The sequence below is a fragment of the Streptomyces sp. NPDC092296 genome, assembly GCF_044755465.1.
Lineage (GTDB): Bacteria > Actinomycetota > Actinomycetes > Streptomycetales > Streptomycetaceae > Peterkaempfera.
Window position 1 is genome coordinate 226,919 of the sequence record NZ_JBIVRB010000005.1, and the last position, 94,246, is coordinate 321,164.

At 73.9% G+C, this 94,246-nt stretch carries 88 protein-coding genes, 1 other RNA gene and 2 pseudogenes (1 of these 91 only partly in view); 44 read left to right on the forward strand and 47 right to left on the reverse strand.

Annotation, left to right across the window (positions count from 1 at the left end):
- From ACIQGZ_RS15940 to ACIQGZ_RS15960, 5 genes and pseudogenes are all read left to right on the forward strand, one after another.
- Nucleotides 1-227 carry the 3' end of a CaiB/BaiF CoA transferase family protein gene (locus ACIQGZ_RS15940; RefSeq protein WP_402602251.1) on the forward strand. Its footprint begins 862 nt before the window's first position, so only the last 227 of its 1,089 coding nucleotides appear in the window; its start codon lies off the left edge, out of view; its stop codon occupies nucleotides 225-227.
- A gap of 195 nt (nucleotides 228-422) precedes the next feature.
- Nucleotides 423-578: a DUF6879 family protein gene (locus ACIQGZ_RS15945; protein ID WP_402602252.1), complete on the forward strand. Its 156-nt coding sequence runs from the start codon at nucleotides 423-425 to the stop codon at nucleotides 576-578.
- Entirely contained in the window at nucleotides 575-1,423 is an 849-nt protein-coding gene (locus tag ACIQGZ_RS15950; protein ID WP_402602253.1) for a helix-turn-helix domain-containing protein, read from the forward strand. Before ACIQGZ_RS15945 ends, ACIQGZ_RS15950 begins: the two co-directional genes overlap by 4 nt.
- A gap of 77 nt (nucleotides 1,424-1,500) precedes the next feature.
- Nucleotides 1,501-1,812 (forward strand): annotated as a pseudogene (locus ACIQGZ_RS15955) (GNAT family N-acetyltransferase); the annotation flags it as partial.
- 142 nt (nucleotides 1,813-1,954) lie between these two features.
- The gene (locus ACIQGZ_RS15960) at nucleotides 1,955-2,284 is read left to right on the forward strand and encodes an antibiotic biosynthesis monooxygenase family protein (RefSeq protein WP_402602255.1); all 330 of its coding nucleotides are present in this window, start codon (nucleotides 1,955-1,957) and stop codon (nucleotides 2,282-2,284) included.
- Nucleotides 2,285-2,372: 88 nt separating this feature from the next.
- Here the strand turns inward: ACIQGZ_RS15960 and ACIQGZ_RS15965 are convergent, their stop codons facing one another.
- From ACIQGZ_RS15965 to ACIQGZ_RS16010, 10 genes are all read right to left on the reverse strand, one after another.
- Nucleotides 2,373-2,993 (reverse strand): TetR family transcriptional regulator, encoded by a 621-nt coding sequence (locus ACIQGZ_RS15965; protein ID WP_402602256.1) that lies wholly within the window; start codon nucleotides 2,991-2,993, stop codon nucleotides 2,373-2,375.
- A complete protein-coding gene (locus tag ACIQGZ_RS15970; RefSeq protein WP_402602257.1) occupies nucleotides 2,990-4,549 on the reverse strand; it encodes an MFS transporter in 1,560 nt (519 codons plus the stop codon). The genes ACIQGZ_RS15965 and ACIQGZ_RS15970 overlap by 4 nt, the downstream gene beginning before the upstream one ends.
- 147 nt (nucleotides 4,550-4,696) lie before the next feature.
- Nucleotides 4,697-5,323, reverse strand: coding sequence for a hypothetical protein (locus ACIQGZ_RS15975; RefSeq protein ID WP_402602258.1), 627 nt, complete (start codon nucleotides 5,321-5,323; stop codon nucleotides 4,697-4,699).
- Between the two features lie 19 nt (nucleotides 5,324-5,342).
- Nucleotides 5,343-5,936, reverse strand: coding sequence for a hypothetical protein (locus ACIQGZ_RS15980; RefSeq protein WP_402602259.1), 594 nt, complete (start codon nucleotides 5,934-5,936; stop codon nucleotides 5,343-5,345).
- A gap of 409 nt (nucleotides 5,937-6,345) precedes the next feature.
- Nucleotides 6,346-7,329, reverse strand: a complete 984-nt coding sequence (locus tag ACIQGZ_RS15985) for an ECF transporter S component (RefSeq protein ID WP_402602260.1) — start codon at nucleotides 7,327-7,329, stop codon at nucleotides 6,346-6,348.
- Nucleotides 7,326-8,960 carry an ABC transporter ATP-binding protein gene (locus tag ACIQGZ_RS15990; RefSeq protein ID WP_402602261.1) on the reverse strand — a complete coding sequence of 545 codons (1,635 nt, stop codon included), beginning with the start codon at nucleotides 8,958-8,960 and terminating at the stop codon, nucleotides 7,326-7,328. The genes ACIQGZ_RS15985 and ACIQGZ_RS15990 overlap by 4 nt, the downstream gene beginning before the upstream one ends.
- Nucleotides 8,957-10,132: an energy-coupling factor transporter transmembrane component T gene (locus tag ACIQGZ_RS15995; RefSeq protein WP_402602262.1), complete on the reverse strand. Its 1,176-nt coding sequence runs from the start codon at nucleotides 10,130-10,132 to the stop codon at nucleotides 8,957-8,959. Before ACIQGZ_RS15995 ends, ACIQGZ_RS15990 begins: the two co-directional genes overlap by 4 nt.
- Nucleotides 10,133-10,204: 72 nt before the next feature.
- The gene (locus ACIQGZ_RS16000; protein WP_402602263.1) at nucleotides 10,205-10,879 is read right to left on the reverse strand and encodes an SCO2322 family protein; all 675 of its coding nucleotides are present in this window, start codon (nucleotides 10,877-10,879) and stop codon (nucleotides 10,205-10,207) included.
- Nucleotides 10,876-12,336 carry a prenyltransferase/squalene oxidase repeat-containing protein gene (locus ACIQGZ_RS16005; RefSeq protein WP_402602264.1) on the reverse strand — a complete coding sequence of 487 codons (1,461 nt, stop codon included), beginning with the start codon at nucleotides 12,334-12,336 and terminating at the stop codon, nucleotides 10,876-10,878. The genes ACIQGZ_RS16000 and ACIQGZ_RS16005 overlap by 4 nt, the downstream gene beginning before the upstream one ends.
- 149 nt (nucleotides 12,337-12,485) lie before the next feature.
- Complete coding sequence (locus ACIQGZ_RS16010; protein ID WP_402602265.1) at nucleotides 12,486-13,094, reverse strand: TetR family transcriptional regulator; 609 nt, start codon at nucleotides 13,092-13,094, stop codon at nucleotides 12,486-12,488.
- A 170-nt stretch (nucleotides 13,095-13,264) separates the two neighbouring features.
- On the opposite strand from ACIQGZ_RS16010, the gene ACIQGZ_RS16015 reads away from it, so the two are divergent.
- The 3 genes from ACIQGZ_RS16015 to ACIQGZ_RS16025 all read left to right on the forward strand — a co-directional run bounded on the left by ACIQGZ_RS16015 (nucleotide 13,265) and on the right by ACIQGZ_RS16025 (nucleotide 16,577).
- Nucleotides 13,265-14,623, forward strand: coding sequence for a glycosyltransferase family 4 protein (locus ACIQGZ_RS16015; RefSeq protein ID WP_402602266.1), 1,359 nt, complete (start codon nucleotides 13,265-13,267; stop codon nucleotides 14,621-14,623).
- A gap of 113 nt (nucleotides 14,624-14,736) precedes the next feature.
- Nucleotides 14,737-15,471, forward strand: coding sequence for a methyltransferase domain-containing protein (locus ACIQGZ_RS16020; protein WP_402602268.1), 735 nt, complete (start codon nucleotides 14,737-14,739; stop codon nucleotides 15,469-15,471).
- Nucleotides 15,468-16,577, forward strand: a complete 1,110-nt coding sequence (locus tag ACIQGZ_RS16025) for a prenyltransferase (RefSeq protein ID WP_402602269.1) — start codon at nucleotides 15,468-15,470, stop codon at nucleotides 16,575-16,577. The genes ACIQGZ_RS16020 and ACIQGZ_RS16025 overlap by 4 nt, the downstream gene beginning before the upstream one ends.
- 26 nt (nucleotides 16,578-16,603) lie before the next feature.
- Here the strand turns inward: ACIQGZ_RS16025 and ACIQGZ_RS16030 are convergent, their stop codons facing one another.
- The 5 genes from ACIQGZ_RS16030 to ACIQGZ_RS16050 form a co-directional block, all read right to left on the reverse strand.
- Nucleotides 16,604-16,873, reverse strand: a complete 270-nt coding sequence (locus ACIQGZ_RS16030) for a hypothetical protein (RefSeq protein ID WP_402602271.1) — start codon at nucleotides 16,871-16,873, stop codon at nucleotides 16,604-16,606.
- A 119-nt stretch (nucleotides 16,874-16,992) separates the two neighbouring features.
- Nucleotides 16,993-17,976, reverse strand: a complete 984-nt coding sequence (locus tag ACIQGZ_RS16035; protein ID WP_402602272.1) for a hypothetical protein — start codon at nucleotides 17,974-17,976, stop codon at nucleotides 16,993-16,995.
- 64 nt (nucleotides 17,977-18,040) lie between these two features.
- The gene (locus ACIQGZ_RS16040) at nucleotides 18,041-19,081 is read right to left on the reverse strand and encodes an N-acetylmuramoyl-L-alanine amidase (protein ID WP_402602273.1); all 1,041 of its coding nucleotides are present in this window, start codon (nucleotides 19,079-19,081) and stop codon (nucleotides 18,041-18,043) included.
- 7 nt (nucleotides 19,082-19,088) lie between these two features.
- Nucleotides 19,089-20,537, reverse strand: coding sequence for a hypothetical protein (locus ACIQGZ_RS16045; protein ID WP_402602275.1), 1,449 nt, complete (start codon nucleotides 20,535-20,537; stop codon nucleotides 19,089-19,091).
- Nucleotides 20,538-20,623: 86 nt separating this feature from the next.
- On the reverse strand, nucleotides 20,624-21,292 hold the full coding sequence (locus ACIQGZ_RS16050; protein ID WP_402602277.1) for a class I SAM-dependent methyltransferase: 669 nt from the start codon (nucleotides 21,290-21,292) through the stop codon (nucleotides 20,624-20,626).
- A 358-nt stretch (nucleotides 21,293-21,650) separates the two neighbouring features.
- Between ACIQGZ_RS16050 and ACIQGZ_RS16055 the strand changes: the two genes are divergently transcribed.
- Complete coding sequence (locus ACIQGZ_RS16055; protein ID WP_402602278.1) at nucleotides 21,651-22,730, forward strand: alcohol dehydrogenase catalytic domain-containing protein; 1,080 nt, start codon at nucleotides 21,651-21,653, stop codon at nucleotides 22,728-22,730.
- Between the two features lie 78 nt (nucleotides 22,731-22,808).
- On the opposite strand, the gene ACIQGZ_RS16060 is transcribed toward ACIQGZ_RS16055, so the two are convergent.
- Complete coding sequence (locus ACIQGZ_RS16060) at nucleotides 22,809-23,021, reverse strand: hypothetical protein (protein ID WP_402602280.1); 213 nt, start codon at nucleotides 23,019-23,021, stop codon at nucleotides 22,809-22,811.
- A 261-nt stretch (nucleotides 23,022-23,282) separates the two neighbouring features.
- Nucleotides 23,283-25,307, reverse strand: coding sequence for an alpha/beta hydrolase family protein (locus tag ACIQGZ_RS16065; protein ID WP_402602282.1), 2,025 nt, complete (start codon nucleotides 25,305-25,307; stop codon nucleotides 23,283-23,285).
- A gap of 372 nt (nucleotides 25,308-25,679) precedes the next feature.
- Here ACIQGZ_RS16065 and ACIQGZ_RS16070 point away from each other — a divergent pair, with 372 nt between their 5' ends.
- From ACIQGZ_RS16070 to ACIQGZ_RS16085, 4 genes are read left to right on the forward strand one after another with little or no spacing between them, the layout of a single operon-like run.
- Nucleotides 25,680-26,879: a 4-hydroxybenzoate 3-monooxygenase gene (locus ACIQGZ_RS16070; protein WP_402602283.1), complete on the forward strand. Its 1,200-nt coding sequence runs from the start codon at nucleotides 25,680-25,682 to the stop codon at nucleotides 26,877-26,879.
- 53 nt (nucleotides 26,880-26,932) lie between these two features.
- A complete protein-coding gene (locus ACIQGZ_RS16075) occupies nucleotides 26,933-27,772 on the forward strand; it encodes a Nif3-like dinuclear metal center hexameric protein (RefSeq protein WP_402602285.1) in 840 nt (279 codons plus the stop codon).
- Between the two features lie 30 nt (nucleotides 27,773-27,802).
- Nucleotides 27,803-28,546, forward strand: a complete 744-nt coding sequence (locus ACIQGZ_RS16080) for a zinc ribbon domain-containing protein (RefSeq protein ID WP_402602384.1) — start codon at nucleotides 27,803-27,805, stop codon at nucleotides 28,544-28,546.
- 4 nt (nucleotides 28,547-28,550) lie between these two features.
- Entirely contained in the window at nucleotides 28,551-29,750 is a 1,200-nt protein-coding gene (locus ACIQGZ_RS16085; RefSeq protein WP_402602287.1) for a bifunctional RNase H/acid phosphatase, read from the forward strand.
- Between the two features lie 76 nt (nucleotides 29,751-29,826).
- Here the strand turns inward: ACIQGZ_RS16085 and yaaA are convergent, their stop codons facing one another.
- The 3 genes from yaaA to ACIQGZ_RS16100 all read right to left on the reverse strand — a co-directional run bounded on the left by yaaA (nucleotide 29,827) and on the right by ACIQGZ_RS16100 (nucleotide 32,721).
- Nucleotides 29,827-30,624 (reverse strand): peroxide stress protein YaaA, encoded by a 798-nt coding sequence (gene yaaA / locus ACIQGZ_RS16090; protein ID WP_402602288.1) that lies wholly within the window; start codon nucleotides 30,622-30,624, stop codon nucleotides 29,827-29,829.
- 79 nt (nucleotides 30,625-30,703) lie between these two features.
- The gene (locus ACIQGZ_RS16095; RefSeq protein WP_402602289.1) at nucleotides 30,704-31,624 is read right to left on the reverse strand and encodes a ribokinase; all 921 of its coding nucleotides are present in this window, start codon (nucleotides 31,622-31,624) and stop codon (nucleotides 30,704-30,706) included.
- Nucleotides 31,621-32,721 (reverse strand): LacI family DNA-binding transcriptional regulator, encoded by a 1,101-nt coding sequence (locus tag ACIQGZ_RS16100; protein WP_402602291.1) that lies wholly within the window; start codon nucleotides 32,719-32,721, stop codon nucleotides 31,621-31,623. The genes ACIQGZ_RS16095 and ACIQGZ_RS16100 overlap by 4 nt, the downstream gene beginning before the upstream one ends.
- Before the next feature lie 378 nt (nucleotides 32,722-33,099).
- Between ACIQGZ_RS16100 and ACIQGZ_RS16105 the strand changes: the two genes are divergently transcribed.
- A complete protein-coding gene (locus ACIQGZ_RS16105; protein ID WP_402602292.1) occupies nucleotides 33,100-34,047 on the forward strand; it encodes a nucleoside hydrolase in 948 nt (315 codons plus the stop codon).
- Nucleotides 34,044-35,480, forward strand: coding sequence for an MFS transporter (locus tag ACIQGZ_RS16110; RefSeq protein ID WP_402602293.1), 1,437 nt, complete (start codon nucleotides 34,044-34,046; stop codon nucleotides 35,478-35,480). The genes ACIQGZ_RS16105 and ACIQGZ_RS16110 overlap by 4 nt, the downstream gene beginning before the upstream one ends.
- 47 nt (nucleotides 35,481-35,527) lie before the next feature.
- On the opposite strand, the gene ACIQGZ_RS16115 is transcribed toward ACIQGZ_RS16110, so the two are convergent.
- A complete protein-coding gene (locus tag ACIQGZ_RS16115; RefSeq protein ID WP_402602295.1) occupies nucleotides 35,528-38,197 on the reverse strand; it encodes a SpoIIE family protein phosphatase in 2,670 nt (889 codons plus the stop codon).
- A gap of 147 nt (nucleotides 38,198-38,344) precedes the next feature.
- Here ACIQGZ_RS16115 and ACIQGZ_RS16120 point away from each other — a divergent pair, with 147 nt between their 5' ends.
- On the forward strand, nucleotides 38,345-39,787 hold the full coding sequence (locus ACIQGZ_RS16120) for an MFS transporter (protein ID WP_402602297.1): 1,443 nt from the start codon (nucleotides 38,345-38,347) through the stop codon (nucleotides 39,785-39,787).
- Nucleotides 39,787-40,239, forward strand: a complete 453-nt coding sequence (locus ACIQGZ_RS16125) for a MarR family winged helix-turn-helix transcriptional regulator (protein ID WP_402602385.1) — start codon at nucleotides 39,787-39,789, stop codon at nucleotides 40,237-40,239. Before ACIQGZ_RS16120 ends, ACIQGZ_RS16125 begins: the two co-directional genes overlap by 1 nt.
- Before the next feature lie 100 nt (nucleotides 40,240-40,339).
- Here ACIQGZ_RS16125 and ACIQGZ_RS16130 read toward each other — a convergent pair whose 3' ends face one another.
- A complete protein-coding gene (locus tag ACIQGZ_RS16130; protein ID WP_402602298.1) occupies nucleotides 40,340-40,771 on the reverse strand; it encodes an ATP-binding protein in 432 nt (143 codons plus the stop codon).
- An 86-nt stretch (nucleotides 40,772-40,857) separates the two neighbouring features.
- Complete coding sequence (locus ACIQGZ_RS16135) at nucleotides 40,858-40,992, reverse strand: hypothetical protein (protein ID WP_402602300.1); 135 nt, start codon at nucleotides 40,990-40,992, stop codon at nucleotides 40,858-40,860.
- Between the two features lie 357 nt (nucleotides 40,993-41,349).
- On the opposite strand from ACIQGZ_RS16135, the gene ACIQGZ_RS16140 reads away from it, so the two are divergent.
- Entirely contained in the window at nucleotides 41,350-42,354 is a 1,005-nt protein-coding gene (locus ACIQGZ_RS16140) for a hypothetical protein (protein WP_402602302.1), read from the forward strand.
- 121 nt (nucleotides 42,355-42,475) lie between these two features.
- An RNA gene (gene rnpB / locus ACIQGZ_RS16145) (RNase P RNA component class A) lies at nucleotides 42,476-42,874 on the forward strand.
- 156 nt (nucleotides 42,875-43,030) lie between these two features.
- On the opposite strand, the gene ACIQGZ_RS16150 is transcribed toward rnpB, so the two are convergent.
- Nucleotides 43,031-43,492: a nuclear transport factor 2 family protein gene (locus ACIQGZ_RS16150; RefSeq protein ID WP_402602303.1), complete on the reverse strand. Its 462-nt coding sequence runs from the start codon at nucleotides 43,490-43,492 to the stop codon at nucleotides 43,031-43,033.
- Nucleotides 43,493-43,592: 100 nt separating this feature from the next.
- On the opposite strand from ACIQGZ_RS16150, the pseudogene ACIQGZ_RS16155 reads away from it, so the two are divergent.
- Nucleotides 43,593-44,148, forward strand: a pseudogene (locus tag ACIQGZ_RS16155) (hypothetical protein).
- A 199-nt stretch (nucleotides 44,149-44,347) separates the two neighbouring features.
- Entirely contained in the window at nucleotides 44,348-45,073 is a 726-nt protein-coding gene (locus ACIQGZ_RS16160) for a hypothetical protein (RefSeq protein ID WP_402602305.1), read from the forward strand.
- Between the two features lie 508 nt (nucleotides 45,074-45,581).
- Here ACIQGZ_RS16160 and ACIQGZ_RS16165 read toward each other — a convergent pair.
- Both ACIQGZ_RS16165 and ACIQGZ_RS16170 read right to left on the reverse strand, forming a co-directional pair.
- Complete coding sequence (locus ACIQGZ_RS16165; RefSeq protein ID WP_402602306.1) at nucleotides 45,582-46,010, reverse strand: protein-tyrosine phosphatase family protein; 429 nt, start codon at nucleotides 46,008-46,010, stop codon at nucleotides 45,582-45,584.
- 187 nt (nucleotides 46,011-46,197) lie between these two features.
- Nucleotides 46,198-47,010 (reverse strand): GNAT family N-acetyltransferase, encoded by an 813-nt coding sequence (locus ACIQGZ_RS16170; protein ID WP_402602307.1) that lies wholly within the window; start codon nucleotides 47,008-47,010, stop codon nucleotides 46,198-46,200.
- Between the two features lie 147 nt (nucleotides 47,011-47,157).
- Between ACIQGZ_RS16170 and ACIQGZ_RS16175 the strand changes: the two genes are divergently transcribed.
- Nucleotides 47,158-47,544: a VOC family protein gene (locus ACIQGZ_RS16175; RefSeq protein WP_402602309.1), complete on the forward strand. Its 387-nt coding sequence runs from the start codon at nucleotides 47,158-47,160 to the stop codon at nucleotides 47,542-47,544.
- 17 nt (nucleotides 47,545-47,561) lie between these two features.
- On the opposite strand, the gene ACIQGZ_RS16180 is transcribed toward ACIQGZ_RS16175, so the two are convergent.
- Nucleotides 47,562-48,653, reverse strand: coding sequence for a DUF4037 domain-containing protein (locus ACIQGZ_RS16180; RefSeq protein WP_402602310.1), 1,092 nt, complete (start codon nucleotides 48,651-48,653; stop codon nucleotides 47,562-47,564).
- A gap of 78 nt (nucleotides 48,654-48,731) precedes the next feature.
- Complete coding sequence (locus ACIQGZ_RS16185; RefSeq protein ID WP_402602312.1) at nucleotides 48,732-50,111, reverse strand: glutamate decarboxylase; 1,380 nt, start codon at nucleotides 50,109-50,111, stop codon at nucleotides 48,732-48,734.
- Between the two features lie 759 nt (nucleotides 50,112-50,870).
- Between ACIQGZ_RS16185 and ACIQGZ_RS16190 the strand changes: the two genes are divergently transcribed.
- On the forward strand, nucleotides 50,871-51,674 hold the full coding sequence (locus ACIQGZ_RS16190) for an N-acetylmuramoyl-L-alanine amidase (RefSeq protein ID WP_402602313.1): 804 nt from the start codon (nucleotides 50,871-50,873) through the stop codon (nucleotides 51,672-51,674).
- 532 nt (nucleotides 51,675-52,206) lie between these two features.
- On the opposite strand, the gene ACIQGZ_RS16195 is transcribed toward ACIQGZ_RS16190, so the two are convergent.
- Nucleotides 52,207-52,704 (reverse strand): MarR family winged helix-turn-helix transcriptional regulator, encoded by a 498-nt coding sequence (locus tag ACIQGZ_RS16195; protein WP_402602314.1) that lies wholly within the window; start codon nucleotides 52,702-52,704, stop codon nucleotides 52,207-52,209.
- A gap of 102 nt (nucleotides 52,705-52,806) precedes the next feature.
- Between ACIQGZ_RS16195 and ACIQGZ_RS16200 the strand changes: the two genes are divergently transcribed.
- The 4 genes from ACIQGZ_RS16200 to ACIQGZ_RS16215 all read left to right on the forward strand — a co-directional run bounded on the left by ACIQGZ_RS16200 (nucleotide 52,807) and on the right by ACIQGZ_RS16215 (nucleotide 56,568).
- Entirely contained in the window at nucleotides 52,807-54,135 is a 1,329-nt protein-coding gene (locus tag ACIQGZ_RS16200) for a PP2C family protein-serine/threonine phosphatase (protein WP_402602315.1), read from the forward strand.
- A 159-nt stretch (nucleotides 54,136-54,294) separates the two neighbouring features.
- Complete coding sequence (locus ACIQGZ_RS16205) at nucleotides 54,295-54,882, forward strand: hypothetical protein (RefSeq protein ID WP_402602317.1); 588 nt, start codon at nucleotides 54,295-54,297, stop codon at nucleotides 54,880-54,882.
- Nucleotides 54,883-55,255: 373 nt separating this feature from the next.
- Entirely contained in the window at nucleotides 55,256-55,807 is a 552-nt protein-coding gene (locus ACIQGZ_RS16210) for a sigma-70 family RNA polymerase sigma factor (protein ID WP_402602387.1), read from the forward strand.
- The gene (locus ACIQGZ_RS16215) at nucleotides 55,804-56,568 is read left to right on the forward strand and encodes an anti-sigma factor domain-containing protein (protein WP_402602318.1); all 765 of its coding nucleotides are present in this window, start codon (nucleotides 55,804-55,806) and stop codon (nucleotides 56,566-56,568) included. Before ACIQGZ_RS16210 ends, ACIQGZ_RS16215 begins: the two co-directional genes overlap by 4 nt.
- 36 nt (nucleotides 56,569-56,604) lie before the next feature.
- Here the strand turns inward: ACIQGZ_RS16215 and ACIQGZ_RS16220 are convergent, their stop codons facing one another.
- Nucleotides 56,605-57,909: a class I SAM-dependent methyltransferase gene (locus ACIQGZ_RS16220; RefSeq protein ID WP_402602319.1), complete on the reverse strand. Its 1,305-nt coding sequence runs from the start codon at nucleotides 57,907-57,909 to the stop codon at nucleotides 56,605-56,607.
- A gap of 312 nt (nucleotides 57,910-58,221) precedes the next feature.
- Here ACIQGZ_RS16220 and ACIQGZ_RS16225 point away from each other — a divergent pair, with 312 nt between their 5' ends.
- Nucleotides 58,222-59,148 (forward strand): RNA polymerase sigma factor SigF, encoded by a 927-nt coding sequence (locus ACIQGZ_RS16225; RefSeq protein ID WP_402602320.1) that lies wholly within the window; start codon nucleotides 58,222-58,224, stop codon nucleotides 59,146-59,148.
- Between the two features lie 156 nt (nucleotides 59,149-59,304).
- Here the strand turns inward: ACIQGZ_RS16225 and ACIQGZ_RS16230 are convergent, their stop codons facing one another.
- Together ACIQGZ_RS16230 and ACIQGZ_RS16235 are read right to left on the reverse strand one after the other, a co-directional pair.
- Nucleotides 59,305-59,493, reverse strand: coding sequence for a hypothetical protein (locus ACIQGZ_RS16230; RefSeq protein ID WP_402602321.1), 189 nt, complete (start codon nucleotides 59,491-59,493; stop codon nucleotides 59,305-59,307).
- A 56-nt stretch (nucleotides 59,494-59,549) separates the two neighbouring features.
- Nucleotides 59,550-59,786, reverse strand: a complete 237-nt coding sequence (locus ACIQGZ_RS16235) for a hypothetical protein (RefSeq protein WP_402602323.1) — start codon at nucleotides 59,784-59,786, stop codon at nucleotides 59,550-59,552.
- 283 nt (nucleotides 59,787-60,069) lie between these two features.
- Here ACIQGZ_RS16235 and ACIQGZ_RS16240 point away from each other — a divergent pair, with 283 nt between their 5' ends.
- Nucleotides 60,070-60,774 carry a bifunctional DNA primase/polymerase gene (locus tag ACIQGZ_RS16240; protein ID WP_402602324.1) on the forward strand — a complete coding sequence of 235 codons (705 nt, stop codon included), beginning with the start codon at nucleotides 60,070-60,072 and terminating at the stop codon, nucleotides 60,772-60,774.
- Nucleotides 60,775-60,822: 48 nt separating this feature from the next.
- Here the strand turns inward: ACIQGZ_RS16240 and map are convergent, their stop codons facing one another.
- Nucleotides 60,823-61,671 carry a type I methionyl aminopeptidase gene (gene map / locus ACIQGZ_RS16245; protein WP_402602325.1) on the reverse strand — a complete coding sequence of 283 codons (849 nt, stop codon included), beginning with the start codon at nucleotides 61,669-61,671 and terminating at the stop codon, nucleotides 60,823-60,825.
- Nucleotides 61,672-61,798: 127 nt separating this feature from the next.
- On the opposite strand from map, the gene ACIQGZ_RS16250 reads away from it, so the two are divergent.
- The gene (locus ACIQGZ_RS16250; RefSeq protein ID WP_402602326.1) at nucleotides 61,799-62,026 is read left to right on the forward strand and encodes a hypothetical protein; all 228 of its coding nucleotides are present in this window, start codon (nucleotides 61,799-61,801) and stop codon (nucleotides 62,024-62,026) included.
- A 25-nt stretch (nucleotides 62,027-62,051) separates the two neighbouring features.
- On the opposite strand, the gene ACIQGZ_RS16255 is transcribed toward ACIQGZ_RS16250, so the two are convergent.
- Together ACIQGZ_RS16255 and ACIQGZ_RS16260 are read right to left on the reverse strand one after the other, a co-directional pair.
- The gene (locus ACIQGZ_RS16255) at nucleotides 62,052-63,413 is read right to left on the reverse strand and encodes an MFS transporter (protein ID WP_402602327.1); all 1,362 of its coding nucleotides are present in this window, start codon (nucleotides 63,411-63,413) and stop codon (nucleotides 62,052-62,054) included.
- A 58-nt stretch (nucleotides 63,414-63,471) separates the two neighbouring features.
- Nucleotides 63,472-64,128, reverse strand: a complete 657-nt coding sequence (locus tag ACIQGZ_RS16260) for a hypothetical protein (RefSeq protein WP_402602329.1) — start codon at nucleotides 64,126-64,128, stop codon at nucleotides 63,472-63,474.
- 48 nt (nucleotides 64,129-64,176) lie between these two features.
- Here ACIQGZ_RS16260 and npdG point away from each other — a divergent pair, with 48 nt between their 5' ends.
- The 3 genes from npdG (at nucleotide 64,177) to ACIQGZ_RS16275 (ending at nucleotide 65,927) form a co-directional block, all read left to right on the forward strand.
- Nucleotides 64,177-64,863, forward strand: coding sequence for an NADPH-dependent F420 reductase (npdG, locus tag ACIQGZ_RS16265; RefSeq protein WP_402602330.1), 687 nt, complete (start codon nucleotides 64,177-64,179; stop codon nucleotides 64,861-64,863).
- Nucleotides 64,864-64,938: 75 nt separating this feature from the next.
- Entirely contained in the window at nucleotides 64,939-65,169 is a 231-nt protein-coding gene (locus ACIQGZ_RS16270; RefSeq protein ID WP_402602332.1) for a hypothetical protein, read from the forward strand.
- A gap of 191 nt (nucleotides 65,170-65,360) precedes the next feature.
- Nucleotides 65,361-65,927, forward strand: a complete 567-nt coding sequence (locus ACIQGZ_RS16275) for a class I SAM-dependent methyltransferase (RefSeq protein ID WP_402602333.1) — start codon at nucleotides 65,361-65,363, stop codon at nucleotides 65,925-65,927.
- A gap of 64 nt (nucleotides 65,928-65,991) precedes the next feature.
- Here ACIQGZ_RS16275 and ACIQGZ_RS16280 read toward each other — a convergent pair whose 3' ends face one another.
- Nucleotides 65,992-66,774, reverse strand: coding sequence for a site-2 protease family protein (locus ACIQGZ_RS16280; protein ID WP_402602334.1), 783 nt, complete (start codon nucleotides 66,772-66,774; stop codon nucleotides 65,992-65,994).
- Nucleotides 66,775-67,270: 496 nt separating this feature from the next.
- Here ACIQGZ_RS16280 and ACIQGZ_RS16285 point away from each other — a divergent pair, with 496 nt between their 5' ends.
- Together ACIQGZ_RS16285 and ACIQGZ_RS16290 are read left to right on the forward strand one after the other, a co-directional pair.
- Nucleotides 67,271-69,244 (forward strand): alkaline phosphatase family protein, encoded by a 1,974-nt coding sequence (locus ACIQGZ_RS16285; protein ID WP_402602335.1) that lies wholly within the window; start codon nucleotides 67,271-67,273, stop codon nucleotides 69,242-69,244.
- Between the two features lie 80 nt (nucleotides 69,245-69,324).
- Nucleotides 69,325-72,972, forward strand: a complete 3,648-nt coding sequence (locus ACIQGZ_RS16290) for a LamG-like jellyroll fold domain-containing protein (RefSeq protein ID WP_402602337.1) — start codon at nucleotides 69,325-69,327, stop codon at nucleotides 72,970-72,972.
- A 48-nt stretch (nucleotides 72,973-73,020) separates the two neighbouring features.
- Here the strand turns inward: ACIQGZ_RS16290 and ACIQGZ_RS16295 are convergent, their stop codons facing one another.
- A complete protein-coding gene (locus ACIQGZ_RS16295) occupies nucleotides 73,021-73,908 on the reverse strand; it encodes a helix-turn-helix domain-containing protein (RefSeq protein WP_402602339.1) in 888 nt (295 codons plus the stop codon).
- Nucleotides 73,909-74,379: 471 nt separating this feature from the next.
- Between ACIQGZ_RS16295 and ACIQGZ_RS16300 the strand changes: the two genes are divergently transcribed.
- The 4 genes from ACIQGZ_RS16300 (at nucleotide 74,380) to ACIQGZ_RS16315 (ending at nucleotide 76,817) form a co-directional block, all read left to right on the forward strand.
- The gene (locus ACIQGZ_RS16300) at nucleotides 74,380-74,523 is read left to right on the forward strand and encodes a hypothetical protein (protein WP_402602341.1); all 144 of its coding nucleotides are present in this window, start codon (nucleotides 74,380-74,382) and stop codon (nucleotides 74,521-74,523) included.
- A gap of 96 nt (nucleotides 74,524-74,619) precedes the next feature.
- On the forward strand, nucleotides 74,620-75,594 hold the full coding sequence (locus tag ACIQGZ_RS16305; RefSeq protein ID WP_402602343.1) for an aldo/keto reductase: 975 nt from the start codon (nucleotides 74,620-74,622) through the stop codon (nucleotides 75,592-75,594).
- Nucleotides 75,594-75,920 (forward strand): carboxymuconolactone decarboxylase family protein, encoded by a 327-nt coding sequence (locus ACIQGZ_RS16310; protein WP_402602345.1) that lies wholly within the window; start codon nucleotides 75,594-75,596, stop codon nucleotides 75,918-75,920. The genes ACIQGZ_RS16305 and ACIQGZ_RS16310 overlap by 1 nt, the downstream gene beginning before the upstream one ends.
- Nucleotides 75,921-75,965: 45 nt before the next feature.
- Entirely contained in the window at nucleotides 75,966-76,817 is an 852-nt protein-coding gene (locus ACIQGZ_RS16315) for an aldo/keto reductase (protein WP_402602347.1), read from the forward strand.
- 92 nt (nucleotides 76,818-76,909) lie between these two features.
- Here ACIQGZ_RS16315 and ACIQGZ_RS16320 read toward each other — a convergent pair whose 3' ends face one another.
- Genes ACIQGZ_RS16320 through torT form a run of 5 tightly spaced genes read right to left on the reverse strand, consistent with a single transcriptional unit; the run spans nucleotide 76,910 to nucleotide 82,699 of the window.
- Nucleotides 76,910-77,377, reverse strand: coding sequence for a cupin domain-containing protein (locus ACIQGZ_RS16320; protein ID WP_402602348.1), 468 nt, complete (start codon nucleotides 77,375-77,377; stop codon nucleotides 76,910-76,912).
- 27 nt (nucleotides 77,378-77,404) lie between these two features.
- Nucleotides 77,405-78,850, reverse strand: a complete 1,446-nt coding sequence (locus ACIQGZ_RS16325; protein ID WP_402602349.1) for an aminobutyraldehyde dehydrogenase — start codon at nucleotides 78,848-78,850, stop codon at nucleotides 77,405-77,407.
- A gap of 54 nt (nucleotides 78,851-78,904) precedes the next feature.
- Entirely contained in the window at nucleotides 78,905-79,945 is a 1,041-nt protein-coding gene (locus ACIQGZ_RS16330; RefSeq protein ID WP_402602350.1) for an ABC transporter permease, read from the reverse strand.
- The gene (locus ACIQGZ_RS16335; protein WP_402602351.1) at nucleotides 79,942-81,483 is read right to left on the reverse strand and encodes a sugar ABC transporter ATP-binding protein; all 1,542 of its coding nucleotides are present in this window, start codon (nucleotides 81,481-81,483) and stop codon (nucleotides 79,942-79,944) included. The genes ACIQGZ_RS16330 and ACIQGZ_RS16335 overlap by 4 nt, the downstream gene beginning before the upstream one ends.
- Nucleotides 81,484-81,496: 13 nt before the next feature.
- Complete coding sequence (gene torT / locus ACIQGZ_RS16340; RefSeq protein WP_402602352.1) at nucleotides 81,497-82,699, reverse strand: TMAO reductase system periplasmic protein TorT; 1,203 nt, start codon at nucleotides 82,697-82,699, stop codon at nucleotides 81,497-81,499.
- A gap of 518 nt (nucleotides 82,700-83,217) precedes the next feature.
- On the opposite strand from torT, the gene ACIQGZ_RS16345 reads away from it, so the two are divergent.
- Nucleotides 83,218-83,811, forward strand: a complete 594-nt coding sequence (locus ACIQGZ_RS16345) for a TetR/AcrR family transcriptional regulator (protein ID WP_402602353.1) — start codon at nucleotides 83,218-83,220, stop codon at nucleotides 83,809-83,811.
- A 165-nt stretch (nucleotides 83,812-83,976) separates the two neighbouring features.
- Here the strand turns inward: ACIQGZ_RS16345 and ACIQGZ_RS16350 are convergent, their stop codons facing one another.
- Entirely contained in the window at nucleotides 83,977-84,864 is an 888-nt protein-coding gene (locus tag ACIQGZ_RS16350; RefSeq protein ID WP_402602354.1) for a TIGR03619 family F420-dependent LLM class oxidoreductase, read from the reverse strand.
- A gap of 157 nt (nucleotides 84,865-85,021) precedes the next feature.
- Nucleotides 85,022-85,864 carry a glycosyltransferase family 2 protein gene (locus tag ACIQGZ_RS16355; RefSeq protein WP_402602388.1) on the reverse strand — a complete coding sequence of 281 codons (843 nt, stop codon included), beginning with the start codon at nucleotides 85,862-85,864 and terminating at the stop codon, nucleotides 85,022-85,024.
- A gap of 257 nt (nucleotides 85,865-86,121) precedes the next feature.
- On the opposite strand from ACIQGZ_RS16355, the gene ACIQGZ_RS16360 reads away from it, so the two are divergent.
- From ACIQGZ_RS16360 to ACIQGZ_RS16370, 3 genes are all read left to right on the forward strand, one after another.
- The gene (locus ACIQGZ_RS16360; RefSeq protein ID WP_402602356.1) at nucleotides 86,122-86,985 is read left to right on the forward strand and encodes a helix-turn-helix transcriptional regulator; all 864 of its coding nucleotides are present in this window, start codon (nucleotides 86,122-86,124) and stop codon (nucleotides 86,983-86,985) included.
- Entirely contained in the window at nucleotides 86,982-87,197 is a 216-nt protein-coding gene (locus ACIQGZ_RS16365) for a DUF397 domain-containing protein (RefSeq protein ID WP_402602357.1), read from the forward strand. Before ACIQGZ_RS16360 ends, ACIQGZ_RS16365 begins: the two co-directional genes overlap by 4 nt.
- 379 nt (nucleotides 87,198-87,576) lie before the next feature.
- Nucleotides 87,577-88,173, forward strand: coding sequence for a DUF1707 domain-containing protein (locus ACIQGZ_RS16370; protein WP_402602358.1), 597 nt, complete (start codon nucleotides 87,577-87,579; stop codon nucleotides 88,171-88,173).
- A 99-nt stretch (nucleotides 88,174-88,272) separates the two neighbouring features.
- Here ACIQGZ_RS16370 and ACIQGZ_RS16375 read toward each other — a convergent pair whose 3' ends face one another.
- Nucleotides 88,273-88,602, reverse strand: coding sequence for a hypothetical protein (locus ACIQGZ_RS16375; RefSeq protein WP_402602359.1), 330 nt, complete (start codon nucleotides 88,600-88,602; stop codon nucleotides 88,273-88,275).
- 148 nt (nucleotides 88,603-88,750) lie between these two features.
- On the opposite strand from ACIQGZ_RS16375, the gene ACIQGZ_RS16380 reads away from it, so the two are divergent.
- Nucleotides 88,751-92,143 carry a BTAD domain-containing putative transcriptional regulator gene (locus ACIQGZ_RS16380; RefSeq protein ID WP_402602361.1) on the forward strand — a complete coding sequence of 1,131 codons (3,393 nt, stop codon included), beginning with the start codon at nucleotides 88,751-88,753 and terminating at the stop codon, nucleotides 92,141-92,143.
- Nucleotides 92,144-92,161: 18 nt separating this feature from the next.
- Here ACIQGZ_RS16380 and ACIQGZ_RS16385 read toward each other — a convergent pair whose 3' ends face one another.
- Nucleotides 92,162-92,980: an ABC transporter permease gene (locus tag ACIQGZ_RS16385; protein ID WP_402602363.1), complete on the reverse strand. Its 819-nt coding sequence runs from the start codon at nucleotides 92,978-92,980 to the stop codon at nucleotides 92,162-92,164.
- Nucleotides 92,977-94,044: an ATP-binding cassette domain-containing protein gene (locus ACIQGZ_RS16390; protein WP_402602365.1), complete on the reverse strand. Its 1,068-nt coding sequence runs from the start codon at nucleotides 94,042-94,044 to the stop codon at nucleotides 92,977-92,979. The genes ACIQGZ_RS16385 and ACIQGZ_RS16390 overlap by 4 nt, the downstream gene beginning before the upstream one ends.
- Nucleotides 94,045-94,246: the final 202 nt, after the last annotated feature.

Genomic DNA, 94,246 nt, shown 5'->3' on the forward strand with positions numbered 1-94,246 from the left:
TCGACGGGCTGGACGCCTGTGTCGTACCGGTCCTGACCGTGGCCGAGGCCGCCGAGCACCCCGCGCTGCACGGCCGCCGCGCCTACACCGACGTGGCCGGCCTGCCCCAGCCGTCCCCCGCCCCGCGCTTCGACCGCACCCCCACCGAGATCCGCCGCCCGGCCCCCGTCCCCGGCCGGCACACCGCCGAGATCCTCACCGAGTGGACGGCCCCCGCCCCCCACTGACACCCCCCCCCGCACCCGCCACACACGGGCCCCCGCCCCGCCGCCCGCGCGGCGGGGGCCTCACCGGCGGCGTGATCCGGGCGACTGCCACCGGTCGGCCGAAGTCTGGCCGGATTGCGGCTACAAATTTCCTCCAGCTGATAAGAAACTTCGAGAAATTTCGGCAGAAGGGAACACGGCATGCGCCTCCGGTTCGTGGGTACCAACAGTGGGGCGGAAGCGGGCCAGTTGCTCGGGGCGGAGGTCGTCACCGAGCCCGCCGTCGTCGTGGAGCACGCCCGCTGGCTCGACGCCGCTTTCCATGGCGCCGTACCGTACCGGGATTTCGTCAAGGAGAACCCAGCGCGTTGAGCACGGCACACCAGGGCGTCCACGAGGCGAGGCAAGAACTCGGCGGACGCCTTCGCACCGTCCGGGCCGACGCCGGGATCGACGGGAGGACGCTCGCCGGGCTCCTGGACTGGCCGCCGAGCAAGGTCTCGAAGATCCAGCTCGGCCGCCAGGCGCCGACTGCCGACGACATCCGAGCCTGGACGGCCGCCTGCGGAGCGCCGCAGGCGGCCGATGAACTGCTCGTCCTCCTCCGCGACCTCGACAGCCGGTACGCGGCGTGGCGGCGGCAGCTGAAGCAGGGCCACGCGGTCGTCCAGCGCTCCTGGGCCGAGACGGAGGCCGCCGCCGAGACCATCCGGGCCTTCGAGCCCTGCTGGATTCCCGGACTGTTCCAGACCGCGGACTACGCGGCTGCCCGGTTCCGGGAGCACGCCCAACTGAACGAGAGCACCAGGGACACCGAGGCGGCCGTGGCCGCACGCCTCGCCCGGCAGGACGTTCTCTACTCTCCCGGCCGCAGGCGCTGGCACATCCTGCTGACCGAAGCCGCGCTGCTGTACGGGCTGGCGCCGGCCGACGTGATGCGGGCGCAACTGGACCGGCTCGTCTCCGCCACCACCCTGCCCGCCGTACGGCTGGGCATCGTCCCGCTGCGCAAGCGCATCCCGGTCTCGCCCGTGCACGGATTCTGGATCTTCGACAACCACCAGGTGATCGTGGAGGTCGTCAGTGCCGAACTGCGACTGAGCCTCCCCGAAGAGGTCGCCCAGTACCGCCGCGTCTTCGACCTCCTGGCGCCCAGCGCTCTGTACGACGGTGACGCGCGCCGACTTCTGACGGCGGCGGCGGAGCAGTGGACCTGAGAAATCATCAGAAATCGGCTCGCCTGTGCTTCCCGCCTGCGGCACGGTGATGACTCCGGCACCAACAGCCCCGTGATCGGTACGTCCTCGGCATCGATGTGGACGGCGACCTGGTGGGCATCGTCAAGCTGTGTCTGGCCGACGGCGGCGGCCGACTGGGCTACATCCTGCGCGCGGACCGCTGGGGGCGCGGCCACGCCAGTGGCGCGGCGGTGCAGTTGCTCGATTTCGCCTTCGCCTCGCTCCGCGTGCCGCTCGTCCGGGCCAGGCACCGGGTGGGCAACGAGGCTTCCGGCCGGGTGCTGGTGAAAGCGGGGTTCAGGAGCACCGGTTCCGCCGATGGATTCGTACGGTACGTCGTCAGGTCCCCGGGCGGCCTTGAGCAGTGACCGGGGGGAACCGGCCAGGCCGGTAGAAGGGGGGAAGCGTGGCGCGGATGCCCCTTGGCGGGGGTGGCGGGGCGGGGTTCGTAGGCTGTGCTTTCGGGGTCGGGCCGCTGATCGGGCCGACCAGGCGTTTCGAAGGGGTGCCATGAGCGTTGTGAAGATCAATGTGCTGACCGTTCCGGCTGAGCAGCGGGAGGTGCTGGAGCAGCGGTTCGCGTCGCGGGCCGGGGCGGTGGAGGGGTCGGACGGGTTCGAGTGGTTCGAGCTGCTGCGCCCGGTGGAGGGAACCGACCAGTACCTGGTCTACACCAGGTGGCGTCGCGAGGAGGACTTCCAGGCGTGGATGCAGGGGCCGATGCAGGCCGCCCACCGGGGTGGCGGTGGTGGTGAGGGCGGTCAGCAGCAGCGCCCGGCCGCCTCCGGCTCCACCCTCTGGTCCTTCGAGGTCGTCCAGTCCGCCGGCCCCAAGGCCTGACCACCCCCGTCCTGCGAGGCCCCGCGCACCCTCCCCGAGGGCGCGCGGGGCCTCGCGGCCGTCCGGGTGGCGCCACCCGGACGGGGGGTCAGAAGCGGAGGCCCTGGGCGAGGAGGGTGAGGTTGCGGTCGTAGAGGGCGGCGAGGTCTTCGGTGCCGTCGCGCTGGACCCAGTGGCGTACGACGGCGGTGAAGACGGCGATGATGGCGGCGGAGGCGCAGTGGACCTCCAGGTCGTCGGGGGCGCGGCCGGTGCGTTCGACGATCAGGGCGGAGATGGCGTCCTGGCTGCGCAGTTGGTCGTCCATCGAGCGGGCGCGCAGGACCGGGTCGGTGAGGACGAGACGGGTTCTGAGCAGCAGGTCGTCGCGGTCGGCGGCGAGCAGGCGGCCGAATGAGTCGGTGAGGGCGTGGCGGATGGCGTCCACGATGGGTTCGTCGGCCGGGCGGGCGCGGAGCGCTTCGGCGAGCATCGGGTCGTACTCGTCGGAGAGGACCACGTCCTCCTTGGTGGGGAAGTAGCGGAAGAAGGTGCTGGGGGAGACCTCGGCCGCGTCGGAGATCCGGTCGACGGTGGTCGCCTCGTAGCCCTGCTCGGTGAAGAGGCGGTAGGCCGCGCGCCGGATGTCCTGCCGGGTCCGCAGCTTCTTGCGCTCGCGCAGGCTGAGGGCCGGTATGCGGGGCGCGGTCGGGGTCTCCGGAGCACTCATGCCGGTGATTCTCCGGGTTCGGGCAGTTGTACGGCCATTTCGCGGGCCGGCTCGGTGTCCTTGGTCCGGCCGGGCAGCCGGACGGCCGCGAAGGCGGCGGCGAGCAGCGAGATCAGGCCGCAGACCAGCAGGACCAGGGTCATGCCGTGGATGAACGCGCCGTGCGCGGACGCCAGCAGCCCGGGGGCGTGCAACTGCCCGGCGACGGTGTCGGCCGCCGACACCGAGTCGCGGGCGGCTTCGGCGGCCGGGGCCGGTAGGCCGGTCACCGTGAGCCGGGCGAGGTAGCCGGCGCTGAGCAGGCTGCCGAGCCCGGCGACCCCGAGGACGCCGCCGACCTGCTGCACGGTCTCCAGCAGGCTGGTGCCCGCGCCGGGACTGTCGGCGGGCAGCGAGGACATCACCAGGCTGGTCGAGGGCACCACGGCGAGCCCGAAGCCGAGCCCGCACAGGCCGAGCCAGACGACGGCGGACCCGTATCCGTCGCCGCTGCCGGTCCGGGCGCCGAGCAGCGCCCCGGTGGCGAGGACCGCCAGGCCGACCGGGATGACGACCCGGAAGCCGAGCCTGGGCAGCAGGGCCTCGCTGAGCGCGGCGGCCGTCATCAGGCCGCCGATCAGCGGCAGCACCCGCAGCCCGGTGCCGAAGGCGTCGTTGCCGAGCACCGCCTCCAGGTACTGCGGTACGACGAACAGCACACCCATCACGGCGAAGTTGACGAAGACCGCGATCAGCGTCCCCCAGCGGAACCGGCGGTCGGCGAAGAGGCCCAGGTCGACCAGCGGGTGGGCGTGGCCGCGCTGGCGCCGTACGAAGAGGGCGAGCAGGGCGGCGCCCGCGACCAGTGTGGTCAGCACCGGCGGGCTGCCCCAGCCCTGGCGCGGCACCAGGATGGTCCCGTAGACCAGCGAGGTGATGCCGACGGCGCTCAGCACCGTGCCCAGCGCGTCGAACGGCGTACGCGCCCGGTCGCGCGCCGGGTCGCGCGGCAGCAGCCAGAGGCAGGCGACCAGGGCCAGGGCGGCGACCGGGACGTTGAACAGGAAGATCGAGCCCCACCAGAAGTGGTCCAGCAGCCAGCCGCCGACCACCGGCCCGGCCGGCAGGCCCACGGCGGTGGCCGCCGTCCAGGTGGCTATGGCCTTGGGCAGCTCCTCCGGGGCGAAGATCCGGGGCATGATCGCCATGGAGAGCGGCATGATCATCGCCGCGCCGACCCCGAGGGCCGCCCGGACCGCGATCACCGCGCCGGTGGAGCCGACCAGCGCGCCGGCGACCGAGGCCACGCCGAACAGGGCCGTACCGCTGCTCAGCAGCCGCTTGTGGCCGTAGCGGTCGCCCAGCAGGCCGATGGGGAGCATCGTCACGGAGAGGGCGAGCAGATAGCCGCCGCCGATCCACTGCAACTGCGCGCTGTCGGCGCCGAGTTCCCTGGCCAGGGTCGGTAAGGCGACGTTGATGATCGTGCCGTCCAGGCCGGTGATCAGCACGCTGAGCGTCAGCGCGACCAGGGCCCACCAGCGGCGGGGGGAGCGGGCGAGGGCGGGCGTCGTCACGGCGTGGCCTCCCGGCGGGTCGGGCTGACAGAGACAGTAACCGTCAAAAGATGGCCGACTGTCAATAGATGCTCGACCCTCACCCGGGTACGGCGAGGCCCTGTGCACTCCGCTGGGTGCACAGGGCCTCGCCGGGTTGACGCCAGGTCAGGTCTTGAGCAGGTGGGTGACCAGGCCGCGGTACTGCTGGAGGGTCACCCGCAGCTCCTCGGTCCGGGTGTCGCCGTCGCCCTGCCAGCCATCGCCCTGCCAGCCGTCGCGCAGCGCGCGGCGGCGCTCCGCCAGGCCGTCGGTGATCAGGGTGGCCACCTGGTCGAGCAGCTGGTCGGCCTCCTCCACGGCGTGCTTGGGGCCGTCCACGAAGCCGGCCAGGATGTCCTGCCAGCGGGACTGGAACCGGTCGGCGCTGCTGTCGGGCAGCAGGTGCTGCTCACCGTCGGCGGGCACGGGGCGGGCCCCGGCGGCGCTCGGGGTGGTGGGGCCGCCGGCCGGGGTGCGGTCGGGGTGGTCGGGGTGGTCGGTGCGGTCGGGGTGGTCGGTGTGGTCGGGGCGCGGGGCGGCGGCGGCGGACCGGTCGGCGGTGCGGGCGGCGGCGGGCTCGCGGGGCGGCTCGCCGGGGGCGGTCATCGGGTGCTCCGGGGGGCCGAAGGCGTCCTGGTCCGGGTCGCGGGCCGGGTCCTGATCCTGGAGCCGGTCCCGCTGCCGGTCGTCGCCGCGGTTGCGTCCGTGGCGCAGCAGCTCCTCGCCGCGTGCGGTGAACCTGTGCTCTCCCATGCGTACTGCTCCTCCACTGTCAGGAACGGGTGGTGGGGTGGGACCGCCCGTCGGCGGCGGTGTCCCGGCCGGTGCCCGAGGGGGCGCCGACCAGCTCCGCGAACAGTTCGCGGGCGTTGACGACGGCGTCGCGCAGCTCCTCGGTGGTGGCCGTGCCCTCCTGGGCGCGGCGGGCCACGTCGTGCGCCTGCCGGTAGTGCTGGAGGGTGCGGGCGTGGTCGACGGAGAGGGCGGCGAGCGTGTCGTCGTGCTCGTCGGACGGATAGCCCCGGTCGCGCATCACCTGGCCGATCAGCCGGTCGGCGTCCACCAGCGCCTGCTGCGGGGCGTCCACGAACTCCTGCTGTACGCCGGTCCAGTCGGCCTGGTAGCGCTCCCTGGCCTCGGCCGAGAGCGGCCGCACGTCGAGGTCGCGGTGGCGGCGCAGCCGGTCCAGGAGGTCCTGTTCGGCGGCCCCGGTGGAGCCGTGCTCTGTGACCGCCCGGTCGTACTCCGGGCCGAAGCGCCGCTTGAGGCGGCGGCTGCGCAACTGCGGCCGGAGCACCGCCGCCACGACGGCGGCGACGACGATCACGGCGACCACGACGACTACGGTGATCGCGCCTGTGGACATGGCTGGCCTCCTGCGGGATGGGGAGGCTGCCGCTCAGCGGGATGTGCGCGCCGGTCCAACCCTGGCGGGCAGCCTCCGAGTTGACCGTGGGTGACCGGCTCACCAAGCGGCTTGCCCCAAACGCCGCCCGCAAACGCGGCACCCCGCACCGCGACGCCGGGCCGGGCAGCTGTGGCCCGAACCGTCCCGGCGGTGGCGGCGGACGCACGGCGCCTGAGGGAGACCGGGGACGGGGTGGTCTTCGTACCGGCGGGCCGGCGCGACAGGGCGTCGGTCCCTCCCGGCGCCGGAACCGGGCTGCGGGACCTCGCGCGGGCCGGCTCGGTGGTGGGGGCTGCTGGTCAGGGATGTGGTGGTGGTGCTGTGGGTTCGGGGGTGTTCGGGGTGCTCGTCGGTGTGGGGCTGCTGGTCAGGGACGTGGTGGTGGTGCTGTGGGTTCGGGGGTGGTGGGTGTGCGGGCGGTGTGGGCGGGTTGGTTGCCGGGCCGGGGCGGTGGTGGGTCCGCTGCCGGGGCGGGGGTGGGCGGGGTGAAGGCGACCGGGGCGGTGAAGGCGGCGCGGCGGGTGGCGCGGCGCAGCGCGCGGAGCACGGGGGTGCCCAGGGTGAGGCAGAGCACGACGGTGACGGCCGCGCGGGGGAGATCCCAGCCCAGGGAGGTGGCCAGGCAGTAGGCGGCGAAGCGGCCCAGGTTGGCCGGGAGGGCGTCGCCGGGGACGAAGGAGACCGAGCTGCTCATCCCGCCGAGGTACGGCCAGCCCTGGAGGTTCATCACCGTCCCGTACAGCAGCGAGGCGCCGGCCCCGTACCCCGCGAGCAGGACCAGTTCGCGGCGCCCGCGCAGCCCGGCGGCGCCCGGGAGCAGGCCCGCGCCGGTGCAGACCCAGCCCATGGCCAGCATCTGGAACGGCAGCCACGGCCCGACCCCGCCGGTGAGCAGCCCGGACGCGAACATCGACACCGCCCCCAGCACGAAGCCGAAGCCCGGCCCCAGCACCCGCCCGGCGAGCACCATCAGGAAGAACATCGGCTCGATCCCGGCGGTGCCCGCCCCCAGCGGCCGCAGCGCGGCCCCGGCGGCGGCCAGTACGCCGAGCAGCGCCACCGACTTGGCGTCCATGCCCGCCTCGCCGCCGGACGCGCTGCGCCCCTCCGCGATCTGGGCGACCACCACCGCGAGCAGCAGCGGCAGCAGCGCCGCGAACAGCCAGGGCGCGTCGGCGGAGTGGCCGACCAGGTCGGCGCCGGGGGAGGCGAGCAGCGGCCAGCCGAAGGCGGCGACACCGGCGGCGGAGGTGAGCAGCAGGGCGGCGGCCGAGCGGCGGCCCAACGGTACGGGGCGGGCCAGCGGTACGGGGCGGGCCAGGGTGAGCCGGTCGGCGGCGGGGGTGCTCATGCCGGGCTCCCGGGGAGCGCCAGCACGTCCCGTACCTGACTGACCGTCAGCCAGGGGCCGGGCCCCAGCACCTTGGCGACCTGCGGCGCGAAGATGGGCGAGGAGGTGACGACCTCGGCGGTGGGGCCGTCCGCGACGATCTCGCCATCGGCCAGGATGACCGTGCGGTCGGCCAGTTCGGCGGCCAGCTCCACGTCATGGGTGGCCAGCAGTACGGCGCACGGACCGTCGGCGGCCAGCTCGCGCAGGATGCTTACCAGCCGGTCCTTGGCGGCGTAGTCCAGCCCCCGGGTCGGTTCGTCCAGCAGGATCAGCGACGGCCGGGCGGTCAGCACCACGGCCAGCGCCAGGGTGAGCCGCTGGCCCTCGGAGAGGTCGCGCGGGTGGCTGCCGTCCGGCAGGTCGGGCAGCAGCCGCTCCACCAGGGCGCGGCAGCTGCCGGGCGGCGCGGCGGCGTCGCGGTCGGCGGCGGCGCACTCGGCGGCCACGGTGTCGCAGTACAGCAGGTCGCGGGGGTCCTGCGGGACGAGGCCGACCTGCCGGACCAGCTGCGCGGGCCGGGTGCGGTGCGGGGTCAGCCCGGTGACCCGTACGGTCCCGGCGGCGGGCGCGTGCAGCCCCACCAGGCTGCCCAGCAGGGTGGACTTCCCGGCGCCGTTGCGGCCCATCAGCGCGGTGACCGAGCCGGTGTGCAGCGCCAGGTCGACGCCGCGCAGCGCGGTGACCGGGCCGCGCCGCACGGTGAGGCCGCGCAGCTCGGCAGCGGCCGGAGCGGCGCCGGGACCGGCCGCCGCGCCGCGCGGCCCGGGTGCCAGCCCGGCCAGCCGGTCGCGCAGCGGGGCCGCCCGCCGCCGGGCGTCCCGCACCGACAGCGGCGGCGGCGACCACCCGGCGGCCCGGCCCAGGCCGACCACCGGCGGGAAGACCGGCGAGTCGGCCAGTACGGCGGCCGGGTCGCCCGCCACCGGCGCCAGCCCGGGGCCGGGCAGCAGCACCACCTGGTCCGCGTACTGCACCACCCGTTCCAACCGGTGCTCGGCCAGCAGCACGGTGGTGCCCAGGTCGTGGACCAGCCGCTGGAGCACCGCCAGCACCTCTTCGGCGGCGCCCGGGTCCAGCGCGGAGGTCGGCTCGTCCAGCACCAGCACCCTGGGCTGCGCGGTCAGCACCGAGCCGATCGCCACCCGCTGCTGCTGGCCGCCGGAGAGCGTGGCGAGCGGCCGGTCGCGCAGCTCGGTGAGGCCCAGCAGGTCGAGGGTCTCCTCGACCCGGCGGCGCATCACCTCCGGCGCCGTGCCCAGCGACTCCATGCCGTACGCGAGCTCGTCCTCCACGGTGTCGGTGACGAAGTGCGCCTGCGGGTCCTGGCCCACCGTGCCGACCACGTCGGCCAGTTCGCGGGGCCGGTGGGTGCGGGTGTCGCGCCCGGCGACGGTGACCCGGCCGGCCAGTACGCCGCCGGTGAAGTGCGGGACCAGCCCGCTGACCGCCCCCAGCAGGGTGGACTTCCCGGCGCCGGACGGCCCGACCAGCAGGCACAGCTCGCCCTCGGGGATGTGCAGGTCCACCCCGGCCAGCGCGGGCCGCGCCGTGTCGGCATAGCGGACGGAGACCTGCTCGAAGGTGATCACCGGTGGGCTTCCTTCCGTTCGGCGGCGCGCGGCCCGGGGACCGCCCGGTCCGCCCCCGCCGGGCGCGGCGGTACGGGTGCGGCCAGCGCGGGCAGCAGGCCGAGCAGCACCGCCGCACCGGGCAGCAGCGGCAGCGCGGGCCTGGAGATCGGTACGGCCTGCGGGTGGAACGCGGCCGGGTCGCGGGTGGACAGCCAGACCGTCAGCGCCGCCACCGCGATGCCGGACCCGGCGGTCAGCCACTCCCGTACCGCCCACGGGTCCGGCCGGTACCGGGTGCGCAGCGCCCGCCGCCCGCCCAGCAGCAGCCCCCCGGCGGCGGCGCAGACCCCGGCGGCGAGCAGCGGCAGCGCCCAGACGGTGCCGCCGTCGGTGAGCAGCCCGTACACCGCGACGCAGACGCCCGCCAGGCCGGTGAGGGTGAGCGCGGCGGTGGTGCGGCGGACGGCCGGGGGTACGTCGGCGGTGCGGCCGAAGCCCCGGGTGTCCATCGCGGCGGCCAGGCCGACGGACCGCTCCAGCGCGCCTTCGAGTACCGGGATGCCCACGCTGAGCAGCGCCCGCATCCCCTTGTCCGAGCGGCCGCGCAGCCGCCGGGCGGCCCGCAGCCGCTGCACGTCCGCGACCAGGTTGGGCGCGAAGGTCAGCGCCACCACCACCGCCACCCCGGCCTCGTACAGCGCCCCGGGCAGTGCCCGCAGCAGCCGCGCCGGGCTGGCCAGCGCGTTGGCGGCGCCGACGCAGACCAGCAGCGCGGCGAGCTTCAGCCCGTCGTACAGCGCGAACAGCAGCGCCTCCGCGGTGACCCGGCCGCCGAGCCGCACCCCCTGCGCCCAGCCGGGCAGCGGGATCTCCGGCAGGGTGAACAGCACCCGGGTGCCCGGGATCGGGGAGCCCAGGAAGACCGCGAAGACCAGCCGGATGGCGAGCACCAGCAGACCCAGCTTCAGGAAGGCGCCGTAGGAGCGCGACCAGGGCGCGCTGCCGCGCCGCGCGGCCACCACGTACCCGGCGACGGCGGCGACCAGGAGCAGCAGCAGCGGGTTGGTGGTGCGGGAGGCGGCGGTGGCCAGGCCCAGCGCCCAGAGCCACCAGGCGCCGGGGTGCAGCAGGCGCGGCCCGGCCGCCGGACGGGTCGTCCGGCGGGGGCGGGGGGCGGGGGCTGCGGTCACGGGGCGATTCCTGGTGCGGGGGTGCGGGGGTGCGGGGGTGCGGCTGCGGTACGGGGGCGGACGTACGGCCGGTCAGGGCCGGCGCCGGCGGCGGGTCTGGAGGACGGCGCCGACCGCGATCAGTACGACGACCGCGCCGCCCGCCGCCGCGCCCAGCGCCGGGCCGCTGCCGCTCTTCCCGGCGGCGGGGGCGGCGGACGCGGGGGCGGCGGCGTCGACCACCTCGCCGCAGCCGGACTCCGGGTAGCCGGCGATGGCGCACAGCACCCCGCTGCCGTCGTACCGCAGCGGCGGCACGGTGGCGGCCAGCACCTCGGCGCTGTTGGCGTCGGTGGGCACCACCGCGCAGACGGTCCGCCGGGCCGGCGGCCGCCCGCCGGACGGGGCGTCGGCCGGGGTGCCGAAGTCCAGCACCACCGCGACCCGCTTCCGCCCGGCCTGGGCCGGGGTGGCGGCGCAGATCGCGGCGAAGTCACCGGTGGCGCCCGGCCGGGCGGCGTCGCTGCCGCCGTCCGGGCTCACCGCGAACCGCCAGCCGTCCACCCCGCCGTCCTGCGGCCGGTACACGGCAGGGCCTTGCTGCTGGTACGTCCAGGCACCGGCCGACCACTCCCAGAACGACCAGTAGCGGTAGCCGGTCGCCCGCGCCGGAGCGGCGGCCAGCAGCGGCAGCGCCAGCGCGGCGAGCAGCACCGGCAGCAGCGCGCGCAGCGCGCGGCGGGCGGCCGGGGTGGCCGCCGGGCTCACCGGTCCTCGCCGGGGGCCGCGCCGTCCTGGCCCGGCCCGTCCCCGGCCGGACCCCGCGTGCCCGGACCGGCCGGGCCCGCCGCGCGCTTCCCCCGGCCGATGGCGAGGTAGGCCACGCCACCGGCGACGGCCAGCAGCCCGAGGGCCACCAGCCACACCGCCGAGAAGCCGCCGTTCTCGTCCTCGTCCGCGCCGGACACCGAGGACCCCGGCGCCAGCGTGCCGTCCGGCGCCGCCGCGACGGCGGAGGCCGCGGCCGACGGGGTGGCGGCCGGGGCCGGACCGGAGTTCATCAGCAGCTGCACGGCGTTGCTGCCGCCGAAGTTGTACGGGTCCAGACCGGTGGCCCGCGCGACCAGCACCAGCGTCGCGGCGGCGGACGGGCTGGTGCCCTGCTGGCCCTGCATCCAGCCGTAGCTGTTGCCGGCCAGCCAGTCGGCGGCGTCGGCGGCCTGGTCCGGGTGGCCGGCCGCGATCAGGCCGAGCACGGCCCAGGAGGTGGCGTTGAAGTCGGGGGCCGGGTCCGCGCCGGGCAGCGTCTGCATCAGCCGCTGCTTGCCGGCGGCGAGCCGCTGCGCCAGGTAGTGCGCGACCGCGTCCGCCGACTGCCCGCGCGGGACGGTGTCGTCGGCGCCCTTGGCGCAGCTGGGCGCGGCGGCGGGCTGCTCCTTGCGGCTGTCGGCGGTCACCGGCAGGGCGCCGCCGGCCGCCGCCAGGGCGGCCTGTGCGGAGGCGAGGTCGTCGGCGATCAGCGCCCCGGCGCGGTCCGGCTGGTACGCGAAGCCGCCGCGCTGCGCGGCGGGCGCGTTGCAGCCCAACTGGAAGGAGGCGAGGCCGTCGTAGCCGCTGTGGCCGTGCTTGACCACCTTGGCCGGGTCGGCACCGGCGGCGACCAGGGCGTTGATCGCCAGCCCGGTGGAGTTGGCGTCGCTGGCGCCGCCGGGGTTGTAGGACCAGCCGCCGTCCGCGTTCTGGTGGTGCTTCAGCCAGCTCAGGCCGTCGTCGACCGCCGCGCCGTGGCCGCCCAGGGCCACCAGGGCCTGCACCGCCATCGCGGTGGCGTTGCTGTCCTCGGTGGCGGCGGTGCACTCGGCGGCGGTGTCGGCGCGGAACGACGGCCAGCCGCCGTCGTCGCACTGCTGCCCGGTGAGCCAGTCGACCGCCTGGCCGGACGGCGTCACCTTGGCGGTGTGCAGGGCGAGCAGCGCCAGGGACTGCCGCCAGACGCCGTCGTACGTCGGGTCGGCCTTGCCGTACAGGCCGGCCGGTACGGCCACCGGTGACGGGCTGTCCGCCGGGGCGGCGGAGTCGGCCAGGGCCGGGGCGGCGGCGGTGCCGACGAGCAGCGCGGCGGAGGCGAGCACGGCGCCCGCGCGGGCGGCGGCGGAGAGCATGAGGTGTGGCCTTTCGATGTGCGGGCGTACGGGCACGCGGCTGCCCGGGAGGGTCGCGTCCACCGGCCTCGGCTGCCGCCGGGGCGGGCTCCCGGGGGCCCTGCGCGCCGCACGGGTGAGCGGTACCGGGCGTCCGGTACCGGACGGGGTGCGTGCGGGCGGGGCGGACCCACTCTAACCGGCGGCCCGCCGGGCCCCGTCCGGCAGCGGGCTCAGTCCAGGGTGAGCAGCCGGGCGGCGGTCTCCAGGTCGGCGCGGACCTCCGCGATGGAGGCGCGGCCGGACAGCCAGGTCACCAGGGCCGACTGCCAGGTGTGCTCGATCACCCGGACGGCGGCGCGCTGCGGCCCGGTGGGCGGCCGGTCCAGGTCCATGGCGTCCAGGATGATCGCGGTGGTGAGCCGGCAGACCCGGTCGACCTCGGCGCCGGCCGACCGGTCGGCGAAGGTCAGCGCCCGCACCATGGCCTCCGCGAGCTGCGGTTCGCGCTGGAGGGCATGGAAGGCGCGCATCAGGGTCTCGGTGACCCGCTCGGCGGGGCCGTCCCCGGCCGGCGGGTGGCGGCGCAGCCGGTCGAGCATCTGCTCCAGCTGGTCCTGCATGGTGGCGACCAGCAGATGGATCTTGGACGGGAAGTAGCGGTAGAGGGTGCCGAGCGCCACCCCGGAGCCCTCGGCGACCTCCCGCATCTGCACCGCGTCGAAGCCGCCGCGGCGGGCCAGCGCGACGGCCGCGCCCAGGATGCGGCGGCGCCGCTCCCGCTGCCGCTCGGTGAGCGGCGGCCCGGCGGCCCTGGCAGCCTGGACTGTGCTGGTCGTCATGCGCGGCCCCTGTCGTCTCCGCCGACACCGTGGCGCGAATCACCAGCCCTGCCCCCGGGCGGGAAGCTACGGACCGGTATCTTCGTGTTCTCCTACCTGTTCATACTGAAACCTGTTCTACTTTACCCCTGGCTCGGCCGCCGGGGAGGTACGGGAAGAAGGAGCCAAGGGTGACCGCGCAGACGCGATCGTCGGGGTATGTGCTCTCCCGTCCGCCGGATGACCGGGCCGCAGGACCGCTGCGGATCGCCCTGCTCTCCTACAAGGGCAATCCGTTCTGCGGCGGCCAGGGCGTCTACGTACGCCACCTCTCCCGCGAGCTGGCCCGGCTCGGCCACCGGGTCGAGGTGCTCGGCGGGCAGCCCTACCCGGTGTTGGACCGGGTCGAGGGGCCCGGCTCGGTCACCTTCACCGAGATCCCCAGCCTGGACCTCTACCGCGAGCCCGACCCGTTCCGCACCCCCGGGCTGCGCGAGTACCGCGACGCGGTGGACCTGCTGGAGGTCGCCACCATGTGGACCGGCGGCTTCCCCGAGCCGCTGACCTTCTCGCTGCGGGCCCGCCGCTTCCTGGCCGCCCGGCGCGGCCGCTACGACGTCGTCCACGACAACCAGACCCTCGGCTACGGCCTGCTCGGCCTGGAGCGGTATGGCTTCCCGCTGGTCACCACCGTCCACCACCCGATAACCGTCGACCGCGAACTGGAGCTGGCGTCGGCCGCCGACCCGAAGCGCCGCCTCTCGGTACGCCGCTGGTACGCCTTCACCCGGATGCAGCGCCGGGTCGCCCGGCGGCTGGAGCACATCGTCACCGTCTCCGGCAGCTCCAGGGACGAGATCGTCCAGCACCTGGGCGTGGCCCCGGACCGGATCGACGTGGTGCCGATCGGCGCCGACACCCGGCTCTGGTCCCCCGACTCCTCGGTACCGGTGGTCCCCGGCCGGATCGTCACCACCTCCAGCGCCGACGTGCCGCTCAAGGGCCTGCTCCACCTGGTCGAGGCGCTCGGCAAGGTCCGCACCGAGCGGGACGCCCACCTGGTGGTCGTCGGCCGCAGCCGCGAGGACGGCCCGGTGGCGGAGGCGGTCCGCCGCCTCGGCCTGGAGCAGCACATCACCTTCCGCAGCGGGATCAGCGACGCCGAACTGGTCGACCTGCACCGCTCCGCCGAAGTCGCCTGCGTGCCCTCGCTGTACGAGGGCTTCTCGCTGCCCGCCGCCGAGGCGATGGCCACCGGCACCCCGCTGGTCGCCACCACCGGCGGCGCCATCCCCGAGGTGGCCGGCCGGCACGGCGAGACCTGCCTGGCCGTACCGCCCGGCGACCCCGGCGCGCTGGCCGCCGCCCTCGGCCGGATGCTGGACGACCCGGCGCTGCGCACCCGGATCGGCGCGGCCGGCCGCGAACGGGTGCTGACCCGCTTCACCTGGGAGCGCGCCGCCGCCCGCACCGCCGACCGCTACCGGGCGGCCATCGCCACCGGCGCCGGGCAGTCGGCCCGCGCCGGGCGCGGCTGGCGCTACGTCTGACCCCGGACGGGCCGTACCGACCCCCCGTACGGCCGCCCCGCCGGACCGACCCGACGCACCCCCCACCCCCGGCTACCGGACCGGCCGCCGCAGCAACGAATGGGAGCCCCGCAGTGCTGACCGTCGACTTCTCCCGCTTTCCGCTCGCCCCCGGCGACCGGGTGCTCGACCTGGGCTGCGGCGGCGGCCGGCACGCCTTCGAGTGCTACCGGCGCGGCGCGAACGTCATCGCGCTGGACCGCAACGCGGAGGAGATCGCCGAGGTCAGAAGGTGGTTCGCCGCCATGGAGCAGGCGGGCGAGGCCCCGGCGGGCGCCTCCGCCACCGCCATGGAGGGCGACGCGCTGGCGCTGCCGTTCGCGGACGACTCCTTTGATAAGATCATCATCTCCGAGGTGATGGAGCACATCCCGGACGACAAGGGCGTCCTCACCGAGATGGTCCGGGTGCTCCGCCCCGGCGGCCTGATCGCCGTCACCGTCCCCCGCTGGCTGCCCGAGAAGATCTGCTGGGCGCTCTCCGACGAGTACCACGAGGTGGAGGGCGGCCACATCCGCATCTACCGGGGCACCGAACTGCTGGAGCGGATGCGCGGCGCCGGACTGCGCCCGTACGGCACCCACCACGCCCACGGCCTGCACGCCCCCTACTGGTGGCTCAAGTGCGCCTTCGGCGTGGACAACGACCAGGCACTGCCGGTGAAGCTCTACCACAAGCTGCTGGTCTGGGACATCGTCAAGCGCCCGCTGGCCACCCGGCTCGCGGAGAGCGCCCTCGACCCGCTGATCGGCAAGAGCTTCGTCGCCTACGCGGCCAAGCCGCAGCTGCCCCGCGAGAGCCGCGCATGACCGCCGCCGAGGAGACCGCCGCCGAGGAGACCGCCGTCCCCGGGACGCTGGTGCTGCCCGGCGTCCTGGACGCCCGGCAGGCCGCCGCCACCGTACGGTCCATCCTGGCCGACCAGCGGCCCGACGGCGCCATCCCCTGGTTCGGCGGCGGCCACCTCGACCCTTGGGACCACACCGAGGCCGCCATGGCGCTGGACGCGGCCGGCGAGCACCGCAGCGCCGAGGCCGCCTACCGCTGGCTGGCCGGGGCGCAGAACGCCGACGGCTCCTGGTACGCCTCCTACACCGGCGGCACCCCCGACAACCTGGCCAAGGAGACCAACTTCTGCGCGTACATCGCCGTCGGCGTCTGGCACCACTACCTCAGCACCGGCGACGACACCTTCCTGGACGGCATCTGGCCCACCGTCCGCCGCGCCGTCGACTTCGTGGTCGGCCTGCAACTGCCCGGCGGCGCCGTCAGCTGGCGCCGGGAAGCGGACGGCACCGCCGTGGCCGAGGCGCTGCTCACCGGCTCCTCCAGCATCCTGCACGCGCTGCGCTGCGCACTGGCCGCCGCCGACCACCTGGAGGAGCCGCAGCCCGACTGGGAGCTGGCCGCCGGCCGACTCGCCCACGCCGTCGCCCACCACCCGGAGCGGTTCCTCGACAAGGGCCGCTACTCCATGGACTGGTACTACCCGGTGCTCGGCACCGCGCTGCGCGGCCCGGCGGCCCAGCAGCGCATCACCGAGGGCTGGGACCGGTTCGTCGTCCCGGGGTTCGGGGTGCGCTGCGTCTCGGACCGGCCCTGGGTCACCGGCGGCGAGAGCGCCGAACTGGCGCTGGCGCTCTGGGCGGTGGGCCAGTCCGACCGGGCGCTGGACATCCTGCGCTGGATTCAGCGCCTGCGCCACCACGACGGCTCGTACTGGACCGGGTACGTCTTCGAGGACGACGCCTTCTGGCCCGAGGAGCGCACCACCTGGACGGCCGGGTCACTGCTGCTCGCGGTCGCCGCGCTCGGCGGCGACCACGCCACCGGCACCGTCTTCGGCGGCGACCGGCTGCCCACCGGGCTGGCGGTGGCCGACTGCTGCGAGGCCCGGGGCGGCAGCCGCACCTGACGTACGGCCAGGCCCCGGCCCGGTGCTCAGCCGCGCCGGGCGGTGCGCGCCGCGAGCGCCCCCACCACCGCGTACACCACGGCGGCCACGCCGTAGTCGAGGGTGGTGCGCAGCTTGGCGTTGTCGGGATGGAACAGGCCGCGCGACCAGGTCGCCAGCCAGTTGGCGGCGCGGTGGAACCAGTGGACGACGTCATTGGCCCGGTCCGCGTCCAACAGGAACAGCACGATCCAGATCACCAGGATCGCCGCCGCCGTGTTGGCCAGCAGCCAGACGAGACGTGAGAGACCGCTCATGCCGGGCGCCTTGCCCGCCGTACGGTCGGCAAACCCGGCCCGCTACGGCAGTCGGGCGGGCCGGATCGCTCCGGCCCGCCCGACAGCCTTCCGGCCACGGTGGTTCAGGTGACTGCGGGTCAGCCCCGCTGGATGCCCGAGGTGTCGGCCAGCAGCCCGCGCCGGCCGTCCTGCAACTGGGCGACCAGGGCCGCGCCGCGCTGCTCCACGGCCAGGTACCAGGTGCCGGGGGTCAGCTCACCGACCGGCGGGCCCGCCGGGTTGTCCTCCGGCGCCAGCGGGCGCGGCGCGGGGACGGCGAACCAGAACGGCGCGAAGCTCGGCGCCGCCGCCGCCGTCGCCGGGGCGGGCGTGGGCGTGGGCGTGGGGGCCGGGCCGCCGAAGGGGGTGTCCTGCGGCTGGTGCGCCCCCGGGCCCTGCGGCTGCGGGGCGCCCCACTGCTGGGCGCCGCCGTGCTGCGGAGCCGGGTAGCCGTAGCCGCTCTGCGGGCCGCCCGGGTAGCCGCCCTGCTGCGGGCCACCGGGGTAGCCACCCTGCGGGCCGCCCGGGTAGCCGCCCTGCGGGCCGCCGGGGTAGCCGCCCTGCTGCGGGGCGGGCGCCGGACGGTCGGAGAGCAGCTTGGCCTGGAGCGCCGGGACCACCGGGGTGGCGACGGCGCCCACCCCGATGACCAGCACGCCGATGAAGGCCAGGTAGGCGCCGAAGCCGTGGTTGATGTGGTCGGCACCCGAGTCGCTGCCGGGGAAGGCGGCGGTGTAGCCGGCGCCGTTGGTGAAGAGGGACCACAGCCCGCTCCACACGGCGAACGCGGCCAGCGCGACGCCCCACTGGCCGAGCTTCAGCCCGGCGATCTGCCGCGACTGCGCGGCCTCGCCCTGGAAGCGGGCGAGCAGGATCAGCGCGGCGGCGCCGAGCCCGGCGAGGACCACGGTGGCCAGGTGCAGCAGGAAACCGCTGTGCCAGGTGTTGTAGGAGCAGATGTCGACCGTGTCGTTCTTGCACTCACCGTCGATCGAGTAGAGCGGCAGGAAGGACGCGATGAGCAGCAGCAGTGCCCCGACGGCGACGGCGGCGTCTCCCCGAGTCAGAGAGCGCAGATTCACGGACGGTTCCCCTCGGTCGTGTGTGTCGTGGTCGGTGTGGTTGATGTCCGAACGGGCCAAGAGCCTAGCGACCCTTGCCGGTGAGGAAGGCGGTGAGGCCGTCGGCGATCCCCTGCGCCGCCCGCTGGCGCCACCGGGGGTCCGTCATGTGCCGGGCGTCGGTGGCGTTGCGCATGTTGCCGCACTCGATGAACACCTTGGGCACCCGGGACAGGTTCAGCCCGCCGAGGTCGCCCCGGACGTCGATGCCGTCCTGGCCCAGATAGCTGGAGAGCGGTTCGCCGGTCGCCGCCGCGAAGCTGTTCCGCAGTTGCAGCCCCAGCCGGCGCGACGGGTCGGTGATCGACGCGGTGTCGGCCTTCCCGGACACCACCCGGGCCGGCAGGATCACATGGAAGCCGTGCCCGGCGGCCGGCCCGCCGTCGCCGTGCACCGACACCGCCGCGTCGGCGTGCGCCCGGTTGCCGATCTCGGCCCGCTCGTCCACGCACGGCCCCCAGGGGCGGTCGCCGTCCTGGGTGAAGACCACCTTGGCGCCCTCGGCCTGGAGGATCTTGCGCGCCCGCCGCGCCACGTCCAGCGTGAAGGACGCCTCGGGGTAGCCGGCGTCGGTCTCGGTGCCGGTGGTGTCGCACTCCTTGCGGCTGCCGCCGATGTCCACCGTGCGGTTGATCTGCGCGGTGTGCGCGCCGTTGCCCGGGTTGTGGCCCGGGTCCAGCACCACCGTACGGCCCTTCAGCGGGCGGTCGGCCGGGGCGCGGCCCGCCGCCGTCGGGGCGGCGGTGGTGGGGTGCGGGGTGGGGGCGCTCTGGGGGGTCGGTGGCGCTTCGGTGGGCGGGGTGGCCGGGGTGGCCGGGTCGGCTCGGGTGACCGGGGCGGCTTGGGTGGTGGCTGCGGCGGCCGGGGTGGCCGGGGCGCCGCCCGCCACCGCCTGCCAGCCGAGCCAGCCGGCGAAGCAGGTCGGCGCCAGCACGGCCAGCGCGATCAGCAGCCGGGCGGTGGGGGAGCGGCGGGGGCGCAGCTCGCCGTACGGCGCGCCGAAGAGGGCGTCGTCGTCCGGCTCGGGGGTGTCGGAGCTGTCGGGGGTTTCGGGAGTGAGGGGCACGATCCGGTCAGATCCCATCTCCGGTGCGCGACGCGAGGCCGTACCGGTTGGCGATCGGGTTCCAGGCGGTGACGAAGGACTGCTTGCTCCGGGTGGCCTGGCCGCTGATGCTGTCTCCCCGGTTCCGGTCGGCGGTCCGGGGTGCGCTGCCGTCCGGGCAGCCGCCGCTGACCACCGAGTCGGCCCACTTGGCGTATGCGCGGTCGGCGTCGGCGGACTGCTGCCACGCCGTACGCAGCAGCTGCGCGGCGTCGGGGCCGCCGTCCAGCGCGCTGAGGTCCAGCCGGTCCAGCCGGCCGATCAGCTGCTCACGCTGGGCGGCCGCCTGCGGGAAGACCTTGGCGGCGTTCTGCAACGCGCCGGCCTCCGGGCAGCTCTCCACGGTGGCCACCGCGTTGCCGACCTGCTGGCGGGCGCCGGCGTTGCTGGTCAGCAGGGCGTCCAGCGCCTTGGCCTGCTGCTCGGCCGCCGCCGGGTCGGCGCTCGGACTCGCGGAGTCCTCCGCGTCGGTCGAGTCGTCGGGGGACGGGGACTGCGGCGGGGCGCTCTGCGGGTCGGGCGGCGGCTGCGGGGCGGTGGCGGACGGCCCGGCCGCCGCCTTGCCGCTGTCGTCGGGTCGGCCGACCAGCTGCCACACCAGCCCGCCGCCGAGCATGGCGGCCACCAGCACGACCACGGTCACCACCAGTGGGGTCCGGCTGCGGCGCGGCGGCTCCCCGGCCTCCGGCTCGGCCGGTGGGGGATAGCCGTAGCCGGGCGGCGGTCCGCCGTACGACTGCTGCGGATAGCCGTACCCGGGTGGTGGTCCGGCGTACGGGCCCGGTTGGGGGTAGCCGTATCCGGGGGTCTGGGTGGGGGCGGGTGGTGGTCCGGCGGGGGCGCTGGGTGGTCCGGGGCGGTAGGTCGTGGTGGGTGGTTCGGCGGGCGGCTGCCGGTCGAGGCCGGGGGCCTGGCCGGGGCCGGGTGGCCCGGGGCGGTAGGTGGCGGCGGGTGGTGGTCCGGCGTACGGGCCTGGTTGGGGGTAGCCGTATCCGGGGGTCTGGGTGGGGGCGGAGGGTGGTCCGGGGCGGTAGGTCGTGGTGGGTGGTTCGGCGGGCGGCTGCCGGTCGAGGCCGGGGCCGGGTGGCCCGGGGCGGTCGGCGGCGGCGGGCGGCGGCCCGGCCGGGGTCGGCGGGAGCAGTGCGGTCTGCTGGTCGTCGGCCGGGGGTGGCGCGGTCGGGGGGAGCAGCGCGGTCGGCTGGTCGTCGTCCGGCAGCGCGGGGGTGTCGAACGACGTGGGCAGGTACGGGCGGCCGCCCGGCGGGGGCGCAGCGCCGTCCGGGCCGTCCGGGGCGTCCGGCGCGGGCGGCTTGCGCAGCTGATGCGTACGCGGGTCGCCGCGCCGCACCCAGCCGCCGGCCCCGCCGCGCGCCGTGGGGTCCCAGACCGCCGGTGCGCTCTCCTCGTCGTTCGCCATCCCGCCTCCCCGCTCGGCCACGGCGGCCCACCTGCGCCGCCGTACGGGTCACCGTACCGGGCGCCGGGCCTCCCGTACGGCTCCGCTCACCCGCCGGACCGGCGCAGCACCCGCAGCGAACCGGTCACCGAGACCTCCGTGAAGCCCTCCGCCAGCGCCCGCAGCCAGACCCGGTACGGTGCCTGGCCGCCGTCCGCCGGGTCCGGGAAGACATCGTGGATCAGCAGCAGGCCGCCCGCCGCCAGATGCGGCACCCAGCCCTCGTAGTCGGCCGTCGCATGCTCGTCGGTGTGCCCGCCGTCGATGAAGACCAGCCCCACCGGCGCCCCCCACACCGCCGCGACCTGCGGCGACCGCCCGACCAGGGCGATCACGTGGTCCTCAAGACCGGCCGCGTGCAGGGTGCGGCGGAAGCGCGGCAGGGTGTCCATCCGGCCCACCTCCGGGTCCACCAGCGTGCTGTCGTGGTACTCCCAGCTCGGCTGCTGCTCCTCCGAACCCCGGTGGTGGTCCACCGTCAGCGCCACCGTGCCGGCCTCCCGCGCGGCGGCGGCGAGCAGGATGGTGGAGCGGCCGCAGTAGCTGCCGATCTCCAGCAGCGGCAGCCCCGTACGGGTGGCGGCCTCCACCGCCGCCGCGTACACTGCCACGCCCTCGTCCACCGGCATGAAGCCCGTCGCGGCCTCGAAGGAGGCCAGCACCTCCGGCGCCGGGCGTGCCGCCGTACCGCTGCTGCCCCGGAGGTGGTGCGCCATCTCGTGCTCCCTGGTCCCGCCGCCCGCAGGCGGCCGCTGAAACGTGGTCCCTGAACGTGGTCCCTGAACGCGGGCCCTGGTCGTGGCCGGCGGTTCCGGTGCGCCGCCTTCCGGGGACCCTACCCGCCGGGTGATCCGGCGGCACCCGCCCGGCCGCCCGAGGTTACCGGCCGGTAGGAGGGGTGCCGGGCAGCTGCCCGATGCGTTATACATGGGCCCGTGCCCCGGACCGCGTGCCGGGCCGCCCCGCGATCGGCGGCCCCGGCCGAGCGGACCACCCCGGCGCGGCCGCAGGTGCGGACGGCCGCGCCGGGGTCCACCGCCCGCCGCACCGCCACCCCCGGGACGGGAGCAGCACGTGCGCGCAGCGGTCCTCCATGAGATCGGCCACCGGACGCTCGACGTCCGCGACGACGTCGAGACGGCGCCGCTGGGCCCCGACGGCGTCCGGGTCCGGCTGCGGGCGGCCGGCCTGTGCCACTCCGACCTCTCCGCGATGAGCGGTGTGCTGCCGCAGCCCGCCCCGTTCGTGCCGGGCCACGAGGGCGCGGGCGAGGTGCTGGAGGTCGGCGCGGACGTCACCGGGGTGGCCCCGGGCGACCGGGTGGTGCTCTGCTGGATGCCGTCCTGCGGCGACTGCCCGCACTGCCGGCGCGGCCAGGGGCAGCTGTGCACCCTCGGGCTCGGCCGGCTGCGCACCCCCGGCTTCCGCTTCGCCGGCGGCACCGGGCTGTACGGCTTCTACAGCGTCGGCGCCTTCGCCGAGGAGACGGTGGTCGCCGCCGACAGCGTCATCAAGGTGCCGGCCGATGTGCCGTTCGAGGTGGCGGCGCTGGTCGGCTGCGGGGTCACCACCGGCGTCGGCGCGGTGGTCAACACCGCCAGGGTCGAGCCCGGCGCCTCGGTGGCCGTGCTCGGCTGCGGCGGCGTCGGCGTGGCCGCCATCCAGGGCGCCCGGCTCTGCGGCGCCGCGCGGATCGTGGCCGTCGACCCGGTCGCCTCCCGCCGGGAACGGGCGCTGGCCTTCGGCGCCACCGAGGCCGTCGCCCCCGAGGAACTGCGGGACGCGGGCAAGCGGCTCACCGAGGGCGGCTTCGACCAGGTCTTCGAGGTGGTCGGGCGCTCCGACACCGTACGGGCCGCCTATGACGCCGCCCGGCGCGGCGGCGCCGTGGTGGTGGTCGGGGCCGGGTCGCGCGAGGACCGGGTGGCGTTCGACCTGGGCGAACTGTTCTTCAACGAGAAGCGCATCCTGCCGTCCCTGTACGGGGGTGGCGAGGTGCGGCGCACCGTCGGACTGGTGCTGCGGCTCTGGCGGGCCGGGCGGCTCGACCTGGAGGGCATGGTCACCCACCGGGTGCCGCTGGCGGCGGTCAATGACGCCCTGGCCCAGATGCGCAGCGGCGAGTCCCTGCGGACCGTGGTCACCCTGGACTGACGGCCGGTACGCGCGGCGGCTCCGCACCCGCGCGGGTGCGGAGCCGCCGCCGTGGAACGGGTCTGCGGGAGCCTGCGGTCACGCCCCGGCGGCGGACTGCTCGCCCGCGCGGCGGTGGCGGCCGTGGCCGGCCTCCGGCAGCGGGGCGGCCTCCGGCGGCGCGGAGGCGTCGGCCGGGGTGAGGGGTCCGCGGTGCCGGCCGGCAGCCCCGGCGCCCGGAGCCGCTGCCTGGGCAGCGCGGTTCTCAGTGGTGTCGGTGATGGCTTCGGACATCAGATACGTCTTCTCCATGCGAGGGATGAGGGCTCATGGTGCATTGCGGCGCACCGGTACGCGCGGGCCCCGCGGCCTGCCCGGGAAGGAACGGGTGGCAGAGGCCGGCCGGGCACGCCGGAGAGCCGGGACCGGAGGCCGGTACCGGGTCACCGCGGCGACCGCTCGGAAGGATCACCCTACCCAGGCGGCCGCAGCCGTCGCACGCGTAGACCGAATCGTCATCCAACCGGTGTCGCGCCGTCGATCGGCCCGCCCGAAAGCGCAACTGACGGTGTGTCAGCTGGGCCGCCCGGTGCGCAGGAACCCGGCCAGCAGCTCGCGCAGCACCGGCGCGCCCTCCTCCGCCAGCACCTCGTGCCCGGCGCCCGCCGCCTCCACGTACCGGAAGTCGACGCCCTCCGCCCGCCCGATCCGCAGCAGCTCGCGCCGCAGCGCCCGGGACTGGCCGACCGGCACCACCTCGTCCCGGTCGCCGTGCACCATCAGCAGCGGCGCGCTGATCCGGCCGCACAGCCGCAGCACATCGCGCGGGCCGCGCTCGTCGTCGATCGGATCGCCGCCGCCGAGCCTGGCGGTCAGCTCCCGCACCGGGGCGGTGCCCTCCGCGAGCAGCCCGGCGCCGGACAGGAACGGCGCGACCACGGCGCACCGCGCCACCTGCCCGGCGGGTGCGTGGCAGACGGTGAGCAGGGCCAGGAACGCGCCGTAGCTGACGCCGAAGAGCGACGGCGGCTCCAGGCCGAGCGCCGCCCGGCGCCGCGCCAGATCCGCCAGCAGGCAGAGGACGTCCTCCAGGTCGGGGCCGCCCCAGGCGCCGTGCAGGCACCGGGAGTGCTCCTCCCCGTAGCCGCTGCTGCCGCGCTGGTTGGGGGCGACGACCGCCAGGCCCTCGGCGGCCATCCGCTGGAGGGTGGGGTCGAACTCCAGCCGCCAGGCGTCCGCCGGGCCGCCGTGCAGCGCCACCACCAGCCGGGCGGCGGTGGCCCAGGCGTCGCCGCCGTACACCACCGCCTCCATCGGCCCGGCCGCGCCGGGCAGTTGGACCGCTCGGGCCGGGTGCCAGCGGCCGCCGTCGCCGGGCGCGGCGCTGCCGTCGAGCCGCCAGCTCCGGGCGGCGGCGGGCAGCTGCCGGGGGCCGGGGACGACGACCGTGACGGTGGGCCGGGGCGGTACCGGCGGGGCGGGCAGGGTGGTGGCGGCGGGGGTGGCGGGCGGCGGCGGGCGCAGGTCCAGCTGCGCGGCCAGGTCCAGGGTGGCCATGGCGGGCGGGCTGTCGGGCGCGGAGTACGGCATCCGCAGGCCGGCCGGCGACCAGTGGCCCACGGCGCCGAGGCGGCCGGGCGGCACCGGCAGCGGCTCCAGCCGCCCGCCGGCCGGCCGCCACACCGCCAGCGCGGAGCCGGCGCCCCGGTCCAGCTGCACCGCGATCCGCAGCTCGGCGGCGGACCGGGGGCCGGGGCCCCGGGTGGCGGCGGGCTCCACCGCGATCGGGCGCAGCAGGGTGCCGGGCAGGTGCAGGCAGTCCGGGAAGCGCAGCGGCTGCTGCGCGCCGAGGACGCCCCAGCCCAGCCGGTCGGTGCCGGAGGCGTCGCTGCGGACCACGGCCAGCCGGGTGTCCGGGTCGAAGAGGACCAGCCGGTCGTTGCTGCGCTCGGAGATCTCCAGCAGCGGCGCCACGGTGCCCTCGACCAGGTCGAGCGCCACGCTTCTGACCAGGCCGTCCGCGTCCCCCAGCCGGTCCAGGGCGAGCAGCCGCCCTTCGCGGTCGAGCCAGACCCCGCCGCCGTACAGCCCGGGGACCTCGGCGGCCCGCTGCGGGGCGCTGCCGTCCGCGCGGATCAGCCAGACGGCGGTGGTCGGCCGTCCGTCGCAGGTCAGCGCGACGGCCACCGGCGCGCTGCGGGTGGCGGCAGCCACCGGGGCGGGCAGCGGGAGCAGCCGTACGTCGGCGGTGCGCAGCACCCCGGCGGCCCGCTCGGCGGCGGGGGCCGGCTCGCGCTGCTCCCAGGGGCCGGCGGGGGAGAGCACGGCCAGTTCGCAGCGGTCGCCGCCCTGTCTGGCGATCAGCACCCGGCCGTCGGGCAGCGACAGCAGGGGGGAGTGCGGGCTCTCCGTGCGGTTGCCGGGCGGTGGCAGCGGGGTGGGCAGGCAGCCGCCGCCGTCGGTGCCCAGTCGCCAGCTCTCCGGGTACCAGCCGCCGCCGTCGGCGGCCGCCAGGCAGGCGGCGTGCGAGCCGTCGGCGGCGAAGGTGAAGCTGACGCGGCGCAGGGCCTGGGCGGCGGTGCGGGCGGCGATGGTCATGGGGCGGCTGCCTGGGTGGGGTTCGGTCCGGTCCCGGCGGGTCCGGCGCGGCGGGGGTCCGGCGGCGGGGGTCTGTACTGAGTGGGTCTGTACTGCGGGGCTCTGACGGCCGGCGCCGGTGCACGGCGGTCTCGGAGGCGAGGGGCGGGAACGGCCGCATTTCCGGTCCCCCTGACCCATACCGCCCATTCCCGCCCCTCGCAGCACCGAAGGTACGACCGGAGACGACGCACGCTCAATGCCCTCCCGACGCCTTCACTCATAAGGGTGATCGGCGGGGCTTTTCGCCCGCGTCGGCCGCCGCGTCAAGGGCTGAGCTGGTAGGGGACCGGCGGCTATGCTGAGGCCCTCGATCCGGGTGGAGGGGTCAGCATGACGGGGATCGGCCGGGAACGCATGGTCCGGGAGAGTACGACTGTCGTGGTGATCGGGGGCGGTCCGGCCGGGCTGACCGTCGCCAATCTGCTGCTGCGGCTGGGCATCGGCTGCGTGGTGCTGGAACGGCAGTCGCGCGCCCGGGTCGAGCAGCGGCAGCGGGCCGGCATCGTGGAGCACCGCGCCGTGCGGATGTTCGAGGAGTGGGGGCTGGGCGAGCGGGTGGTCGGCGGCTTCCCGCACGACGGCCTGCTGGAGTTCCGGGTGGACGGCGAGAGCCGGCTGCTGGACGAGGCCGACTCCACCGAGGGCCTCACCGCCCGGCTCTGCCCACAGCAGATCCTGGTGCAGCGGCTGATCGCGGCCTGCCTGGAGGACGGCGGCGACCTGCGGTTCGAGGCGGCGGACGTCGCCATCGACGACCCGGCCGCCGACCGCCCGGTGGTCAGCTACCGCGCTGCGGACGGCGTCCGGCACGAGATCAGCTGTGAGCTGGTGGCCGGCTGCGACGGCGACCACGGCGTCAGCCGCGCCTCCCTACCCGACGGCGCCCTCACCGCCTACCCCTTCGACCACGGCATCGCCTGGCTGACCGTCCTCGCCGACTCCCCGCCGCCGCGCCACCCGCTGCTGGGCGTCAGCGAGCACGGCTTCGCCGCGCACTTCGGGCGCGGGCCGCACTCCAGCCGCTACTACGTCCAGTGCCCGCCCGGCGACAGCGCCGACGACTGGCCCGACGAGCGCATCCGCGAGCAGCTGGCCCTGCGGCTGTCCGTCGCGGAGCCGGTGGCCGGCCCGATCACCGAGAAAGAGGTCTTCCAGCTCCGCAGCGTGGTGCACGAGCCGATGCACCACGGCCGCCTCCACCTGGTCGGGGACGCCGCCCACATCATCGCGCCGATGGGCGGCAAGGGGATGAACCTCGCGCTGTACGAGGCCGAGGTCTTCGCCCGCGCGGTACGCGACCACGTCCACGGCGACGACAGCGGGCTGCGCTCCTACTCCGAGGTCTGCCTGCAACGGGCCTGGAACTACCAGGAGTTCTCCCGCTGGATGACCGAGATGGTGCACGACGCCGGGGACGACTCACTGGCCGGGCCGTTCCGCCGCCGGCTGGCCCGCGCCCGGCTGGACCGGCTCTGCTCCTCGCGCGCCGCCGCCGGGGCCTTCGCCGAGCTGATGGCCGGGCTGGCCTGAACCGGCGACGGCCGGGGCGGGGAACGTCCGCCATGCGCGGTAATCTCGACCCCGTGCCCAAACTGTCCGACGTCATCAGCGTGCTCGACGAGCTCTACCCGCCGCAGTGGGCGGAGTCCTGGGACGCCGTGGGCCTGGTCTGCGGCGACCCCGACGCCGAGGTCGGGCGCGTCCTGCTGGCCGTGGACCCGGTGCAGGCCGTCGCGGACGAGGCGGTGGAGTGGGGCGCCGACCTGGTCCTCACCCATCACCCGCTCTATCTGCGCGGCACCACCAGCGTCGCGGCGACCACCTTCAAGGGCCGCGTCGTGCACACCCTGATCCGCGGCGGCATCGCCCTGCACGTGGCGCACACCAACGCCGACCACGCCGACCCCGGCGTCTCCGACGCCCTCGCCGAGGCGGTCGGCCTGCGGGTCACCGGCCCGCTGCTGCCGGACCCGACCGACCCCGCGGGGCGGCGCGGCACCGGCCGGATCGGTGAACTGCCCGCCCCCGAAGCGCTGTCCGCCTTCGCCGCCCGGGTGGCGGCCGGACTCCCGGCCACCGCCGCCGGCGTACGGATCGCGGGCGACCCCGACCGGGCCGTCTCCCGGGTCGCGGTGTGCGGCGGCTCCGGCGACGGCCTCTTCGCCGCCGTCCGCGCCGCCGGGGTCGACGCCTACCTCACCGCCGACCTGCGGCACCACCCCGCCTCCGAGGCGGCCGAGGCCGCCCCGGTCGCCCTGGTCGACGCCGCGCACTGGGCCACCGAGTGGCCCTGGCTGCGGCTGGCCGAGCGCGAGTTGGCCGGCGCCGCCGAGCGGCGCGGCTGGGCGCTGCGGACCAGGGTCTCCCAGCTGGTCACCGACCCGTGGACGGCCCACGCGCCGATGCCGTACCCCACCGACTGACCCTCCACCCCACGATTCCAGGAGCTTCCGCTGAACGCCGCGCCCGCCGACCAGATCCGCCTGCTGGACCTGCAAGCCCTCGACGCCCGCCTCGACCGGCTGGCGCACCAACGCCGCAGCCTGCCCGAGCACGCCGAGATCGAGCGGGCCACCGCCGACCACAGCGCGCTGCGCGACCTGGTGGTGGCCGCCGAGACCCAGCTCGGTGACACCACCCGCGAGCAGGCCAAGGCCGAGCAGGACGTGGACCAGGTCCGCACCCGCGCCGCCCGCGACCAGCAGCGGCTGGACTCCGGCGCCGTCACCTCGCCCAAGGACCTGGAGAACCTCCAGCACGAGATCGGCTCGCTCGCCAGGCGGCAGTCCGACCTGGAGGACGTCGTCCTGGAGATCATGGAGCGCCTGGAGTCCGCCCAGGGCCGGGTCACCGAGCTGACCGCCCGCCTCCAGCACGCCACCGTGGTGCTGGAGGAGGCCACCGCCCGCCGCGACGCCGGGTACGCCGAGATCGACGCCGACGCCGCCAAGGTGACCCGCGAGCGGGAGACCGTCGCCGCCGTCATCCCCGCCGACCTGCTGAAGCTCTACACCCGGCTGCGCGAGCAGCAGGGCGGCGTCGGCGCGGCCCGGCTCTTCCAGCGGCGCTGCGAGGGCTGCCGGGTCGAGTTCTCCACCGCCGACCTCAACGCGATCAAGGCCGAGCCCAAGGACGCCGTGGTCCGCTGCGAGAACTGCGGCCGCATCCTGGTCCGCACCGCCGACTCCGGCATCTGACGCCATGGCGACCCGCAAGCTCATCGTCGAGGCCGACGGCGGCTCCCGGGGCAACCCGGGGCCAGCCGGCTACGGCGCGGTGGTCCGCGACGGCGACACCCGGGCGATCATCGCGGAGGCCGCCGAGTACATCGGCCGCGCCACCAACAATGTCGCCGAGTACCGGGGCCTGATCGCCGGGCTGCGCGCCGCGCACGCCATCGACCCGGACGCCGAGATCGCCGTCCGGATGGACTCCAAGCTGGTCGTCGAGCAGATGTCCGGCCGCTGGAAGATCAAGCACCCGGACATGCAGCCGCTCGCCGCCGAGGCCCGCACCGTCTTCCCGCGCTCCCAGGTCTCGTACAGCTGGATTCCCCGCGAGCGCAACAAGGACGCCGACCGGCTCGCCAACGAGGCCATGGACGCGGGCAAGGCGGGCCGCCAGTGGGAGCCGCGCGCCGTCGCGCTACCGGCGGACCGGTCGGTCGCGGCGGCCGTCGCCCCCTTGGCCGTCGCCCCCGCGGACCCCGCCCCCGTGGCCACCGCCCCCGCCGAGGAGCCGCAGCCGGCCGCCCGCCCGGCCGGCTGGGCCGCCGACCCCGGTACCGCCACCACCTTCGTCCTGCTGCGGCACGGTGAGACCCATCTCACCCCGGAGAAGCGGTTCTCCGGCAGCGGCGGCAGCGACCCCGAGCTGTCCGACAAGGGGCTGTGGCAGGCCGAGCGGGCCGCCGCCGCGCTCGCCGCCCGGGGCACCGTCCAGGCGGTGGTCAGCTCCCCGCTCAAGCGCGCCCGGCAGACCGCCGAGGCCGTCGCCGGGCGGCTCGGCCTGGAGGTGCGGATCGAGGAGGGCATCCGGGAGACCGACTTCGGCGCCTGGGAGGGGCTGAGCTTCGCCGAGGTGCAGCAGCGCTACCCCGACGACCTGGCCGCCTGGCTGGCCTCCGCCAAGGCCGCGCCCACCGGCGGCGAGAGCTTCGCCGCCGTCGCCCGCCGGGTCGCCGTCTCCCGGGACAAGCTGCTGGCCCGCTATGCCGGGCGGACGGTGCTGCTGGTCACCCATGTCACCCCGGTGAAGACCCTGGTACGGCTGGCGCTCGGCGCCCCGCCCGAGTCGCTGTTCCGGATGGAGCTCTCCGCCGCCGCGCTGTCCGTCGTCCAGTACTACGCCGACGGCAACACCTCGCTGCGGTTGCTCAACGACACCGGCCACCTGCGCTGACCGGGGAGCCCTGACCGGGGAGCACGGACCGGGGAGCACGGACCGGGGGGCGGGGGCCCGGCCCCCGCCCCGCCGCTCACAGCTCGGTGACCACCACGTCCAGCCGCAGCGGCTGCCCGGCGGCGGCCGGCTGCTCCTCCACGGTGTACTTGAGGTCGCGCAGCGCCGCCACCAGCTCGGCCGGGTCCGCCGGCTCCGCCCCCGCCTGGAGCAGGTCGCGCACCAGCCGACCCTTGGTCGCCTTGTTGAAGTGGCTGACCACCGACCGCTTGGCCACCCCGCCGACCTCCCGCTCGTGCAGCACCCGCACGGTCGCGGTCCTGGCCGCCACCTCCCCGGTCGGCCGCCAGGCCGCCGCGTACGCCGTCGAACGCAGATCCAGCACCAGACCCGACCCGGCGACCCCCGGCAGCACCTCGCCCAGGGCCTTGCGCCAGTACGTGCCGAGCGGGCCCAGCGGCGGCAGCTTCACGCCCATCGAGCAGCGGTACGGGGGGATGCGGTCGCCGGGCCGCAGCGCACCCCACAGCCCGGAGACGACCAGCAGCGACCGCTGCGCCAGGGTCCGGGCGGGCGCGCCCAGCGAGGCGGGGTCCAGCGCGTCGTACAGCACACCGGTGTAGAGCCGGTCGGCGGGCAGCGCGGGCGCGGTGCGCAGCGCGGCGTTGCGGGCCGGCTCGCCGCGCAGACCGGGGCTGAGGCCGAGCGCGGCCATGGCCGGGGCCTGGTCCTCGGCGGAGCAGAGCGCCACCAGGGCGTCCAGTACGGCGGTCCGGGCCGGGTTCAGCGCGGGCAGAGACAGCCCGGCGAGGTCGAGCGGCGCGCCCTCCCCCGACCCGGCCTTCCCCTCGGACGGCGGCAGCAGGACAAGCACGGCGGTACTCCTCGAATCCGGACGACCTGAGCGCCCTCACCCTACGCACCACCGGACCGCGCGGGGCCGGGAGCCCAGGTCAGGCGCTCAGCGGCTCCCGGCCGGACCGGGCCGCGAGGAAGGCGTCCACCTCGTCGCGGCGGGCCAGCGAGGGCTGGGCGCCGGGGCGGGTGGTGCTGATCGCGGCGGCGGCGCAGGCCCAGCGGGCGGCCTGCTCCAGGGTGCGGCCCTCCGCCAGGGCGACGGCGAGCGCGCCACAGAAGGAGTCGCCGGCCGCCGTGGTGTCCACCGGCCGGACGGCGAAGGCCGGGATGTGCAGCCGTGCGGTGCCCTCCAGCAGCAGCACCCCGTCGCCGCCGAGGGTGACGATCACCGCGCCCGCGCCGGTCAGCTTGCGGGCCGAGGCCGCCACCTCGTCGATGGTCCGGGGCACCGGGGTGCCGGTGAGGGCCGCCAGCTCGGTGCGGTTGGGGACCAGGATGTCCACCTGCGGCGGCGGGACCACGCCGGTGGCGGCCGGGGCCGGGTTGTGCAGCACGATGCCGCCGGCCAGCCGCGCCGCCGCGTGGTTGGCCTCGTCCGGGACCTCCTGCTGGAGGACGGTGACCCGGGCCCGCCGCAGCAGGTCGCCGGCGGCCTCGCAGTCGGCGGCGGACAGCCGGGAGTTGGCGCCGGGGCTGACCACGATGGAGTTCTCGCCCGCCGGGTCGACGGAGATCAGCGCACGGCCGGTGGGCACCCCGGGGGTGCGCACGATGTGCGTGGTGTCCACGCCCTCGCCGCGCGCCGCGCCGAGCAGCACCTCGGCCGCGTCGTCGTCGCCGACCCGGCCGATGAAGGCCACCCGGCCGCCGAGCCGGGCCGCGGCGGCGGCCTGGTTGGCGCCCTTGCCGCCGGGGTGCTGGGCGATGTCCCCGCCGAGCACGGTCTCGCCCGGCACCGGGTGCTTGGGGACCGGGGTGACCAGATCGAGGTTCAGGCTTCCGACGACTGCGATCACTGGACTTCCTCTGTGGTGCGGGTACTGCGGGCGCCCGTGGCCCCGGTGGTGCCGGGTGCGCTCGAGGCACGGATGACAAGTTGGGGGGCGAGCCGGATGGCCCGGGGCGAGCGGGGCCGCCCGTCGGCCGGTCGCTGGTCGGCCGGTCGCTGGTCGGCCGGTCGCTGGTCGGCCAGCCGCTGGTCGAGCAGCCGGGCGGCCTCGGCGGCCAGCTCGCCGGACGGCTGGCGGACGGTGGTCAGGTCGGGGTCGGCCAGGGTCGCTATCGGGATGTCGTCGAAGCCGGTGACGGCGACCTCGCCGGGGACGTCCACGCTGAGCTGCTGGAGGCGCCGCAGCGCGCCGAGCGCGATGAGGTCGTTGGCGCAGACGATGGCGTCCGGCCGGTCCGGCCAGATCCGGTCGACCGCTGCCCGGCCCCAGGCGACCGAGAAGTCCCCGAGCTCGACCCGGCCGGGAGCCTGCGGGTCCAGGGCCGCCACGCCCGCCTCGTACGCGGCGCGCCGCTCGACGGCGGCCGAGTTGGTGCCCGCCGCCCCCACGAAGCAGATGCGGCGGCGGCCGGTGGCGGCCAGGTGCTCCAGGACCAGGGCCATGCCGGCGGCGTTGTCGATGCCGACCGAGTCCGCGACGCCCGGCCCGCAGGCCCGGTCCAGCAGCACCAGCGGCACGCGCGCGGCGGCGGCCGTCACCGCCGCCCGGCTGCGCTTCTCGTCCACCGGGATGACCAGCAGGGCGTCCACCTGCCGGTCGAGCAGGGCGGAGATCCGGGCCGCCTCGATGGCGGGATCGTCGTCGCAGTCGGCCAGCAGTACGGCGCGCCCTCCGGCGTGCAGGGCGTGTTCCAGCTCACGTACCAGGGAGGGGAAGAACGGGTTGGTGATCTGCGGGAGGACCAGACCGATGGTGCCGGTGGAGCGGCTGCGCAGGGCGCGGGCCACCTGGTTGGGACGGTAGCCGAGGCTCTCGGCCGCCTCCCGGACCCGGCGGGCGGTCTCGGCGCCGACCGGGCGGGTGCCGGCCAGCACCCGGGACACCGTGGCCACGGAGCAGCCCGACAGGCGGGCCACGTCCTTCAGGGTGACTTCGGTCGCCATCTGCCGACCCCCTCCTCGCTGGGTTCGCCTGGGCCCGGGGCGGGCGGGCAGCGCTGACCCCAACCTGGCGGCAAACGTTATCACCATCGTCTCCCAGCGAGTAGGGCCACGATCGACCGTACGATCGACCGTGTCGCAAACTTGACCTGACATTTGAGAATACGGGCATTGACATCGGGCATACCGTTGCGCATGGTTTTCGGGAGAACGATTTCCCAGCCGGCGTCACCGTCACGCCGATCCGGGTCTCCGCCACCGCAGGGTCCCCGCCCTGCGGCCGGGGACGTACCGGTGTGCCCGCCGGCTCCGGCGCCCTCCACGGGGCCGCCGCCCGGGGGGCCGACTCACCACCGTTCAGCTGAGCGAAGGGGCTCTACCGTGCCTACAAAGATCATCCTCGACTGCGACCCCGGGCACGACGATGCCATCGCCATGCTGCTGGCACACGGCAACCCCGACATCGAGCTGGTCGCCGTCACGACCGTGGTCGGCAACCAGACGCTGGAGAAGGTGACCCGCAACGCCCTGTCCGTGGCGCGCATCGCCGGCATCACCGGTGTGCCCTTCGCCGCCGGCTGTCCGCGCCCGCTGGTGCGGGCCATCGAGAACGCCCCGGACATCCACGGCGAGACCGGGCTCGACGGACCGGTGCTGCCGGAGCCGACGCTCGCCCTGGACCGGCGGCACGCCGTGGACCTGATCATCGACACCGTGATGTCCCACGAGCCCGGCGAGATCACCATCGTCCCGACGGCGGGCCTGACCAACATCGCCATGGCCGTGCGCAAGGAGCCCCGGATCGCCTCCCGGGTCCGCGAGGTCGTGCTGATGGGCGGCGGCTACCACGAGGGCAACTGGAGCGCGGTCGCCGAGTTCAACATCATCATCGACCCCGAGGCCGCGCACATCGTCTTCAACGAGAGCTGGCCGGTCACCATGGTCGGCCTCGACCTGACCCACCAGGCGCTGGCCACCCCCGAGGTGATCGAGAAGATCGCCGCCGTCGGCACCGCCCCGGCCCGGTTCGTCCTGGAGCTGCTGGACTTCTTCGGCGCCACCTACCGCGAGGCGCAGGGCTTCGAGCACCCGCCCGTGCACGACCCGTGCGCGGTCGCCTATGTGATCGACCCCAGCGTGATGACGGTGCGCCGCGCCCCGGTGGACATCGAGCTCACCGGCGGGCTGACCCTCGGCATGACCGTGGCGGACTTCCGGTCGCCCGCCCCGGCCGACTGCCACACCCAGGTCGCCGTCAAGCTCGACCACGAGCGGTTCTGGAACCTCGTCGTGGACGCCCTCAAGCGGATCGGCGACGTCCAGGCATGAGCACTCCCACCATCGAGCGCCCCGGCGGCGCCACCGCCGGCCGCGGCACCCGGGTCGGGGTGCTGCTCGCCGCCCTCCTCGCGGCCTGCGTCGCCTTCCAGCTCAACGCGAGCATGCTCAGCCCCGCGCTGAAGAGCATCCAGGACTCCTTCTCCGCCAGCTCGGCCGAGATCGGGCTCACCCAGACCGCGTTCTTCACCTCGGCGGCCCTCTTCTCGCTCTTCCTGCCCCGACTGGGCGACATCATCGGCCGCCGCCGGGTGCTCACCGGCATGCTGGCGATGATGGTGATCGGCTGCGTGGTCTCCGCGCTGGCCCCCAATGTGACCGTGCTGTTCATCGGGCGCCTCATCCAGGGCGCCTCGGGACCGGTCGTCCCGCTCTGCCTGATCATGCTGCGGGTCGAGGTGAGCGAACCCAAGCGGTACGGCACCCTGCTGGGCGCCATCACCGCCGTCAACGGCGGCATCGCCGGGGTCGACGCCCTCGGCGGCGGCTACCTCGCGGACCACTACAGCTTCCGGGCCGTCTTCTGGGCCATGGCCGTCGTGGCGGCCATCGCCACGCTGCTGGTCGCCGTCATGACCCCCGAGTCCAAGGCGGCGGTCGCCAGCCGGATGGACTGGCCGGGAGTGGCCTTCCTGGTGGTGTCGGTCGGATCGCTGCTCATCGCGCTCAACGAGGCCGGCAAGCTCGGCGACGCCAACTGGACGCTGGTCGCGGTGCTGACCGTCGTCTGCGTGATCGCCTTCGGGCTGTTCTGGCGCGCCCAGGAGCGCAGCAGGCACCCGCTGGTCGCCACCCGGCACCTCAAGCAGCGCGGCACCTGGGCGACCCTGCTGACCACCCTGCTCACCATGACCGGTGTCTTCGCCGTGATGAACGGGCTGATCCCCGCGTTCGCCCAGGACGCGCAGGCCGGACTCGGCATGTCCGCCGAGTCGTCCGCCTGGTGGACGCTCACGCCGTACGCACTGGCCGGGCTCGCCATGGGCCCGTTCGCCGGGCGGCTCGCCGCCACCTACGGCTACCGCCGGGTGCTGCGGTTCGGGCTGGTCGGGGCGGTGCTGGCCGTGGTGCTGACCATCCTCACCCTCGGTTCGCACTCGCACGCGATGCTGCTGGTCTGCTCGCTGCTGGTCGGTCTCACCTACGCGGGCGTGGGCAACATCGTGCTCAACGGCCTGGGCATCGTGCTCTCGCCCGATGACAACCCGGGCTTCCTGCCCGGCCTGAACGCGGGCGCGTTCAACCTCGGTGCGGGCCTCAGCTTCGCGCTGCTGTACGCGGTCCAGACGGCGGTCGCGCCCGCCGACCCGACGTCGGCCACCGGATACACCGGCGGCATGATCGCCGGTGTCGTCATCATGGCCGTCGCCATCGGGACGTCGTTCCTGATCCCGAAGCCGGTGGAGGCGGAGGCAACGGAGTGAGCCCTCCGGTACGGGCCCGGGGATGCGACCCCCGGGCCCGTACCGGCTCACCCCTTGTCCGCCCGCAGCTCGAACCAGACCGCCTTGCGGTCGCCCAGCGGCTCCCACCCCCAGCGCTCCGCGAAGGCGTCCACCAGCCGCACCCCCCGTCCGCTGACCGGCACCCGCCCGTCCTCGACCCACCCCTCCACCGCGCCGCCGCCCTCTGCGGCGGGCTCCCCGGGCTCCCCGAGCGCGTGGTGGTCGCCCGGCATCAGCCGGGGCCGGTGCCGGCTGCTGTCCAGCACCTCCACCCGCAGCACGTCCCCGTCCAGCCGCGCCGTCAGCTCCACATCGCCGCCCGCGTGCAGCACCGCGTTGCTCAGCAGCTCCGCCGCCAGCAGCTCCGCGTCCCCGGCGATGGAGTACAGCCCCCACTCGACCAGCCGCCGCCGCAGGCCGCGCCGCGCGTCCGCCAGCCCCCGCAGGTCGCCGGCGGCTATCCGCCAGTCCGCCGCCAGCGGCGGCGCCGCGTCCGGGTCGGGGGTGCGCAGCACCAGCAGCAGCGCGATGTCGTCCTCCCGCGCGGATCGGGCCGCCGCAGGTCCGGCCACCCGGTCGGCCAGCCGCTGCACCCCGTGCCGCCGGTCGGGCAGCCCGGCGGCGTCGTCGGCCCCGGCGGAGGCGGCCCAGCGCTGGAGCAGCCCGGCCAGCTCGGCCACCGCCGCGCCGTACTCCTGGTCCCGGCTCTCCACCAGGCCGTCGGTGTGCAGCAGCAGCAGGGCGCCGGGCGGCAGCACGATCCGGCTGACCGGGTACTCCTCGGCGGGGTCCAGGCCCAGCGGCAGCCCGCCGGGCACCTCCAGCTCGCCCGCCCGGCCGTCGGCGCCCAGCAGCAGCGGGTGCGGATGGCCGGCCCGCACCACGTGGGCGGTGCCGTCGAGCGGGTCCAGCTCGACGCAGCAGCAGGTGGCGAAGAGGTCGGTGTCCATGCCGCAGAGCAGCCGGTTGGTACGGCTCATCAGGGTCGCCGGGTCGTGCCCCTCGGCCGCGTACGCCCGCAGCGCGATCCGCAGCTGGCCCATCACCGCCGCCGCCCGGGTGGAGTGCCCCTGCACGTCCCCGATCACCAGGCCCACCCGGCCGTCGGGCAGCGGCAGCACGTCGTACCAGTCGCCGCCCACCTCCATGCCCTCCGAGCCGGGCAGGTAGCGGGCCGCGACGGCGAGGCCGGGCAACTCGGGCAGCCGCCGGGGCAGCATCACCCGCTGGAGTTCGGTCATCCGCCGCCGCTCCTGGTCGAAGAGGCGGGCCCGCTCCAGCGACTGGGCGAGGATGCCGGCCAGCGCGGTGTAGAGGGTGCGGTCGTCGGCGCTGAAGCGGTGCGGCCGGCTGAAGGCGATCTGGCAGGTGCCGACCGTCCGGTCGGCGGCGGTGAGCGGCAGCACCGCCCAGGCCCGCTGGCCGGGCTCCTGGTGGTGCGGGGGGTCGGGGAAGGCGGCGGCGTACGCGTCGGGCTGTTCGAAGAAGAGCGGCGTACCGGCGGCCAGCGCCCGGGACATCGGGGAGCGCACCCCCCGGTCGAGCGTACGCAGCCGCTCGCGCGCCGCCTCGCCGTACCCGGCGGCCCCCGCAAGGCGCAGCAGGCCGCCGTCGTCCAGGTGCACCACCAGGGCGTCGGCGCTCAGCGCGGGCAGCGCGGTGCCGGTCATCACCGACACCACCTCGTCCACGGTGGATGCCTGGGACAGGGCGCGGGTCACCTGCATGATCAGCCGCTCGCGGGCTCGCTGGGCGTCCTTGGCCGCCTGCTCGCGCTCCTCGCGCCGCTGCTGCTCGGTGCAGTCGTGCGCCACCCCGACCATCCGCACCGGGTGGCCGAGGGCGTCGGAGACCACCCGGCCCTTGGCGTCCACCCAGCGCACCTCCCGGTCGGGGCGGACGATCCGGTACACCGCCCGGTAGTCGCCGCGCGCCGCGATGGCCGCCGCCTGGCTCTTGCGCACCAGCTGCCGGTCGTCGGGGTGGATGGCGTTCATGAAGGTCTCGGCCCGCTCGTCGAAGGCGGCGGGCTCCAGGCCGAAGATCCGGCAGAGCCGCTCGTCCCAGATCAGGGTGTTGCTGTGCAGCTCCCAGTCGAAGGCGCCGGTGCCGGCGGCCGACATGGCCAGCTCCAGCCGGGCGGCGCGGGCCTGGGCGTCCAGCATCCAGATCGCGCGGCTGCCGCCGGGGCCGCCGGGGCGGGTGTGGGAGAGCAGGTACTCCAGCCGGTGCGCGCAGACGGCGGTCATGGTGGCGAGCGCCGCGCGGTCGGTCTCGTCGAACGCCCAGGGCCGGTCCAGGCCGATGAAGATCGAGCCCAGGCAGCGGTCGTCGGCCAGCAGCGGGACGGCGACGAAGGAGACATTGCCGCTGTCCATCTTCACCACGCTGGGGAACGCCTGGTGGTGGGCCTCGGTGGGGGCGTACACGGGCTGCCGGGTGCGCACCACCCGGGCGATCGGCAGATCGTGGTCGGGCGGCAGCAGGCGGCGGTCGGTCAGCAGGTGCGGCTCCACCCCGAGAGCGGCGGCCAGGCGCAGCCAGCCGTCGTCCTGCACCAGGTAGACGGCGCCGGCGCGGGCGCCGATGTCGGCGAGGCCGGCGTGGACCAGGGTGTGCAGCAGGGTGTTGGGGTCGGTGCAGGAGAGCAGCCGGGTGATGGCGTCGTACCGGTTGCGCTCACCGCCCTTCGCCATGGTGCGCCTCGCCCTTTCGCAGATGTCCGTGTTCCAACGATTTCATCCGTATATATGGCATTCACATCATATGGGCGGCTGGCGATCTCCACAGAATGGTTGTATGGTCACAATGATTAAGCGTCCACAACTATCGAGGTGCTCTCCGTGCCAGAGCTCAGCCGTCGGCGGCGCGTGCTCATCCTGGCGATCTGCTGCCTCAGCCTTTTCATCGTCGGGTTGGACAACACGGTGGTCAACATAGCGCTGCCGGCCATCCGCACCGATCTGCGGGCCCAACCGTCCGGCCTCCAGTGGGTGATCGACGCCTACACCCTGGTGCTGGCCGCGCTGCTGATGCTCTCCGGCTCCACCGCCGACCGCATCGGCCGCCGCCGCACCTTCCAGACCGGACTGCTGCTCTTCGTCCTCGGATCACTGCTGTGCAGCCTCGCCCCCGGTCTCGGCTGGCTGATCGCCTTCCGCGCCCTCCAGGCCGTCGGCGGCTCCATGCTCAACCCGGTCGCCATGTCGATCATCACCAACACCTTCACCGACCCCCGCGAACGCGCCCAGGCCATCGGCGTCTGGGGCGGCGTGATCGGCATCAGCATGGCCCTGGGACCGGTCCTCGGCGGCCTGCTGGTCGACACGGCCGGCTGGCGCTCCATCTTCTGGATGAACGTCCCCGTCGGACTGGCCGCCCTGGCCCTCACCGCCGTGTACGTCCCCGAGTCCCGCGCCCCGCACGCCCGCCGCCTCGACCCGGTCGGCCAGCTGCTGGTCATTGCGCTGCTCGGCTCCCTCACCTACACCGTCATCGAGGGCCCGGGGCGCGGCTGGACCTCGCCCGCCATCCTCACCCTCGGCTGTGTCGCCGTCGCCTCGCTGGCCGGCTTCCTGCTCTGGGAGCGGCGCCGTACGGAACCCCTGATCGACCTGCGCTTCTTCCGCAGCGTCCCGTTCGCCGGGGCCACCGTCACCGCCGTCTGCGCCTTCGCCGCGCTCGGCGGATTCCTCTTCCTCAACACCCTCTACCTCCAGGAGGTCCGGGGGTACGACCCGGTGACGGCCGGCCTGTGGACGCTGCCGATGGCCGCCCTCACCCTGGTCTGCGCCCCGCTGTCCGGCCGCATCGTCGGCCGGCGCGGCCCCCGGCTGCCGCTGCTGCTCGCCGGAGCGGCGATGACGGTCAGCGGCCTGCTGCTCAGCACGCTCACCGCCCACTCCTCGGCGGCGCTGCTGCTCACCGCGTACGCCCTGTTCGGGCTCGGCTTCGGCATGGTCAACGCCCCCATCACCAACGCCGCCGTCTCCGGCATGCCGCGCGACCGGGCCGGGGTCGCCGCAGCGGTGGCCTCCACCAGCCGCCAGCTCGGCCAGTCGCTCGGCGTCGCCGTCATCGGCACGGTGGCGGTCTCCGCCGTCGCCGGGCCGTTCGCCACCGGCTTCCCGGCGGCCAGCCACGCCGCCTGGTGGATCGTCGCGGGCTGCGGCGTCGTGGTACTGCTGCTCGGTATCATCTGCACCACCCGCTGGGCGGGGCAGACCGCCGCAGAGGTGGCGACCCGGCTCAACCCCGACCTCCGGAAGGCGCCGGTCCGCACGTGATGTACACCGACGACCGCGCCGCCGGCGCCGAGCACTCCCAGACCGCGACTGCGGTCCGGGTCTGGCAGAACCTGCGCGCCCTGGTGCTGGAGCAGCACGACCGCCGCAAGGACGTGATGGACGCGCTGGGCATGAGCTTCGCCCGGATCAAGGCGCTGCGCCGCCTGGCCGCCCGGCCGATGACGCTGCGAGCCCTGGCCGCCGAGCTGGCCGTCGACGCCCCGTACGCCACCGTGATCGTCGACGACCTCGCCCGGCGCGGACTGGTCGAGCGCAGCCCGCACCCGGACGACCGGCGCGCCAAGATCGTCACCGTCACCGGGCCCGGCCGGGCGGCGGCGACCGAGGCGGAGCGCATCCTGGGCGAGCCCCCGGCCGCGCTGCTGGCGCTGGACGCCGAGGAGGCGGCCGCCCTGGACCGGATCGTCGGCAAGCTGCTCGCGCACGGCTGACCGGCTGGCCACCTGACCGCCTGGCCGCCGCTTCACCGGCTTCCCGGCCGTTCGGCAGGCGCCCACCGGGACCGGGGGCAGCGGTCGGCCGGCGCCCGCGTCACCCCAGGGCGATCCGGGCGTGCACGCCCTTGCCGCCGACGCCCGGCACGATCCGGACGTGCCGGCTGACCGCGAAGACGATCTCCAGACCGTGCTGGCCGATCCGCAGCGCGTCATGGCTGCGCGGCCGGGGCAGCGCCGGTTCGGTGTCCCAGACGGCGACCTCCACGCAGTCCCCGGTGATCGTCAGATCGAGCCGGCAGGGCCCGGGTGCGTACTTGCTCACATTGGCCACCAGCTCGCTCACCACCAGCTGCACGGTCTCCACCGTGCCGGCCGTGACCTCGGCCCCGGCGGCGCTCCGCACGTGCTCCAGGAATCCGGCGGTGAAGCGCCTGGCCGCCGCGCTGGTACCGGGCCGGCCGTCGTAGCCGGCCCGCCAGCGGAGCGCGCCCTGGTGCTGTTCCTCCGGCGGCAGGGTCTGAGGCACCGGGACACCTGCCTTCCTGCGGTCTGCGTTCCCACCCGCTCTGACCGGGGCGGGCCACTGGACCGCATACCCCCGCCACCACGGGTTCAGTCCAGCCGGCCGGCCGGTGCGATCACCGGCGCCGACCCGGCCGCCGCCGACCGTACGGCGGCGGCCACCGGCCCGGTGGCCGCGCCCCCGGCCGTGGGCGCCGCCTTCCACCAGGTGGCCCGCCGAAGCACGGTTGCGGGGATACCGGTAGTCTTCGCGGTCGCACAGCCGCGACACCGCCGGCCGTCCCGGGGCGACCGCCGTTGCCCCGGGGGCCTTGGTTCGGCGGCCCCGGACCGGGCCGCTGCGGACCGCCGTCGGCGCAAATTGCGATGCCGTGGTGACGGCCGTGTGGTTGTCTTTGCAACTGTCCCGTAGTCGCGGCGTCCTGACCGACCCGGTTCTGCCGCCTCACAAGGAGATGACGGATCATCACCGCCATACGCACGACCGTACGCACCTCGATCGCCACCGTCGGCTGCGCCGCCCTGATCGCTGCCGGAACAGCCGCCTGCGGAACCGTACAGCAGCTGACCGCCGCACAGAAGGTGCAGGGCGCGATCCAGAAGCTGACCGAGGGCCGGGCACTGACCACCCGGCTGACGGTGGACGCGGACGCCGACCAGATCATCGCCTTCGACCAGGAGACGGACAGCGGTGAGACGATCGAGCGGGCCGACGCCAAGAAGCTGGCGGGCCTGAAGATCTCCGTCGCGGTGAGTGCGGACAAGCCGCTCAAGGACGTCGAGACGCTCAAGTCCCTCGGCTCGACCGCCGACCTCGAGGCGCTCCAGGCGGACAAGGGCATCGACTTCGCCGTCAGCCTGAACGGCGGCGACGGCCGCAAGGCCCTGGAGCTGCGCCAGGTCGCGGGCACCGCCTACGCCCAGGTGGACCTGGACGTGGTGGGCGACCTGGTCGGGGACAGTGCCACCTTCGAGCAGCTGCACGAGATGAGCGGCCAGCTGCCTCCGGAGCTGGCTGTGCTCAAGGCGGCGCTGGACGGCAAGTGGGTGTCGATCGACAACAAGGCGGTACGGAAGCTCACCGACACCGTCAAGGAGCAGGGCGGCGCCGACATCCTGCCGAGCGCCGAGCCCTCGCTGAACGCCGCCACCGGCAACAAGCTGCTCAGCGCGATCAGCGGCGTCTTCTCCCGCAATGTCACCTTCGACGACAAGGGCCAGCAGGACGGCGCCGACCTCATCGTCGTCTCCGCCCCGGCCCGCACCATGGCGGACGACCTGCTGAAGGCGCTGCGGCCGGTGGCCAAGGACATCCCCGGACTGGCGGGCAAGCTGCCCAGCAGCGCCCCGAGCGACACCCCGGACCGTACGCTCTCGGCCGACCTGCGGATCAAGGACGGCGCGCTGGCCTCGATCACCGTCGACCTCGCCCAGTTCGAGGAGAAGCAGGGCAGCGCCCACCTGCCGATCACGCTCTCCTTCGACCGGTCGGCGGACGCGGTCCAGGCCCCCGAGGGCGCCGTGCCGGTCACCCCGGAGGCCATCGACGCCATCGTCAGCATGGCCGCCGAAGGCGACGAGGAGTAACCCGGCCGGGCAACCGGTCGGAGGGGCACGGCGCACCGGCGCGCCGTGCCCCTCCGACCGTCCGGTCAGCCGCCCGGCGCATCGGCCCCGGCCGAGCGGCTACCATGGTCCACACGGCGGACGAGCCGGCCGGGCGGTCGCGACGGGTCTTCGGGCCCGCCGAGGAACGTCCGGGCTCCACAGGGCAGGGTGGTGGGTAACGCCCACCCGGGGTGACCCGCGGGACAGTGCCACAGAAAGCAGACCGCCGGGGGCTTCGGCCCACGGTAAGGGTGAAACGGTGGTGTAAGAGACCACCAGCGTCCGGGGTGACCCGGACGGCTCGGTAAACCCCACCCGGAGCAAGGTCAAGAGGGGGTGCCTCCGGGCACCCTGCGCGGATGATCGAGGGCGGCCCGCCCGAGTCCGCGGGTAGACCGCACGAGGCTGTCGGCAACGGCAGCCCTAGATGGATGGCCGCCTCCCCGGGCGCCGCAAGGCCCCCGGGAGACAGAACCCGGCGTACAGGCCGACTCGTCCGCCGCCTGAGCCCCCGACCAGCCCGGGGCCCTCCCCGCAACGTCCGAGCAGGGCCCCGGGGCTGGTGTGACGGCTACCTGGCCCACCTGGACGGCGAGGTCGAAACGGACGGTCCCCGAAGCGCCGGCCCTGGACGAATGAGTCCGGAGTCGGGGCTTCACTGGCGGTCGCTGAGGCCGGCGACCACGGCGGCCAGTCGGCCCATGGCGTGGGCCACACCGAGCCCGTCCACGTAGTCGCGGACATGCACGATCCGGCCGTTGCGGACCCGGATCACCAGGAGGCTGGGAAAGCTGAAGGACTCGCCGGTTGTGGTCACGATCCCGGTGACGACCTGCTCGACGGTGATCACCTCAGAGTCGATGCTCTCGTGCACGCCGACTTCGCGGATCTCCTGCGGTTGCGCCGGGCTTGTGCCCCAGGCCGCTCGGTAGCCAGAGCGGACCTCTTCGCGGCCCTGGTAACACGCGGGCATGCCAGGGAAAAGGAAAGGGGACTCGTGGACGGCGTCGACCGCGTACAGATCGGCCAGGTCGTCCGCGGACTTGTCGAGCATCGCCCGCTGGTAGCGGGCCAAGACCTCACGAGGGCCGGGGCTGGCGGAGGTTGTGTCCGGCATGGCGCTTGGGCTCCGTTCGGTCAACGCGCGGCTGAGCCCTCTTGAGCGACAGGCCGAGACTTCAGGCGTGGGATGCGGCGAGGGCCCCCAAGGTCCGGTTGTGACGCCCGACTTGGAGACCCTCTTGACCGCACTCTACGTGAAGATCGAAGACGAGATCGGAGGAACGCGGTGGCTGGGGCGACCGCCCCAGCTCAGTGACTCCGAACTCGTCTGCCTGGCGGTGGCCCAGGCCCTACTCGGCTACCACTCCGAGGCGCGGTGACTGCGCTTCGCCCGTAAGCGCCTGTCTGACCCCTTCCCGTACCTCCCCCCCCAGCAATCCGGCTACAACAAGCGCCTGCGGGCCGCACTGCCGCTGGTCAAACGAAGACATTCGAGCGAGACCTCGCCGAGCTCGGCATCGAGCTGCTTCGACCCTCGCGCAAGCGCGAGAAGAAGCGTTACGGCGAGCCGATGCTCAACAAGGCCCGCCAGCTGATCGAGTCGGTCAACGACACCCTCAAAGAGCAGCTTGACCTGGAACAACACGGCGGACGGACCTTCGAGGGCGTCGCAATCCGGGTCGCCCAGCGCGTCCTGGCGATGGCCGTCGGCATCTGGCACACAAGACCGGCGCACCAGTCACCCGCTCGTTGGTCGCCCTTGACCACTGATCATATCGGACGCATTCGTCTAGTAGGACGGGTCTCATCACGAGATCATCCGTAACTGTCAGAGGCTTCACGTAGCCTCGTGAGGCGTGACAGCACCGCTGACTGGCGGGGCCGACCGCCTGCGCTTCCATGCTCCACATCGGCGAGATGATGGAGCAGAGGCGGTGGTTCATGTCGCCGGACCGGATAGGGGAGTTGGGTGGACGAGTTCGACTACGCCGCTGCGATCACGCACGCGCGGGAGCATCTGAGCCTCTTGGGCGTGACCGCTGAGGCTGGAAATCTGGCCAACGCCGCGGCAGTCGGCATCACCGAGTTCGTCTGGCGCAACGGACCCATCGAAGACGCTCATGCGGGGGTGAGGGGGCGGCGCAACAAGCTCCATGACGGTGTCATGTTCGCGCGCAACACTTGGGTCTACCACCAGGCACTCGAAGCAGTGAACAGCACCGAACAGTACGCGCTGCTGCGGTTTGAGAAGCGCATCCTCGACCGAGAATTCATCTGGCCTGGCACGTCTGGCACGTTGACGCAGTTCGGGTACGGTGCGCTTGGCGAGATCAAAAAGCACGCCAAGAAGTGCATTGATTACTTGAGGTATTTGCAGAAGACTTTCGAACGTGAGGAGTTTCTGCTCCTGGCCGCGTTGCGTGGCTTCGGAGCTAGCGACCATTTCGGGATGCCCGCGTGGGAGCTGCGCGTGTGTGCTGCCATGGGCCGCCTTCGCGGACAGGACCCCGAATTCGTCGAGCGCCTCAAGACTGACTATCAGATCGACTTTTCTGATCTGCTGGGACGGGCCCCGGCCATCGTCCATGACGACCTGCCCGAAGTGGAGCGAGCACTCCTGAATGCCCCGTACGACCTGGGAGCTGAGGCACTGGACTGGTTTGCCTGGAACCCCGTGCTCGAGCGGAACCTCTGAGATTTGAGTCGAGGCGGCCTGCCGCTCAGGGGGAACGCTCGTTGGCGCGCATGGATCGCCAGGGGCGTTCTCTGCCTCTCCGTCCCGGGAGCTGGCGGGAGCTCTGCCTGCCCGGGTTCGTGGATGCGTTCTTCGGGTGGGCCAGGCCGTGTATCTCCGAGCGGTGCAAGGTGCGATAGGTGGTGGCCCGAGAGAAGGAAGAGGTGGTCCCCCATGCTGCGGTAGGACCCGCTCGGCTGATCACGCTCCGGTGGTGCCGCAGCACTAATCGAAATCGGCTGGCGAGGATGTACGTGGGGCGCGACTGAGTGTCACGGGTGATGCCGGTTGGGGGGATTGTCGGCGGTGCGGTCCCGGGGAGTCGCCTCCACGGCGCGCATTGATCGTGTGCGATCACTCATGGGAGCACCTGTTCTCGGTAACACTGCTGCAAAGCCACCGGGCCTGGGTCGGCGCCCCGGCCGTCGGCACGCAACACGCGCCCGGACGAGCTTCGCGCTGGCTGCGGTTACCGGAAGCGGGTGACGTAGCGGCGCTGCCAGGGGGTCTCCGCCGCGTGTGGGGTGTAGTGGCGGCGGACGTAGGCGACGGCTTCGGTGGCGGGTACTCCGTCCAGTACGGCGAGGCAGGCCAGTGCGGTGCCGGTTCGGCCCCGGCCGCCGTTGCAGGCGATCTCGACGCGTTGGGTGGCGGTGCGTTTCCATGCCTCGCGCAGTGCCTCGTCGGCGGCGGTGCGGTCGGCCGGCAGTCGGAAGTCCGGCCAGCGGAGCCAGCGCGCTTCCCAGGGGACGGGCGGCGGTTCGCGGCTCAGCAGATACAGCGCGAAGTCGGGTAGCGGCCCCGCCGGCAGTGGACGTCTGAGCCCCCGGCCGCGCACCAGCCGCCCCGAGGGCAGCCGCAGCACCCCGGCTGCGGTGGGCTCCCAGGCGGCGGTCACAGTCCGAGAGCGTAGCCGGGTACGCGAGTACCTTGACCGCACCCGGAGTGATCCGCCGTCGGGCGGGCCGGGCCGGGTGTTGCCGGGCTCCCGTCACGTTCCGGGGGGGCGGCCCCGGGCCGCCGCGCTTGCCGGCGTGCCGAGGCGTGGTGATCCGGGGTGCTGCCGAGCGTGGCTGGGGGCCGGGTCAGGTGTGGGGGCGGTAGAGGTAGGGGGTGGTGGTGCTCAGCGGGAGGAAGCCCAGTCGGCGCAGGATGGGGCTGCTCTGGTCGGAGGCGTCGACCTGGAGGTAGCGGTAGCCGCGCTCGGCCGCGAGCTTGGCGCGGTGTGCGACCAGGGCCCGGTAGATGCCCCGGCCGCGCCAGTCGGGGAGGGTGCCGCCGCCCCAGAGGCCGGCGAAGCCGGTGCCCGGGTAGAGCTCCAGCCGCGCCGCGCACACCGGCAGCTCACCGGCCATGACGACGACCACGGCCACCATGTCCGGTGCGTCGGTCAGCTGGGTGAGCAGCCGCTGCCTGAGCTGGGGGCGGCCCCCGCCGAACACCTGCTCGTGCACGTCCGCCACCAGGTCCACCCCGGCCGCGTCGACCACCGGCCGCAGTCGGAGGCCGTCGGGCAGCTCGGCGTCGGTGGGCAACTCGCTGACCTGGGCGACCATCAGTGTCTCGGCCGGTTCCGAGGTGAAGCCGGCCGCCCGCAGCCGCTCGCCGAGGTCGGTCGGCCGGTCGTGGGAGTACAGCTTCCATTCGAACTCCCGGCCGAGTGAGGTGAAGTACCGGATCTGCTCCGCGATGGCCGCGTCCGCCGTGTCCCCGTTCGCCGTGTCCCCGTCCGCCGTGTCCCAGTCCAGGCCCGACCAGAGGACGCCGCTCCACCCCTGCTCCGTCCCGATCTGCCGCACCACGCCGCCCAGCCGCTCGACGCGCGCCCCCGGCCCGTCGGCCACCGCGCCCTTGCGCATCCGCTGGTCGTACTCCGCCAGCACCGCTCTCTGATCCATCGGCCCAGCTCAGCACCGGTCTGCCGGTACGACAACCGAATTTCTCCCGGCAGCCCGGACTACGCTCGAAGGTACGGCATCGCGCGTCGGTCACCGGCCTGGTGAGGCGTGGAGGTGCCCGTGCGACGCCTGTGGAGGTGTTCCACTGTGTCTGTCGACCTGAATCACACCATCGTCCATTCCCGGGACAAGCGGGAGTCCGCCGAGTTCCTGGCCCGCATCCTCGGCCTGGAGGTCGGTGCCGAGTGGGGCCCGTTCCTACCGGTGGCCACCGGCAACGGGGTCACCCTGGACTTCGCCACCGCCGACGGGCCGGTCAGCTCGGAGCACTACGCCTTCCTCGTCACGGACGGGGAGTTCGACGCGGTGTTCGACCGGATCGAGCGGGCCGGGATCACCTACTACGCCGATCCGCACCGGGCGCAGCCGGGCGAGATCAACCACCGCTACGGCGGGCGCGGGCTGTACTTCCTGGACCCGTCCGGTCACGCCATGGAGGTCATCACCCGTCCGTACGGCAGTCACCCGCAGTAGCCGGGCGCCCCTCGGCGTCAGCGCAGGGTGGCGGTGAGGGCGGCGCGGGTGGGGGTGGGGTGGGTGAGCAGGTCGGTGCTGTCCGCGAACTGGTCGATGGCGCCGGTGAGCGGCAGGGCCCGTACGGCGGGGTTGGTGACCCGGGCGGTGAGGGCGGCCGTGAACCGTTCGGCGCGCAGCACCTGGAACGGGCGGTCGTGGTACGGCCGGGTGGCCGGGTCGACCGGGTCGGTGAGGGCCAGCCGGTGGTGCGCGGCGGCGACGGTCTCGTACGCGCGGCACAGCCACCGCTCCCGGGTGCGCCAGTCGGTGGCGGCGAGCGCGGCGGTGAGGACGGGGGTGAGCCCGGGTCCGTCGGGGGTGCGGGCGAAGGCGCTGCCGAGCCATTTGCCGTACGGCGGGTAGCGGCGGGCCATCAGCAGGCAGAGCCGCATCAGCTCGCGGACCAGCCGGGCGGCCACCACGGCGGAGCCGAGTTCGTCGCCCACCTCGCCGCAGCGGCCGACGAACGCCTCCTCCTGGGAGATCCGCTGCCACTGGCAGGCCAGCAGGTGCAGCCAGAGGTCGTGCGGGTACCAGGCGAGGGCGGCCCGCGCCGGGGCGAGCCGGCCGAGGCCGTCGTGGAAGACGGCGCCGGCGGTGACCTCGGCCAGCCGCTGGGTGGGGGTGGCCAGCCAGTCCGTCGTGGTGACGCCGTCGCCGGGGTCGAAGCCCAGCTGGGCGGTGAACCAGGAGTGCGGGTCGGTGACCTCGACCCGGTGGTGTACGGGCCCGTCGGTGGCCCGCATCACCCGGACCTGCTCGTTCTCCCCGGCGGCGAAGTGGGTGGGGTAGCCGTGGAAGGTCTTCGGCAGCCGCCGGGAGAGCAGGTCGGTGATCCGTTCGCCGTACCGGGCGGCGTCCGGCGGGTGCAGGAAGAGGGTCAGCCGCGGGCCCCACTCGTGGTCGGCGGAGCGGGCGGTGTCGAAGCCGAGGACTTCCGAGCCGCCGCCCAGCCGGGCGGCGGAGTACGCGACGCCGGGCAGGGCCTCGTCCAGCAGCGGGCGCACCGCCTCGGTGTGGAAGCGGCGGCAGAGTTCCAGGCCGGGGAGGAAGGGCGGCGGCGTCATGCCGCAGAGGCTGCCGGATCGGCGGGCGGTCCGCGACCGGTTTTGCCGGCCCCCGGCCCGCCCGCCTGCCGGGGCGGGTCAGTGGTGGAAGGCGACCTTGGCGTTCTCCGGTCGGGCGTGGCCGGTCAGCTCGGACAGTGAGCGGCGCAGGTCCTGGATGAAGAGGGCCATCTTGTCGCCGCTGATGCCGTGCCTGATCAGCACCCGCTGGATGACCGTCTGCTGCCGGTCCGGCGGCAGCGGGTAGGACGGCACCTGCCAGCCGCGCATCCGGAGGTCGTCGGAGAGCCGGTACAGGTCGAAGGGGGAGCCGTCGGGGTCCTTCAGCGTGTAGGAGACGGCGGGCAGCGCGCCCCGGCCGTCGTACAGCAGGGTGAACGGGCCCAGCTCGGCGATCTCGTCGGCCAGCCGGGCGGCGGTGTCCAGGCAGTACTGCTGGACCCGGCGGTAGCCCGCGCGGCCCAGCCGCAGCAGCAGGAAGTACTGGGCGATGACCTCGCCGCCCGGCCGGGAGAAGTTCAGCGCGAAGGTCGGCATCCGGCCGCCCAGGTAGTCCACGTCGAAGACCAGCTCCTCGGGCAGGTCGGCGGCCTCCCGCCAGATCGCCCAGCCGATGCCCAGCGGCGCCATGCCGTACTTGTGCCCGGAGGTGTTGATCGACTTGACCCGGGGCAGCCGGAAGTCCCACTCCAGCTCCGGCTGGACGAACGGCGCGATGAACCCGCCGCTGGCGGCGTCCACGTGCAGCGGTATGTCGAGGCCGGTGTCCCGCTCGATGGCGTCCAGCTCGGCGGCCAGCTCCTTGACCGGCTCGTAGTCGCAGGTGAAGGTGACGCCGAGGATGGCGACCACGCCGATGGTGTTCTCGTCCACGTGCTCGCGCAGCTGTTCGGGGCGTAGGCCGGTCGCGCCTGGCCGCAGCGGCACCTGGCGCAGCTCGACGTCGAAGTAGCGGGCGAACTTCTCCCAGCACACCTGCACCGGCCCGCAGACCAGGTTCGGCCGGTCGGCGGGCTGCCCGGCGGCCTCCCGGCGCTTGCGCCACCGCCACTTCATGGCCAGGCCGCCGAGCATCGCCGCCTCGCTGGAGCCGGTGGTGGAGCAGCCGACGGCGGTGGCGCTGTCCGGGGCGTTCCACAGGTCGGCGAGGATGTGGACGCACCGCGACTCGATCTCGGCCGTCTGCGGGTACTCATCCTTGTCGATCATGTTCTTGACGAGGTTCTCGTCCATCAGGCGGTGGACGTGGGGCTCGCTCCAGGTGGTGCAGAAGGTCGCCAGGTTCTGCGCCGCGTTGCCGTCCAGGTCCAGTTCGTCGTGGATCAGCTGGTAGACGATGTACGGGTCGGTGGGGCCGTCCGCGAGGCGGCGCCGGGGCAGGGTGCCCTCGCTCAGTGGAGTCGCGTACACGTCAAGCGAATTGGCCCGGCGGCTCCGGTCCACTTGGTGCAGGGCCATGGGTGCCTCCTCGACTGGACGGCGGGCGGATCGGTACGGGCGTGCCGCGTACGGGCCGCGCCTGCCCGGCCCGGCCGCTGCCGGTCAGGGCGCACCGCCCATCGAACGCCAGTGTGGTGCGTGTCGGCGGGTGCCGCCACCGCGACGCGGAACGGAACTCCGGCGCACCCATGGGCAAGGCCGACATCGGTCTCGACCAGTTACTCCGTCCGTGGAAACGCCGACGCGTTCGGGGTGGCCGGCCGGTACGGCGAGTTCGTGCTCGGCGGCGGCGCCGACTTCCGTGGCGGGTTCGGTGGCGGCAATGAAACTGACCGCCGCCGAGGTCGGCGCGCTGCCCGGCCGGGCGGCCCTGGTGGTCCGTGGGCCCCTCCGGCGTCCCGTCCGACATGCCGTCGGACCCGCCCTCCGGCGGTGCGCCCGCCATGCCGGAGAGCGCGGCCCCCGGCGGCAGCGGCCTGCCGCCGATCACCGTCGGCGGCGCCGTCGTGCCGGTGGTGGCGGCCCGGCGGCGCAGGTCGGGTGGGCGTGCCTGACGCGACGTCAGCAGGAGTCGAATCCCGCTCGCTCGGCCGGTCGGACCGGGCGGGAATCCGCCTGCCGGGGGGCGTGCGGCCCTGGCAGGGGGCGCGCGGCTGATCCATGCGCAGGTGGACGCATCCGCGCGCTGGTCCCGATGCCTGACTACGGGGAAGGTTCACAGTGTGGCGGGCGCTGAACCCGGTGCTCCCGTCGAGCGCATCGCGAAGGGACTTCGACATGGCCCGCATGCCCGGAGCGCAGTACCGCCCCGTCGTCAACGTCCACAAGGACGGCGTCCTGGAGCGCCGCGGCCTGGTGCTGCACGTCCAGGACGACACCGGCAACCCGTACGCCTGGTTCAACAACCCGTCCTCGCAGGCGAGCAGCGACTTCTGGGTGCAGCGGGACGGGAGCATCGACCAGTACTGCGACACCGGCGTGGACTACGCCTGGGCGCAGGGCGCGGGCAACCCGTACTACGCCTCGGTGGAGACCGAGGGCCACCCGGACACCGCGCTCACCAGCGACCAGGTGGAGGCGGTGGCGCAGATCTACGCCTGGGGGCACTCGGAGTTCGGCTGGCCGCTGGCGGTGGTCGACTCGACCACCGCACACGGGTTCACCTACCACGGGGCGGGCGGCGCGGCCTGGGGCAACCACCCCGACTGCCCGGGTGACCTGCGGAAGGCCCAGCGGGCGGCCATCATCTCCCGGGCCAAGGAGATCCTGGGCGGCGGCAAGGACGGCGGCGGCGCCACGGTGAGCCTGGCCCACGTCGTCGCGGCGGCGAAGGCGGACCCGAAGGCCGCGCAGGGGCACACCACCTACCGGGACGAGGTGCTGGTGGTGGAGAAGGCGCTCCAGGCCGAGGGGCTGCTCGCCGCCCAGTGGGTGGACGGCAGCTTCGGTACGAAGACCATCACGGCGTACGCGGCCCTCCAGCGCCGCTACGGGTACAGCGGGGCCGACGCGGACGGCATCCCCGGCCGCAAGAGCCTCACCAAGCTGGGCGGCGCCCACGACTTCTCCGTCACCGCCTGAGCCGGCCGCCTGAGCCCGGGGCCGAGGCCGGCTGCCTTCAGCGGCTGCCCGGCGGCCGCAGGAGCGTACCTGGGCCGGGCCGTGGGCGGCGGCCGGGAGTCCCGAGTGGCCGATGTGCGGGTGCCCCGGGTGTGCGACGGGCGGATCGTGGCCTCCCGCCGACCACCACGACCACGCCGCCCTCGCCGCCGCCGCGCCGGGGGCCGCTCCGCAGTCGGGGCGAACGAGTCGCGGTGCGGCGCGGCAGCGGAGGGCGGCGCGCATCATGGGTACGGGGGCCCGTTGCGGGCCCCCGACCGCACCGCACTGGCGGGCCGATCGGTCTGTCGGGCGTCGACATATGCCATAGGGCAATGAATGAGCCGCGTATGAACCAGCGTTGCGCCCTGAACCCCGCTTGGACCGTTGCCCTAGGTAAACTATAACCTTCGATCATGGTCACAGGTGGTCAGGAAGCGAGGCGGCACGGGGCCCTCCAGCGGGCTCCCCGCCTCCCGGCGCGCGAAGGGCACCGCGCGCCGCAGAAGTGCGCTCAGGCGAGTTCGCGGTCCTCGACCGCCGCGCCGTCCGGCTCCGCCGCGCGGTGGAACTCCTCCAGGCCCACCAGCAGCGAGGCGCGGGCGGAGGGCGGCATGTCGGCCAGTGTGGCCCGCAGGTCCTTGCGCCGCAGCTCACGCAGCTCGGCGAGCAGTTCGACCCCCTCGCCGGTCAGGTGCAGGATCACCTGCCGCCGGTCCGACTCGCCGGTGTCCCGGTCGATCAGCCCGGCCGCCTGCAACCGGTCGCAGAGCCTGCTGGTCACCGACGCGGCGGTGCCCAGCTCCTCGGCCAGCCGGCGCAGATGGATTCCCCGGTGCCGGTCGATGGTGATCAGGGCACGCATCTGGGACGTGGACACCGTGGTGCCCAGCGCCTCGTGCGCCCTGCCCCACAGCACCACCAGTGACTCGACGGCGTACAGCATCGCGGTGGCGACATCGTCGGGGGACGTCAGGTGGGCGGTGCGGGAGCGGGGGCGGTGGTACGTCATGCGGCAACCCTCCCAACTCCCAGCTTTCCACAACAGTGTGCCTCACCCGCGCGCCGGTGCTGCCGCCGCCGCAGGCCGGACCGCCTGGCAGGGGCACGCCCGATGACCGCCGACGACCGGGTCTGCGCCGCCCGCCGGGCCCTCCAGGGCGCCGTACCGGACGCGTTGGTGACCGTCCTCGACCGGGTGCTCTCCGAGCACTTCCGGGCGGTGGGCAGCAGACTGCTGCTGATCGACTACAGCATGTCACTGCTCTGCCCGGTACGGATCGCCGTCCCGCCGCGCGGCGGAGCAGCGGACGGACCGGACGCCCCGGGCCTCCCCGGCACCGGCGACCCGGCCCCGGACCCGGCCGGGCAGCAGGGCCAGCACGGCCAGCACGGCCAGCACGGCCAGGACGGCCAGGACGGCCAGGACGGCCAAGGCGGGCCGGAGGACGGCGGCGCCCCGCCGGAGCCGGTCAACGGCACCCCGGCGGGCCGGGTCTTCGCCGCCCAGCGGCCGGAGGCCACCGGGCACACCCTGCTGCTGCCGGTCACCGTCCGGGGCGACCGGCAGGGCGTGCTCGAAGTACGGCTGCCGCAGCCGCCCGGCCCCACCGAGCTGGCCGAGCTGGCCGAGGTCGCGGGCGCCCTGGGCCACGCCCTGGTGGTCGCGGACCGGGAGACCGACCTCTATCTGCGCGCCCGCCGCCCCCGGCGGCTCACCCTGGCCGCCGAGATGCAGTGGCAACTGCTGCCCGGCCGCTCCTGCGAACGCCCCGAGTACAGCCTCGGAGCACACCTGGAGCCCGCCTACGCCGTCCACGGCGACCACTACGACTGGACGGCCGAGGCCGACCAGCTGACCGTCTCGGTGACCAACGGCATGGACCGGGGCACCCGGGCCGCCGCCCTCACCGGGCTCGCCGTCGGCGCGCTGCGCAACGCCCGCCGCCTGGGCGAGCGCATCCCGATCGCCCATCAGGCGAGCCTGGCCGACCAGGCGATCTACGGCATGTACGGCGGCAAGAGCCATGTCTCCACGCTGCTGCTCCACTTCGACCTGGAGACCGGCCGGGTCAGCGCGGTGGACGCGGGGTCGCCCAAGGTGCTGCGGCTGCGCGACGGCCGGGTGGACGTCCTGGAGCTGGACGCGCAGTTGCCGCTCGGCATGTTCGAGGAGACGCACTACGTCTCCCAGGAGCTGCCGGTACGCCCCGGCGACCGGCTGGTGGTGGTGAGCGACGGCGTGCACGGCGCGCGCTCCCCGCGCGGGGAGCTGTTCGGTGACCGGATGCTGCTGAACGCCATCAGCGGCAGCCGGATGGCACCGCCCGCCGAGGCCGCCCGGCTGATCATCCGACAGGTGGGCGAGCACGAGGCGTCGGATTCCGGCCGGGGGCCCGCCGACGACGCGGTGGTGGTGGTCGTGGACTGGCGCGGCAGGTGAGCGGCCCGCCCGCCCGCAGCGGTCTCGGCCGGCCGGGGGACGCCTTTCACCCAAAGGACGCGAACGCGTCGCGGGGGTCGGCACCCGGTGCCAGATTGGGGTCCGAGCCATGCACCCGCCGGTGGCAGCCCGCGCCGGCCAGCTGACGGAGGACCCATCGTGCCCGCATACCGCCACCGCGTCCCGACCCTGGTCGCCGCTCCGCTGCTCGCGGCGCTGCTCCTGGTGTCCGGCTGCTCCGGCTCCGACTCGTCCAACGCCGGCGGCGGTGGCAGCGCTGCCGCCACCGGCGGTACCGCCGCCGGCTCGCCCTCACCGAGCAGCACCCAGGAGAAGGTCAAGCTCGCCAAGACCAAGTTCGTCGCCAACGCCGGTCTCGCCGCCGGGGCCACCTACCAGTGGCTGTACAAGCCGTACAAGGCGGGCAAGTTCAAGAAGGGCGCCGACGGCCGCAAGATGGCACTGGTCAAGGGCGCGCTGGCCGGTGCGTTCACCTACAACCGGCTCAAGGCGGCGATCAAGGACGCCCAGGGCGACCCGACGCTCTCCAAGGCGGTGGCCCCGCTGACGGCCGGGGTCGAGAAGCTCAAGCAGACCGCGACCAGCATCCGCAGCGGCGACAACGCCGAGGGCGGCGCCAACCAGTTCCAGGGCGTCATCGACAGCTTCAAGCAGGCGGGCAAGGCGGCGGGCGCCGACGTCACCAACAAGGTGCCCTCGCTGAGCCAGCTCAGCTCGGGCGGCTGACGCGTCGGCGGGGGCGGCGGCGCGGGAGCGAAAGGCGCGCGGCAGGCGGTGCGGACGACCACCAATCCGCCGACCGACCGGCCACGAACAAGGCAGGGACGGCACGGCCGCCCCGGTCGTCGCACCCGCCCGGACCCGCCCGGTCCCGGCCCGACAGTCCCCGGAGGGACCGCATGCCGCCACGCCGCCCACAGCCCGCCCCGTCGAGCGCCGGCGCGCCACCGCGACCGTACGCCCCCTCAGCATCCCCCGCGCCCCCAGCATCCCCCGCGCCCCAAGCGCCCCCCGCCCACCCCGGCCCCAGCGCGCGCCAGGGCGCGGCCCGGCGGGAGGCGGGGCAGTGAGCGAAGTGGTGCACCTGGCCGGCCCCGGCATGCGCGAACCCGCCCTCGAAGAGCTGCTGGGCAAGGTCTCCCGGGGCGACCAGCAGGCGTACGAACGCCTCTACGACGCCGTCGCCGGGTCCGTCCTCGGGCTGGTGCGCCGGGTGCTGCGCGACCCGGCCCAGTCCGAGGAGGTGGCCCAGGAGGTGATGGTCGAGGTCTGGCGGTGCGCCGCCCGCTACGACAGCGGCCGGGGCAGCGTGATGGCCTGGGTGATGACCCTCGCCCACCGCCGCGCGGTGGACCGGGTCCGCAGCGCGCAGGCGTCCGCCGACCGCGACCGGCGGGCCGCCTCGATCGGCGTGGGACCGGCGTTCGACGAGGTCGCCGAGCAGGTGGAGACCCGGTTGGAGCGCGAGCAGGTGCGCCGCTGCCTGCGTACGCTCACCCAGCTCCAGCGCGAGTCGGTCAACCTCGCCTACTACCGGGGCTGCACCTACCGCGAGGTCGCGGAACTGCTCGGCGTGCCGCTCGGCACCGTCAAGACCCGGCTGCGCGACGGCCTGATCCGACTCCGCGACTGCCTGGGGGTGACCGCGTGAAGACCGCGCCCGACCTGCACACCCTCACCGGCGCGTACGCCGTGCACGCCCTCACCGCCGAGGAGCGGGGCCGCTTCGAGGAGCACCTGGCCGACTGCGCCGCCTGCGGCCAGGAAGTACGCGAACTCCAGGCCGCCGCCGCCCGGCTCGCCGCCCCCGAGGCCGTCTCCCCGCCGCCGGAGCTCAAGCGGCGGGTGCTGGCCGAGATCGCCACCGTACGGCAGCTGCCGCCGCGGCTCGCCCCGGGCGACCCCGCCGGCCCGGCCGCGCCGCCGCCGCCCGCGCCGCACCGGCCGGCCCGGCTCCGGCCGCGCCTCGCCCTGGCGGCCTGCCTGGCCGGAGCGGTCGCCCTGGGCGCCGCCGCCTGGCAGTTCCACCGGGACGACGACCGGGCCCGCCGGACCACCGCCGAGGCACGGCAGGAGCAGCAGGACCTGGCCCGGCTGCTGACCGCACCGGACGCCCGCACCGCCACCACCCGGTCCGGCGGCGCCACCGCCGCCGTCGTCTGGTCCGCCGCCGCCGACCGGGCCGCCTTCCTGGCCAGCGGCCTGCGCCCGCTGCCGGCCGGCCAGGCGTACCAGCTCTGGTACGACGACTCCGGCACCATGCGGCCCGCCGGACTGCTGCCGCCCGGCGGTACCACCCGGCTGCTGGCGGGCCCGCTGCACGGCGCGGTCGGCGTCGGCGTCACCGTCGAACCGGCGGGCGGCTCCCCGCACCCGACCGGCTCCCCGGTGCTGCTGCTGGCCCTCCGCTGACCGGGCGCCGGGCGGGTGGCGGGTCGGTCCCTGGGCTCAGGCCCTGGCCAGCAGCAGCTGCTGCACGTCCAGGTATCCGGTACGGAATCCGGCCTCCGAGTACGCGAGGTACAGCTCCCACATCCGGCGGAACACACCGTCGAAGCCCAGCGCCGCCACCTCCGCCCGCCGGGCGTCGAACCGCTCCCGCCACAGCCGGAGCGTCTCGGCGTAGTGCGGCCCGAAGCCGTCCCGGCGCAGCACCCGCAGCCGGGTGTGCGCCGCCGTCACCTGCTCCACCGCCGCCACCGACGGTATGAGCCCGCCGGGGAAGACGTACTTGTGCATCCAGGTGTAGGTGTGCCGGGTGGCCAGCAGCCGGTCGTGCGCCATGGTGATCGCCTGGAGGGCCGCCCGGCCGCCCGGCGCCAGCACCCGGTCGATGGTGCCGAAGTACGCGGGCCAGTACCGCTCCCCGACGGCCTCGATCATTTCCACGCTCAGCACCGCGTCGTACTCGCCCCCCACCGCGCGGTAGTCCTGGAGCCGCACCTCCACCCGGTCCGCCACCCCCGCCCGCGCCAGCTTGGCCCGGGTCAGCTCCCGCTGCTCGGCGGAGAGGGTCAGCGTGACCACGGTGGCCCCGCGCCGGGCGGCGCGCAGCGCCAACTCGCCCCAGCCGGAGCCGATCTCCAGCACCCGGGTCCCCTCCCCGACCCCGGCCAGGTCGAGCAGCCGGTCGATCTTGCGGTGCTGGGCGGCCTCCAGCAGTTCCCAACGTGCCACCGGCACCCCGCCGTCCTCCTCGAACACGGCCGAGGAGTACGTCATCGACGGGTCCAGGAAGAGCGCGAACAGGTCGTTGGACAGGTCGTAGTGCCGCTGGATGTTGCGCCTGGCCCCGTCCGGCGTGTTGCGCTCGGCCACCGGCTGCGCGGCCACGTAGAAGCGGCGCAGCCACTGGAGGCCCGGCGGCACCAGCGTCTGCGGCGACCGGGCCAGTACGGTGAGCACCCCGGCCAGGTCCTCGGCGTCCCAGTCCCCGGCCTGGTACGCCTCCCCGAAGCCGATCAGGCCGCCGGTGCCCACCCGGCGGTGGAACGCCTCCGGCCGGTTCAGCCGCAGCACCGGCAGCCCCGGGTCCGGCGGCGGGTCCTGCGGCAGCCGTACGCCGAGCCCGGAGCGGCGCGCCACCCGGGTGAGCAGCGCCGCCGCCACCCGGGCCCGCACCCGCGAGCGCGGCACCCGCGCCACATCCGGCCACCGCTCGGCGTCGATCGGCTCGGGCGCCTCCGGGCTCCCGCCGCCGGGTCCGCCGTCCACCGCCGCATCGGTCGGCTGTCCTTCGATCGAGTGAGTCACGGGTCTCCTCTCCTCCGGATGCACGGTCAGGTTCGACCCTGCCCCCGTCCCTGGCAAGGCCATGCACCGCGCCGGCCGGCCGATCCCCGCCGTGCGGCCGGACCCGCCCGAAGGCCCGCCCGTCGAGCGAGGGATGACGGCCGGTCATGGCGATGGCGGTACGGCTCGGGTGGCGCCCCGGGATCTGCTTCTCGGAGGGCTGAGAAATTTCACTCGTCTGCCGCGCATGGTGTGTTGAGCCCTGGGTAGGCGGGCGCCACTGGCCCGCGCGACCCCCGACGCGCAGGACATACCGAGGGAGGGACAGCAGTGATGAGGGTTGACTTCGCACCAGCAGCCGAGGCCCACGCCCCCGCCGAACCGAAGGCCGCCCCGCTCTACCCGGTGGCGGACGCCGCCGCGCCCGTCGTACTGCCCGACCTCCCCGACCTCCCCGACCTCCCCGACATCCCGTCGGCACGCGACATCGCCACCGCCGACGCCCGCGCGCTGTCCAAGGTGCTCTTCCGGCGGATGGCCCAGTTGGAGGAGGGCACCCACGAGTACGCGTACGTCCGCAACACCCTGGTGGAGTTGAACCTCGCCCTGGTGCGGTTCGCGGCGGCCCGGTTCCGGACCCGCAGCGAGCCGATGGAGGACATCGTCCAGGTCGGCACCATAGGGCTGATCAAGGCCATCGACCGGTTCGACATCGACCGGGGGCTGGAGTTCCCGACCTTCGCGCTGCCGACCGTGATCGGTGAGATCAAGCGGTTCTTCCGCGACACCAGCTGGGCGGTGCATGTGCCGCGCCGGCTCCAGGAACTGCGGCTGGACCTCGCCAAGGCCAGCGACGAACTGGCCTTCACCCTCGGCCGCGAGCCCACCTCCGCCGAACTGGCCGAGAGGCTCGGCATGCCGGAGCGGGACGTCTGCGAGGGCCTGGTCGCCTCCGCCGGGTACACCGCGTACTCGCTGGACGCCCAGAGCGACGACGACGAGACCGAGGGGTCCATCGCGGACCGGCTCGGCGAGGAGGACACCGGCCTGGAGGGCGTCCTCGACCATGAGGCCCTCAAGCCGCTGATCGCCGCGCTGCCCGACCGGGACCGGCGCATCCTCTCACTCCGCTTCGGCGCGGAGATGACGCAGTCCGAGATCGGCGCGGAGCTGGGCATCTCCCAGATGCACGTCTCCCGGCTGCTCTCCCGCATCCTCGCCCGGCTCCGCGAGGGCATGGCCGGCACCGCCCCGGCGTAGCCGCTGCCCCGGGGGCGCCGAGAACCACGCGAGAAACCCGGCACGGTCGTGAGCCGCAGTCGCAGCGGCAGCGGGTACCACCCGGTGCGGCTCTGCGGGTGACCGGGCGCGCAGTTCCCCGCGCCCCTTGGGCGGTGCCCGAACCGGCGCCCCGGCTCAGCGCCGGACGGCGAACAGCGCGGCCGTGATCCCGGCCAGCGCCGTCCAGGCGACCCAGAGCCAGGCGTCGGCGCCGAAGGCCGCGCTGTACGCGCTGACCAGGACCAGGCAGCCGGTGGTGACCAGCAGCAGCCCCCGGGTCTGCCGGGTGCCGGGGTGGGGATCGCGCGGAGCGGATGATGCCATGGCGTGTCCTCCGAGTTCCGTGTCCGGACGGGCCGGGCCTGGTCGGCCCTGCGGCCCTACTGCTCCGCGGCGGCCTCCGCCCCGGGCGCCGCGTACTCGTACCGCCAGCGCCACCGCCCCCGCGCGTCGTGCTGCTTCACCCGGTGGTAGACCAGCGTGTCGGCGGGCCGGTCCAGATGGGCGGGCACCGGCACCCGGTAGACCTTGGGCACGTTGTTGAACGGGCTGAGCAGGATCGGCAGCACCCTGCCGTCCAACGGCCCGCCCACGAACTCGGTATCCGCACTCCTCATACCCGCAAGCTTCGCACTCTTCACGGCCTTCGCCCAGCAGTCGGAGAGTCCTCACAGGCACCCCTCGGTCACGGCGGCCCCACGGGGGTCCTATCCTGCTGAGTACGCCCACGGGGTATCCCGGGCCGCCGTGCCCCTCCAGGCCGGGGTGCCGGAGCCCGACGAGGGTGACCTGGCACAGTTTCCGCTCCCCGCACCGCTTCCGCTCCGTACCGTGGACCTTGGCAGCAGCCGGCCGGCGACCCTGTGCCGGGTCGGACGGGATGCGCGGAGAAGGGTCTCGATGGAAGCCAGAAGCAGCAGGTGGACGGGCTGGTTGCGGGGCCGGGCACGGGCCGGGGACTCCTTGGACGCCCGTGACATGGCGGCCGCGACCCGCCTGGATCTGCTGCTGGGGGCGGTCCGCGCGGGCTTCCCGGTCGCGCCCGCCGCCCGCCCGTCCGGCTACCGCTGCTCCTGCGACCGGGTCGGCTGTCCGGCCCCGGCCCGGCACCCGGTCTCGTTCGCCTGGCAGACGCAGGCCACCACCGACACCGAGCAGATCGCCCGCTGGCTGGACCGCGACCCGCAGGCCAACTTCGTGACCGCCACCGGCCGCACCCATGACGTGCTGGACGTACCGGAGGCGGCGGGCCGGATCGCCCTGGAGCGGCTGATCGACCAGGACGCGGCCGGTCCGGTCGCGGCCGGTGACGGGCGCTACCTGTTCTTCGCCGCCACCCGGGGCACCCCGATCGACGAGGACGAGTGGTGGCCGTGCGAGCTGGACAGCCACCCGGACACCCTGGAGGAGCACCCCGGCCTGCGCTGGCACTGCCGGGGGTCGTACGTCCTGCTGCCGCCCTCCGTGCTGCCCGACGACTCGGTGGTGCGCTGGGTACGCGGCCCGGAGCACCCGCTGCCGGACCCGCTGCGGGTGCTCGACATGCTCACCGACGCCTGTACGACGGTCGGCGCGGTCGCCGAGGAGCAGTGGCGCATCGGCTGACCCGCCGGTGGGGCCGCGCCGCCGCCGGCCGGCCCCACCGCACCGGCGCTACGGCAGGGTGAGGATCTCCGCGCCGCTGTCGGTCACCAGCAGGGTGTGCTCGAACTGGGCGGTGCGCTTGCGGTCCTTGGTGACCACCGTCCAGCCGTCGTCCCAGATCTCGTAGTCGTAGGTGCCGAGCGTCAGCATGGGCTCGATGGTGAAGGTCATCCCGGGCCGGATCACCTCGGTGGCGCGCGGGCTGTCGTAGTGCGGCACGATCAGCCCGGAGTGGAACGACGTGTTGATGCCGTGCCCGGTGAAGTCCCGCACCACGCCGTAGCCGAAGCGCTTGGCGTACGACTCGATGACCCGCCCGATGACGTTGATCTGCCGGCCCGGCCGCACCGCCTTGATCGCCCGGTCGAGCGACTCCCGGGTGCGCTCCACCAGCAGCCGGGACTCCTCGTCCACGTCACCGACCAGGTAGGTGGCGTTGAGGTCGCCGTGCACGCCGTGGATGTAGGCGGTGACGTCGAGGTTCACGATGTCGCCGTCGCGCATCACCGTGGAGTCGGGGATGCCGTGGCAGATCACCTCGTTGAGCGAGGTGCAGATCGACTTGGGGAAGCCCCGGTAGCCCAGGTCGGAGGGGTAGGCGCCGTGGTCGCACATGTACTCGTGGGCGACCCGGTCCAGCTCGTCGGTGGTGACGCCGGGCGCGATGTGGGCCGCCGCCGCCTCCATGGCGCGGGCGGCGATGGCACCGGCCACCCGCATCTTCTCGATCGTCTCCGCGGTCTGCACCTCGGAGCCGGTGTACGGCTGCGGGCCGCGCTTGCCCACGTACTCCGGCCGGGCGATGCGGGCCGGGACGCTGCGGGTGGGGGAGAGCTTGCCGGGAACCAGGTGAGCCATGCCCGCGAGTCTATCCGGCGCCCTCCGGTCGCCCCGGGGTGCCCGCCCGGAGTGCCCGCTCCGTCAGGGGGCATGATCTGGACGGGAGGGCCGGGCAGCGCGGCCCCGGAGCAGCAGGAGGCGCGGAATGCCGTTCGGACGCAAGCCGCAGGGGAAGCCCGGCGAGTGGTTCTACTGCGTACAGCACCACAAGGTCGAGGAGGGCCCGGAGTGCCCGGCCCGCGACCGCCTCGGTCCGTACGCCAGCCGCGACGACGCCGAGCACGCGCTGCAGACCGCCGCCGAGCGCAATCAGAAGTGGGACAAGGACCCGCGCTGGCACGACTCCCCGAACCCCGCCTCGGACGAGGAGTGACACCACCGCCCGAGCCGCCGCGCGGTCAGACCGCCACCGCCTCGCCCTCGTCCCGCGCCGCCCGATGGGCGGCGCGGACCTCGGCGACATGCGGGTCCGTCCGGGCGTCGTACGCCAGCAGCCGGGGCAGCGCCGCGACCAGCGCCGCCACGCCGACCACGCACATCAGCCCGCCGGACCACACCGACGCCCGCACCCCGAAGACGGCCGCCATGCCGCCGGCCCGCACCTGGCCGAGCTGCGGCCCGGCCGAGTAGCTGAGCAGTTCCACCCCGGCCAGCCGGCCGCGCAGCCCGTCCGGGATCGACTGGTTCCACATGGTGGAGCGCCCCAGGCCGCTGACCATGTCGGCGCCCCCGGCCAGCGCCAGGAAGAGCAGCACCAGCCAGACGTTCCCCACCAGCCCGGCGCCGGTGATCGCCGCGCCCCACAGCCCGGCCGCGATGATCACCATCCGGCCGTGCCGGTGCACCTGGGAGACCCAGCCGCTGGTCAGGGAGACCGCCAGCGAGCCGACCGAGGACGCCGCGTACATCAGGCCCAGCGCCCAGGACGCGTCCAGCCGGTCCGCGAGGAAGGGGAAGACCGCGTTGGGGAAGGCGAACAGCATCGCCACGATGTCCACCGCGTAGGTGCCCAGCAGCTCCTTGCGGCCCCACGCGTACCGCAGCCCCGCCGCGATGGCGCCCAGCGACGGCTTCTCGGCGCCGGTGGTCGGCGGCACCGCCCGCATCCGGGACAGCAGCAGCAGCGAGACCGCGAAGGTGGCCACGTCCAGCCCGTAGGCGACCTGGACGCCCGCCGTGGCGGCGATCACACCGGCCAGCGCGGGCCCGGCGATGGCGCCGACCTGGTAGCGCAGCGAGTTGAGCGCGGCGGCGGCGGGCAGCTGGTCGTGGGCGACGATCCGGGGCGTCAGCGCGTCCAGTGACGGCCGCTGGAGGCCGTCCAGCGCGGAGACCAGGCCGACGACCACATACACCGGCCAGAGCAGCGGCGTCGGCAGCAGCGCGTTGACCAGCAGCAGTACCGAGAGCAGCCCGAGCCCCGCCTCGGAGAGCAGCACCAGCAGGCGCCGGTCCAGCGCGTCCGCCAGCGCGCCGCCCCACAGCCCGAAGACGATCATCGGGACCAGCTCCACCGCGCCGATCAGGCCGACCGCCAGCGAGGACCCGGTCAGCTCCTTGATCTGGAGCGGCACCGCCACATACGTCAGATAGCTGCCGAAGGCGCTGACCAGACCGGCGCTCCACAGCAGCCGGTAGTCCCGCGACGAACGCCAGGGCCCCAGGTCGGGGCGCACCCTGCGGGCCAGCGCCCGCAGTCGGCCGGGAGCGGGGCGTCCTGGCAGCTCAGCGCTGGGTCCGGTGGTCTGTTCGGGGGTCACAAAGGGGCATCATGCGTGCTGGGTACGGCCGCGCGCAACCGATTTACTAAGGTAACCCTTACCAGCGTAGCGGCGGTGGTGCGGTCAGCCGCTCCGCCAGCAGCGCCATCCGCTCCAGCGCCCCGCGCCGCCGCCTGCGCGGCAGCTCCTCGCCCGCCGCCGCGCTCACCAGATGCTGCACCACCTCGAACGGCGCCGGAGTGAGCGCCGCCGGATCGCCCGCCGCCCCGCCCGGCGGCTCCCACGCCGCCGGGACGGTCAGCGCCTGGTGCGCCAGGCCCCGCAACTCCGCGTCGCCGCTCTCCAGGGCCAGCACCGTCGCCCCCGTACGGCGGGCGTCCTGCACCCGCTCCAGCAGCGGCGCCCCGGCCGGCCCCGGCGCCACCACCAGCACCGTCTCACCGCGCCCGGCCCGCTCCAGCCGCCGCAGATCCACCGCCAGATGCGCCGGGGCGCCCGGCGGCACCCGCCAGCGGACCAGGGTCGGGGAGAGCTGCGGCAGCCCCGACCAGGCCGCCTCGTCGTCCAGGTGGGCCGCCATGTGCCACGGCTCCTCACCCTCCGTACCGACCAGCAGCAGCCCGCCCGCCGGACCGGGCCCGGCCGGACCCCGGGCCGCGGCCGAGCGCAGCGCCCAGGCGAACTCCCTGGTCGACTCCAGCCAGCCCGTACCGGTCAGGACCTCGCGCAACGCTGACACCCGGATCGCGTCCATACGGCCCCATGCTGCCGCAGCGGCCCGACTCTTTGGCAGGATCGCCGCATGACTACACCCGAAGCAGTGACACCCGACCCCGGCCCTGACGTCGCGGAGCTGACCGTGGGCGTCCTCGGCGGCACCGGCCCGCAGGGCAAGGGGCTCGCCTACCGGCTCGCCCGGTCCGGCCAGCGGATCGTGCTGGGCTCCCGCAGCGCCGAGCGGGCCGAAGCCGCCGCCGCCGAACTCGGCCTGGGCGTCCGGGGCGCCGACAACGCCACCGCCGCCCGGGAGAGCGACCTCGTCATCGTGGCCGTGCCGTGGGACGGCCACGGCCCCACCCTGGAGTCGCTGCGCGCCGAACTGGCCGGCAAGATCGTGGTGGACTGCGTCAACCCGCTCGGCTTCGACAAGCAGGGCGCGTACGCGCTCCGCCCCGAGGAGGGCAGCGCCGCCCAGCAGGCCGCCGCCCTGCTGCCGGACTCCCGGGTCACCGCCGCCTTCCACCACCTCTCGGCGGTGCTGCTCCAGGACCCCGAGGTCGAGCAGATCGACACCGATGTGATGGTGCTCGGTGACGACCGCGCCGCCACCGACACCGTCCGCGCCCTGGCCGACCGCATCCCCGGCATGCGCGGCATCTACGCCGGACGGCTGCGCAACGCCCACCAGGTGGAGTCGCTGGTCGCCAACCTGATCTCGGTCAACCGCCGCTACAAGGCCCACGCCGGGCTGCGCATCACCGACGTGTGACCCGCCCACCGACCGGGCCGGGGGGAGCGCACCACCCCCGGCCCCGGCGCGGTCCGCCGCGCGGCATCGGTGACAATGGGAGCCGACCGTACCCGCCCCACCACCCGCCGGGAGTCCGCAGCCATGCCGCGCAACGCCGTCCTCGCCCTCGTCGCCTGCCTGCTCGCGGTCGCCGCCGCCGTGGTCTCCTTCGTCGAGGGCAACTGGCTGGGTGTGGTCTGGGTGCTGCTGGCCGCCGTCACCAGCAACATGGCCTGGTACTACATCCGCCGCCGCCGCGTCGACCGGGCCGCCGCCCAGGGCTGAGCCGCCCCGCCCTCCGCCACGGGGCCGCCCCGCCCGAAGCGGGCGTCGGGCCCGCGACGGCAGCCAGGGCCGGGCCCCGCCCATGATCGCTCGCTGTGACGGCCCCGCTGCGGTCCGTTGGCCGCTGGGCGACACCCCGTGACCGGACCGCCTCTCCCCGCCGGGCCGCCCCGGAGCCTACGGTCGGTGCCATGCCGATGAACTTCATGCACCGCAAGCTGTGCAGCTCCGCGTCCTGGGCCGCGAGCGTGGCGGAACGGATGCCCGGGATGCTGGCCGGGATCGACCTCGGTGACGACGTCCTGGAGATCGGCCCCGGCTTCGGGGCGACCACCCGCGTCCTGGCACCGCTGGTGCCCCGGCTGACCGCCGTGGAGATCGACGAGGCGTCGGTGGGCCTGCTGCGCGCGGAGTTCGGGGACCGGGTCGAGGTGGTGCACGGCGACGGCACCCGGCTGCCGTTCCCCGACGGCCGGTTCTCCGCCGTCGTCTGCTTCACCATGCTGCACCACGTCCCCTCGCCCGCCCTCCAGGACGCCCTGTTCGCCGAGGCCCACCGGGTGCTGCGCCCGAGCGGGGTCTTCCGCGGGGTGGACAGCCGGCTCAGCCTGGGCTTCCGGCTGCTGCACCTCGGGGACACCATGGTGGTCCTCGACGCCGCCACCCTGCCCGCCCGCCTCCGCGAGGCCGGCTTCCCCCAGGCCGAGACCGACCGGCAACCCGGCCGCCAACTCGGCTTCCTGGCCCGCCACGAGTGACCGGCGACGGCCCGGCCCGGCCGCCACCGCCCGGGGCCGAGCCGTCAGCCGTTCGCCCGGAGCCTCAGTTCTCCCAGAACCGGAAGGCGCTGTAGCCGATCGAGGCCAGCGCGGGCGGCACGTCCAGCAGCTCCATCACCTGGTACGCCAGCCGCCACAGCCAGTCGCCCGCCGGGGTCTGCCACAGCAGCGCGAACACGGCCAGCATCCCGAACGGCGCCACCTGCTGCGCCGCCCGCCGGGCCCGCAGCGACAGCCACGGCTCGATGATCCCGTAGCCGTCGAAGCCGGGGACCGGTATCAGGTTGAGCACCGTGGCGGTGATCTGGAGCAGCCCGAGGAACGCCAGCGCCACCACGAACCCGGCCGGCGCGGTGGCCAGCCACCCGGCCCCGATCGGCGCCAGCAGCGCCACCGCCAGCACCAGGTTCACCGCCGGGCCGGCCGCCGAGATCGCGCTGTGCTTCCAGCGGCTGCGGATGCGGTGCCGCTCGATGAAGACCGCACCGCCGGGCAGGCCGATGCCGCCCAGGACCACGAAGATCACCGGCAGGATCACGCTCAGCAGCGTGTTGGCGTACTTGAACGGATTGAGCGTCAGATAGCCCTTGGCGCCGACCGTCAGATCGCCGCCGTGCAGCGCGGTCCTGGCGTGCGCGTACTCGTGCAGGCAGAGCGAGACCACCCAGCCGGAGACCACGAAGAGGAAGACCCCGAAGCGGTCGTTCTCCCCGAAACCGGTCCACACCGCCCACGCGGAGGTGCCCAGGACGGCGAGCAGCACCCAGAACACCGGGCTGATCCGGCGCTCGTCACGGCGCGGGCGCTGTGTGTCGGCGTACGTCATGACTGCGGACTCCGGGAGCTGTACGGCAGAAGCTCCGATCATGCAGGCCCGGCCACCGCCAGCACAAGGCGAGCCCCGGCCGGGACGACCGCAGGCACCGGGCCGGATGTCCGCGATGGCGAGCCACTCGGCGGCGGCGGGCTGACCGTACGTCAGGCCCTGCGGCCGGCCCGGTGGCCGGGTCGGTGCGCATGGCGGATCAGAAGGCACATCCGTCGGGTGTATTGGCCATCCACCCGTGGCCTGCCGTTTGCCCTGCCCGGCTAGCTTCTCGCACGTCGCGTCGCGGTCGGCCTGCTCGGACGTCGCCCGGCCCGGACGTCCGCAGGATGACGACGGCGTCAGCGACGACGTGTTCCGCCCGCGAGTTGCTTCTCCCAGAGCCAGAGGTCGTCCGATGACGCTCACCACGGAACCCCCGTCCGCCGAACCCCCGTCTGCCGAACCTCCGTCCATCGAGAGTCCCACGGGCGAACTGCGTGTCACACGACGCAGGATGCTCCAGACCGCCGTCGTCACCCTCGGCGCCTTCGCCACCGGCGTGGCCGGCACCAGCAGCGTGGCCGGCGCGCGCACCGGCCCGGCCGATTACGTCCTGCCGAAGGGCTTCAACGGTGATATGTCCGATCTGAAGCATGTGGTGATCCTGATGCAGGAGAACCGCTCCTTCGACCACTATCTCGGCCAACTGCCGGGCGTGCGCGGACAGAACGACAAGCAGGTCCTGAAGTTCCAGGACGGCACCGATGTCTTCCAGCAGCGTGACGCCAACGGCAGGATCGTGACGCCGTCCGCCTCGACCGCCACCTGGGGTGACAACCACAGCTTCTACGGCGCCAACGGCGGCCGGTGGAACACCTGGGCGCAGGACAAGGGCGCGCAGTGCATGGGCTACTACACACCCGACCACATGCCGTGGATGTACTCGCTCGCCTCCCAGTACACCGTCTGCGACATGAACTTCTGCTCCCTGCACGGGCCGACCATCCCGAACCGGTACTACCTCATGACCGGTACGGCGAACGGTGAGACCTCCAACGCCGGGCAGAACAACTACAGCCGGACCTGGCTGACGGTCCCCGAGCAGCTCCAGCAGGCCGGCATCGACTGGCGGGTCTACTCCGACAACAGCGGCAACGGCGTCACCGGCAGCCTTCAGGGCGGCTTCATCGGTGAGTACGGCTGCAATGTGACGAACAGCTTCGCGGCGTTCGATCCACGGTCGGCGCGTGCCAAGGACCTCGCGCCGGGCACCGGCAGGATCTGGAAGGCCAACTCCTTCGTCTACTCGGGCGCGACCACGCCCGACGACGACTCCGAGGAGAACCTCGACGCGGTGCTGCGCGACCTCATAGCGGCCTGCCGGCCGGGCGCGGAGCACCCGCTTCCCGAGGTCTCGTGGATCGTGATGCCGGCGGCGTGGAGCGAGCACCCGGGCTTCGACACCGTCCACGGCGAGCGCTACATGAACAAGGTCCTCCAGACGCTCCAGGGCAACCCCGACATCTGGAACCACACCCTGGTGATCATCACCTACGACGAGAACGACGGGAAGTTCGACCATGTGCTGCCGCCGCGCCCCGAGCCGGGCACGGCAGGCGAGTTCTCCGGCAGCACGCCGTACGGCTTCGGGCCCCGGGTGCCGATGCTGCTGGTCTCGCCGTGGACGCGCGGCGGGTACGTCGCCTCGGAGGTGTTCGACCACACCTCGACCGTGAAGTTCCTGGAGACCTGGGCCGCCTTCCTCGGCAAGCCGTTCACCAACCCGAACATCACCGACTGGCGCCGCTCCATCGCCGGTGACCTGACCAGCGCGATCGACTTCGCCCACCCGCAGCCCGGCCCCGCGGACATCGCGGACCCGGTCAAGGGCACACCGCCACCGCTCGCGGCGGACCGGATGAAGCCGCGCGGCCTGTCCTTCCACCCGCACGCCACGCTCTCCGAGAACCGCGCCTCCGGCACGGTGACCGCGTCCATGACGCTGGCCGGTGGCCCGACCGGCAAGGCGGTGAGCCTCCAGGTCTTCCCCGACAAGTACCTCGCCTTCGCCAACACCCCGTACACGGTCTCCGCCGCCGGCCCGCGTCAGCACACCTGGGACGTGAAGAAGACCGACGGCAAGTACGCCTTCTCCGTCTACGGGCCGGACGGCTTCGTACGCTCCTTCGCCGGACAGGTCGTCCCCGCCGGCCAGCAGAACATCGCGATCCCGCGCGTCGACGCGGAACTCGTCCCCGGCTCGGCCCCCGAGGTCCGGTTGACGCTGCGCAACGACGGCACCCGTGCGGTCCGCTACACGCTGACGGCCAACGACTACCTCGGCGGCACCCAGACCTACAGCGTCGCCGGCGGCACGTCGACGGTCGTCGACTGGCCGACCCGGCTGGGCTACTACGACGTCGTGATCACCGCCGACACCGGCACCGGCTGGACTCAGCGGTACGCCGGTCGCGTGGCGACGGTGTGAGGAGCGAGGACATGGAGCCCAGAGCCATGAAGTCCCGAACCGTGAATCCCGGAACCGTGAAGTCCAGAACCGTGAAGTCCGTGACAAGATCTTCCGTGGCCCTCCTGGCGACCTTCGCCGCACTGCTCGCGCCGTTCTCGCTGATGGCGGGCACGGCGGACGCGGCGTCACCGACCGCCACCGCACTCCAGGCCGTGCCTGCGGCGGCCCCGGTCCCCGACGCGGGCGTCCCCGACCCGGGCGTCCCCGACCCGGGCATCCTCGACGTCGACTTCGCGGACGGCACGCCGACCGACCACGCCCAGCACCTCGCGGTCACCACCAAGGGCGCACCGGCGATCACCCGCGACCAGACGGCGGGCAAGGCCGTGGCCACCTTCAACGGGACCACGGACGCCTTCACCTACCCCTTCTCCGGCCAGTGGTCCAAGCTGGCCGGCGGCTTCTCCGTCGAATGCCGGTTCCGCTGGAACGACGCGGCCATCCCGGTGTCCGGGCAGAAGGCGATCTGCTCCAACGCGCAGTCCGGTGGCGCCGATCTCCAGATCGACAGCGGTCAGCTGGCCTTCTCGGTGAACGTCGGCGGCTACAAGTACGCGCACGCCCCGATCGTGCCCGGCCGGTGGTACGACGCCGTCGCGACCTGGGACGGCCAGAACGTCAAACTGTACGTCGACGGCGTGCTCGCCTCGACCACGGCCGCGGCCGGGTCCCTCACCGCCCCGGTGTCCGGGGCGCAGAACTGGACGCTGGGCGCCGACTCGGCGGCCAACGGCGGCATCGAGACCCCCTCACCGGTCAGCCTCAGCACGGCCCGTGTCTGGGATTCGGTGCTCGCCGCCGACCAGGTGGCGGCCTTTGTGCGGCAGAACGGCGCACCGCCGCCCGGAGCGCCCGACTGCACCGCCTACCAGCGGGAGCTTGCGGACGCGGCCGACGCCGCCGCCGGTACCGTCGTCCTGCACGAGGACTTCTCCGGCGCCCACTCGGTCGACTGCTGGAACCAGGCCACCGGTTCGGTGCCGTGGAAGGCGGGCGGCGGCCGGCTCGTCGGCGCCTCGCCGGTCGCGGGCGACCAGCCGCTGATCACGTTCGGCCCGCACCTGGACGACTACCTCTTCGAGGCGACCGCCCGTTTCGACAGCGCGCCGAAGCCGACCGCCGCGTGGTTCGCGCTGATCGCGGACACTCCGGCGTACGGGGCGCGCCCCTACCCGGCCTTCGCGCTCCGCGCCGAGACGACGGCCGCCGACGGCGTCCGGGCGCTGGTGCAGAACGCGGCGTCCTCGTCGGTGCTCGCGAGCGCGCCGTACGGCTCGGACCTCGGCACGGGTACCGATGTGGACCTCGCGCTCGAAGTGCACGACACCCTGGCGAACCTCTACGTCGGCGGCAGGCTCGTGCTCGCCGGCGTCACGATCCCGCGTACGCCGCAGGGGGTCCTCGGTCTCTCCCTCGACTCGGCGGCCGTCTCGTTCGACCAGGTCAAGGTGGTCAAGCTCGGCCCGCTCGGGACGGCCGGCTTCATGGCCCACACCTTCCGCCTTCCCGCCGTGCCGGTCTCCGGCGCCGTCCAGCAGCCGCTCGCCGGACTGTGGACCAGCGGCTGGGTCGGGCAGGGACAGGCACCCGTCGTCTTCGCCAAGGAGTCCGGCGACAGCTGGCTCGAGGTGAACCCCGACGGTGTCGTCACCGGCACCGCCCCCGACGAGGTGCCGCAGGACGACGGCGCGATCACCGTCACGGCCACCGACGGCACGACGACCTCCCAGCTCCAGGTCCAGGTCCCGGTGGCCGCAGCCGGGGCGGCGCCGCAGCTCCAGAGCGCGTCGTGGAACGCCTGGGACGACGGCGGCCACGTGACCGACGCCGTCGCGAAGAACGTCGTGGTGATCGCCACTCAGGGCATCGGCCTGGTCGGGTTCCAGGACGGGGGCGCCGCCATGGCCCGGAAGGTCGGCGCCGCCCTCGGCTGGCAGGTGTACGCCGCCGGTGACCTCGGCATCGTCTCGGCGTACCCGATCTCGGACGCGGACCGGGTCGGCCCGACCGCCGCCGCACCGGCCGCCGCCGTCACCCTCGACGTGGCGGGCACGCCGGTGCGGGTGTGGGACGCCCACCTCGACGAGGCCGACTACGGCCCGTACCGCGCCTGCTTCGACGGCGCCACGGACCTGGCCGCCCACGAGAAGACCACCACCCGGTACGCCCAGGCACGGGCCATCGCCCAGGAGATGGCCGGCGACCTGTCCGGCTCCGCCCCGGTGCTGCTCCTCGGTGACCTGGCGTCGCCGTCGGGCGCCGACTGGACCGCCGCCACGGCGGGTTCGCACTGCGACGCGGGCGCCGTCGAGTGGCCGGTGCCCGAGGTCTTCGCGGCCGGTGGCCTGACCGACTCCTACCGGGTCGCCAACCCCGACCCCGAAACCGATCCCGGCACCACCTGGTCTCCGATCACCTCGACCCACGGCAACGGGCGGGCCGAGCCGCAGGACCGTATCGACTACGTCTGGTACGCGGGCGGCGGGCTGCGGGTCGAGGAGGCGCACGCGCTCACCGTCGGCTGGCCGTCCGAGGACGACGTGGCGGACAACTCCTGGGCGAGCGACCACGCGGCGGCGGTCACGACCTTCACCCTCGGTGAGGGCTCCAGCGCCCCGGCGCCGGACCTGCCGACCGTCTCTGTCGACAACCGCACCATCGCCTACCAGGTGGGCCACGGTCCCGTGGAGGCCGCCGCGTTCCTCGGTGACATCAAGGCCACGGCCGATCCGGCCGGCGCGGCTCTCACGGCCGACCTGACCGGGGTCGACTTCGCCACCCCCGGCTGGTACACGGCGCTGGTCACCGCGGTCAGCGGACGCTACACGTCGAACCCGGTCGCGATGACCGTGCGTGTCGCCCCGGTGCCCGGTCTCGTCCTCTCCAGGGACACCGCGACCTTCGATGTCGGTGCCACCATCGACGAGCCGGCGGTCCTGGCGCAGCTGGAGCCGATCCTCGATGTGCCGGGTGCCGTGCACGTCGGACTCGCGGACGTCGACGCCTCGGTGCCTGCCGGCTACCCGGTCACCGTGACCGCGACCGACGAGTGGGGCTTCACGGCCACCCGGTCCGCGACCGTCGACGTCGTGGCTGCGCCGGACACCCGTGTCACCCCGACCGTCACCGCCACCGCTCCGGCGGCCACGTACGGCACGGCCGCGAGGGTGACCGTGACGGTGGGCTCCCCGGGCCTGCCCGCCACCGGCAGCGTCACCCTCACCGAGGACACGGCCGACGGCCCCCGGCCGCGCGGCACGGCCACGCTGTCCGACGGCAGGGCCGGCTTCACCCTGCCGGCCGGTCTGACGGTGGGCAGCCACGACCTGACCGCCTCCTACGGCGGCAGCGACCTGCTGACCCCGGCGACCGCCACGGTCACCGTGACGGTCGGTCTGCCGGCGGGCTGGACCTCCTCGGCGGTCTACGACACCGGTGACACGGTGGGCTACCGGGGCAGGCTCTACCGGGCGTCGTGGTGGACGCAGAACCAACAGCCGGGCGACCCGAACGGACCGTGGCAGGAGATCGCGCTGACCGAGGACGGCACTGCGGTGTGGACCGCGTCGAGGATCTTCCAGGCCGGTGACACCGTGCTCTACCAGGGCACGACCTACCAGGCCAAGTGGTACACCCGCAACCAGGTGCCGGGCGACCCGTACGGGCCGTGGGCAGTGACCGGCTGACGATCCACCCGTCGAGCGGATGACCGACCAGGCTGATCCCGGCCCCCGTCAGGGGCCGGGATCAGCCGCACGCCCGAGCGGTACGTCAGCGGTGGCGCTCCAGCCGGCGAGCAGGTCGAGGGCGTCGGCGTCGCGACTGCCGGGGGCGACGCCACACACGATGAGGGACAGACCCTCGTCGGCAGCGAGTCCCATGGTCTCGTAATTGATCGTCAGCTCCCCGGCCAGCGGGTGGTTGAGGCGTTTGGCCCCTGCCCGGTGGCGGCGGACCTCGTGTCGGGCCCAGCGTTGGCGGAAGGTTTCGCCACGGGTGGAGAGTTCACCGATCAGGTCCGACAGGGCCTTGTCGTAGGGGTTGCGGCCGACCTCGGCGCGCAGGGTGGCGACGTTCTGGTCGGCGACGGCGTCCCAGTCGGGGTAGAACTCGGCAGCGGCCGGGTCGAGGAAGGTGAAGCGGGCGGAGTTGACCGGCCGGGCGGGACTGTCGAAGACCGGCGCGAACAAGGCATGGGCGAGGGCGTTGCCCGCGAGCAGGTCCAAGCGGCCGTTGCGGATGTAGGCCGGGACGCCGCTCATCGCCTCCAGCATGTTCCACAGCTCCGGGCGCAGGGCGCGGCGGGCGGGGTGGCGCGGGGTACGGGCGGTGGCGTCGGCGGCGCGCACGAGGTCGAAGAGGTGGGCGCGTTCGGCGTCGTCGAGTCGCAGGGCGCGAGCGATGGCGTCCAGGACGGCGTCGGTGGCGCCGCGCGCGTCGCCGCGCTCCAGGCGGGTGTAGTACGGGACGCTGACGCCGGCGAGGAGGGCGACTTCCTCGCGGCGCAGCCCGGGGACGCGTCGTGTTCCTTCGAGCGGGGAGGGCCTGAGGCCGGCCTGCTCGGGGGTGACGCGGGCGCGGCGCGTGGTGAGGAAGTCGCGGATCTCGGTGCGTCGGTCCATGGTCTCGACCCTACGACCGGCCGCCGTGCCGTACGCGGGCGTGGGGGACCTTGTCAGGGTCTGTCTCACGGCCCTGGGGGCGTGCTGGTCGGTGTTGGCTGGAGTACGGCTTCGCCAGAGTCCACCGCAGGAGGTCGCCCCGATGTCCCCACCGCTGCCGCCGGGCCCCTTCGTCCACGGCATGCGCATCGACCTGGTCGCCGCCGCCGTCCTGCTCGCGGCTGCCCCGCGCCGTCCCAGGCGGAACCGACCAACCCATCCGACACGCCCCGTCCTGCGGGCTGCCGCCGGTCGAACTATGGAGAGTGAATCCCATGCGAGCGATCATGCGGTACGGAGCCGGGGGCGTGCGCGTCCAGGAAGTGCCCGACCCGGTGATCAAGAACCCGACCGACGCGATCGTACGGGTGCTGCGCGCCGCGCGACCCGCACCCCTACCGCTCCGCCCCGCCCGCCGGGCAGGGCCGGCAGATGGGGCACGCGTTGCTCGGCAGCGTCGAGGACATCGGGAGCGAGGTGGCCGGCCTCCAGCGCGGCGACCCCCCGTTCACCTGCGCCGACGACGCCGGTGCCATGGCCGACCGCCGCACCCTGAAGGCCCTCAGCACCCTGTGACCACCCGCTCGTCCTCACCCGGACCCCGGGCCGCCTTCAACCGGCCCGGCGGTGCGCCCGGCGCACCGGGGCGGACCATCGAACGAAGGGAACACTGTGAAGCACATCAAGCTGCGTGACCTGGACGTCTCCCGCATCGGCCTGGGCGCGATGGGCATGTCCCACGGCTACACCGGCGCCGGCACCGACGACGCGGAGTCGGTCCGCACGATCCACCGCGCCCTGGAGCTGGGCGTCACCCTCATCGACACCGCCGAGGTCTACGGCCCCTACACCAACGAGGAGCTGGTGGGCCGCGCGCTCAAGGGCCGCCGCGACCAGGTGGTGCTGGCCACCAAGTTCGGCCTGATCTCCCACACCGGCCGCGAGGGCAGCACCGACAGCAGCCCGGCCGGCATCCGTACCGCCGTCGAGGGCTCCCTCAAGCGCCTGGGCACCGACCACATCGACCTCTACTACCAGCACCGCGTCGACCCCAGCACCCCGATCGAGGAGACCGTCGGCGCACTGGCCGCGTTGGTGGCCGAGGGCAAGATCGGGCACATCGGCCTCTCGGAAGCCGGACCGCAGACCATCCGCCGCGCCCACGCCGTCCACCCGGTCACCGCGGTGCAGTCCGAATACTCGCTGTTCACCCGCGACCCCGAAGCCCGGGTCCTGCCGGTGCTGCGCGAGCTGAACATCGGCTTCGTGCCCTTCTCACCCCTGGGACGCGGCTTCCTGACCGGCACCATCCGCTCCACCGGGCAGTTCGACCCCACCGACTTCCGCGCCGACAACCCCCGGTTCACCGGCGAGAACTTCGAACACAACCTGCGCCTGGCCGACCGGGTCGCCGCCATCGCGGCCGAGACCGGTGCCACCCCGGCCCAGGTGGCGCTGGCCTGGCTGCTGGCCCAGGGCGACTTCATCGCCCCCATCCCCGGCACCCGGCGCGTGGCCCGGGTGGAGGAGAACGCCGACGCTGACGCCGTCCGCCTCACCGACGACCAGCTCACCCGGCTCAGCAGCCTGCCCCCGGCCGCCGGCGACACCCACAACGAGGCCCAGATGCGGATGATGGAGCGCTGATGACCGGCACCAACCCGCGTGTCGCACCGGACCTCATCCGGCGCCACGCCCCGAAACTGGCCGACCTCACCGACGACGTGCTCTTCGCCGACGTCTGGCAGCGGCCCGACCTGTCCCCGCGCGACCGCAGCCTGATCACCGTCGCCGCCCTGGTCGCCCTCGGCCGCGACGCCCAGCCGACCGGCCACCTGCGCCGCGCCCCCGACAACGGCCTCACCCCCGGCGAGCTGGCCGAGGCCATCACCCACCTCGCCCGCTACGCCGGCCGGCCCGCCGCCATGAGCGCCACCGGCGTCCTGGCCTCGGTCACCGAACCCACCGGCTGACCCGGCACGACCCGCCGACCACCCCGTCCTCCCAGGAGAGTCCCCGTGCAGCACGTCACCTTGAACAACGGCGTCCGGATGCCCATCCTCGGCTTCGGCGTCTACCAGATCCCGGCGGACAAGACCGAGCAGGCGGTCTCCGACGCCCTCGCCGCCGGCTACCGGCTGCTGGACACCGCTGCCGCGTACGGCAACGAGGAGGCCGTCGGCCACGCCATCAAGAACAGCGGCATCCCGCGCCAGGAGCTGTTCGTCACCACCAAGCTCTGGGTCCAGGACGCGCCCGCGCAGGACAACACCCGCCGTGCGTTCGAGACCTCGCTGACCAAGCTGGGCCTCGACCACGTCGACCTGTACCTGATGCACCAGCCCTACGGTGACGTCTACGGCCAGTGGCGCGCCATGGAGGCCCTCAACCGCGAGGGCCTCGCGAGGGCGATCGGCGTCGCCAACTTCTCCCCCGACCGCCTGCTGGACCTGATCCTCAACAACGAGATCACCCCGCAGGTCAACCAGATCGAGACCCACCCCTTCTTCCAGCGCAACCCCGACCACGACCTCATGCGCGAGCACCACGTCCAGCACCAGTCCTGGGGCGGCTTCGCCGAAGGCAGGAACGACCTGTTCACCCACCCCGTCCTCAGTGACATCGGCGAGGCGCACGGCAAGTCCGTGGCCCAGGTCGTGCTCCGCTGGCTCGTCCAGCGCGACATCGTCACCATCCCCAAGTCGGTCGACCCCGACCGGATGGCACAGAACATCGACGTCTTCGACTTCGAGCTCAGCGGCGACGAGCTGGCCCGCATCGCCGTCCTCGACACCGGCGAGACGCTGTTCTTCGACCACCACGACCCCGAGATGGTCGCCTGGCTCAGCAAGCGCCGGCTGGACAGCTGAGCCACCTGCCGGGATGCCGATGTACGCGTCGGCCGGACGCTGCTCGGGCGCGTTGGGGCTGCCCGGGAAGCGTCCGGCCGGTGGGTGCGGGGTCAGTCCGTGATCTCCCAGTAGTCGAGGTAGTCGGACTCGATTCCGTCGAGGTTCGCGCCGTAGACGGCGTACATCCGGGCGTACTCGGGTGCCCAGTACCGGCCGACCTGGCCCGACGGGACCAGGGCCGCATCGCCAGGACGCAGGACGACGGTCTTGCCCTGGGCCTCGATGTGCAGCTCGCCCTCGAGGACGTAGTTCAGCTCGTCATGGGGGTGCCGGTCCGACCAGCCGGCCCGGGTCAGCTCCCACTCGGAGACGGAGTAGCTGCTCGCGCCGTCGACCGGTGGGATGATCCAGCGGCTGCGCATGTTGCGGGTCGCGTCGTTCAGCGGCTCCAGCGGACCGGGGCGCCACACCGGGATTCCGTCGTTCTCCGTCGCGGTCGCGAGGCGGTTGGCCAGGGCTGTTCTCGGTTCGCGCGGGATCTCGACCGGGCGCTGCGCGGGGGTGCCGTCGGCTGCCATGGGGGTGCCTCTCTCTCGTTGTGGTGCTCAGCCGTTGATGTGGGCCATGACGTGCTTGATGCGGGTGTAGTCCTCCAGCCCGTACATGGACAGGTCCTTGCCGTAGCCGGACTGCTTGAAGCCGCCGTGCGGCATCTCCGCGACCAGCGGGATGTGGGTGTTGATCCAGACGCAGCCGAAGTCGAGGTCGCGGCTGAACCGCAGGGCGCGGCTGACGTCCCTGGTCCAGACCGAGGAGGCCAGGCCGTAGGGGACGCCGTTGGCCTGTTCCAGTGCCGCCTGCTCGTCGGCGAACCGCTGGACGGTCACCACCGGTCCGAAGACCTCGCTCTGGACCAGTTCGTCGTCCTGGCGGAGCCCGGAGACGACGGTGGGGGCGAAGTGGAAGCCGCGCTCGCCGAGCCGGTGGCCGCCGGTGTGGACGACGGCGTGGTCGGGAAGCCGGTCCATGAAGCCGGACACCCGCGCGAAGTGCCCCGCGCTGTTCAGCGCCGGCATGAAGGCGTCCTCGCTCTCCCGGCCGACGGCGTGGGTGGTGACGATGCCCTGGGCCTGCGCGGTCAGTGCGGCGATGAAGTCGTCATGGACCGCCGGGGCGACCAGGACGCGGGTCGCGGCGGTGCAGTCCTGGCCGGCGTTGAAGTACCCGGCGATCGCGATGGCCTCTGCCGCCGCCTCGATGTCGGCGTCGTCGAAGATCACGACCGGCGCCTTGCCGCCCAGTTCGAGGTGGACCCGCTTCAGGTCGGCGGCGGCGGCGCCGGCCACCTGCTTGCCCGCGCCCACCGATCCGGTGATCGCCACCATGTCGGGCCTCGGGTGGGAGACGAGGGCGCGGCCCGTGTCGCGGTCTCCGCACACGACGTTGAGCACGCCCGGCGGCAGGAACTCAGCGGCGATCTCGGCCAGCAGCAGGGTGGAGGCCGGCGTGGTGTCGCTGGGCTTGAGGACGACGGTGTTGCCCGCGGCCAGCGCCGGGGCGAACTTCCAGACCGCCATCATCATGGGGTAGTTCCAGGGGGCGACCTGTCCGATCACACCGACGGGCTCCCGGCGTATCCATGACGTGTGGTCGGCCAGGTACTCGCCGGCCGCCTTGCCCTCCAGGACTCGCCCGGCCCCGGCGAAGAACCGCAGGTGGTCCGCCATCGGCGGGACCTCCTCCGCCGCCGTCAGCGGGATCGGCTTGCCGGTGTTCCGCGACTCCAGCTCGGCCAGCTCGGCGGTGCGGGCCTCCACCGCGTCCGCGAGGGCCAGCAGCGCCTTCTGCCGCTCGCCCGGGGTGGTGCGGCGCCAGCTGTCGAAGGCCGTCGAAGCCGCCGCGTACGCGGCGTCGATGTCGGCCTCGCCGGACACCGGGGCGGTGGCGAAGACATCGCCGGTCGTCGGGTCGACGAGGTCGCTGGTGACTCCCTCCGCGGTGTCGACGTACGCGCCGTTGACGAAGTTGCGGAACTCGCGCTTCTGATTCATCTGGTTCCTTCGGTAAGGGGGATGGCACGGGTGGTTCCGGCGGGGGCCGCCGGATCAGGTCAGCCGCATACGTTTTCTGAGCCGGTCCACGAGCAGCGCGGTCACCAGGAGCGCGCCGAGCAGGATGTCCTGCACATAGCTCTGCACCCGGATGAGGTCCATGCCGTTGCTCAGCAGCACGAGGAACAGGGCGCCCATGAGCACCCCGGCGACCCGGCCCTCGCCACCGTCGAGCGACACTCCGCCGAGCACGGCCGCGATGATCGACTGGAGGGGGTACTGCACGCCGACGTTGGCCTCGCCGGTGGACATCCGGGCCGTCAGCATGAGCCCCACCAGGGCGGCGAGCAGGCTGCCGACGATCATCACGGTGAGCAGCGTCCGGCGGACGTTGACCCCGGACTGGTAGGCCGCGCTCTCGTTGCCGCCCACCGCGTACGCCTGGCGGCCGAGGCGGGTCCAGTTGAGGAAGACATAGGCGGCGAGCAGGGCGAGGATCATGACGAAGGTCGGGAAGGGTATCCCCAGCACCATGGATGTGCCGAACTGCCGTGCGAACTCGGGCGGGAGGCCCACGACCGGGGTGCCGCCCGAGAGCAGCAGCGCGGTGCCGGTCGCCGCCGAGGCGGTGCCGAGGGTCACCATGAACGCGGAGATCTTGAAAACGGCGATCAGCACGGCGTTGACCACGCCGACAATCAGGCCGACGGCGATGCCGGCCAGGCAGCCGAGCAGGATGGCGATCCCGGGGCTGCCGCTTTTGGCGACGGACGTCATGACCATCGCGCCGACGATCGAGGAGAGCGCGACGCAGGCACCGTTGGACAGGTCGTAGTGCCGGGTCACCAGATAGAGCATCTGGCCGAGGGCGATGATGCCCAGGAAGCTCAGCTGCCTGGCGACGTTGGTGAGGTTCGCCTCGGAGAGGAACCTGGGCTCGATCACAGCGAAGGTGATGACGAGGGCCAGCAGCAGGACGGGCAGGATGCCCCATTGGATGAAGAGTCGGCGGGCGACCGTGCCGAGCTCCGCTCCGGCTCGCTGCCTCGGCGCTGTCGGCGGTGCCTCCCCCGGAGAGGCCATTGTCCGTGTCACGACGTCACTCCAGATTCATGTGGGAAGAACGTGGGAAGAACCGTTTCCTCGGTGAGGTCCGCGCCGGAGAACTCCGCCGCGACCCGGCCTTCGGTGATCACATAGAGGCGGTGCGCCAGGTTGAGCACCTCGGGCAGGTCCGAGGAGATCAGCACTACGGCCGCACCCGACTCGACCAGTTCCTGGATGGCCGCGTAGATGTCCGCGCGGGCCCCTACGTCGACACCCGCCGTCGGCTCGTCGAAGACATGGACGGCGTAGGGACGGGTGAACCCTCGCGCCAGTACGATCTTCTGCTGGTTGCCGCCGGAGAACGTCGACGGCAACGCCTCCGGCCGCATCGGCCGCAGGGTCAGCCGCTCAAGGACGTCGGCGGTGTCCCGGCGCTCCTCGGCGCGTTTCAGGAACCCGCGTCCGGACCAGCGGTCGAGCGCCGTCAACGAGACGTTCTCCGCCGCCGGACGCACGCCCACCAGCCCGTCCCGTTTCCGGTCCGCCGGGTAGTACATGACCCCCGCGCCGATGTACCTGGCCGGCGCGGCTTTCGCACCGAGGTCCTTGCCGCCGATCAGCAGCCTTCCGGAAGTCCGTCTGGCCAGGCCGAAGCAGAGCCTGCCGATGGTCCCCTTGCCGGAGCCGACGAGTCCGGCCAGGCCGACGATCTCGCCGCCGCGGACGGTCAGGCTGACGTCGTGGACGTCCTCTCCGGACAGCCCCTCCAGCTCCAGTGCCACGGCTCCCGGCCGGTGCGCGATGGAGGGGAAGAGCGCATCCACCCTCCGTCCCGTCATCAGGGTCACCATGCCCGCGTCGTCCACCTCGTCGAGGCGGCAGGTCCGGATGAGACCCCCGTCCCGCAGGATGGTCACGACGTCACCGATGGCCCTGATCTCCTTCATGCGGTGCGTGATGTAGATGACCGCCAGGCCCTGCTGCCGAAGCCTCCGCACGATCGCGAACAGGCGGTCGGTCTCCTCGTCGGTGAGGGAGGCGGTCGGCTCGTCCAGAATGAGCACTCTGGCGGAGCCCTGGAGTGCGCGGGCGATCTCCACGATCTGCTGCTCGGCGCGCCCCAAGTCGCCGGCCACGGCGTGCGGCGAGATGGACGAGCCCACCCGGTGCAGGGCCTCCTCGGCGATCCGCAGCCGCTCACGCCGTGACACCAGCCCCGCCCGCATCGGCTCGCGTCCGAGCGTCAGGTTCTCCGCGACGGTCAGCTGAGGCACCAGGGCGGGGTCCTGGAAGACCGCCGATATCCCCAGCTCCCGGGCGTGCCGCGGACTGGCCGCGCTGGTCTCGGCCCCGCCGATGACCACGCTGCCCGCGTCGGCCCGGTGCACTCCGGCCAGGACCTTGATCAGAGTCGACTTCCCGGCGCCGTTCTCCCCGAACAGCACATGCACTTCGCCGGGCAGGAAGTCGATACTCACCTCGCTCAGCGCGGTGATCGCCTGGAAATGCTTGGTCAGGGAGCGTACCGAGACGGCCGGCGCGGAGCCCTGCGCGGCCCCCGGACCGCCGGTTGTGGCCTGTGTCATGACGGTGCCCGCCTCAGTTCACGTTGAAGACGGGGCTGAAGCCGTCGGAGGGGAGGTTCAGCTCCTTCACCAACTCGTCGAGGTTGTCGGCGTCCGCACCCGCTGCGGGACCGCAGATGACCTGGGCGTTGGTGCCGATGTACGAACCGCCCAGGAAGGGCTGCTTCTCCAGCTTGCGGATCGCCATGTCCATCGCGATCCGGGAGAGGATCAGGTCGTTCCCGGCACTGGCACAGGTGGCGTCGCCGGACTTGAGCAGCGAGTAGACCTCGGGAGTGAAGTAGTAGGAGGCGGTGCGCACCTTGTCGCTCAGGCCCCGCTCCTTCAGCACGCCGTGCGCCGCGTCGGCGGTGGTGGCGCTGCCGAGGATGTAGTCCATTCCGGGGTACGCCCCGAGTGCGTTCTCGACCAGGTTGAGCTGGGCGTCCTTGCCCGTGTCGCCGTACTTGGTGCCGAGTACCTTGACGTCGCTGCCCTCGGCCTGCTCCTTGAAGCAGGACATCAGCTGCTCCAGCGAGCCGACGCCGGCCGGGCCGGGGAACCACACCCCGTTGACCGGCTTGCCCTGCTCCTTGAGGTGCCTGGCCAGGCTGCCGCCCAGCGTGCAGTAGTCGAACAGGGCGCGTCCCTGGACCTTCTTGCTGGTCACGCCGTTGACGGCGTCGATCACCACGACGCCCTGGTTGACGATCTCCTCGATCTTGGGGTTGAGCGCCTCATTGCTCACCGCGCCGATCAGGACCGCGTCCGCGCCCTGCGCCACGCAGTTGGAGAGCTGGTCGAGCTGCTTGCTCACCTCGGTGTAGCCGCCGGCCTCGTAGACCTGGAGGTGGACTCCGGTGCGCCTGGCCTCGGCCACCAGGGCTTCGTCCTGGCCCACCCAGTACGGGTCCTTGACGTGCGGCAGCAGCGCGCAGATCGACCACTTGCCCTTGATCTCGGCCTTCGGCAGCGGGGTGTAGACCCCGGGGGTGCGCTTGCCGTCGCAGCCGGGGGTCGCACAGTCGATGACCTGGACGGGAACCGCCCAGTCGGGCGCGGTGGCCGCCCTGCGCAGCGCGTCGGGTGTGTTCTTCGCGGGGTCCGCGGAGAGGCCGTCGACCTCCTGCGGCGCGGCCACCGCCGCGGGGCCGTCCTCGTCCGCCGCCGTCTGCTCCTGCTGCTGGGTGCAGGCCCCAAGCACCAGTGACAGTGCCGCCGTCGCGCTGATCGCCACGGCTCTTCCATGTCTCCGAACACTGACTCGCATTGCTGTGATCCACCTCTTCGTCGAAGGGTCCGGGGCCACCTGGGGAAAGTCGCTCCCCGCAGGGCGGGTGTCTTGCATGCACCGGAGGCCTTGGCGGTGATCGACCGCAGGCGCGGGGCGCGGAGCATGACGCGCCGACAGCGTCTCCGGGAGCCGGCCACACGGCACCTGCGCTCGGGAACCCGGTGGTCTCCCGCCGCTACCGCGACCGATGTGCTCCGGGCTGCCCCGGGAGCTGCTGCCTTGCGTCATGGAGTCAAACATGGTCGACTGTCTTGGTCAAGGGTCCAGGTCGAATGTCCATGTGGCAGTCGGCAGCGTGGCCTGGGAGAGCGGAACACGCCGCCGAACGGACATCTCGAAGTGCTCTGCGCAGCAGGTGAGTTCGGCCCACAATCTGGGGGGATGACGTCCCACCCGGACGCCCCACCCCGACGCCCCACCCCGACGCCCCACCCCGACGCCCTGACGAGAAGCGAGGCAGCGTGCGAGTCCCAACAGCTGAACGACGACAGCAGCTCATCGAGGCCGCCGTCGAACTGATGCGGCGCAACGGGGTCGACGCGGTGACCCTGCGGGCCATCGCCCAGGAGGCCGGTGCACCGCTCGCCACGCTCCACTACTGCTTCCGCGACAAGGACGAGCTGATGCGTGCCGCCGCACAGCACTGGCTGGGCCAGTTCATGCAGGACTCCATCCCGGAGCGGCTGCCGCTGGAAGCGGGCCTGAGGGCGACCGTCCGGCGGATCTCCGAGGCGTTCTGGGCCTCGCTCCGGGCCGGTTCGGAGGACTTCCGCGCCCAGATCGAGCTGGTGACCTGGGCGGTGCGCGGCGGGATGCACCCCATGCTCGCCGAGTCGATGTACGCGCACCATGAGGAGAAACTGGGGGAGGTGTTCGCGGCAGCGCTCGAAGCCGCCGGGGAGCAGTCGTCCGTCGACCCCGGCATCCTGGCCAGGGGCTATGTCGCCGCCCTCGACGGGATCACCTTGCAGTTCGTCGCGGAGCCGGAGAACCCCCGTCTTCCCGAGGTGTTCGACCTCATGATGGAGTCGCTGCTGACGCAGGCCGAAGTCTGAACGGGAAGACAGCAATCAGCCGGGCAGTCGGCCGACCTCGAAGGACCCGGTCGGCCGGCTGCCCGTGCGGGTGCGCTTCGGCGCAGCGGGAAAGCCAGCCGAGGGGGCGGACGCTCCCTCGCCGCCACGGCCTGAGCGACCCGGCCGAACGTTCCGGTCACGCCATCAGGCGAGTTGCGGCGCGACCTCGGCGGCGATCCACTCCAGCGCCTCCCCGACATGCTCCGCCGCGACGGGCAGCCAGAGGGTGCAGGCAGTGAGTCCCGCCTCGGCGAGCTTCCCGAGGTCGTCGGTGACGCTCGCTGCGGTGGGCACGGCGCCGCCGAGTGGCCGTCCCGGTGGCGGTACGGCCGTGGGGATGCCGGGCGGGGTGAGGAACGCGCTCGACGCGAGGACGAGGCGGTCGGCGTCCGCCGCGTCAGCGGCGAGTTCGCGCAGCCGGCGCCGCACGTCGGTGACCTCTGCGGCGTCGGCGCCGCTGCCGTACCAGCCGTCACCGAACCGCAGCGCGCGGCGCAGGGCGGCGTCACTGTGGCCGCCGACCCACACGGGCGGGCCGCCGGGGGTGACCGGAGGCACCCCCGGGTGCGCGGCGCGCAGGGTTGTGAACGGCCCGTCGAAGTCTGCGGGGCGCCGGGTCCACAGGGCCTTGGCGGCAGCGAGGTGGTCGTCGGTGCGTGCGCCGCGTTCGCGGGTGGGGACGCCGACGGCGTCGAACTCGTCCGGGTTCCAGCCGGTGCCGACGCCCAGGATCAGGCGGCCACCGGACACGACGTCCAGGGTGGCCGCCTGGTTGGCGAGCACCAGCGCCGGGTAGTACGGCGCGACGAGTACGGAGGTCAGCAGCCGCAGGCGCGTCGTGGCGCCCGCGACGGCCGACAGCAGCACGAGCGGGTCGGTGTCGAGACCTGACCCGCTGTCCAGCAGCCGGTTGCCGACCGCGACGTGGCAGAAGCCCAACTCCTCGGCCCGGCGGGCAGCACGGAGCACACTGCCTCCGTCGTCGAGCGGCCAACGCGGCTGTAGCGAGACACCGAGGCGCAGCAGGGGCATGGGGGTGACCTTTCGGCAGCGGTCAGCGGCGGCGACAGGGCGATCACCCGACAGCCCCGTCGCCACACCCCAACTCCCGTACCGCCTCGCTTCATCCCGCTGGGCGGCAGGTCGCCCCTCGGAGCGTGCGCTGGGGTCAAGGCATCACGGCCGGGTGTCAGACGATCGGGAGCCGTCCGGACCGGGCCAGGCGGAGCACAGTGGTCCAGGTCATCGGGCGGCGCTCGCCGTGGCCGCCGCGCAGGCCCTCACGCAGGCCGGCGAACCAGGTCCGGAGAGCCGTGCGGGAGCGGATGCGGGCGACACTGATCAGGGTCCAGGCAGCGAGGTAGAGCGGAATCAGCGGGGCGGGCAGCCGGCGGTAGGCGACCCAGACCCGGTTGCGGGCGACCAGCCGGAGGTAGAGGGCGTGGCGGGCGGGGTCGGTGGCAGGGTGGTGGATGACGATGTCGGGGGCGTACCAGCCGGTGCGCCCGAGGTCCCAGATCCGCCAGCTCAGGTCCAGGCCCTCGTGGTAGAGGAAGAAGCCGCCGGGCCAGCCGCCGGCCCGGTCGTAGTCGTCGCGGCGGATCAGGACGACGCCTTCGGCCATGACGGTGACGGTCCCGGGCCGCGTGGGGTCGCCGGCGCGCAGCCGCGGAACCCAGCGGCGCACGGTGACGCCGGTCCGGGGGTCCGCGATGCGGGGTTGGATGTAGGCGGCCTCGGGGTGGCGGCGTGCCTCTTCGACGAGACGGGCGAGCGTGTCCTGCGCCGGCAGAGAGGCGTCATTGTCGTAGAAGAAGAGGAACTCCCCGGCGTGCAGCCCGCCGAGGGCGTCGGCGCCCACGTTGCGGCCCTGGGGAATCCCGACGTTCTCCGGCAGGGCGACGGTCTGGACGCCGTCGGGGACATGGTCGGGCTCGCAGCCGTTGCCGACTATGACCACCCGCAGGTCGACGCCGCGCTGGGCGAGGAGCGAGTCCATGGCCTTGGGTAGCTCCGCCGGGCGGTCGTTCATCGTGAGCACCACCGCGTCGACGGTGGGCTTGGTGCTGTTCACAGCGTCTCCGGGGCAAAGAGGGCGGCGGGGTGGGTGAGGTGCCGGACTACGGTGACAAGGTGTCACATCACCATGAGTAGGTGTCAGGTCACCACTGTGCACCCATGAACCATGCTGGTGTCAAGTAGCTACTTTGTTTGGTTGACGTCGACTTTGCCCGCAGTGCCTCCGGGCGGGCAGACTGGCCCCCTGCACAGACCCTGGGAGGCATAGCAGTGCCCGCCAACCTGAATCCGACCGTCCGCCAGCGCCGTCTGGGCCGCCGGTTGCGCCAGTTGCGGTCGATGGCCGGCATGACCCATGCGGAGATCGCGGAAGTCCTGGAGTGCGGGGAAGCCAAGATCGCCCGGATCGAGAAGGGCCACAGCGGAATCCGGATAGCCGAACTCCGCCTGATGCTCGACGCCTACCGGGTGACGGATCACACCACCAGGGAGCAGATAGAGAGTCTTTCCCGGGAGTCCCGCCAGCGAGGGTGGTGGGCCAGGTATCCCTCCCTCGCTCCGACGTACGCGGACTACATCGAGCTGGAGACCGAGGCGTCGGACATCTACACCGTGGAGACGTCCCTCATTCCCGGGCTGCTCCAGACCCCGGCATACCGCGAGGCCGTCATCCGACTGCACGGCCCGGACGCGACGGACGCCTGGGTCGAGGCCCAGGTCAAGGTCCATGACGAGCGGCGGCAGCTCCTCGCCCGGGAGACGCCGCCCCGGCTGTGGCTGATCATGATGGAGAGCGTTCTCAACCATGAGGTGGGCGGCCCCGAGGTCATGCGGGAACAGCTCGCGTCGCTGGCCGGAGCGTCCTCCGCGACCAATGTCGAGTTGCAGATCCTGCCTGCGGAGTCGGCCCTGAACGCCTGTCTGTTCGGGCCATTCGGCATCATGGCGTTTCCGGCGGCGGCGGAGACGGACATCGTCTACATGGACTCGCTTCTCAGCACCGTCTATCTGGAGGACGCTGAAGAAGTGCAGAAGTACACGACACTGTTCCGCAGGCTCAACGCGGAATCCCTCTCCGTCAAGCAGTCGTCGCTCCGAATCCAGCAGGCACTAGAGAGAATGGTGACCAGATGAACCCCCTCAGCAACGCGTCCGCGACCGGCTACCGGTGGCGGAAGTCGTCGTACTCCGGCGCCAACAACAACTGCGTCGAGGTGGCCGACGGCCTGGCGGCCGTCCCGGTCCGTGACTCCAAGGACCCCAGCGGCCCGGCGCTGGTCTTCGGCGCCGACGCCTGGGCCGCGTTCATCGCGGCGGTGAAGGCCGACCGGTTCCCGGCCGCCTGACTGACTGCCCCCGCCCGTACGCGGCGCGGGGGCGGGTGCCCGGCTGGTCGCCCAGCCCGCGCACCTGTCCACCGGCCCTCCGACGGCGTCCCCGACCGGAGTTGCGGCCCCCCTCCGCCGGAGGGGGGCCTGCTTGTGCCGTGGCCCGGTTCGGTCGACCAGGGTTGGCCAGATCGAACGCCCTTCGCGATCGGCCCCGTTCTCTGTCGGAGTGTGCGGTGTTGGCGGGTGACAAGCCGGCCGGCGTGTCCTGGCACGTCAGCAGCGGCTTCAGCGGCAGTGGGAGCAACCTGGCCTTGACAGCCTCCGCTGCGAGCCGGTCACGGTACCGCTGTCGGCCCCGTACTGCTGCGCGTGCGGCTTGAGCTACGTTGGTCGCATGTCAGGAGAGTCTCCAGAGCTGAGAGCCTCGCATGCGGATCGGGACCGGGCTGTGGACGTCCTGCGACTGGCTGCCGGAGACGGCCGTCTCAGCATTGACGAGCTCGAAACGCGTCTGGAAGCCGCGCTTTCCGCCCGGACCGTGGGTGAGCTCGCCTCGCTGACATCCGATCTGCCGACCGCCGTGCAGGCCAAGGAAGTGATCCGCATCGACCAGCGCTTCGGCTCGCTGGAGCGTACGGGCCGCTGGGCGGTGCCGCGGCGGATCGAGATGGTGCCGCACTTCTGCCATGTCACCCTCGATTTCACCGAAGCGGTGGTCGCTTATGACAGCCTGCGGATCGACATGGACATGGAGGGCCGAAAGCTGGTCCTGGTGACCAAGCCGGGCATGGTGCTGGACGCCGACGCGCTCGTCGTGGAGTACGGCAAGGCCAAGCTCCGGCCGCGCGACGAGTCCGGCGCGCCGGTCCTGTTCCGCATCGAACTGGTCGGCAGGATTCGCCATGGCCGGGTGGTGGAGCGGTTCACTTCGCCCACGCCTTCACCACGGCGTGGACCCCGGCGGTCCGGCGGCAGCGCGGGTCCGTCCTGATATTCCAGCCGTAGCGCGTGATTCGGCCGGCGGGGGCTGCTGCGCGGCTCTGTAGCGCGGCGGGGGCCGGCATCGGGAGCGTGTGGTCCGCCAGGGCGTTCATCGCCGCCACCGAGCGCCTGTCGAGCCCGGTCGATGGGCGGGCGCCGGTGGGACGGACATCGTCTCGCTGAGGTCGCGCAGCTCGGGGGCGGCGGTGATGCCGTGGCCGCAGTGTTCGCGGAGCCGGTCCGCGTACGCGCAGTGCGGCTCGATGAAGAAGGTGAGCAGGTGTGGCGTCGCGAGCATCCGACGCCGCACCATCGGCGGTACGACCAGCGCCACGGCGCGGTGCTGGGTCCCGGCGGCGTCCACCGTGGTGACCTCGCCCCGGATGGCGACGGCGAGGGGCCCCGGCAGACCCTGTAGCCCTCGTGGATCGCGAACCACGGCACCGTCTCCTCCCCGGCCCGCACGCCGCTGATGTCGTCGGCCCGGACCGGCGGCGGCGAGGGGCGGGCCGGTGCGCAAGGGGGGCGGATGACCGGGTGTGCGGCCCCGTGCGTCGGAGTGGGGCGAGTTCGACCACAATGGGGCCGTGCGCTACGGCATCCTCGGTACCACCCAGGCTCATCGCGACGACGGCACTCCGGTTCCGGTCGGCGGTGCGCGGCTGCGCGCGCTGCTGGCCGCGCTGGCCCTGCGGCAGGGCAGACCGGTGCCCGCCGACGTCCTGGTGGAGGAGGTCTGGGACGGCGACCCGCCGCAGGACGGACCCGGGGCGCTTCAGACGCTGGTCGGCCGGCTGCGCCGCGCGCTCGGCCGGGAGGCGGTCGGCTCCGGGCCGGAGGGGTACCGGCTGCTCGCCGCCGCCGACGACATCGACCTGGGCCGGTTCCAGCGGCTGGTAGGGGAGGCGGAGCAGGCCATGGGGGCCGGCCACGCCGAGCAGGCCGCCGGGCTGCTGCGCGAGGCCCTGGCGCTCTGGCGCGGCCCCGCGCTGGCCGACCTCCCCGACCGGGCGGCCGCCGCCGCCCGCTGCGAGGCCCAGCGGCTGGCCGCGCTGCGCCGCCGGATCGCCGCCGAACTGTCCCTCGGCCGCGCCGCGCAGCTGGTGCCGGAGCTGGAGGAGCTGAGCCGCGACAACCCCTTGGACGAGCAGCTGCACGCCCTGCTGATCCGGGCACTGCGCGCCGAGGGCCGGACCGCGCAGGCCCTCCAGGCGTACGAGGTGGCGCGCCGCGCCCTGGCCGACGGGCTGGGCGCCGACCCCGGACCGGAGCTGCGCACCCTGCACCGCGAACTGCTGCTGCCCCCGGGCCGGACGCCCGCGCCGTCCCCCACACCGGCAGCGATACCGGCACCGGCACCCGCCGGTGCCGTACCGCCCGCAGGCGGCAATCTGCGGGCCCGCCTCACCAGCTTCGTCGGCCGTGAGACCGAGCTGACGGCACTGGCCGACACCCTCTGTGCCGCCCGACTGATCACCCTCACCGGCCCCGGCGGCTCCGGCAAGACCCGGCTGTCGCTAGAGGCGGCCCGGAAGCAGGCCGCCGCCGGACGGTGGCCGGACGGCGTCTGGATCGCGGAGCTGGCCCCGCTGGACGACCCGGCCGCCGTCCCCGGCGCGGTGCTCTCCGCGATCGGCCTGCGTGAGACCGTACTGCACCACGGCAAGGTCTCCGACGCGCTGGAGACCCGGCCCGCCGACCCGGTGCAGCGGCTGGTCGAGCACTGCGCCGAGCGGCGGATGCTGCTGCTGCTGGACAACTGCGAGCACCTGGTGCAGGCCAGCGCCGAACTGGCCGACCGGCTGCTGACCGGCTGCCCGGGAGTGACCGTACTGGCCACCAGCCGCGAGCCGCTGGGCGTCCCCGGCGAGACCGTACGGCCGGTCGACCCGCTGCCCGACCCGGCGGCGCTGCGGCTGCTGGCCGAGCGCGGCGCGGCGGCCCGGCCCGGCTTCGACCCCGGGCAGGACCCGCAGGCCGCCGCCGAGATCTGCCGCCGTCTGGACGGCCTGCCGCTGGCCATCGAGCTGGCCGCCGCCCGGCTGCGCGGTATGACGCTCCGTCAGGTGGCCGATCGGCTGGACAGCCGGTTCCGGCTGCTCAGCAGCGGCAGCCGCACCCTCCAACCCCGCCAGCAGACGCTGCGCGCGGTGGTCGACTGGAGCTGGGACCTGCTGGCCGAGGACGAGCGGGCCCTGCTCGCCCGGCTGTCGGTCTTCGTCGGCGGCTGCACCCTGGAGGCCGCCGAGCAGGTCTGCGCGGACGGCACCGAGGTGGCCGAGGAGGAGGTCGCCGGGCTGCTGCTCTCCCTGGTCGACAAGTCCCTGGTGGTGGCCGACCTGGACCACGACGGCGGCCCGGCGCGCTACCGCATGCTGGAGACCATCCACGAGTACGCGGACGAGCGGCTGACCGAGGCCGACGGCGACGCCCGCCGACAGGTCAGCGAGCGCCACATCCGCTTCTTCCGCGAACTCGTCCGCACCGCCGAACCGCTGCTGCACGGCCCCGAGCAACTGCGGGTACTGGCCCGGCTGGAGCGCGAGCAGGACAACATCCGGGCCGCGCTGCGCCGCGCGATCGAGACCCGCCAGGAGCACGAAGCGCTCTGCCTGGTGATCGGCATGGGCTGGTTCTGGGCACTGCGCGACTACGGCACCGAGGCCGTCGGCTGGTGCGAGGCGGTCGGTGAGCTGGGCCCCGACCCGCTGGCCGCCGACCCGTACGCCGCCGACCCCGACGGCACCGCCCCCGCCCCGCTGGCCGTCGCCCCGCCCTGGGAGCCCGCCGTCGCCCTGGAGGCCCGGCGGCAGGTACGGCTGTACCGGCTGCTGGCGGGCTTCGAGGACTCCATGGCCCAGGCCCGCGAGGCGGAGGTGGCCGAGGACGGCCGGCGCCTGCTGGCCGCGTACCCGCCCGAACTGCCCCGCTCCTCCCGCTCACCCGCCGCGATGCGCATCATGGTGCTGCTGATGACCGGCCAGATGGACCGGATGCCCGACCTGATGGACCAGCTGGTGGACGGCGCCCGCCGGTACGGCAGCAGCTGGGACCTGGCCCTCGTCCTGCAACTGCGCGCCAAGCTGACCAACGACCGGTGCGGCGGCCTGGCGCAGGCCGCCCGCGACAGCGACGAGTCGCTGGAGATCTTCGAACGGCTCGGTGACCGCTGGGGGATCTCCGAGACGCTCTCCGCGCGGGCCGAGGCGGCCGGGATGCGCGGCGAGTACGCCGAGGCCGCCGCCAGCTACGGCCGGGCCATCGAGCTGGCCGAGGAACTGGGCGCCCGCCAGGAGGTGCCGATCCTGCGGGTGCGGCGCGGCGAGGCGCTGCTCGGCATCGACCCGGCGGCGGGGGAGCGGCTGATCGCCGAAGGGGTGGAGCACGCGCTGCCGCAGGGCAGGACCGGCGCGCCCGCCACCTTCTTCGGCCGACTGCTGCTGATGATGCTCGCCGCCCGGCGCGGCGAGCAGGAGCGGGCCCGCGAACTGCTCGGCCTGCTGCGAGCCAATGCCTCGGTCATGGGACCGCTGGGCCCCGAGGTCTTCGACGGGCTGCTCAGCGCGGCCGAAGGGTGGCTGCTGGGGCGCTTCGGGCGGCCGGAGGAGGGCGTGCTGCTGGTCCGCCGGGGCATCGCCCGCATCCGCGCCGCCACCGGACCGGCCGGCTGGTTCGCGAACATGATCGTGGTGCTGCTGTTCTCCCTCGGCGCCCATGTACTGGCCCGGCTCGGCGCCCAGCAGGCAGCCGCCGGGGAGCAGGCACCGGAGGCCGCCCGCCGCGCCGCCGCCCTGCTCGGCGCACACCAGGCGCTCAGCGACTCGCACCACAGGAACTTCACCGAGCGGCTGGAGCTCGCGGAGTCCGAGCAACTGCTGCGCACCCTGCTGGGCGACGCCGGGTACGAGGCGGAATACGCCCGTGGCGGCCGCCTCGACACCGAGGAGGCCGCCACGCTGCTGGACACCGACCCGCGCTGAGCGCCGGGGCGCCGCCGGTCAGGTCCGCTTGCGGAACCGGGCCACCGCCAGCGGCGCCGTGACGGCGGTGATACCGATCGACCAGGCCAGCACCATCAGCACCGGGTGGGCCAGCGGGCCGCCGTTGAAGAGGCTGCGGGAGGCGTCGGCGAGCGCCGAGAGCGGGTTGACCTTGGTGAACGCCTGGAGCCAGCCGGGCATGGTGCTCGGGTTGGCGAAGGTGGAGCTGCCGAACTGGAGCGGCATGATCACCAGCATGGAGATGCCCTGCACGGCCTGGGCGCTGCGCATTGCCATGCCCAGCAGCATGGAGACCCACACCATCGCGGAGCCGAACAGCAGCGACAGGGCCACGGCGGCGATCACCTGGACCGGCCCGGTCTGCACCCGCAGGCCGAGCAGCATCGCGAACCCGATCAGGATCACGAAGGAGACCAGCCCACGGCAGGTCTCGGCCACCAGCTTGGAGATCAGCACCGAGGCCCGGCCGATCGGCAGCGTACGGAACCGGTCCATCACCCCGGTGTTGAAGTCGGTGTTGAGGCCGGTGCCCACCGCCATCGCCAGGTTGATGCCGGTCTGGCCCAGCAGGCCGGGCACCAGGTACTGGATGTAGTCGTGCTGGTTCCCGGACAGGGCGCCGCCGAAGACGTAGACGAACAGCACCGTGAAGATGATCGGCATCAGCAGCGCGTCGAACATCGACTCGGGGTCGGCCTTGATCCGCATCAGGTTGCGCCGGGTCAGCGCGCCGATGTGGCGCAGCTGGGCGCGGGGGCCGATCCGGCCGTCCTCGCGGACGGTGGGGACGGCGGCGGTGGCGACTGCGGCGCTCATACCGCGTACTCCTTCTCGGGGGCGGCCTCGGGGGCCGACTCGTGCTCGTCGTCGTCGGCAGTGGCGGCGGCAGCGGTGGCGGCAGCAGCGGTGGGGGCGGCAGCGGCCTGCTTGGACTGCCCGGTGATGGCCAGGAACACCTCGTCCAGGCTGGGCAGCCGGGTGTCGATACCGGCGATGCCGAAGCCCCGGCTGCCGAGCACGCCGACCACGGCGGTCAGCTGCTCCTCACCGGCGGCCGGCACCGAGAGCAGCCCGGTCTCCCGGTCGACGGCGGCGCCGCGCAGCCCGGCCTCGGCCAGGCAGCGGGCCATCTCCGGCAGGTCCTCCGCGCGGGCCGGGCGCACATGGAGGGTCTGGCCGCCCACCGTGGCCTTGAGGTCGGCTATCGCGCCGGCGGCGATCACCCGGCCCCGGTCGATCACGGTCACCTCGTGGGCGAGCTGCTCGGCCTCCTCCATGTACTGCGTGGTGAGCAGCACCGTGGCGCCGTCGGCCACCATCCGCTGGACCTCCTCCCACACCTCATTGCGGGTGCGCGGGTCCAGGCCGGTGGTGGGCTCGTCCAGGTAGAGCACCCGGGGACGGCCGATCATGCTGGCGGCCAGGTCGAGGCGGCGGCGCATCCCGCCGGAGTACGTACGGGCGGTGCGCCCGGCGGCCTCGGTGAGCGAGAAGCGCTCCAGCAACTCGGCGGCGCGGGCCTTGGCGTCGCGGCGGGACAGGTCGAGCAGCCGGCCTATGAGGTAGAGGTTCTCGTACCCGGAGAGCATCTCGTCGACGGAGGCGTACTGGCCGGTGAGCCCGATGGCGCGGCGCAGCTGCTTGGGCTGCCGCAGTACGTCGTAGCCGGCCACGGTGGCGGTGCCGGCGTCCGGCTTGACCAGGGTGGACAGCACCCGGACCAGGGTGGTCTTGCCTGCGCCGTTGGGGCCGAGGACGCCCAGGACGGTGCCTCGGCGCACCTGGAGGTCCACCCCGTCGAGGGCCCTGGTGGACCCGAAGGTCTTCACGATGCCGCGGACCTCTACTGCGAGGTCCTGTGCGGTGGCGGTCGGTGTCATGGCTCAAGGATGTCCGACCGGACTGACAGCTCACCGGCATCCCGCTGTCACCGCTGTCACCCCGCTGTCACCCCGCTGTCAGCCGGTCGCCGGCGTGGTCGGGGAACGCGGTGGTGCCCCGGGGATCGGCCTGGGCCGATCCCCGGGGCACCGGGGTCATGCGGGGTGGTGCGGGGTGGTGCGGGTCAGCTGGCGGTGCAGG

Bases quoted from the DNA above. Each gene is read 5' to 3' on its own strand.
- ACIQGZ_RS15960 (WP_402602255.1), top strand. From the start codon at position 1,955: ATGAGCGTTGTGAAGATCAATGTGCTGACCGTTCCGGCTGAGCAGCGG.
- ACIQGZ_RS15965 (WP_402602256.1), bottom strand. From the start codon at position 2,993: ATGAGTGCTCCGGAGACCCCGACCGCGCCCCGCATACCGGCCCTCAGC.
- ACIQGZ_RS15975 (WP_402602258.1), bottom strand. From the start codon at position 5,323: ATGGGAGAGCACAGGTTCACCGCACGCGGCGAGGAGCTGCTGCGCCAC.
- ACIQGZ_RS15980 (WP_402602259.1), bottom strand. From the start codon at position 5,936: ATGTCCACAGGCGCGATCACCGTAGTCGTCGTGGTCGCCGTGATCGTC.
- ACIQGZ_RS15985 (WP_402602260.1), bottom strand. From the start codon at position 7,329: ATGAGCACCCCCGCCGCCGACCGGCTCACCCTGGCCCGCCCCGTACCG.
- ACIQGZ_RS16010 (WP_402602265.1), bottom strand. From the start codon at position 13,094: ATGACGACCAGCACAGTCCAGGCTGCCAGGGCCGCCGGGCCGCCGCTC.
- ACIQGZ_RS16025 (WP_402602269.1), top strand. From the start codon at position 15,468: ATGACCGCCGCCGAGGAGACCGCCGCCGAGGAGACCGCCGTCCCCGGG.
- ACIQGZ_RS16030 (WP_402602271.1), bottom strand. From the start codon at position 16,873: ATGAGCGGTCTCTCACGTCTCGTCTGGCTGCTGGCCAACACGGCGGCG.
- ACIQGZ_RS16045 (WP_402602275.1), bottom strand. From the start codon at position 20,537: ATGGCGAACGACGAGGAGAGCGCACCGGCGGTCTGGGACCCCACGGCG.
- ACIQGZ_RS16050 (WP_402602277.1), bottom strand. From the start codon at position 21,292: ATGGCGCACCACCTCCGGGGCAGCAGCGGTACGGCGGCACGCCCGGCG.
- ACIQGZ_RS16060 (WP_402602280.1), bottom strand. From the start codon at position 23,021: ATGGAGAAGACGTATCTGATGTCCGAAGCCATCACCGACACCACTGAG.
- ACIQGZ_RS16065 (WP_402602282.1), bottom strand. From the start codon at position 25,307: ATGACCATCGCCGCCCGCACCGCCGCCCAGGCCCTGCGCCGCGTCAGC.
- ACIQGZ_RS16070 (WP_402602283.1), top strand. From the start codon at position 25,680: ATGACGGGGATCGGCCGGGAACGCATGGTCCGGGAGAGTACGACTGTC.
- ACIQGZ_RS16085 (WP_402602287.1), top strand. From the start codon at position 28,551: ATGGCGACCCGCAAGCTCATCGTCGAGGCCGACGGCGGCTCCCGGGGC.
- ACIQGZ_RS16100 (WP_402602291.1), bottom strand. From the start codon at position 32,721: ATGGCGACCGAAGTCACCCTGAAGGACGTGGCCCGCCTGTCGGGCTGC.
- ACIQGZ_RS16110 (WP_402602293.1), top strand. From the start codon at position 34,044: ATGAGCACTCCCACCATCGAGCGCCCCGGCGGCGCCACCGCCGGCCGC.
- ACIQGZ_RS16115 (WP_402602295.1), bottom strand. From the start codon at position 38,197: ATGGCGAAGGGCGGTGAGCGCAACCGGTACGACGCCATCACCCGGCTG.
- ACIQGZ_RS16125 (WP_402602385.1), top strand. From the start codon at position 39,787: ATGTACACCGACGACCGCGCCGCCGGCGCCGAGCACTCCCAGACCGCG.
- ACIQGZ_RS16150 (WP_402602303.1), bottom strand. From the start codon at position 43,492: ATGCCGGACACAACCTCCGCCAGCCCCGGCCCTCGTGAGGTCTTGGCC.
- ACIQGZ_RS16170 (WP_402602307.1), bottom strand. From the start codon at position 47,010: ATGGATCAGAGAGCGGTGCTGGCGGAGTACGACCAGCGGATGCGCAAG.
- ACIQGZ_RS16180 (WP_402602310.1), bottom strand. From the start codon at position 48,653: ATGACGCCGCCGCCCTTCCTCCCCGGCCTGGAACTCTGCCGCCGCTTC.
- ACIQGZ_RS16185 (WP_402602312.1), bottom strand. From the start codon at position 50,111: ATGGCCCTGCACCAAGTGGACCGGAGCCGCCGGGCCAATTCGCTTGAC.
- ACIQGZ_RS16190 (WP_402602313.1), top strand. From the start codon at position 50,871: ATGGCCCGCATGCCCGGAGCGCAGTACCGCCCCGTCGTCAACGTCCAC.
- ACIQGZ_RS16195 (WP_402602314.1), bottom strand. From the start codon at position 52,704: ATGACGTACCACCGCCCCCGCTCCCGCACCGCCCACCTGACGTCCCCC.
- ACIQGZ_RS16200 (WP_402602315.1), top strand. From the start codon at position 52,807: ATGACCGCCGACGACCGGGTCTGCGCCGCCCGCCGGGCCCTCCAGGGC.
- ACIQGZ_RS16210 (WP_402602387.1), top strand. From the start codon at position 55,256: ATGCGCGAACCCGCCCTCGAAGAGCTGCTGGGCAAGGTCTCCCGGGGC.
- ACIQGZ_RS16225 (WP_402602320.1), top strand. From the start codon at position 58,222: ATGAGGGTTGACTTCGCACCAGCAGCCGAGGCCCACGCCCCCGCCGAA.
- ACIQGZ_RS16230 (WP_402602321.1), bottom strand. From the start codon at position 59,493: ATGGCATCATCCGCTCCGCGCGATCCCCACCCCGGCACCCGGCAGACC.
- ACIQGZ_RS16235 (WP_402602323.1), bottom strand. From the start codon at position 59,786: ATGAGGAGTGCGGATACCGAGTTCGTGGGCGGGCCGTTGGACGGCAGG.
- ACIQGZ_RS16240 (WP_402602324.1), top strand. From the start codon at position 60,070: ATGGAAGCCAGAAGCAGCAGGTGGACGGGCTGGTTGCGGGGCCGGGCA.
- map (WP_402602325.1), bottom strand. From the start codon at position 61,671: ATGGCTCACCTGGTTCCCGGCAAGCTCTCCCCCACCCGCAGCGTCCCG.
- ACIQGZ_RS16250 (WP_402602326.1), top strand. From the start codon at position 61,799: ATGCCGTTCGGACGCAAGCCGCAGGGGAAGCCCGGCGAGTGGTTCTAC.
- ACIQGZ_RS16260 (WP_402602329.1), bottom strand. From the start codon at position 64,128: ATGGACGCGATCCGGGTGTCAGCGTTGCGCGAGGTCCTGACCGGTACG.
- npdG (WP_402602330.1), top strand. From the start codon at position 64,177: ATGACTACACCCGAAGCAGTGACACCCGACCCCGGCCCTGACGTCGCG.
- ACIQGZ_RS16270 (WP_402602332.1), top strand. From the start codon at position 64,939: ATGGGAGCCGACCGTACCCGCCCCACCACCCGCCGGGAGTCCGCAGCC.
- ACIQGZ_RS16275 (WP_402602333.1), top strand. From the start codon at position 65,361: ATGCCGATGAACTTCATGCACCGCAAGCTGTGCAGCTCCGCGTCCTGG.
- ACIQGZ_RS16280 (WP_402602334.1), bottom strand. From the start codon at position 66,774: ATGACGTACGCCGACACACAGCGCCCGCGCCGTGACGAGCGCCGGATC.
- ACIQGZ_RS16285 (WP_402602335.1), top strand. From the start codon at position 67,271: ATGCTCCAGACCGCCGTCGTCACCCTCGGCGCCTTCGCCACCGGCGTG.
- ACIQGZ_RS16295 (WP_402602339.1), bottom strand. From the start codon at position 73,908: ATGGACCGACGCACCGAGATCCGCGACTTCCTCACCACGCGCCGCGCC.
- ACIQGZ_RS16300 (WP_402602341.1), top strand. From the start codon at position 74,380: ATGGGGCACGCGTTGCTCGGCAGCGTCGAGGACATCGGGAGCGAGGTG.
- ACIQGZ_RS16310 (WP_402602345.1), top strand. From the start codon at position 75,594: ATGACCGGCACCAACCCGCGTGTCGCACCGGACCTCATCCGGCGCCAC.
- ACIQGZ_RS16320 (WP_402602348.1), bottom strand. From the start codon at position 77,377: ATGGCAGCCGACGGCACCCCCGCGCAGCGCCCGGTCGAGATCCCGCGC.
- ACIQGZ_RS16325 (WP_402602349.1), bottom strand. From the start codon at position 78,850: ATGAATCAGAAGCGCGAGTTCCGCAACTTCGTCAACGGCGCGTACGTC.
- ACIQGZ_RS16335 (WP_402602351.1), bottom strand. From the start codon at position 81,483: ATGACACAGGCCACAACCGGCGGTCCGGGGGCCGCGCAGGGCTCCGCG.
- ACIQGZ_RS16350 (WP_402602354.1), bottom strand. From the start codon at position 84,864: ATGCCCCTGCTGCGCCTCGGTGTCTCGCTACAGCCGCGTTGGCCGCTC.
- ACIQGZ_RS16355 (WP_402602388.1), bottom strand. From the start codon at position 85,864: ATGAACGACCGCCCGGCGGAGCTACCCAAGGCCATGGACTCGCTCCTC.
- ACIQGZ_RS16365 (WP_402602357.1), top strand. From the start codon at position 86,982: ATGAACCCCCTCAGCAACGCGTCCGCGACCGGCTACCGGTGGCGGAAG.
- ACIQGZ_RS16370 (WP_402602358.1), top strand. From the start codon at position 87,577: ATGTCAGGAGAGTCTCCAGAGCTGAGAGCCTCGCATGCGGATCGGGAC.
- ACIQGZ_RS16385 (WP_402602363.1), bottom strand. From the start codon at position 92,980: ATGAGCGCCGCAGTCGCCACCGCCGCCGTCCCCACCGTCCGCGAGGAC.
- ACIQGZ_RS16390 (WP_402602365.1), bottom strand. From the start codon at position 94,044: ATGACACCGACCGCCACCGCACAGGACCTCGCAGTAGAGGTCCGCGGC.